The following is a 98,984-nucleotide window of genomic DNA, read 5'->3' on the forward strand; positions in this document are numbered from 1 at the left end:
ATGAAATAAGTCCCATACTCATTCAATTCGCTTGGAGGTTTGCTATGACCTACGACTATGTCATCGGCATGGACGTTGGTAAATACTTTCACCACGCTTGCGTCTTAGATATCGACGGCACCCAGGTGCTATCTAAGCGCATCAACCAAAACGAAAAATCCCTGCGCGCACTGTTTTCAACGTTCAGCGCACACGACCACAAGGTCCTTGTCGTCGTGGACCAGCCAAATAACATTGGTCGACTAACTGTCGCGGTTGCTCAAGATCTCGGGATCGACGTGCGCTACCTTCCCGGTTTGGCCATGCGCCAACTCTCGCGCATCCACGCTGGCAATGCCAAAACTGATATCCGGGACGCCTATATCATCGCCCACGCTGCAAAGAACCTTCCGGAATCCCTCCGCAGCGTCGACCGCGTCGAAGAAGCCTTCCTCCAGTTGAAGGTCCTCAACGGTATCGACGAAGACTTAGCGCGCTCCTACACCAGGCTCATCAATCAGATTCGAAGTGCACTAGTAGGCTGCTACCCGCAATTCGAACAGGCCCTTCGCGGTCAGATAATCCACCGCAAGTGGGTTCTGCACCTACTTGCACGCTACGGCGGACCGACCAAGATAAAACGCCTCGGAAAGGCCAAGGCAACTGCCTTCGCTCGACGCTATAAGGCACGCAATCCTGAACCTGTCCTCGATGCCATTTTCGCTGCCATCTCTGAGCAAACAGTCGCCATTGCTGGTGCACACTATGCCGAAATGGGCGTAGCAATGTCGGCGAAGGACGCACTCTTAAAGCTCGAGCACCGCACACAAATCGAGCAAGAAGTCATCGAGCTCATCAACGACATCCCCCACACTCAAATCCTGCTATCCATGCCAGGAATCGGACCAAAGACGGCAGCACAAATTCTCATGACCGCGGGCGACATGACCGACTTCCCGTCAGTCGGGCACCTAGCCTCTTACGCTGGTTTATCGCCCCGAACGAATCAGTCCGGGACCTCGATCATGTCGAACTCACTGAACCGAGCTGGCAATAAAAAATTAAAGAACGCCCTATGGCAATCATCTTTTGCATCGATCAGATTCCATGAGCGTTCCCGGCAATTCTATGAACGAAAGCGCCGTGAAGGCAAGAGACATAACGCCGCAGTAGTAGCACTAGCCCGCAGACGGCTCAACGTCCTCTACGCCATGATGCGCAACCACGAGCACTACCACGATCCCGCACCATCACAGGAAGACCTAGCAGCCTAGACACTAAGAGTAAAGATAGCCGACCGGGTAAAATCCCAGTCGGCTAGCAGCCATTCCCGAAAACAACACGACCAAACAACCCCGCAGAGAGAATCCGCCCCCAATTTCTCCACCCGCTAGGTTGACAACCTATATAGGAACACCCCCCCCCGCGCAGATAATAATTATATTCGCAGTTAAACTGCGGTATTGGTAGCTGCCATTCCACTTTGAGTGATATCGACCTCACCGCCCCCTTACGGGGGCTCTAGCAGCCTTGCCCAGGCACATTGGTGGCAACTATCTCACTGCGAAACGCTTACCAAGAGCGCCATGCAACCACCAGCACAACCATTAACACTGTCAATATCGCCAGGTAGACGTGAATCTTCATGGGCAACCACTGGGGCGCGGCAAGAAGGTACCTCAGGACAATCCCGAAGCCATATATTTTCTCGGTCTTTAACAAACTCCAGATAGAAAGCTAACATCCCTAGGTTTCTTGGCGGGGCTCTCTAAGAACGATCACCAGTAGTTTTCGCGGCACGAAGGAGCGCCGCATAAGCGCCGTCGCGGGCCAGCAGCTCAGCGTGGGTGCCGCGCTCGGCCACGCGGCCGGCGTCGAGGACGACGATCTGGTCGGCATCGCGGATGGTGGACAGGCGGTGCGCGATGACCAGGCGGGTGGCGTCCGCACCAAGCACTGCTTCCTGGATAGCGCGCTCCGTTTCGTTGTCCAGGGCCGAGGTGGCCTCATCCAGGATGAGCACCTGCGGTCGGCGCAGCAGCGTGCGGGCAAGCGAGAGGCGCTGCTGCTCACCGCCGGAGAAACGGTAGCCGCGCGAGCCTACGAGAGTATCGAGTCCCTCGGGAAGCGCGGCGATGACCTCGTCCACGCGGGCGGAGTGCAGGGCCGCCCACATCTGTTCTTCACTCGCCTCCGGCTGCGCGAAGAGGAGGTTCTCCCGCACCGTGCAGTGGATCAAGTAGGTCTCTTGGGAGACCACGCCAATAACCTCCGCGCGCTGCTCCGGCGGAATGTCACGCAGGTCGACTCCGCCCAGGCGCACGGAGCCGGTGGTCGGGTCAGCCAAGCGCGCCATAAGTGCAGCGACGGTGGACTTGCCGGAACCGGTATGCCCCACCAGGGCGGTGGTGGTATGGGCGGGGATGGAAAGGGAGACGTCGGAAAGCGCGTCGGTGTCGGTGCCGGGGTAGCGGTAGGAGACGTTGTGGAGGGTGAGGGAGGCGTCGGCAAGCTGGGCGGGCTGGGTGGTCTCCGTGAGTTCGGGCTCCAAGTCCAGGTACTCGAAGATGCGGCTGAACAGCGCCATCGACGCTACCCACTGCGCGCCCACGTTGAGCAGGCCGGTAATCGGGCGGAAGATTTGGGTCTGCAGGGTGCTAAACGCGATGAGGGTGCCGATGGTTATGCCCGGGCGCAGGCCGGCCACGAGATAAATCAGGGCTGGCATCACGCCGAAGATGATTTGGGTCAGCGCCATGCGCCAGCGCCCGGCCAGCTGGGATTCGAGCTCCAAGCGGATGAGGGAACGCGAGGTGGCCGAGAAGCTCGAATAGACCCGCTCCTGCGCGCCCAACGTGGTGGCCAGGCGCATGCCGGAGACGGACAGGTTCTCCGAAATGGTCTGTTGGAGTTCCGCCTGGGCTTGGCTGTTTTTCTCCATAAGGCTGCGGCGCAGAACGGCGGCGCGGCGCGTGAGCCACACGGCGGGAGGCAGCACCAGCAAGGACAACAGCGAGAGGGTGGGCGAAAGCGCCACCATCGCTACCAACGTGGCCACCGTCATGGTGAGGTTGCTAGCCACGGAGGTCGCGGTGGTGGTCACCATGCCGCGCATCGCCGCGATGTCATTGGTCAGGCGGGATTGGATCTCGCCGCCCCGGTTATTGGTAAAGAACTGCAGCGATTGGCGCTGCAGGTTGGCAAAGACCTGCGTGCGCAGCTCGTGCATGATGGTGTGCCCCACCCGCGCGGATAAAAAGGACTGGATAACGCCGATGGCCTGAGAGACCACGGTGATGGCCAGCATGCCGCCCACCAGCCACAACAGCAGTGCGGTGTCGTGGTTGGGAATGGCCTCGTCCACGGTGCGGCGCACCAAGAAAGGCTGCACCACCGTCAGCCCAGACGTCGCGATGATGAGCGCTACCACCACAAGCAGCGTGCCGCGGTGGGCTGCGAAAAGGCCGGCGACGCGACCAAACTTCACTGGGTGCTGGGCCAGCTGATCGACGTCCGCGGGGTCCTTCACCGCGGTGTGCATCGGCCGGGTCATGGCTTAACCGCAGGTAACGATGGGCTGCGGGTCATAGACCGTGGTGGTGGTCTCCCGGGAGATTTCCTTGCCGGAGAGGTCCTTGATCACGCGGGTATCCGAGGTGGTGAAGCCCGGCGTGCCAGACGACGGCGAGCAGTCCTCGCTCACCGACTTGCGCTGCGGCTCGGTCTTGGCCCAGCGGCCGTTGTTGATGGACTCGACCTCAACCGTCTTCACGCCCTTGAAGCGCACGGTGATCTCGTCACCAAAGCTGGTTTCGATGCGCACCGGGTGGTTGGAGGTGTTCTTAAACTGCAGGTCAATTGCGCCTTCGTACACGGTGGCCTCGCGGCCAGCCGGGTAGCGCGAAATGTAATAGGAGTGCGGGGTGTGTGCCACGTCCTCCATGCCGGCGAAGTAGGCCGCGTTGTACAAGGTGGTGGCGAACTGAGAGATGCCGCCGCCCACGGCCTTGCCCGCGTGGCCGTCGATGATGATGCCGGATTCCACATAGCCCTGCGCGGTACCGCGCGGGCCGGTGTAGCCGTTGAGGGAGAAGGTCTCACCCGGGTTGACCACGGCACCGTTGACCTCCTGGGCCACCAGGCGGATATTGGTGCCGGAGGCCCCGGAGAAACCGCCGGTAGAAAACTCGGACACGGTCTCATCGAAGGTGGCCTTCTCTGCCATTTCCGTGGTGAAGTCTGCGGGGTCCGGCTTGTAATCGGCATCCCATTCGCGGTCGTCCTCGCTGCTCACACGGTCCTCGAAGCCCTCGAGGGTCTTCTCCCAGTCGATGATGGAGCCATCCACCGAGGGCGTGATCTGCTTGTCGTTGCCGCTGAAGGAAATTTTGGCGTTGGTGCCGGGCACCTCGGAGCCTTGCATGCGCTCTTGGAAAAGCTCACGGGCGCGGTCTTTATCCACCTTGAGGCGCAACTCGCCGTCTTCGGCGGCGATGGAGACGAACTGGGAAATCTCCGGCTTGCGCAGGGTGCCGGTGGTGTTGTTCTCGCCCTTCAGCGTGAGCGGGTTATCCAGCGCGCGGGCGGCATCCCCGGTGCGCATGGCCTCAATCGCCTCATCATTAATCTGCGGCTCCACCACCATCGGCTCGACGTCGACGCCCTCGGGGTCGAGCCAGTGCTTGACGACGCCCTCGTGCAGCTCTCCCTCTTCCACCGCCTGGCCGAGCTTGGGTTTGGTCTCTTTGAGGGAGCCGTCGATAAGCTCCAGGTTTCCGTCCTTCGGCTCGATCTTCAGATCGTTACCCACGCGCTCGAGCTGACCGGAGAGCTGGTTCTCATCGATGTCCACGGCAACAGGGATTTCCTGGGTGGGCTTGATGAAGCTGTACAGGCGCGAGAGGGGGTTCAGGGAAGCGTCGGGAATGCCGTCGACGGCTTTCTGATAATTCAGGCTTAGGCCGGAGTCTTGGGGGATAAGCTGCGAGCTTTTCTCCCCGGCGCGGATATCCACGGGCTGGGCCGCGACGTCCCCGAGTTCCTGCTCCAGCTTCTCCACCGCGGCGGTGCGCTCCATGCGGGAGATGTCCACGCCGCCGACCGACGTCGCGCGCGGGACCTTGTGCTGGTTAGCCATGACGTCCCACGCATAGGCGATGCCGGCGATGAGTATCAGGCCGACGAGCACGCCAAGGGTCACCTGGAGCCCCTTGCGTCGCTGTTGGCTGTGTCCGATTGCCTTTTTCACGTGTACGAGATTAACGTCTGCCAGCTGGTTTTTACTAGTCGCCCTCTTGCTGGGCCACCACGTCGGCGGCCGCGTCGATGACCGCGTTGATGTCCTCGTCGGTGGACCACAGCGGCATATCGGCCCCGGCGGTGAGGGCTGCGGCCACGGCCTCCGGCACGCTGAAGTTCTCCGAGATGGAGGCCATTCCGCCCAGGTCATCGGTGTAAATCGTGCCCTCGAAGCCGAGTTCCTCGCGGGCCAGCTGGTAGGCCCGCGGGTTGAGGGAGGCGGGCTCGTCCCCTAACCCAGGCACCACGAGGTGGCCCATCATGAGGGCCGCTTCCGGGGCTTGCGGGATTGCCGTGTGGAAAGGCACGAACTCGTGTCCGTACAGTTCTTCCAGCGGCGGGGTAACGGCCTCACCCAGGTGTGTGTCCCCGGAGGCACGCCCGTGGCCCGGGAAGTGCTTGAACACGGCCTTCACGCCGGCGGCCTGCAACCCGCGGGCAAAGGCCGCGCCATATTCGCCGGCGGCCTGTGGGTCGGTGGAGAAGGAGCGGTCACCGACGACTTCCAGGTCTCCCCCATCCACGTCGAGCACCGGGGCGAAGTCCACCGTCACGCCGTGGGCGCGTAGGCTCTGCCCAATCTCCGTGGCTAGGGCCTCGACCTCCTCCGGGCTGTGGCCCTCCGCCATGGCCCGCGGAGAGGGGTAGTCGCCCAAAATTTCGGAGAAGCGCTGTACGCGCCCGCCTTCGAAATCGATGGAGACTTCGAAGTCGCGGCCCATCTCCTCGCGCAAAGCGTTCACTCCCCGCGGGCCATCGCTGAGCAGCTCAGGGTCGGCCCAGCTGGGGATAAAGAGCCCGCCCACGCCGGCTTCGAGTTTCGCGCGGGCATCCTCGTAGTTCAGCGCCGGCGGCATGAGCTTGACGGCAGCGCGAGCGCGGACGCCCTCAAGCGCGGCATCGTGTTCTGCCGCGTCCCCCGACGCGGCGCTCGAGGCCGCGGCGCGGGTTTCGCTGGGCGGGGCGTCGGAAAGCACAGGCTCCTCACTACACGCGCTCAGCGCACAGGTAGCACTCAACAGGAGGGCGGGCATTGCTTTTCTCATGCCCACCAGTGTGCCTGAAGCACCCGCGCGGGAAACAAGCGGTTGTTAGGATGGTCACATGAATAACGGAGAGACCATGCTCATTGCCTATGACGGCTCCGACCGCGCCGACCGCGCCCTCGAGTACGCCGCGCGGCTCCTGCGCCCCACCGACGTCGAAATCCTCACCGCCTGGGAGCCGTCCGCACGCCAGGCCGCCCGCGCGGTCAGCCGCACCGGGCTGCACCAATCCACGGTCTCACCGGACAGCGTGGAGGATGACCCGGCCTATGAAGAGGCCCTCGCCATCTGCCACCACGGAATTGCCAAGGCCGAGTCCCTCGGCCTGCGCGGCCATGCCCACCTGGTGGAATCAGTGACGACGATTCAGAGCGCGATTGTTGACGCCGCCCACGAACTCGACATCGACGTTATCGTCACCGGCACCCGCGCGCTCACCGGCTTCCGCTCCTTGTGGACGAATTCCACGGCGGAGTACATCGTGCGCAACGCCGGTCTCCCAGTCTTCATCGTGCCGCCGGAGAACGACGATGAGGACGACGCGGAAGAAAGCGACTCCTAAAGGCAGCTTTTAGCTGCTAGAATCTGGCGCCATGGCATTCGACAGCGATTCCCTCAACAAGCGCACCCTGGGCCCGGCCCTGGGCAGCGCGGTCGTCGGCGTGGCGCTGGGAGTCGTGACCATCCTGGGCATTGCCCAATTCTCGCAGGCCGATGCCGTGCCGAACGATAATTCCGTCAAGGCCTCCGACGCCGTGATGGGCGGGCCGGAGTACGGCTCCCGCGAGTAAGCGTGCGCGCACGCATCGGGGGGCTTTTCTTTTTAGCCCTCGTGGTACTTCTGCAGCCGTGGGGGCTGACCGCTGCTGATACCAAGCACGATCTGGTGGCCAACCCGGCACGTTTCTTAGGCGCCGCCCTGCATGCTTATACCGATACTTTCACGCTGGGCCAGCTGCAAAACCAGGCCTATGGCTACCTCTTCCCCCAGGGCTTGTTTTTCCTGCTGGCGGACCCACTTCCGGATTGGATAGCGCAACGTGCCTGGTGGTTCCTGGTCCTGGCGGTGGGCTTTCTGGGCTTCTTCCGCTTGGTCCGCACGGTGCTTCCCGCTGCCCCTAGCTTTGCCGCGCTGGCAGGCGGAGTGCTCTACGCGCTCTCTCCGCGCACGCTGACCACGCTGGGCGCGATTTCCTCAGAGACTTGGCCGGTCATGCTCGCGCCCTGGGTGCTGCTTCCTTTCCTGCGGCCGGGCCGGTTGGGCTGGCGGGACGCCGCGCCCTCAGTAGTGGCGGTGGCTTGCATGGGCGCGGTCAACGCCACGGCCACGCTGGCGGCCTGCCTGCCAGCGGGCTTGGTTCTGCTGTGGCGGCGCGCGGGCAAGACCGGCCTGGTGTGGTTGGCCGGATGCGCTGCGGTGTCTGCGTGGTGGATTACCCCACTGCTCATCCTGGGCCGCTATGCCCCGCCCTTTACGGAATTCATCGAGTCCGCCGGGGTGACCACGCGCTGGCTCAACCTAGCGGAAATTCTGCGCGGCACCACCAGCTGGGCGCCCTTTGTGGATACCGAACGCGTCGCCGGCAACGAGCTGGCCACCGAGCCGGTCTTCGTGCTCGTCACCGTGTGCGTTGCCGCCTTGGGTCTCATGGGTCTGGCCCGGCTACCGCGCGAGTGGGCCTTCATGCTGCTGGTAGGCGTGGCCGTGCTCGGCACGCATGCTGCGTGGTACCTCGACGCGCTTGATGGCCCGCTGGCCGCGCTGCGCAACGTGCATAAGTTCGACCCGCTGGTGCGCATCCCGCTGGTACTCGGTGTGGCCGCGATTGCCGCCCGGGTGAAGTTGCCGCGGACGTTGTCCCCGGGGCGTCGTGAAGCAGCAGGCCTTCTGGTGTGCCTCGTGGTGATGGGTGCGACCGCCCCGGCGTGGGCGGGCAGGCTGCTGCCGAAGGGCGCGTACGAGGAGGTGCCCGGCTATTGGCAGGAAGCCGCTTCCTTCATGAACAGCCTGGATACGCGCGTGCTCATCTACCCACCGGCGTCCTTTGCCCGGCAGGACTGGGGCTGGACGCGCGATGAGCCGGCGCAGCCGCTTCTCGACGTCCCCTGGGCCGTCCGCGACGCCGTTCCCCTCATCCCGCCCGAGGCTATCCGGGGCCTGGACGGTGCGATGGCGCAAATCGAGCGCGACCCTGCCACCGCACCCGTGGTGTTGCAGCGCCTCGGTATCGGGGCAGTCGCGGTGCGCCACGACCTCATGTCTGGTTCTTCGGAGCACATCCCGGGCGTGGTCCACACCTTCGGGGAGGTCGACGTCGTGGTCTTCGACCCCGACCTCTCCATGAACCTGACGCCTGCGAATCCGCCGCGCGTGGCGGGCGGCGGCGAGTCGCTCGCGCTCCTCTCCGGTCCTCACGAGCTCGTCTCCTCCAACGCGGATATCGTCACCGATACGCCTGCGCTGCGCGACCGCAACTACGGCACGCTCACCGGCCCAGTCTCCGCGCCGCTGGCCCCCGATGACCCCTCCACCGTGCGCAACCGGCTGCGCGATTACCCCTCCGCCGGCCCGCTGACCCAGGTGGTGGAGCACGATGGCCGGGTCACCGCGTCGTCGTCTGCCGCGGATGCCTCGGCCTTCGGCGGGGCGAACCCAGCGCGCTCTCTTACAGCGGCCGTCGACGACGAGAACTCCACCGCATGGTGGCCAGCGCCCGGCGATTCCGGCTGGTTAGAGCTGCACTCCGATTCAACGTGGACCTCGCCGACGCTGCGTCTGATGACCACGGGCACGACTGAGGTGACCATCCACAATGGCGACTCCAAGGTCACGGTCACCATGGAGGCCTACCGCGCCCGCAATATTCGCGTGCCCGGCGCGAAAGCCTCCACCATCCGTATCGAGCCGCAGCGCCGCACCGGGATTGCGGAAGCCTCCATCGTGGACCAGCCCACCCCGCGGCGCATCGTCACCGTGCCCGATACCTCGCCCGATGCCGAGCAGTTCCTCTTCCAGCAGGACAACGAACGCATCCTCATCCGCTCCTTCACCGCTCCACGCGCCATGACCGTGCGGGTTGCCGGCACCAAGCCCGTGCTTATCGACGGCTCCCCCCACGCCCCCAACTCCACCCTCAACCTCTCCGCCGGGCAGCACCTCCTGCGCACCACCGGCGACTGGGCGGCGCTGACCGATACCGCGTCTTCCCTGCCCGCGCCCCTTCCCGCTTCCTCTGACCGTCCTTCAGCTGCAGCCGGCGCTACACCATCGGGCGCTGACCACAGCTATACCCCACTCGCTGCCGGTGAGACCATCGAGCCCGCCGACCACGACCGCCTCCTCATCACCGGCCGTGCCTTCAACGAGGGCCTGCGCGGCGAGCTGCGCTCCCCCAGCACAGCCGCGGTCTCGACGCCAGGTTCAGCACAAGATTCAGCGCCGGACTCGACGCCGGCCTCCAGCGCGGGGCCACTGCCCCTCGAGCCGCGCTCCATCGATGCCGACACGCAGGCCTTCCTCATTCCCGCCGGTGCCGGCGGCACCTTCCACATGTCTTTTGCTGCCGACCGCGCCTATCGCGTCGGCCTGGGCCTCGGCGGCGCGCTCGCCGCGCTGACCACCGCGTTGTGCCTGCTCGTCATGGCCCGCGGCCCCCGCCCTCACTCCGCTTCCCCCGCCGCCTCCGCTGCTTACACGGCACACAACACCGCCTCGTCCAGCCCTGCTACCCACTCGTCTACCTCGGCGCGTGTCCTTCTAGCCCTGCTCATCGCGGCAACGATGGCGCTCGTCGCGGGCCTGCCCGGTGTTGCCGCCGCTGCCGCGGCGTGGGCCATCACCCGCTGGACCACGTTGCGCTCCGACTACTTGGCGGGCGCGCTGACCCTGGCCGCGGGCGCGATGCTCGCCCGCGCCCCCTGGCCCACGGACGGCTACGCCGGCGACTCGCTTCTGGTGCAGCTGCTCTGCGTCGCGGCTATCACGTGTGCCTGCCTCCCATCCCGCCGCACGTCCTAAGTACCCGGCCCCGCCCCAGATGGTTTCCCTCAAAAGGTACTAGTCAAAAGGTGTCTTTGGGGGCAGGGAAACCATCTGCGGCGATGTAAAAGGTTTGTTTGGGGTCAAGTAAACCGTTTGACTAATGCCTTCTGGAAAATGCCATGTGTGAAGTGCCGTCTACGGCCCCGCCGAACCGGCGGAATCAGTAAAACCGGCGGCGTTGGCAAGGGATCCGGAACCGGAAGCGCTCGCAGAATCGGCGGCGAGGCGCGGCAGAGAACGCGGGACGGCGATGCGGCCGCGGGCGAAGGAGCGGATGAGGTCGCGGCCGGGGACCTCGACAAGCGCGTAGGTCGCAGCAGAAAGCACACAGCTAACGACCACCGTGAAGACCAACACCACCGCGAAATCCCCGGCAGAGCCGGAGAAAGCAGACACGCCCAACAGCGGGAAGGCAATGGCCAGCACCGCTACGTGCCACATGAAAACACCATAAGACCAGCGGCCCAGCGCTCGCATCACCTCGGAAGAAAGCCAGCTTTCCCGCGGGGCCAGCGCCACCGGCACCACGATGCACGCCCCGCACACCGCCCCCGCCGCAATGCGCCGCGCAAACTCACCCGGTTCTGGATGCACCAAGCCCTGCGGGCCGAACCACTCGCGGCTGGCCAGCCACACGCAGCCCGCCGCCACCGCCCAACAGGCGGGACGCACAATCCGCCCAGCACGCAGGCGCACCTGCGCGGCCTCGGCCTCCGCGGCCAACATTCCCACCGCAAACCACGAGAAATACGCGGGCGGCCAAATCTGCGTATTGACATCGCCGGATTCATATCCGGCCACAAACGGCAGAAAACCCCAGAACAAACTCAGCACGCCAGCTCCAGCAATAAGCGCAACCCGCGGGCGCGCCGAGAGCTTATCCAACAACCACGCCAACAGCGGCAACACCGCATAGAAGGCGAACTCCACACACAGCGACCACAATTGCGTGAGCCCGGGAACCAGGCCATCGGCAATATAGAGCTGCGTACCGGTCAGGTTGGTGATGACTTGCGGGAGGGTTAAGGGGGAAGCGTCGGGAAGCAAGGCGAGCACGACCACCACACACACCAGATACAGCGGCGCCAAGCGCGCCACGCGGGAGAGCGCGTACTGCCCCGCCGTGTGCACGTGCCGCCGGCGCCACAACAAGAAACCGCTGAGCACGAAGAAGACCGCCACCCCGTAATCCAGGCGCTCAGCCCAGGCCCAGCCAGTGGCCGTCTGAAAGGACACGTGCGTGACCACGACTGCCAATGCTGCCAGCGCACGCACGCCTTCGAGCTCAGGGAGAAAGCGCATGGCCCACTACGATACTATTTCTGCAGTGAATCCCTCGACCGATCGGAGCTGACGTGTTCCTTCGCTCCCGCCTAGCGCAGGTGACGATTGCCGCCGCGGTGTTCGTCATACTCGGGTCCATCCTTCCGCCGCTGTACAACAACCAATCCCGCCCGCTGCCCAGGGACCTCAACCTAGAGATCCACGCGGAGCACGACGGAGCCACGTTCACCCGCCACACCACCACCGCCCCCGCGAAGAAGGATTCCGTGGCCCGCGCGCAGTCCACCGTGGACCTCACCTTCAACGGCGAGACCATCGCGCACATCACCGAGGAATCCCAGCTCAACCGCGAATCTACCTACCCGGTGGCGGGGCCGAACACGACGCAACACATCGAGCTTCCCGCCTTCGACGTGCAGGTGGAAGACCGGGTGGAGCGCGACGGCATCAGCTACTTCTTCCCCTCCGGCGCGGAGCAGCGCTCCTATCCCTTCTTCGATCCGCTCACCCAGGACACGGAGCCCATCGATTTCCTGCGCGATGAGAAGCTCGACAGCATCCCCACCTACGTCTTCCACCAGGATGTCGCGCCGGTCTCGCTCGGGGAGGTCTTCGCCTTCGAAGCCCACCGCTCCGGCCCCGCGGGCGATTTTTACTCCGCGGAGTCCTTGGAGCGCTACAACCTCAAGCCGAAATCACACGTCATCCTCGAGCCTTTCTACGCCGTGAGCCGCACGGTGTGGGTGGAGCCCACGACCGGCACCATCGTCAACGAGGAGGAGCACCCGCGCATCTTCTGGGCCACGGACGCGCGCCAGGCCCAGGCCATGGTCGATGCCGATGACACACACGAGCGTGCGCTTCTCGACGTCCCCCTCTCCTGGTCCGATTCCACCCGCACCGAACGCCTCGACTCTGTTCGCCGGGTCATCGACACAGTCAAAATCTTGAGCCTCGTCGGCTGGCTGGGCAAGGCCATCGGCGTGGCGTTGTTGGCGGTGGCGGCCGCGATGTTCATGCGCCGCCATGCAGCGCAGAGCGCGTAGGCGCCCGTGATTACGTCCCGAGCATCCCTTGCGGTGCGCGCCGCCCTCTGCGCCTGGGGCGTGGCGCTCGTGCTCGCGGTGTGTTGGCCCTTCGTGCTGCCCGGCGAGTTCCTGTGGCGCGACATGGTGCTGCTTGACCGCCCAGCCCTGAGCGCTGCCGCCTTCGGCGCCGGTGACCTTCCCGCCCGCAATGCACCGCAGGACGGGGTGCTTGCCTTATTCGGCGGGGCGTGGCTGGCCAGGGTCTTCATCCTTGCTGCTGCGAGTGCCTCGGCGTGGGTGGCGGGCCGGTGGGCGCGCGAGTCCAGCCCGTGGGCGGCGGCCGCTGCGATGGCGTGCGCGGTGGCCAATCCTTTCGTCATCGAGCGCCTCCTGCAGGGCCAGTGGTCGCTGGCAGTCGCCGCCTGGTTAGCGCCCGTGATCGCGTGGGGTTGTTTAAGCTACCACCCGCGCGTGGCGTGGCTGGCGCTGTGGGCCGCGTCCTTGACGCCCACCGGCGGGCTCTTCGGGGGACTCATCGCGGTTGTCTGTGAGCGCGAAAGGCGGTGGCTCTTCGCGGGCGGCTCAGTTTTGCTGTGGTTGCCGTGGCTAGTTCCAAGCCTCGTGGCCGGTTCGCCTACCACCCACGGCGACCCCGCCGCCCAAGCCGCGGCCTTTGCCCCGCGCGCGGAGGCCTACGTGGGTGCGGTCGGCTCGCTGCTCGGCTTCGGCGGCATCTGGAATGCCGCGGCGGTGCCGGCCTCTCGCGAGCAGGGCTTCGCCCTGGCGGGACTTGCCGTCGCCGCCCTCGCTGTCCTGGGCGCTGCCCGCCTTCCCCGGCGCGAGCTGCGCCCGCTCGCGGCCCTGGCGGTTCTCGGCATGGGCCTGGCCATCCTCGGCGCACTCGCCCCAGGTCTCACCGCCTTCGCCGTGGAGCACGTCCCCGGTGCGGGCCTACTGCGCGATTCCTCCAAGCTCACCTTGCTCGCCCTGCCGCTGGCCGTGGCGGGTATCGCATCCCTGCGCCAACTTCCTGCCGCACTCGCGCTGTGCGCCTGCCTGCTCCAGGCTCCCGATGCACCGCGGGAGCTCGCCGTGTTACTCCCACGCGAAACGGGCATCGACCGCCAGCTCGTCGAAGACCTTGACGGCCGCCTGACCTTCTTCGCCGACCGCTCAGCCATGGTGCCGCTTGACGGCGGCATTGCCCTCGACCCCTATTCCAAGGCCGCCAACAAGCTCGACTCCGGCGAGCTCACCGTCGACGGCATAAACGTGGATCAGCCTGCGCCGCGCTACCTGGCGGCCACCGAAGCCTGGAACACGCGCGACCTCGCCCGGTTGGAGGAGCTCGGCGTGGGCGCGGTCGTCGAAGCGGGAGGCATCGTTGCCACCACCAACGCGCAACCGGCACCCGCCCCGTGGGGGCTTAGCGCCACCTGGTGCGCACTTCCGCTTCTAGCAACTCTTCGAAGCGCGCACCGGTTTTCTCCCACGAAAAAGTAGCCGCCAACTCGCGTGCCGCGTTGCCTAAACGGTGGCGGAGGGAGGGGTCGTCGACAAGCATGCGCACCGCCGGCGCGAACTCCTCCTCGCACCGCACCAGCACACCGGTCTTGCCGTCGATAACACTGTCTTGCAGGCCAAACGCATAACCTACCGTGGGCACCCCATGTTGGGCCGCCTCCATGACTGCCAAACCCCAGCCTTCTTTTCGAGACGGCATGAGGTGGACATCAGCGCGCGCGAGCAACGCATGTTTATAGTCCTCCGTCACCTGACCACGGAAGCGCACGCGGTCTTCCACCCCGTGGGCACGCGCATACTCGCGCAGGTGGGATTCCCACCAGCCGGAACCGATGACGTCGAGAAGCGCGCCCGGAATCCGCGCCACGGTGTCCATGGCATGCTCAATTTGCTTGTGCGGCACGAGGCGCGACAGCGTCACCAGGTGGATATCGGCCTCGCGCTCCAAGGTGGGCACGTGTGACGGCAGGGGGTCCACGCCGTTCTCAATGATGTGCGCGCCGTGAATCCCCAGCTTCTCCAGGTCGCGCTTCGAAGCCTCCGAGACCGTCACCCACGTGTTCTCACGGTAGATCCTTGGCACCACGCAGGATTCCAGGAACCACCCCAGCCGCGCCAGCACGGGCCCGGCCACCGGCCACTGCTCGCGGTGGCAGTGATGCGTCAGGATCACCACGGGCGCGCGGGTGGCCAGGCGCGCGAAGAAGGGAATGCCGTTGTGGGTATCCACCACAACGTCAACGTCGCGCGCGCCAAACTGCATCCACAACAGCGCGCGTGGATATACGCTGAACTTGGCCCCGGCGCGCGAATAGAGCACGCCGTTTCGACGCTCGCGCTTGGCGGCGTTCATGTGGCGCGCGGTGCGGAAGACCACCTCGTGGCCCTGGGCAGCGAGGTATTCCCCGACGCGCTCAAGGTAGCGCTCGGAGCCACCACCTTGCGGGTGGGTGGAATCGCGCCAGCACAAAAGAAGGATTTTCATGTCGAGGAACTAGCCTAGTGGGTTATGAAACGCACCCGTGCCTTGGCCACACTGCGCCGCTCCTGGCGGCTGCTGCGCTCCTTCCGCTTCGAGCAGACAGCGCCCGCGGTCTTTTATGGCGGCTTGGCTGAGGACACCGCCGCGCTTGTCGACGCCCTCTCCCGCGACCATTCCCTCTCCCTCACCGGCGCGCGCGTGCTCGACGTCGGGGGCGGGCCCGGCTATTTCGCTTCGGCCTTTGCCCAGCGCGGGGCCAGCTATGTCGGGCTGGAGCCGGACGTGGGCGAGATGGCCGCCGCCGGCATCGAGGTGGCCCAGGCCGTGCGCGGCGACGGCACTAGTTTGCCCTTCGCGGATGACATCTTCGACATCACGTATTCCTCCAACGTGGCCGAGCACATCCCCAACCCGTGGGACATGGGTGAGGAGATGCTGCGCGTAACCAAGCCCGGCGGGCTGGTGATCTTGAGCTACACGGTGTGGCTGGGACCCTTCGGCGGGCACGAGACCGGCCTGTGGGAGCACTACGTGGGCGGCGAGTTCGCCCGCGACCGCTATACCCGCCGCCACGGTCACCCGCCGAAGAATGTCTTCGGCACCTCGCTCTTTGCGCTCTCCGCCCGCGAGGGCTTGGACTGGGCGCGCAGCGTGGCTCCGCCTAGCCCACAGGGCGCAGAGTTCCTCGCGGCCTTTCCGCGCTACCACCCTGCCTGGGCCTGGTGGGTGCTCAAGGTGCCGGTGCTGCGCGAGTTCCTCACCTCCAACCTGGTCCTCGTCCTGCGCGCTTAACCCCTCAAAACGACGAATACTCCCCCGCAGGGGAGCATCCGTTTAACCGCGAAGATTAGGAGGCAGACTCAACGCGCTCCTTGAGCGCGGTGAACTGGTCCCACACCTCAGACGGAACGCGGGAGCCCAGGAAGGTCAGGTACTCCTTGTTGTCTTCCATGTCACCAGCCCAATCGGCCGGGTTCACGGCAAGCGCCTCGCGGACGTCCTCGATGTCGAAGTCGATACCGGTGAGGTCGATATCCTCCGGGCGGGCGGTGTGGCCCACGACGGTCTCGACGGCGTCGACGTTGCCCTCGATGCGGTCCACAATCCACTTGAGAACGCGGGAGTTCTCGCCAAAGCCCGGCCACAGGAAGCGACGGTCCTCACCGCGGCGGAACCAGTTCACCAGGAAGATGGCCGGCATACGGTCGCCGCCCTTTTCACCCATATCTACCCAGTGCTGCAAGTAGTCACCGGCGTTGTAGCCCATGAACGGCAGCATGGCCATCGGGTCGTGGCGCAGGGCGCCGACCTTTCCCTCGGCGGCAGCGGTCTGGCCGGAGGAGAGCAGGGCGCCAATCATGGTGCCGTGGTTCCAGTCGAAGGCCTGGGTCACCAGCGGGACGGTATCGGCGCGGCGGCCGCCGAAGAGGATGGCGTCAATCTTGACGCCCTTCCAGTCATCGAATTCCGGCGCAGCGGTCGGGCACTGCGTAATCGGCACGCAGTAGCGGGAGTTCGGGTGCGCCGCCTTGGTGGTCGAAGCCGGGGTCCAGTCGTTGCCATGCCAGTCGATGAGGTGCTCCGGGGCCTCGCCCATTTCCTCCCACCAGACATCGCCGTCGTCGGTCAGCGCAACGTTGGTGAACAGGGTGTTGCCCGGCTCCATCGTCTTCATGGCAATCGGGTTGGAATCGTAGTTGGTGCCCGGTGCCACGCCGAAGAAGCCGTTCTCCGGGTTGACGGCGTACAGGCCGTCCTCGCGCAGCTTCATCCAGGCGATGTCATCGCCCACGACCTCTGCCGACCAGCCCGGAATCGTCGGGGTAATCATGGCCAGGTTGGTCTTACCGCAGGCGGACGGGAAGGCGGCCGCGATGTGGTACTTCTTGCCCTCCGGGTTCGTGAGCTTCAGGATGAGCATGTGCTCTGCCATCCAGCCCTCTTCCTTCGCCATGACGGAAGCGATGCGCAGCGCGTAGCACTTCTTAGCCAGGATGGCGTTTCCGCCGTAGCCAGAACCGTAGGACCAAATCTCCTTGGTCTCCGGGAACTGCGTGATGTACTTCTTGTCGTTGCACGGCCAAGCGACGTCCTCCTGGCCCGGCTCCAGCGGGGCACCCACGGAGTGCAGAGCGTGGACAAAGTCACCGTTGTCCCCGATCTTGTCTAGGGCCTGCTGGCCCATGCGGGTCATAATGCGCATGGAGAGCACAACATAAGCCGAGTCGGTGAGCTGCACGCCGAGCTTGGGGTCCGGATCACTAATCGGGCCCATGCAGAACGGCACGACGTACATGGTGCGGCCCTTCATGGAGCCGCGGAAGGCCTCGGTCATCTCTTCCTTCATGGCTGCCGGCGGGGCCCAGTTATTGGTCGGGCCAGCGTCCTCAGCAGTCTCAGTGCAGATGAAGGTGCGGGACTCCACGCGGGCAACATCCGAAGGATTCGAGCGAGCCAGGTAGGAGTTCGGGCGCTTCTCCTCGTTGAGCTTAATTAGGGTGCCCTTTTCCACTAGCTCGGCGGCGAGGCGGTCAGCCTCCTCCTGGGAGCCGTCTACGAAGACGACCTCTTCCGGCTGGAAGAGCTCGACACTCTCACTGATCCACGAAATAAGCTTCTCGTTCTTCGTGGGCAGTTCACCTACAAGGCCCTTAATAGTTGCGGTCATCTCACATTCTCCTGTGGTCGGTGTGGCCAGGGTGCTTTATTTCGCCGAAGGTTCCCCCAACGACGTTTCACCAACCAGAGTACGGACACTGGTGATAACAGAATGTGTAATGCCCGCCACCCCGGTTATATCCACCCAGTTCATACCGACTATGTCGAGGACAGCGGAGTGTGAAATATGGCACCCACCGCCCCCAATCGCCCCCATACGGGGGTTTCGTTTCTGTGGATCACCCATCCCGTACGCCCGTCCCGCTACCCCCACGGCGTCCTGTGTGGCCTCCACCGAGGCGCCCCTCCACCCTCCACGGCGCGGCACGTTGCCCCTCACCCCTGCTTAAGGGAACAATGTCAACTGATGAATAGCGCAGACTCTTCCCAGAATCCCGCCGCGCAGATGCCTCACGGCCGCGGCCTCCAGACGGATTTCAACGCCGAGTTCAACAATGATTTGGACTACCCACGCCTCGGCAACGTGACCTTCCGTCGCGGCACCCTCACCGACAACCAGAACGCCCTCTTCGAGGAGCACTGGCCTAGGTTGGGGCGCCTGCTTGCCGACGAACCCCTCGACATCCCCGCCTGGTTCGGCCGCGAGGGGGCGAAGACCATCGTCGAGATCGGCTCCGGCACCGGTACCTCAACCGCAGCCATGGCGCCACTCGAGCAGGACACCAATATCATCGCCGTCGAGCTCTACAAGCCGGGCCTGGCCAAGCTGCTGGGCTCCATCATCCGCAACGACATTGAGAACATCCGCATGGTCCGCGGCGATGGCATCGAGGTTCTCATGCGCATGTTCGCGCCCGAGTCCCTCGACGGTATCCGCATCTTCTTCCCGGATCCGTGGCCCAAGGCCCGCCACCACAAGCGCCGCATCATCCAATCCGGCACGCTCAACCTCTTTGCTTCCCGCCTGAAACCCGGCGGCGTGCTCCACGTGGCCACCGACCACGCCGGCTACGCCGAATGGATTAATGAGCTCGTCGAGGTCGAGCCTTCCCTCGACTACAAGGGCTGGCCCTGGCCGGAGTGCCCCATCCTCACCGACCGCCAGGTCATCACCAAGTTTGAGGGCAAAGGCCTGGATAAGGAACACGTCATCACCGAGTACCTGTGGGAGAAGAAGTAATGGCCGGAACCTACCTTCTGGTGTGGGACGCACCCAACATGGACATGGGGCTCGGCGCCATCCTCGGGGGGCGCCCCACCGCCGCCTACCGCCCGCGTTTCGACGCCATCGGCCGCTGGCTGGTGGACCTGGCCTTCGATAACGACGCCACCCCTGAGGCCGCCGTTTTCACCAACGTCAGCCCCGGCGGCGCCGACGTCATCCGCCCCTGGGTCGAGGCTATCCGCAACGTCGGCTTCGCCGTGTTTGCCAAGCCAAAGCTCCACGAGGACGATGATGTCGACCCCGACATGGTCGAATACATCAAGGCCAACCGCGAGAACCTCTCCGGTGTCATCGTGGCTTCTGCCGACGGCCAGAACTTCCAGCACCTGCTTGAGCAGCTCTCCGCTTCCGGCCTGCCCACCTGCGTGCTTGGATTCCACGAGCACACCTCCTGGGCGCTGACCCATCCCGATATCGAGTTCGTCGACCTCGAAGACATCGAGGGTGTCTTCCGCGAACCGCTGCCGCGCGTGAACCTGGACAACCTGCCTCCAGGCGGCGCCTGGCTGCAGCCTTTCCGCCCGCTGTCCGCGCTGCTGCCGGACCGCGCGCCCGAGCACAAGTAGGAGCCGCATGTTTTATTCTTGGGGCCGCTTCTCCTATGCCCACCGCAAGGTCATCCCGCTCATCATCGTGGGTCTCATCCTCGGCCTCTTCTTCGGCTTCGGCACCCGCCTGGGTGACCGGATGAGCCAGGAGGGCTGGGAGGATCCTTCGGCGGCGTCGACAAGCGCGACACAGATCGAGCTCGAGACTTTCGGCCGGGACAATTCCGGCGACGTCATCCTGCTTTTCGATGACCCCGATGCCCACGCCGCCGAGGCCAAGGCCTTCCTGGATGAGCTCAAGGCGCAGCACCCGGAGCAGATCGACTCCGTCACCAGCTACTTTGATAAGCGCAACCCGAACCTCATCACGCAGGATCACTCCACGGCCTTCGCCGCCATCGGGCTGAAGGGCGACGGCGAGCAGACTCTCAAGGACTTCCGCACCATCGAGGATTCGCTGCACGCTGCCGACGTCCCCGTGCAGGTCGCGGGCGCCACGGCCGTGGCCGACGCGCTGGATGAGGGCATGGCCAAGGACATCTCCCGCGCGGAGAAGGCCGCGCTGCCGCTCGTCGGACTGCTGCTGCTGATTGTCTTCGGCTCCGTCGTCGCGGCCTTCATGCCGCTCGTCGTGGGCGGCCTGTCCATCCTGGGCTCCCTGGGTATCCTGTCCATCCTGGCTGGCTTCCAGCAGGTCAACGTGTTTGCGCAGGCCGTCGTCACGCTGCTGGGCTTGGGCTTGGCCATCGACTATGGCCTGTTCATGGTTTCGCGCTTCCGCGAGGAGCTGGACAAGGGCCGCGATACCAAGGAGGCCGTGGCGATCACCACCGCCACCGCCGGCCAGACCGTGGTCTTTTCCGCCGCGATGGTGGCCGTGTCCCTCTCCGGGCTCTTCCTCTTCCCGCAGGCCTTCCTTAAGTCGGTGGCCTATGGTTCCATCTCCGCCGTCGGCCTCGCCGCACTCCTGTCGGTGATGGTGCTGCCGTCGTTGTTTGGCATGCTGGGCCCCAACATCGACAAGTGGACTGTGCGAAAGACCTCGCGCCGCGGGCGCCGCATCGAGGACACGTGGTGGTACCGGATGCCGCGCTGGGCCATGGGCCGCGCGGGTCTAATGACCACCGCCATCTGCGCCCTGCTCATCGCGCTGGCCATGCCGGTGCTGGGCGTGAAATTCGGCGGCATCAACGAGACCTACCTGCCGCCCAACCAGGACGCGCGCGTGGCGCAGGACCAGTTCAACGAGCAATTTCCCTCTTTCCGCACCGAGCCGGTCAAGCTCGTGGTGAAGAACGCGACCAACGAGCAGCTTGTCGACGTCGTCATGCAAGCCCGCTCCATCCAAGGCCTCACCGAACCGATGGGCCCGAAGACCGCGACCGTCGACGGCACGACCGTCCTCGGCGCCGGCATCCAGGACCGCGAGGACTACGCGCGCATCGTCCACGAGCTCGAGAACATTGAGGCACCCGACGGCGTGGAGCTTTATGTCGGCGGCACCCCGGCGATGGAGGTCGAGTCCCTCGACGCGCTCTTCGACACACTGCCCTGGATGGCCCTCTACGTGGTTCTGGCCACCTTCATCCTCATGGCGCTGGTCTTCGGCTCGTTCATCCTGCCGCTCAAGGCCATCATCATGACGCTGCTCTCGCTGGGTGCGACGCTGGGCATTTTGACGCTCATGTTCGTCGATGGCCTCGGTTCCGGCCTACTCAACTACACCGCCGGTCCGCTGATGAGCCCGATTCTGGTGCTCATCATCGCCATCGTCTTTGGCCTGTCCACGGACTATGAGGTCTTCCTGGTCTCGCGCATGGTGGAGGCCCGCCGCCGGGGTGCGTCCACGGACGAGGCCATCGCTGCGGGCACCGCGCACACAGGCGGCATCATCACGGCGGCCGCGCTCATCATGATCGTGGTGGCGGGGGCCTTCGGCTTCTCCGACATCGTGATGATGAAGTACATCGCCTTCGGCATGATTTTTGCACTGCTTATCGACGCCACCATCGTCCGCATGCTCCTCGTCCCCGCCGTCATGCACCTCCTGCGCGAGGACAACTGGTGGGCTCCGCGCTTCCTCACCCGCCTTACCCATCGCCTCGGCGGCGACAACGCCCCGGCTGCCGAGCCGGCCCTGGCCACCGCATCCGCTGCCGCACCGGCGCCCACCGCCCCAGCGCTGAACTACGAAGAGGCCGCACCGGCTGCGCAGGACGACGCGCCCCACTCCCCTGTGACTTCAGCAGAACAGGTTGAGGAGGCGTCGCCAAGCGATGCTCCTGTACGCGGGGACCGCAGCGCCGACACCGACACCGAGCTCATCCCCTTCTCCGAGCTGGTCAAGCGCCTTAAGTCCACGGATGATCGATGAAGAAGAACTGGCTGACCTGGATAGTCTCCCTGCTGATTCTGGCCGCGCTGGCGTGGTTCTTCCGCGACCAGCTGGACTTCATCTCCGAGGGGCTACAACGCCTGCGCCACACTGAACCTTTCCCCGTGGTGCTGGTGGTGTTCTTCGCGCTGCTGTCCATCGCGGGCATGGCGGAAGTGATGAAGCGGCTCATCGGAGCGGGCGGCGTCAAGGTGCCGCTGCGCGAAACCTACGCCATCACGCTGGCCTCCAATGCCTGGTCCACGACCTTGCCGGCGGGCCCTGCCTTTTCGGCTTTGCTCACCTTCCAGGTGCAGCGCCGCTGGGGTGCGTCGGTGGCGCTGTGCAGTTACTTCCTGTTTTTGTCCTCGATCATTAGCTCGATGTTCCTCGCACTCATTGGCTTGGGCGGGGTGTTTTTCCTCAACGCGGATATGGCTCTGGGGTCGCTCATCACCACGGTTGTCCTCATGCTCGCCGCCCTCGGCGGCGTCTTCTGGCTGACCTCGCACCCGGTGACCCTCGAGGGCTGGCTGCGCAAGCTACGGCCCGGCCCGAAACGGGACCGCGCGATTCAGGAGGTCCGCAACCTCGGCGAGGTCCACCTTTCGCGTGGCCCCTTTGCTGTGGTTGCCGGGGCGTCGCTAGTTCACCGCCTGGGGGATATGGCTGCGCTGTGGGCATCCGTGTGGGCGGTGACCGGGGAGATTCCGTGGCTGCGCGCGGGTGCTGATGACACCACCCTGGCCGGTGTGGCCCTGGCCTTCCTGGCCGCGAAGCTGGCTGGCTCCGCGCAGGTCACCCCGGGTGGCGTGGGCACGGTGGAGGCCGCGCTCATCACCCCTCTGGTGGCGACAGGCCTGACCGTGGTGCACGCCACCTCCGCGGCCATCATCTACCGGCTTATTTCCTTTGCGCTCATCACTATCATTGGATGGGTCATCTACTTCGCCCACTACGCCCGCGATGGCTTTTCTTACGCGGCGTTGAACCGGAAGGAATCCTAAATGCGCGTTGCCCCGCTTATCGACGTCCTCGCTCTCGCCCTCTTCGCCATCTGCGCCCGCCTGGCGCATGGTGGCCTGAGCTTTAGCTCCTGGGTTGATGCCTTCTGGCCGTGGACCGTGGGCGCGCTCGTGGGCTGGATCATCATCATGGCGACGAAGCTGAGCGGCCTGTGGAAGGAGGGCGTCGTCGTGTGGCTGAGCGCCATCATTGGCGGTATGGCCCTGTGGATGCTGGTCAACGGCCGCCTGCCGCACTGGTCCTTCCTCATCGTGGCCACCGTAATGTCGGCGCTGTTCTTCTTTGGCTGGCGAGCCATCGCGGCCTTTGCTTCCCGCTCCCGCGCCTAGAATCTGTGACATAGTCGGTTACCCGTCGACCTCCTTTCACCCCTTTACGCCCTTGCAAATAGACGTTTGAGCTGGGAGTTTGGCGTTCCGGTTGCGGGATAGTTAGGGGCGGTTTAGTGTGTGAGGCATGAAGTTGGGGGACTTACTCGGGGTACTCGCTCGCGGCATGCACGTCGTCTCCTTGTGCGCGGGGCACACGCACGAGGACATGCTGGCGCTGGGCGCGACGCCGCGCGTGGCGCGGCAGCTCGAGGGACTTCACCGCGTTTATTTTGGCCAAACTGCTTTCAGCGCCAAGCAGCGCCGCGCCCGGGAGACTAACCATGCGCTGGATACGCTGCTGCAGATTGAGCGGCATGTGGCGCGCGTCAAGAACTCGCGCCAGGCATGGGACTTGCGCGTGGAATTGTGTGCGACCCCAGAAGGCGAGATTGCGGGTGTGGCGAAGCGCAGGCTCGCGGAGCTCACACCCGAGCCCACTCCTGGCGTCCGCGTGCGACGCAGTGCGGGCGGCATGCACAAGCTCATCATCACGGATCGCCCGCGCGCGATTGCCAATCTAGTAGGCACTCTCAAAGCCACGTCGGAGGACCTGCTCAAGGCAGTCCACGAGGTCTTTTCCGGAAGCGGCGCGCCGAAGCCGGCATTGCATGCTCACGTCATTGTGCGCCTCGAACAGCTGGACAAGATTGTGCGGGGCGAGGGCGATGACATCCTTCTGCAGGCAACCGACGGCGGCACGATGACAGGCGCGGAGTTCCTCCGCACCACGTTTTCTGAGCGTGGCTTCGTCTCCCTCTTCCACCCGGTCGAGGGGCCGGTCAATGTGTATTACGGCAGCCGCTTCGCCAACGATAAGCAACGAATCCTGCTCAGCGCAGAGCATCCGACGTGCGCTTGGCTCGGCTGCACAAGACCTGCCGCGGAATGCCAAATGCACCACATCAGACGGTGGCAGGATGGCGGGCCGACGAACCTCGACAACCTCGTGCCGTTATGCAAGTATCACAACGCCATCAACGACGATGACCCCGCCCGCCCCACGTACCGCGGGCGTATCGACCGCATCGAAGGCCGCATGGCGTGGCTGCCTCCCGACGGCGGACCACCAGTCCCCCTCCCCAGCCCGGTCTGGGATTAAAAAAGCCCCTCCGCAAGGAGGGGCTAGAAGCGCTGGTTTACTTCGAGCTCAGGGCGGAAACGTCCACGCCGGCCTGGTTGAGCAGCATAATGACGAGGTTGATGATGTCACCGCTGAGGTCAAGAACGCTAGAGAGCATTGGGTTTCTCCTTTGATTGAATTCCTAGTCTTTAGGCCTATCGGATAAAACAGGCTCACATGTTACGCCGAGACACAAAATTCAGCGCGATCCGCAGGCCTTCTTCGCCCGCCGCCAGGCTTAAACGACGCTAGAGCGGGGAGATGGTGTGCTTCTTGGGCAGGTCCTTCTCCTGCTTATCGGCAAGCTGGCGCAGCGCGCGGCGCAGAGCCAAGCGCGACTCGGAGGGCTTAATCATGCCGTCGAGGTAGCCACGCTCCGCGGCGACATAAGGCGCGGTCATGGTCTCGTCGTAGAAGTCCATGAACATCTTCTTCGTCATCGCGCGTTGCTCTGGGGTCTCGGCGGCCTCGAGCTGCTTGCCGGCAATCATGACCACCGCGGCGGCCGAGCCCATCACGGCGATCTGGGCTGTCGGCCACGCCAGGTTGATATCACCGGTCAGGTTCTTCGAACCCATCACGGCGTATGCACCGCCATAAGCCTTGCGCACGATGAGCGAAACCTTTGGCACGGTGGCCTCCACCACGGCAAACGCGAACTTCGCGCCGCGGTGAATCAGACCAGCCTTCTCCTGGTCCACGCCCGGCAGGTAGCCCGGCGTATCGACCACGAAGACCAGCGGAATGTTATAGGCATCGCAGATGCGGATAAAGCGCGCGCCCTTATCGGCGGCATCCGCATCGATACAACCCGCTGAATGCATCGGGTTATTGGCCACAAAACCCACGGCCTTGCCGTCGATGCGCCCAAAGGCGGTGATGACGTTGGGGGCGTAGTTTTCCTGGATTTCGATGAGATCGTCATCGTCGCCAAGCTGCGTGAGCAGGTCCATCATGTCGTAGCCGGCGTTCGTATCATCCGGCATGAAGGAATCCAGCTCGGTGTCCTCAGCTACCTCGTCATCAGTAGGCGCGTCGAAGACCGGGGACTCGTCGAAGCAGGTCAGCGGCAGGTGGTCGAGCAAATCGCGCACCATGTCGAAGGCCTCGTCCTCCGAGGGCACCACGACGGACACGTTGCCGTTGAGCTCCTGCTGGCGGGCGGAACCCAAGTCGTGGGAAGAAATCTCCTCGCCCGTGACCTCCTTGATCACGTTCGGGCCCGTCACGTACATCTCCGCCTCACCATCGACGGCGATGATGAAGTCCGTGGTCACCGGCGCATACACCGCACCACCGGCGGACTTGCCCATCATGATGGAAATCTGCGGGCTGCGGCCGGACAGCGGCAGCTGGCGGCGGGCAATCTCCGAGTACATGGCCAGCGACGTCACCGCGTCCTGAATACGCGCGCCGCCGGAATCCTGGATGCCGATAACCGGGCAGCCAATCTTGATGGCCAAATCCATGATGTCCGTGACCTTCTTGCCAAAGGTCACGCCCACGGAACCGCCGTACACAGTCTTATCGTGCGCATAAATGCACACCGGGCGGCCGTTGATGCGGCCGTGGCCGGTGACCACGCCGTCGGAGTAAATCGCATCCGGGTCGCCGGGGGTCTTGCCCAGGGCGCCGGTTTCGACGAAAGAGCCTTCGTCGAGAAGCGCGGCGATGCGTTGGCGCGGAGTCGAGCGGCCGGCCTCATCGCGGCGTGCCCGGGAGCGTTCACTGCCGGGATCCTGGGCACGCTCGAGGCGCTCGCGTAGGTCCGCTAGCTTGTCAGCGGTGCTAGTCACTTCCGAATCTTCTCCTCGATCCATTCCTCCATGTGCTTGCCCACGATACCGATTGCGGGCTCGTCGGGAACCGCCAGGTGGTCGCCCGGCAGCTGCACAATCTCCAGATCCTTCACGATAACGCCCCAGCCACCGTCCGGGTTAATCTCCGCATAGGCAGGCTCGAGCTCGATGGCGCCGTCATGCATGCGCTCGGAGCGGAAGAGGATGACGGGCACGCTTACCGACGCCCACCGTCCCATATCCAGCGAGCCCAGAATCTGGTTATCCACGAAGGACGCACGTTGGTGTTCGAGCACGCCGGCGGACAGGCCGTGCTCAGAGGCGTCGGTGGAGCTAAGGAATTCCGCGAGCATGGCCATGAGTGCATCCTCGCCCACGGTCTCCAGCATCTCGTAGGGCGGCTCGAAGTCGAGGCCATAGGTCTTCTTGGCGAAGGCGGCGTAGCGCCCCCAGCGGGCCTTGGTTTCCTCCAGTGTCTTCGGCGCTGGGTTAGCCGGCTGGGTGGTATCCAGCAGAGCGATAAAGGCAACCTCAGCAGTATCCTCGCCGCGAGCTTGACGCTCCTGCAGCTGGTAGGCCACCTCATAGGCCAGCGCGCCGCCGAAGGACCAGCCGCCAAGCACGACCTTGCGGCCGCGCGCGTAGTGCAGGATGTCCTCGATGTAGGCGGCGGCGCGCTCCTCCAGGCTGCCTTCAAGGCGCTCCACGCCGTAGACGGCGACGTCGGCAGGCAGGCGGCGGGTCAGCGGCTGGTAGACCACGGTGGTGCCGCCGGCCGGGTGGAACATGAAGACGGCGGGGCCATCGGCCTCGCGCAGGACACGGATATTGCCCTCGACCTCAGTCTCCAGGCCCTCGCGGACGAGGTCCGCCAGGTTCTCCAGCGCTTCGGCCTCGTGGACCTGGTGCGCAGTGACCTCGATGCCAGCGCGCTCGGTGAGGCGTTCGGCAATCTTTTCTGCCACCTCATCGCTGACCTGCGGTAGCGCGGAGGTCACGCCGGCTGCGGCCGTACCTGTGAAGGTGGCCCAGGTGCCGAAGACCATGCGCTCGGAGGCATCGCGCGGTGCAACGCCCACGCCTTCGCCGCCCTTCGCGCTCACCGCGGAGGCGTCTGGGGTGGTGTCGTCGCTCTCGGTGAGCGCGGAGGGTGCGTCGGCGGTCGCGTCGGCGCTTGCGGTTGCGGCATCGGGCTGCTCGGACACGGCCTCTTCGACCATGGTGATGACGTCGGCGAGGGAGGCGTCGCGAAGCGCCTGCACCTGCAGCGGCGGAATCTGGAAGTCATTCTCCACCCGGTTCTTGATGCGCATGCCCATGAGCGAATCCAGGCCCAGATCAATGAGCGGCAGCTCGCGCGGGAGATCGGAGACGTCGTAGCCCATGGACTCCGACACGATGAGCGCCAAGCGCTCCTCCACGCTCTCCTTCTCCGGGTCCCAGCGCACGGCGTCGACGCCCACGTCGGGGTCAGCAAACTGCGGCGCGGTCACGGCCTGCGGCAGGCTCGGCTCGGCCGTCGGGGTGGGTTCTGCAAGGTTGAGGGTCGAGGCAAAACCTTCCGCAACAAGCTTGGTGGTCGCTCCATCCACGTAGTGCACCGCCACCGACAGCCCGCCCAGCGTGCGGCGAACAATGGTGGTGACCTCGCCCTTCGCGGGCAGATCCAGGTGCTCCTCGCTCGCCGCGATGTGCGCGCCCGGGGTGACGGCCTCGGCGGCGGCCTCCAGGATGGCCAGCGCGCTCGGCGCCTGGTCAGCGTTCGTGGAGAACGCCACCGCGCCCTCCGGCAGCGTCACGCGCGCGCCCGGCAGGCCGGACACGCCCGACGAGGGACGAGCGTTGGTCCAGAAACGCTGGCGGCGGAAGCGGGTATGCGGGGCGGCGACAAGCGCGCCGGAACCAAAGACCTTGGTGTAGTTCACCGGAGTTCCCGCGACGTAGAGCTTGCCCAGCAGATCCAGCAGCGACTCGGTAGGGTCCACCTTGCGCTTCAGGCTGTAAAGCAGCTGCGCATCCGCCTTGCCCGCGGCAAAGGCGGTGGACATCAGGCCCATGAGCGCAATCGGGTTCGGGGAAATCTCAACGATCTGCATGTGGCCCGCCGCAAAGGCTGCCTCCGCTGCGTCCTGCAGGTAGACGGGCTTGCGGGTCATGCGGATCCAGTAGTCCTCATCGTGCAGCACCGTACCGGGGCGGTAGACCTTGCCGCGGTCGACGGAGGAGAAGAGCGTCGTGTGCAGCGGGCGGGTCTCGATGCCAGCGATTTCCGCATAGAGCTCACCGAGGAGCGGGTCGACGGCGGAGGTGTGGCCCGCGCCCTTGACGTTGAGCGCGCGGGCGAACTTGCCCTCGCCTTCGAGGCGCTCCACCAGCGCGAGGACCTCTTCGCGCGGACCACCGACGGTGGTCATGCCGGGGCCGGTGTACACGGCAGGTTCGATGGAACCCGGAAGGGCGTCAATCTCCTCGGCGGAGAGCTCGACGACGGCCATGGCGCCCTGCTGATCGTCGGGAAGCGAGGCCTCGCCCTCCCCCATCAGGCGTGCGCGGTGGCAGGCGATGAGCATGGCGTCGGCCGCCGTGATGCCGCCCGCAGCATAGGCCGCGCCGATCTCACCCATGGACATGCCGATAACGCCGGCAGGGCGCACGCCGAAGGTGGCGAGCAGATCCGTCAGCGCTATCTGGATGGCGGTGATGGCCACCTGCGCGGTTTCGGTGTTGTAGGTCTGGGCGTCGTCGTGCACCAGCTCCAGGATGGACCAGCCGGATTCGCGCTGCACGATGGCGTCGAGCTCCTCCAGGCGCTCCTTGAACAGCGGCGAGATCTCAATCATGTCCTTGGCCATCTTGCGGTGCTGGGAGCCAAAGCCGGAGTACATGAAGACGGGGCCGTGGACGGAGGGAGAATCCGCCGCGGCGATGCCCACGGAGACGGTTCCCTCGGCGACCTGTCGCAGGCGCTTGACAGCTTCCTCGCTGGACGACGCCACCACTACCGCACGCGAGCGCCCATGGTTGCGGCGCGCAAGGGTACGGGCCAGGGAAAGCAGGTTCGGGTTCTCTGCCTCGATATAGTCCGCCAAGTCGGAAGCCGCTGCGGCGCGGCGGGAGGGCAGCAGGCCGGAGACCGGCAGGGCCACTGGCTGCCCCTCGCCGATGGCGACCTGCGGGGCGTCCTGGTGGGTCAGCCCGCGGTAGTCGGTCAACACCACGTGGGCATTGGTGCCGCCGAAGCCGAAGCCGGAGACACCCGCGACCTTCTGGCCGGAATATTCGGGCCATTCGCGCGGATCCTCGACCACTTCGAGGTGCTCGGCGTCGAAATCGATATAGCGGTTGGGGCCCGCGTAGTTGATATTCGGCGGGATGACGCCGTGGCGCATTCCTTCGATGACCTTGATGAGGCCCACCACGCCGGCGGCGGACTCGGAGTGGCCGATGTTGGTCTTGGCAGAACCCAGCAGGGTCGGGTTCGCGGCCTGGCGGCCCGGGCCCAACACGCGGCCGAGCGCGGTGGCCTCGATGGGGTCACCGAGGATGGTGCCGGTGCCGTGGGCCTCGACGTAGTCCACGTCCTGCGGGCGGATGCCGGCGTCGGCATAGGCGCGCTCGAGGACGTCGACCTGCGCCTCCGGGTTGGGGGCGGTCAGGCCGTTGGAGTGGCCGTCGGAGTTGACCGCGGTGCCCTTGATGACGGCATGGATGGTGTCGCCATCGCGCTCGGCGTCCTCGAGGCGCTTGAGCACGAGCACGCCCGCGGCATCCGCGCGGACGATGCCATCGGCATCATCGGAAAAGGCGTGGATGGCGCTGGTGGGAGAGGTGACACCCAGCTCACTAAAGGCGATGGAGGCGTGGGGTGAAGCCAGGATGTTCACGCCGCCGGCGAGTGCCGTATCAGCCGCACCCACGCGCAGGTCCTTGACCGCCTGGTTGACCGCCACGAGGGAGGCGGAGCACGCGGTGTCCACGTTGATGGAAGGGCCGCGCAGATCGAAGGCGTAGGAAAGGCGGTTAGCCACGATCGCTGAGGACGTACCCGTCATGGCATAAGGGTGCATCTCCGCCGGGTCGGCGGTAATGAGCATGCCGTAGTCATTGTTGGTGGAGCCCATGTAGACACCGGTGGCCGTGCCGCGCAGCTGGTTGGCGGGTACGCCGGCGTCCTCGAGGGCCTCCCACGAGACCTCCATGAGGATGCGCTGCTGCGGGTCCATGTTGGCCGCCTCCAGCGGGGAGAGACCAAAGAACTCGGGGTCGAAGGAAGCGATGTCCTCGATATAGCCACCGTCGGTGTTCTGCTGCTCAATCTTCTCGCTGGTAATGGGATCGGAAGAGTATTCCGACCAGCGTCCGACAGGCAGCGGGCCGGTGCCGGCGCGGCCTTCGACGAGCATGGTCCAGAACTCATCAACGTTTTTAGCGCCCGGGAAGCGGCCAGCGTAACCGATGACGGCGATGTCACCGCCCGCGATGGTGGCCGGGCGTGGCGACGCCTCCTTCGGTGCGCTCTCCCCTGCAGCGGCTGCACCGTTGACCAGGCGCTCAGCCAGCTGCGCGATGGTGGGGTACTCGTAGGCCACGGTGGGCTCGAGCTTAATGCCGAGGAGGTTTTCTAACTCGCCGGAAAGGACCACTGCGTCACGCGAGGACAGCCCAAAATTCTCCAGCGGTTTGGTGTCCGTGATTTCCTCTGCCGACAGGCCGGTGGTCTGCGCAACCCAGGTGCGCAACCAGCCACGTAGCTCTTCAACGGTCATAAATCTCTAGCTTTCTTACGCGGACTAAAAAATATCTAACTCTGCATTCGATTTTGCGCAGCACAAAAACGCGCACGTCGAAGCGTACATAGGGGTTATCGAATGATTATCTCACTTTGTTAACTTGGGTTTCATAACCGACATACCCACAGGCAGCAGCAACCCCCGCCCCGCAGTAGCGCGGGAACGGGGGTTTAAGCGGCGTGGGCTTTAGGAAGCGAGGTAGCTCTTCTTGGCCACGCGGCGGGCAATCTTGCCCGAGGAGGTGCGCTTGATCTCGTTTGCGTTAAACCACTGGATGACCGCCGGGGTCACGCCGTGGTTCGCGGAAACCGCGGAGCGGATGGCTTCGGACGCGGCGGCGTCATCGGCCGGGTTGGCGCCATCGGCGCGCTCGATGAGCAGCACGAGCTCCTCGGTGCTGCCGCCCTCCACGGAGAAGGCCGCGATGGAGTCCGCACGGACGTGGCCCGAGGCCTCCTGCACGGTGCCCTCGATGTCCTGCGGGTAGTGGTTGCGGCCTGCGACCACGATGAGGTCCTTGAGGCGACCGGTGATGTAGAGCTGGTTATCCACGATTGCCGCGAGGTCACCGGTGGCCAACCAGTTATTGTCCTCCGGGGCATTCGGCACGCGGGTGCCCTCCGCCAAGCGCTCCCCCAGCGTGTTGTGGAAGGTCGAGGCGGTTTCCTCCGCGCGGTCCAGGTAGCCAGCGGCTCGGTTCTCGCCGTGCAGCCAGATTTCACCCACGCGGCCATCCGGCAGCTCGGTCTTGGTCTCCGGGTCCACGATGGTCAGGTGCTGGGCCACGACGCTCTGGCCACAGGAGGCATAGGCCACGGAATCCGCGGACTTCTCCACGATGACCGCCTCACCCTGAGCCAGACGCTCGCGGTCGAAGTGGGAAATGACCGGGCGCTCCGGAGTCTGCGGCGTGGTGACAATCAACGAGGCCTCCGCCATGCCATAGGACGGGCGCAGGGCATCGCGGCGCAGGCCAAACTCTTCCTTGCCGAAAGTCTCCCAGAAGGAATTCACCGCAGACTCGGTCACCGGCTCCGAACCGATCACGATGCCATCGACGTTGCTGAAGTCCAGCTTCTCCCCCTCCGCCGGGGCGCCGTAGCGCGCGGCGAGCTCGAGGGCGAAGTTCGGAACCACGGCATAGGTACCTTGCAGCTGCTCATCGATGGGCTGGCGCTTGAGCTGATCAATCCAGCGCTTGGGCTGCTGCACGAAGTCACGCGGCGTCATGATTTCCAGGTTGAGGCCCAGAATCGTCACGAAGACCGCCAGGATGATGCCCATATCGTGGTGCATCGGCAGCCAGGACACCACGCGCGCTGGCAGCTTGATCTGTACCGCGGTGAAGATCTGCAGCACGTTGGTCATGATGTTGCGGTTTGTCAGCAGCACGCCCGCAGGTGTCCGGGTGGAGCCGGAGGTGTACTGCAGGAAGGCCGGGTGGTCCACCGGCGCGGTCTGCAGCGCGGCCAGGGCCGCCTTGCCCTCCTCCGTCTCCAGCGGGTTCACCCAGCTCTGCGCCAGGGAATCCGGCAGGGAGTCGATGGAGATGATGCGCGGGCGCTCGGCCGCCGGGCGGTCCGAGAAGTATGCGCGGTTCGCCGCGGCCGAGATGTTATTGGTCAGAACGATCGACGGGTTAGCGTCACCAAAGACCGCCCGCAGGTGGTCGGTGTGGCCGGGCTCGTTCGGATCATAGAGCGGGATCGGGGTCATGCCCGCGTACATCGCGCCAAGGAAGCCGAAGATGTACTCGGGCGAGTTGCCCGCCAGGATCGCCACGCGGTCCCCCATCTTGCCCACCTGCTGCAGGCGCGCAGCCACTGCCTTGATGCGGGTATTGACCTGGGAGCGGGTGATATCGCGCGGTGTTCCCTCCGGGTTATCGCTATAGACCCATTGGCGCATGACCGGGCGATCCGGGATACCCGCCTGCTGCTCCGCGGCATAGACGTGTTCGGCAAGGCCCGCCAACGTGAGGTGGGGCGGCAGGGCGATGTTGCCCTTCTCGTCGAAGAACTGGCCGATCAAGGCTTTCAGGTCCATGTGGGAAAGCTCCTTCGTAGGGTAGAGCGGGGCACATACCCCTGCTTCACGTACTTTTGACATTAAAAATATCAGAAGGACTACGCCGACCGTTACATGGCGCGCAGGCGGGACGTCGCCAAGCGCTATTGTGCGTCGATGGTGTCCTTGGCCCACTGCGTCACCCATTGGTTGGCCGTGGTGCCTTCGATGGTGTCCGGATTAGAGGCGTACAGTGCGTGGACGCCGTTGGCGTCGATAAGATCGCGGGCGCGCTCGAGGCCGTTGCTGACGTCCAGTGGTGCATCACAGATGGAGTCATTCGGCGCGCAGATTTGGAAGGTGCGGTCCGCTAGCGTTCCGAAACCGTTGGCGCGCTCACCGCGCATCGTGGCGCCCGGGACGATGCCCTGAATCAACGTTGAGACCGGCTGCAGGGCAATCTCCGCGCCCACGCCGCCGACGTGCGCGCCCGGGTTTATGCCCACGCCGTCCTGGCGTCGGCCGTCCGCAATGAGTGCGACACCCGCCACGCTCTCTGCGGGCACGGGTCCGTTGCCGCCGCCGATTCGGTCCGCCACATCACCCGCGATGACCGCGCCCTGCGAAAAGCCGCTCAGGATGAACTTCGTGTTCGGGCAGGTCTCGTGCATGTAGGTCAGCTCGCCCTCCAGGCGCGAGGTGCCCTCGTTGCGGGAATCGTCGTAGCTCATCTCGTGCTGCGCGTTAATGTTCTTGAACTGCGCGGTGTACGGCAGCGTCCACACCTTAACGTCCTCGGGAACGTAGGCCTCCTTCAGCGGATTCGTAATCGACAGCATGAAGGAGTTCGGGTTCGCCCCCGGGTTGATCGGATCATCGTCCGCAGCGGATTCCCACGTTCCCGGCGCGGAGATGAACTCCACGCGCGGGCACCAATCCGGCTGCTCGGGGGTTGCGTTTTCTTCGCCCTCCCCCTGGGAGGGGGCGGGCTCCGCAAGGTTTCCTTGCTCTCCTTCCTCGCGGGTGTTGAGGAAGTGGACCGCTCCCCCGCCAATCACGGCGAGGAGAACAACGACGGCAAGGACGGTAAGTGTTTTACGCATGAAGAAATTTCTACCTCGAGAAGGCACGGGATTGTCTGGAAAATCCCTGCCACGTTACTGAGCGCAGAGCTTGCGGCCCTGCTCGGTGATGAGCCGGACTAGTTCCTCATGGCTAAGCTCGGTGCGGCCCTGCTCAATGAGCTGTCCGGCCACTGCCGGTGCGGTGACGGCATCGCCCTGGCAGGAGGCCTGCGCGGCACCCACCACTTGGTCTTCCACGCCGTCGACGTTTACGCCGGCCTTCGCCACCGCAGCCAGGAAGTCCTGGTCTGGGCCTTGCGCGGGAGCGGGGGCGGGGATCTCGGAGATCTCGTGTGCGCCGCGGTCTTCCGGCTCCCCGTCCTGTTCCTCTTCGGTGCGCGACGCCGACGAAGAGCTTTCCGACGCCCCACTAGCTGACGCCGAGCTTGCCGACGCCCCGCCGCTCGCCGCGGAGGAACGCTCCAACGGCGCCACGGAGGTGTCGGTGGCCTCGCCCTCCTCGACGGTGGCGGAACCGCAACCGCTCAACAGGGCACCGGCGGCGAGCAGCACGGCCGCGCCGGCTGCCGCGGCGGGACGCGCGGAGAAAAGACGCATGGCGGTTCTCCTACTTCTTATCCGCCTGGACCTGGCCCATGACCTCACGGATGACGCCATGCTGGAAGGACTGGGTCAGCCCACCGGCCGGAATGGAGGTGTAGTCCTCCGTCGGCCAGCCAAACTCGCCCTGCTCCCAGCCGTGCTTGCCCCACTCATCGAAGATCTTGCCCTTGAGGATGTAGTGCGCGCCGGAGTCCATGGACCAGTAGATGTTGCCATGCTCGAATTCCTGGAAGAAGCCGCCGTTGACGGCCTTTTCCTCACCCACCGGGAAGCCCAGCTCGGACTCAGCAGCCTTCAGCTCCTTGTACTTCGCGCCGATGGCGCCGTGCACGATGTGGAAGGAACCGTCCGGGTTGCGGGTCAGCACGCCGTCCTCGAAATCCTGGACCTGGCCGTCGCCGACCTTGCGTGCCTCTGCAACCGGGTACTTGAGGTCGCCGCCCTCGAAGCCGTTCTTGCCCCATGCATCGAAGAAGTCCTTCGGGATCGGCCAAGCGCCGGTCTCCGGGGTCCAGTAGATGGAGCCGTGCTCGAAGTGGACGTAGCGGCCGCGGCCGTCGGGGGTCTTTTCCTCGCCGGTCGTCGGGAAGCCCAGCCAGGAGGTCGGTCCACCGAGCTCGGAGTAGCGAGCGCCGATGCGGCCGATCACGGCGTGTGCGCCGGTCTCCGGGGACCAGTAGGCGGTACCGGCCTGGAAGTCCTGGGCCTTGCCGCGCTCGGCGACGTCATACTCGTTGTTCACGCAGTTACCGATGATGCCGGACTTGGTGGCCTCCGCAATGGCCCCGACCGGAGTGCAGTCCGCGCCGCGGTCGCTCTTGTCCAGGCCAAGGGAATCAGCGATGTAGGGCCATGCCTCGGTCATCTCAAACTGCCAGTATTCCCAGCTGTGAACGCCGGTCGGACGGAACTTAACCACTGGTTCGACGCCAGCGCGCTTAGCGTAATCAACGAAGGTCTGGGTGGACATGCGGGAGATGGCCTCCAGGCCCACGCCGGCCATGTTGGCCTGGCCCTTGGCCACCGAGCCGATCTGGCCGTAGTCATCCTTGCCGTTACCGGCGGAGACATAGACCTTCATGTCCTTGAGGTTCTCGATGCCCAGCTTCGGATCGTGGTCGATCCAATCCTGGGAGTACAGGTCACCCCACATGTTGGTAGAGGTGAATCCGCCGGCATCGGCCTGCGCGGCGGTAATGGCCTCCGGCATGCCGGTGGTGGTGGTATCGAGGTAACCCGAGAAGGAGCCAACGTACTTGAAGGCCCAGGGGTTGCGCTCAGCAAGGTTGACAGCGGCGGTACCGCCCATGGAGATGCCGGTGACGGCGCGCTTGCCGTTGGAGCGGTAGCCCTTCTCCAGGATCGGGATGAGTTCCTTCATCAGGAAGGTCTCCCACATGTAGTGCCTGCCGTTGTCTTCCTTCTGCCAGTCGGAGTAGAAGGAGGACTCGCCGCCCACCGGCATGATGAGGTTGACGTTGCGGTCGGCGTACTGGGACAAGATGTTGGTCTCGATGGTCCAGCCGGACTCGTCGTCGCGGGCGCGCAGGCCATCAAGAGCCCAGACCTCCGGGAAGGTCTTGTCCGGGTTGGAGTACCAGTCACGCGCGAGCTGGATCTGCACGACCTGTTCCTTGTCCGGCATGGCGGCGGACTTGATGTAGACCTTGAGGTGGCGGTTGGTCAGATACTCAACGCGGGACACGGACACGCCCTCCGGCAAGCCCTCGATCTTCGGGTATTCGGTCTCCACCGGAGTGCGCTGCGGCGGATTGGACGGGGCGAAGGAATCGGAGAGGTTGGAGCTGCCCAGAAGATCAGTAATTCCGTCGCTGGAAGAGCCGGAAGACTGCGCGTTTGCAATAGGCAGCAACGCAAAGCCCACGGCCACGGCGGTGGGCAGTGCAGCGATGGTCAGGCCCTTGCGGGCTGCGGACGGGGAACGCAGGCCGGAAACCTTGGTGGACCGGCGGGGCTGAGTTGACGCAGTGTTCGGCATTGAAGAGTCCTTGTTAGGGGTAAATCGAGATGAGGGCACGCGCTACCGCGAGCGGGCTCCGCAGGTTCCCCTCCTGCGGAACTCGCCACCGTACGCGTAGTGAGCGGTCTAATGTGTTCTCAAGTTTAAGTTTAACTTGAGACTTTGGGAAGGGGGACACGCCCACCATGTCTATGAAAAAGCCGCCGTGCTCAAGAGCACGGCGGCCACGCAGGAGATGATTACCAAGCGTTCATTACGTTAAGCACCTGCGGCTTGGAGCGTTCGAGTTGGTATCCGAACTGCTCCCAGTTGTGCAGGCCCTGTGCCGGGTAATTCGTCTGCAGGCGAACGCCCATTGCACGGGCCTTCAGCTCCCACAGGCGGGTGGTGCCGTTGGCAAAGCCTTCCAAGGCCACGCCGGCCGCGATGTGCTCCGGACGGTAGCGCTGCTGATCCACCGGCCCCGGGATGCCGGACGCGGCGGAGACATAAACGTCCGTTCCGTGCGCAGCCAGATCCGGGATCAGGTTGAACGGATCATTGCTGAAGCGCTTCGGGTTGATGATGGAACCGTACATGGCGTTGATGTTGAAGCCGCCGGCGTCGAGCAGCGCCAGGCGCATAAAGGTCTGAGCGCCCGGCAAGGTCGTGGTGAGGTAGCCGGAGTAGGACAGCGCCTGGCGGAACTGCTCCGGGTGCTTGCCAGCGAGGGTGATGGCAGCGGTAGCGCCCATGGACAGGCCGGCAACTGAGTTGTTGTTGCGGGCCACTCCGAAGTTGCCCTCCAGGTAGGCCGGCAGTTCCTGGGTCAGGAAGGTTTCCCACTGGTAGTTGACCGGCTTGACCAAGTCATAGGTGGCCGGGCCGTTCCAGTCCGCGTAGAAGGACGCTGCGCCACCCACCGGCATCACCAGGGTGATGTTGTGGTCTACATAGGTGCGCGCGGCGTTGACGTCATTGATCCAGGCATTGGTGGAATCGGTAGCGCGCAGGCCATCGAGCAGGTACAGACCTGCGTTGCCGCCGTTCTTAGCCGGCTGGATCTGCACTGGGATGTTGCGGCCCATTGCCTGGGACCACACGTCGCAGCGCTGTACCCAGTAGCCGACGCGGTCCCACTCGCAGGCACCGGTGGCGTCGCCACGCAGCCAGTCCCGGTTGGCGGCGGATGCTTCTTGCGTACCCGCGGTCACTACCAGGCCCAAAGCCACAGCGATGGCTGCCACCACTGAGAGGACCCGAGTCCGCAGGCCAGAGCTTAGTGAACTCATGTTTCTCCTTAACGTTTTTACTGCCACTACTACATCGCCAACACGCCAGCGATAGTTACAGATCAATAACAAGAATCTTGTTTAGCGTAACGCACCCTGGCAATTTTCGCCTACCCATGGGGGTGCTCCCCAGCTCACACCAAGCTAATGGACAGGATAATCGCTCGGGTCAGACGGCAACATGAGCGTGCGCCCCGAGGTCAGCGAGAAAGCTAGATTCGCGCGGAAGCGCTCCCACGTCAGGGGCGCGCTATAGGAAGCGATGAGTTCCTGCACTTCTGGGCTGTCCAGCGCGGCGCGCGCCTGGCGGGTCTTGTCCTTGTCATACCACGGCGGGAGATACTCGATGTCCGCGCCCGTGAGTGCTGCTTGCCATTCCAGCTCGAGGGATTTGTCGTGGCCCACGCGCCCGCCTTCCTCGCGGGGCATGCGCGCGGCCATCGGCGTGGCCAGACCGATCGTGTCAAGAACCCGGACATTGAGCGGCGCGTTCATCGACGTCATGCCCAAGTTCACCAAGTACACCGTCGGTGGCTCGTTCATTCCCGGCTCGCGCGGAACGGTGAGCCAGTTGAGCAGGTCCTTTTCTTTATCCTCCACATAGATGGTGGCCAGGGCATCTCCGCCAACGAGTTTCTCGCCGGCTTCTTCGTAGCCGCGCATGAACTTCATCCCCAGGTAATCCCGCGCCGAGCGCGGCGGGTGGCCCGCCTCGCGGTGGGTGGCATAGGTCCAGAAATCACGCTCATCCACGATGGACAGCGGCTTTTCATAGGCATCCCAATCCGTCGGATGCCCGCGCAGCACGATGATGAATGCCCACACCGCGCAGAAGGCCACCGCGAGCGAAGACACAAGACCCTTGAGCGGCAGCACGAAAACGGGGAGAAGGGCGGCGAAGAGCGGCAGCAGCAGCATACGTCCGTGCATGAAGTCACCGCCGACGCGCAGCACGTACAGCACGTGCACCGCCGCCGCCCCGACCATCAGGTAGGTCACGGTCGTGGCGCTGCGCAGCGCTGCCGGGCGCAGCTGGGCGCGGAAGGTCCACAACGCCGCACCCGCCAGCACGAGAACGGGCAGGTACAGGGCATAAGGCCCCACGAAATCCTTCAGGTAGTTCAGGCCGCTGCCCCACGCGCTTGACGACGCCGACTTGGCCACCGCCGTGTGCGGAGTCACCAGGCCGTAGTAGCCCATGCGGAAGAATTGGTAGCCCGCGGGGATGGGAAGGGCCGCGCCGAGGATGCCCAGCCACGCCTTCCAATTACGGTGTGCCGCCAAGAGCAGCAGGCCGGCCAGTCCGCCGTAGAGCGCGAACTCCGGGCGCACGAGCCAGGACAGCCCGGCCCACAGCGCTAGCCAGTAGGCGCTGGCGCTATCGCGGGACTGCACCCAGTGCTGCAGCAGCGCCCACAGGGCCGCGAGGTAGAAGATGGACAGGCCCCATTCGAGCCCGGAGGTGAAGAAGTCACGGGCCGGGGGCAGCGCGAGGTAGACCAGCGCACCCGCGGGAGCCACCAGCGGTGCGGCAAACTGGCCCGAGCGGAAGAAGGCGCGTGCCGTGGCCCACGCCCCTAGCACCATCGCCGCAACCGCCAGCACGAGGCCCAGGTTGACGGCGATGGATTCCAGCGGGGCGTTCGTTACCCACCGCACGAGGAGGATCAGGTATTGCCACAGCGTCGAGGTATTCGCCTCGACGCGCTCCCCCGCGTTGAAGACGGGCCCGTTGCCTTCCTCAAGGTTGCGCACAGTGCGCAGGACAATCAGGCCGTCGTCGGAGATCCAGCGGCGGGCGAATCCACCCCAAAACGAGAAAACTCCGATCACGATGACCGAGGCCAGCGCGCTGAGCGCGGCCGCGGTACGTGTATCGGATTTTCGCATGAGGAGAGAGTTTAGCACTTGCCTTGCCCTGTTCCCGATCGCCGCTGGCTAGCCCACCATTACCGGCATGATGTAGACCGCCATGGCGATGCATGCCAGCCACACCAGGGCCAGAATCTGGAGGACGCGGTCCTCCAAGGCGATCTCGTCCGGTGCACCGCCATTGCCGCGGTCCACATCGGCGGCATAGCGCAGGATGGCGATGGTGAACGGCACCATGGAGATTTGGTACCACACGCTGGCCGGGCCATCAGACTCATTGGAGAGCTGGAAGCCCCACAGGGAGTAGGACATGACCACGGCAGTAGCCGCCAGCGTCCAGACGAAGCGCAGGTAGGTGGGCGTGTAGCCCTCCAGGGATTTGCGGATCTTGGCGCCCGTGCGCTGGGCTAAAAGGATCTCCGAGTAGCGCTTACCCGAGGCCATGAACAAGGAGCCGAACGCAGCCACCAGCAGGAACCACTGGGACAGCTCGATGCCCGCCGCCACGCCGCCGGCCATGGTGCGCAGCATGAAGCCGGAGGACACCAGGGCGATGTCAATCACCGGCATGTGCTTCCAGCCGAAGCAATAGCCCAGCTGCAGGCCAATGTAAATGGCCATGACGATGGCGAGCTGCAGGCCCGCCGTGGCCAGGAAGGACAGGCCAATCGAGCCGATGATAAGCACGGCCGCCATGACATAGGCCAGGCCCACCGGAAGCACGCCCGCTGCGATCGGGCGGAAGCGCTTCGTTGGGTGCGCACGGTCAGCCTCCACATCGCGGGCATCGTTGATGAGGTAAATGGAGGACGCGCCCATGCAGAAGACGATGAAGGCGAGGAGGACGTCGAGTAGCACGCGCGAATGAAACAGCGAGTCCGCACCCGCGGCCGCAGGGGCGGCCAAGACCAGGACGTTCTTGACCCACTGCTTGGGGCGCAGGGCCTTGACCATGCCGTCGGCGAGGTTCTTCGGGGGCTTGCGCTTGCGGCCGGTATCGATGCCGGAGGTGTGCGGCTCAGAGTGGAAGACTCTCTGCTCACCGTCGTCGACGCGGTTTGGTCGTTCGCTCATGCGGTCTTCCTTTCATAGCGGTGACATGCTTCCGCGGTGGCGGCCCCCAGCAGGGCGCCGAACGCCGTATCGGATGGGTAATGTACCCCGAGCACCATACGCGAGGCCATCATGACCGGCACACCGACGAGCGGTGCCGGGGTTCCCATGACGTGCGCGGCACCCACGAGGAACGCCGTTGTGGACGTCGCGTGAGAAGAAGGAAACGACAGCTTAGACGGGGTTTTCACGCCCACCTTGACGTAGTCATAATCCGGGCGCTTGCGGCGCACAATGCGCTTGATCACAACGCTGGCCGCGTGCGCCGTAAAAGCGCCCACGCCAACAGCCACCCACTGGCGGCGGCGCGCCGGCTTCTGGTAATTCACGGCAGCACCCAGACCAGAGAGAGCCAGCCAGCCCAGGGCGTGCTCGCCGAAGTGGCTTAAGCCCCGCGCGGTGGGCAGAACGCCGGGGGCCTCGAAGGCCACGTCCTGAATCTTCTCGAGGACGTGGGATTCGGCGATAGACAGCTTATTGGGCATCGAAGACCTTTCGCCAGGACTCGCGGGAGGTCAGCTCCGGCAGGGCCGCGCGGTACTCGGCGCGCAGGTCATCGAAGTTCTCCTCGATTTCCTTGAGCAGCTCGCGGGTGGATTTCACCAGCTCGAGGGCCAGCTCTCGGTCGCGCTTGCGGAAGGCCACGCCGGTGCCGCCCGCGGTGGAGACGGTGGCGGAATCGACGCGGGAGAGCGTGAACCAGCGGGCCTCCTCCGGGGTGAGGTTGAGCTGCGGCGCCTCGTGATGGGCCGGGTCTTCCTTGGTAACCAGGTGCTTGGCAGACTTGATGAGCCACGGAATCTTCTTGATCTTGCCCAGGCGGCCGCCGATGTTGCGGGTGGGCACGCCCGGCGCGCCGGTGGGCGCGGGCAGCTGATCCGCCGACTCGATGATGACGGCGTCCGGGAATTCCTTGCGGATCGCCGCGATGCGCGGCAGCGAGGACTCCAGGATGTCGAAGAGCTGATCCGGGCCGGCCAGGAAGTCCTTCATGGCCTCCAGCTGGATGGCCATGGTGGAGTACTCCATGCACATGGTGTGCTTGAGGGTGGACTTGAAGATGGACTTGGTAATCCCGCGCGCATCGCCCTCGTGGTAAAGGGCCGCCACGATGAGGCGGTTGCGCAGGTGGAAGTAGGCCTGCCAGTCGATGGCATCGTCCTTATCCGCCCAGGCCATGTGCCAGATGGCAGCGCCCGGCCAGGTCACCGTGGGGAAACCGTGGGCGGCGGCGCGCAGGGAGTATTCGGTGTCATCCCACTTGATGAACAGCGGCAGCGGCTGCCCGATGCTCTCCGCGACGACGCGCGGGAAGAGGCACATCCACCAGCCGTTGTATTCCACGTCGACGCGGCGGTGCAGCGCGCGGGAGTCGTACTTCTTCGGGTCGAGGTGGGACTGGGCGTCACCGATGGCGCGCAGCGGGTACTTGGCAAAGTCGTGGTCGTAGACGGCGTGCTCGGCCGCACCCCACATAAAGTCGGCGCGGTTGACGCGCTCGCCGGTGGTACGCAGCTGGGAGCGCTCCTGCAGGTTGAGCATCTGGCCGCCCACGATGAAGGGCTTGGCGGCGTAGCGCGCCGCTTGGACCGCACGGAGGATGGAATCCGGCTCGATGGCGATGTCATCGTCCATGTAGAGGATGTAGGGCGAGTCGGTATTCTCCAGCGCCTCGAACATGATGCGGGAGTAACCGCCCGAGCCGCCCAGGTTTCCCTGGCGGAACTCGCGGAAGCGCTCACCAAAGTGCGCCACCGCTTCGTCGTAGCCCGGCTCGTCCGCCGGGTGCTGGTTGCCCTGGTCCGGCATGAGGACGTAGTCGATGATGCCGTCCACCACCGGGTCCTCCGCCAGCGCCTGCAGTGCCGCGACGGCGTCGGTGGGGCGGTTAAAGGTCGGGATGCCCACGGCGACGCGCTTGTCCTGCGCCGGGTACTCACTGCCGTCCGGTAGGAGCTGCGGGTTCGGGGCGTGGGGGGCGCACCAGGAGGCGTCGGCAAGCACGGTGTCCTCAACGGCAGAGGCATCGAACCACAGCAGGCCGCCGTCCTCGAAGTTCTTCAGGGGCAGCTCAAACTCGTGGTGGCCGGTGGTCACCACGTGGTTGGCCACGGCGATGCGCTGGCCATCCTGCTTGGAACGGTAGAGGGAAATGTTGGCCTCGCCCTCGACGTCCATCACCAGCACGATGGACTTCAGCTGAGACCAGCGGCGCCAGTAGGCGGCCGGGAAGGCGTTGAAGTAGGTCTCGAAGGAGGCTTCCTCGCCGGCCGGGATGGTCACGGAGGTGCGGCCGCTCCAGCTGAGGCGCTCGCGGTTTTGCTCGGACTCGATGAGGTAGAGCATGCGGACGTCGACCGGCTCGCCACGCTTGGGCAGCAGGATGCGCTGTACGGGTTCGTACGCAGCAGTATTGTTGGCAGTCACGATATCTTCGGTTCTCCACACAGGTTTCGACAGTATTCAGGAACCAAGATTAGTGGTTTCGCACTCTTCAGCTGAGTTCCCACGCGGCTGAAAGCTAAGCCGAGAGGGGTGCATCCTCCGAGATGGGTTCGATGCCCAGACGGTTGAGCATGTAAAGCACGCGGGCGCCGAGGTCGTCAGCCAGCTCGCGGGTCTCCTCTACGGTTTCTGCCGTAGCGATATCCCAAATCTTGATGTCCTTGCCGACTTCGTCGCCTATGATTGCGGCGCCAAAAGGAAATCGACCTCGATGGTCACGAACTCGTGGCCGCAATTGTCAGAGGCTCAAGAGAGTGTCGAATCGGAGGGAGATTGAGAAAGTAGAGAACAATACTGACTAATTTTTCGCTAACTGACAACTATTAACTCTGTGCAATAAGAAGGATACTCCTCATAGCAACACATGATCAGTGTGTCTTTCTTCCTATTTCAGTCAGCTCAAAGAGTCGACTTTAGCGGACCTCTTCCCAACTGCTCCCCAAGTGAGATAAACGCCGGTACAAACAAGAAATGCTGCAAAAAGAACGCCAGCAAGGGAAAACGAAACCTTCAGAGAAATCCCCGCCATCACATGCCCCAATGAGGAACCAAGGATGGGCCTGACCCCCGACGTGTCTACTCTCCGGGGGTCAGGCCCCAAGCCCACCCGTGGAGTTCACAACCTATATAGGAACACGCCCCGACGAGGTGACGAGAATCCCCTCGTCGCTGTCGGACGGCGGTTTCCCGACCGGTGGCCCGGCCGCCGGCAAACCTCACCCGCGGCCGCCCGGGCCCTGTCCATGGCCAAGCCCAGTCTGGTGCCCCCGGCGCCAACGACTTCCGGTGCCACCCCGGGACGGTGAATTGCCCGTCATCCTCATTCCCGGGACCGGGTCGTCGAACAGCTCATCGGTACCGGTGCCTCGAACCACGGGCCCCGGGAGCACAGCGCAGCCGATCGCTTTGACGTCCACCCCGAGATGCGCCACGGATACTCCCGAAACGCCGGCAAAACGAACGCGCTTGCCTGGGAACAGCAGATCTCCGGTTCCATGCTGCTGAATGAGCTGACCATCGGCGACATCACTCGACCGAGCGTGCGGTACACCTTCCTGGGCACGCGGCACGACAATGCCGTGCTCCCCCACTAAAACTCCTTCGTGCGGGAACCCGGCGTCACCAACATCACCGTCCAAGACGTGTGCCCCGCCCACCGCACCGAGCACTACGGCTTCAATTACGCCCCTGTCGCCCAGGGCATCGTCGAGGACCCGCTGACCGGGACGGCGTGGCGGGACCACTGCACCGGTACCGGACCGGAGCGATAGTCCTCGACGGACGAGGATCAGGCGCCCGGGGAGCCTCCCGTCCGGCACGTCCACGACTCGGCGTAGCGGCCGCCCTTCGCCAGCAATTCATCGTGCGTGCCCCGTTCTGCGACCGTCCCGTCCTCCGAAAGCACGACGATGAGGTCGGCATCGCGGACGGTGTGCAGGCGATGGGCGACGACGATCACGGTGTGATCGCCGCGCAACGCTTCCATCGTGCCGACAATCGCCTGCTCAGTGGCCGCATCCAGCGAGGACGTTGGCTCGTCGAAAAGCACCACCGGGGAATCCTTCAGAAGCGCCCGGGCGATGGCGACGCGCTGCCGCTCGCCTCCCGACAGCAGCGTCCCCTCCTCCCCCACCGGGTTATCCCACCCGGAAGGCAGCAGCTCCACGATGCGGTCCACCCCGGATCGCCGGGCGGCCTCGCGCAAGCGGTCTCCGTCGCCGGGCTTGGAACCGAATCCGGGGTCGGCGAAGACCACGTTGTCCCGCACGGACGCGTCGAAGAGGAACGTCTCCTGGAACACCGGGGTCACCAGCGAGTTTACGCCGTCGGTGCCGATCCGAGGCAAGGGCACCCCGCCAATGAGGATCTCCCCCGAGTCCGGATCATGAAAACGCGACAGCAGCCGCATGACCGTCGTCTTGCCCGCCCCCGACGGTCCCACTACGGCAACCAGTGCTCCCTGAGGTGCACGGAAGCTGACGCCGTCGAGAACCTTCTTATCCCCGTACCCGAAGCTCACGCCGCGGAACTCCACGTCATGCCCGTCGGGCAGCTCCGGTGCGGCAGGCTCGGGAAGGGCGGGGATCGCCCGCAGGTCACGCAGCGCAGCCAACGTGTTGCGGCCCGCGCCGAAACCGCCGGACAACGCTCCCGCCGTGGTGATCGGTCCGGTGAACTGGACGACCACAATGAGCATCGGCGCCAAATGCGCCGGTGACATCCCGCCCGTCGCGGCGACCGCCACGGCGACGACCACCGCCGCCGTGAACACCGCATGGACGACCGAGCCCAACCGTCCGATGGCCGCGCCTTGCGTCGACGTCGCCTTCGCGAACGCATCGTGTTGGGCCTGGATCGCCTCATCCACCATCGCGTCCGCCGCCGAACCGTCGCCCGCGGCGCGAATCACCTGCTGGCCGCGGGTGAACTCGATCAGCCTGCCGGAGACGGCAGCTACGGCGTCAGCATGCGCTTCGTCCGACTCCCCGCCAACCCGGCCAATGGCCCGGTAGGCGAAGAAGAGCACCGGCGCCGACGCGACGAGAACCAACCCGACGCGCCAATCCACCGCCAGAATTCCGAGAGCGATGACGGTCGGCGCAACCACAGCAGCGATGACGGGCCTCAGGATCACGTGCGGCACGGACGCCGCGAACGCCATGCCCGAAGACGCCATCTCCGAAAAGCGGCCGGCCGTGGACTTGGTGACGTACCCGAGTGGCAACGTCAGCACGCGTTCGCCCAGGGAACGCAGCAGGGACGACAGCACCGCTGCGGAATTCGCCCTGCCGACCGTCCCCGCGGCGAGGGACAGCACCGCATGGGCGGCCGCGAGGCCGGCGATGACGCCGGTGAAACGCCACGCCGTCGCATCATCTCCCACGGCCAGAGCCGACAGCAGCGGCAGCAGCGCGACGAACGCCGCACCCTGTGCCAGCGCGGCAAGCGCGGCCAACGCAATGAGCCACGCCAGCGTCATCTTCGAGCGCCGATCCGTCATCGACCACAAGTCCCGGATCATCGGTTCCCTGCCTTTTCATCGTCTGCTTCAGTGCCCCGCGGGGCGGATGGTTCGTCGTCGAGCGCGAACGCGCGCCACAGATCCCGGTAGCGGCCACCGCGCGCAAGCAACTCGTCGTGGGTGCCCGCCTCCGCGACCGCTCCCCCATCGAGAACGAGGATGCGGTCGGCGTTGCGGATCGTGCTCAATCTGTGCGCAATCACGATCACCGTCCGCGAACGAGCCAAACGCTCGATTGCGGACTGAATGAGGGCCTCGGAAGCCGGATCCGCGTAAGCGGTTGCCTCGTCGAAGATGAGCACCGGCGCGTCCGTGACAATCGACCTCGCGATGGCCACGCGCTGCGCCTCACCACCGGAAAAGGTCACGTCGACGTTGACCACCGAATCCAGGCCCTTCGGCAGCGCCGCGATGACCGTATCGAGGTTCGCGAGCTTCGCGGCCGCCATGATTTCGCCGTCGGTGGCGTCTCTCCTGGCCAGCCGGATGTTCTCCCGCAAGGGCAGCGTGAGCAACTGCGGATCCTGGAACACCACCGACACCGAACGGTGCACGTCGCGCACGGCGATGTCGCGAAGATCGTCGCCGCCCAGCAGCACCGAGCCTTCGACAGGGTCGTGGAAACGTGCCAACAGCCGGGCGACGGTGGACTTTCCGGAACCGGAGGACCCCACCAGCGCCGTGAGGGTCCCCGGTTCGAACGTCGCGGACATCCCGTCGAGGACCCGCGGCCCATCCCCGTAGGAGAAGACCAGGTTCCGAACCTCGAGCGCGCCCCCGCGCGCGGGCACCGGATCGGCGGGCTCGGCGATCGGCGGCGTGCTCAGCACCTTCGCAATGGACTTCAGAGCGGCGAGCCCCGCGATGATGGGTTCGGAGTTCATGGCCACCCGCACGATCGCCGCGGAGAGTCCAAGGCCGAGAACCAGCCCGGCGACGAGACCCTCGGGTTTGCCGCCCGCGGTGTCCCTCAAAGCGAGGCCGGCGCCGCACACCACTGCGAGGACCGTGATCGGGGACGTCACCACGTCGATGAGCCCGAGATAGATGTTCGACTGCCGGGACCAGGCGGACCACGCGCGGACGAACGACGACGCCGCAGCATCGTAGCGGCCCGCGCCCTGGTTGGCGCGTCCGAAGGACTTCATCACAGGGATGCCGCGCACCAACTCGATGACCGCAGCCGTCACTTTTTCAGAGGCTCGCTCGTAGTCGCGCTGAAGATCGGCTCCGCGCGAAATCATCATGCCCATCAGGGCGAAGGTGACCAGCACTGGGACGACCGCCACCGCCGCGATCCGCCAATCGACCGCGACGAGCGCGATGAGGGAAAGCAGGGGAACCAGCACCGCCACCACGGTCTCGCCGACGGTGTGGCCCATGAGCTGGTGGACGGCCGCGACGTCCTTCTCAACCGACCCGATGATCCCCGACGAGCGCCGGGCGTCCAGCCAACCCAGCGGCAGCTTCCGGATATGGGCAACCAACCGGCGCCGGAGGTGGAGCTGCAGGTCGTTATCCGCCCGGTGCGAGAGCATGCCGGCGGCGCCGTCCGCAGCCATTCGCACCGTCGCGGCGACGACGATGACAACCACGGCCAACCACGTCCGATGCACCGGGGCCTCCGGGTACGTCATCGCGATGTCGATGATGCCGACCAGCGAAGCGACGGTAGCCACCGACGACAGGACGGACAACGCGACCACCGCACGCATCCGGGTCCGGATCGGGGCGAGCAGCGACCACGGGCCGACGGTCCCGTCCACGGCGCTCACTTCCCCGCCTCCCCGATCGCGCTTTTCTTCGCGAGAGTGCAGAAATACACCATGCCGGCGCGTGAGGCTCCGTCCAGCTTCAGCCCGTTGGCTTCGGCGAGGTCCTCGAGCTCGCTGCCCCGGAACACCCGGTGGCCCATCTTCGCCATGACGGCCATGTCGACCCGCTCGTTCACGTCGGGATCCTCGACGAACGTCTGCACGTAAGCGATGCCGCCGTCGGCGAGCAACCCGGAGACCCTGCCGAGCGCGGCTCCCGCATCCTTCATTTGGTGGAGCGCGCCACACACCCAGATTTCACAGGCCCCGCCGGGCTCTCCCGCGAGCGGCGTGAGGATGTCGGCAACGTGGAATTCCGTCCGGGCCCCGAGCCCGTCGGCGGCGGCGCGTTCGCGGGCGATGCGGATCGCATTGGGCGACAGGTCGTAGCCGACGATGTTCGCCCTGCGATAGCGAGACTCAGCGGCGAGCGTGCGGGCGAGCCACCCGGTTCCACAACCGAGGTCGAGGACCCGGGCCGGCGCATCCGGCCCGGGATCCAGCGCACGGAGCTTCCGGTACACGGCGGCGGCGTCCATCGGTTCGCGCGCATAGCGGCTTAGGAACCTCGGCTCGACCTTGTCCTCGTAGGCCGCGAGGAGCCTGCGGTTGTTCTGGACGATCTGGGCGATCGACTTCATCTGGTTCTGTCTCCGGGTGTGTGGGCCGCGTCCACGCGGCGGTTTCGGGTTAGATGCTCGGATTCGCGGGCCGTCATGCAGACTCCCCCGGCCTCGTTTTCACGGCGATGCCCCACGCCGCGAGCACGGCGATACCAAAGAACCAGGCCGCGCAGACCACCAGACCCGCAGCCCCGGTGCCGTTGACGGCCTCGCCGGCCGCGGATACGGGGGTGTGCCCGGCGATTCCGCGCAGGAGGGGACGGAAGTGGTCGGCGGGCATGAGCACCGTGTTGACGAACATCGCAACGATGATTAACGGGATGAGGGCCACGGAGCCCTGGGGGCTGGTGATGGAGAACGCGATGTACGTGCCGGTGCATGCGGCCGCCGCGGCAACCATCGCGCCGGTCACCGCGATCCTCCACCACCAGGACGCCTCAGGGGGGCTGTCGGAAAGCAAGGCGGCCACCGCCGCGACGACGACCGACATCGCCATGATCCGGATGAACTCAGCGATGATCCGTGCGACCGGCACGGCCGCGTACGGCGCCGGCATGGTGATCAACCGCTCGTGGAGGCCATTGCTGCGTTCAACGAACACAGTGGACGATCCCGTGATGGCCAAGATGAACGCCCACGTCGTCACGACCAGGATGACCGCGTTCGGGAGTTCGAACTCTCCGGTGAGCTGCCTGACCAGGCTACCGAACATGCGGTTGACGATGAACAGGTACACGAGCGGAGCAATGAACGTCATGAACCAGAAGTCGGGGCGCCGCAGCCAAATGTGGGCAATGCGCCGCAGATGCACGAAGATGGGGCCGATCATGATTCGCTCCTCGAGGTGAACCGGCGGATGAACAAGACGATTCCGGCGACCGCCGCGACACCGAGCCACAGGGCTGCCTCTTCCCCGGCACTATCCGGGAAGGCATCCGGGGACGCCGCCCTGATCACCTCGATGATCGGCGAAAACGGCATGTGACGTACGACGTCGCGCAGGGAGCCGTCCAAAGCGGTCGCCGGAATGAACGCGGTGGAGAACATGAGCAGCAGCATTTCCAGCGCCTGGATCGATGAGGCTGTCGACACCGGGGCGGGCACCATCAGGATCACCCCGTCCGTGACCAGGGACAGGACCGCGGCGGCGAGCAGTGACCACAGGACTGTCCACGCGACGTCACCGAGAGCCATGTCGAGGCCGCAGGACCACGCGACGACCAGCAGCGCCGCGATCGACGCGGACATCCGCAGCACATCGGTGGCGAGCCTGCCGGCGACATAGCCGCCTGTGGCCCCGGGCAGCACGCGCACGCGGTCAACGAGCCCGGATTCGACGTCCTGTCCCACCGCCATCGCCGACGCCGCGGCGGTGAACATCGCCGCCTGGAACAGGCAGCCGCCGAGCACGAAACGCAGGTACCCGAAGCCGGATTGCCCTGCCGAGTACCCAAACACCGCGTACAGGCACAGCAGGAAGAGGGGAGGAACGACGAACATGGAGATCAGCGACGCGGTGTTGCGTCGCAACAGCAGCAGATCCCGACGGAGGAACGCCGCGACCGACGTCGCACTCATCGCGCCGCACCCCCTGCGTTCATCGATATGAATACCTCGTTGAGGGTGGGTGGCGACACGCTCAGCGAATCCGGCAACGCTTCCGAGGCCTCCATCGCCTGCGCCACCGCCTCGAGGACCTGCGGTCCGGGGTCGACGTCGAGGGACACCGACTTCCCCGCGACGCGGACGCCGTCCAGGCACGTTCGTCCGAGGCAGCGGGCGAACGCCTCCGCCTCGGCGGTGGTGGCAAAGGACACGCGGAGCACGTGCGACCCGAAGTCGCGGCGCAATTCCTCCGGCGTTCCGCTGGCGACGATGCGGCGGTCCTTGAGCAGATGGACGTGGTCTGCCAGCGCCTCCGCCTCTTCCAGGTACTGGGTGGTCAGCACCAGGGTCATTCCGTCGTCCCGCAGTTGCCGGATGAAGCCCCACAGCTCTTCGCGGCTGACCGGGTCCAGCCCCGTCGTGGGTTCGTCGAGGAACAGCAGCCTGGGCACGACGCACAGCGACGCGGCGATGTCGAGACGGCGCCGCATGCCACCCGAATAGGCCGACGCCAACGTCGAAGCACTGTCTGCGAGCGAGAATTGCGCGAGCAGTTCCGTCGCGCGGGCGGCCGCGTCGGCGCGGTCGAGTCCGCGCAGCCGCCCGAAGAACTCCAGGTTCTCCCGGCCGGTGAGGTTCTCGTCGATCGCCGCGAATTGGCCGGTGGTGGCAATGTCGGCGCGCACGCCCGCCGGATCCTCTTTCACATCGCGCGAGAAGATGCTCACCTCGCCGGAGTCTGCGGTGATGAGCGTCGACAGGATTCGGATGAGGGTGGTCTTGCCTGCGCCGTTGTGGCCGAGGAACGACACGATCGACCCGGCGGGCACGGTGAAACTCACGCCGTCGAGCACATGCTTGCGCATCCGGGCGCCGCGCTTTCCCTTGCGCCCGCCGTCCGGCGGAGCACCTGCCCCGCCTTCGGGCGCGGTGCCGGCTTTGCCCGCAATCGGGTAGCTCTTCGTGAGGTCGCGGACGACGATCGCCGCACCCCGTTCAGCTTGATCCGTCATCGTTTCTCCTTTTCTTTGGTGTCGCAGTGGGCCGCTGCCGGCAGTGGCCCCGTGGTCGGGTTGTCATGCGGCGTTTCGATATGGATGCCCGCATCGCGGGCGAAGGCGAGGACCGGTTCGAGGAGCCGGGGGTGGCTGACGAGATCCCGGCACCCCGGCGCGACCGGCTTCCCCGCGACCGACGCAACGGTGGCGGCGGCAATGGCCGCGGTCATTTTGTAGGAACCCGGGCCAGTTGCCCGGACGACGGTTGTCTCGGCCGCCGGCCCCGCATCGCCCGCGCCGGCGTAGACGCAGCCCCAGAACGCCCGGATGAGCCCGCGGTTCTCCGAAACTTGGAAGATCACGCGATCGCCGGGGCCGATGCCGGCTTCAGCCAACCGAGTCGCAGCCGCCACCGCCTCCGCATGGACCCGGCCGTACGGGACGAGGACGTCCCGCCGATTCTCGACGAAGGTGATCCCCTTCTTCGTCTCATCGGCCTTGTCCCGAAGCACGTCGCTGATGGTCCGGATCGTGTTCACTGGTACCTCTTTCGGTTGCCGGCGCCATGCCGGTGCCGGGCGGACCGGGCCCGCATGGCGCGACCCGGAGGATGTGTCTGAAGGGTTGAAGCAACTGGGTGGGGCGCGTCTCCGTACAGGCTCGGAAACGCTCGCGGGCTCGGGGCCCGCCGGTTCCGGGTGCCCGTCAAGTCACTGCGGACACCAGGGCGGCAACGAAGGCCGCGGCGGACGCTGCAGCCGCGAAACCGTCACGCACTCGCCAGGGGTGATCGGTGCGGAAGGTACGTCGCGGATGGCGGCCGAAGTTGCGCATCACCAGGGTCAGGGACAGCTTTTCGGCGCAGCGCACGGCGCTGACGAACAGGGGAAAGGCGATGCGCGCGGGCGTCGTCGCGCGAATGAAGCCGGAGCGGAAAGACTGCCCCGGTCGCATCGAGCGCAATCTAATCGCCCATGTCAGCTGGGGGATTTCGCTGCGCAGGAACGCCGCGATGCTCACCCCGGAAATCGCTATGGTGCACCATGTGTAGGGCACCCGGAGGCGTTGCACCATGGCGTCGAAAAGCTCCTCGACGCGCATACACGCGGAGACCAGGACCGTCCCCGCAAACACGGCCGTCAGTAGCAGTCCGTGATGGATGCCGTGGCGGACAGCCTCCGCCGGATCCCCACTGCCGTAGAACTCGGAGCGCCACCCGAGCAGGCCGAAGAACACCCCGATCAACAGGACGAGGAGGACCTTCCCCGCCGTCGCCCGAACGTCGCGTTCCGCGATCGCAGCGAGTGCGAGGAACGCGACCCCCGTCAGAGCGAGAACGGCGTCTCCGCCGGAGAGCAGCCCGGCGACGAGGACGAGCATCACCGCCGCGACAATCGTGATGGCGTTCAACCCCGCGCGCCTTCGAGCGGCGGATCCACTGGTCCAGGGGCTTTCGTCCAAGGACGTCCGTGCGCCGGCCGCGGGCAGTGCGCGATCCCGCCGGGACGACTCCGGGGAAGCCGGCACGTCGGCTGCGGGACCGGACCAGGCGACCTTCCCTTCGGCGACGATGCTCGCCCGATCCGCCCACGTTCGCGCAGCACGGCGGTCGTGGCACGTGAACACAACGGTTCCGCCGGCCCCTGCGTATTCCGCTAGGGCATCCAGTACGATGCGCGAGCTCGGCGAATCCAGATGCGCCAACGGCTCGTCGAGAAGCAGCAAACGGCGATTGGCCGCCACCGCCAGGAAGATGCCCAACCGTCTTTTCTGTCCGCCCGACAGGACGAACGGCGAGACGGGGTCAAGTGCCCGGGGGCACAAGGCTTCCCGCAGTTTCCACAGCTCATCGGCGCCGAGTGGTCCGTGCGGGTCCGTGCCGGCCAGCGCGGAGTCGATTTCCGCGGCGACGGTCGCGCGGGTGAACTGGTGCTCGGGGTTCTGGAACGCCAACGACGCGAAGGCGTCGGGGACGCGCCGGGCGGACGCGCCGTCAATCCGGAGGTCCGCTCCCGCCTTCATCTGGCCCGACAGCACCGCCAGCAAGGTGGACTTACCGACTCCGTTGGCACCGACTAGGGCATGAATCTCGCCCCGTTCCAGTGTCAGATCGGCCCCGTTCAGGATCCGCTCCCTGCCCCGGGCCACATGGGCTCCGGTCAAGGCCAGCAGTGGAACGGCGTCCGCCTCCGATTCCGGATCGGCGCCATCCCCGGCTCCCCGGGGCCTTCGCCGCCGGTCCGGACTGAGACGGTCCGGTGCCCCCGTGCCCGGCGTACTGGCGTCCGGCGCTCCGGCGGTCGCGGCCGACGTCGCAATGCCCTTCACCGCGATACCCTCCGGCGCTCCGTGCGCGGCGACGCTCCCGTCCGCATCGAGGATTGTCACCGTGTCGACCCACCCGTCGAACGGACGGAGGTCGTGCTCGATGAGCAGGATGACGCGCCCCGGGGCCCGCAAATCACGGATGGCGGCGAACAGCGCCCGCCGACCGTCCTCGTCGACGTGGGCGGCGGGCTCGTCGAAGATCATGACCTCCGGCGCCCTGGCCACCGCACCAGCGATGGCCATCCGCTGGCGTTGCCCGCCCGACAAAGCCCACGGATCCTTCTCCGCGAGCTCTGACAGCCCGAGCTCCGATAGAGCCTCGGCTGATCGCTTGGCGACGATACCGGCTTCCACGAGGGAAAACTCGAGGGCCATGGCCACGTCATCGACGACTCGGAGCGTGAGCACCTGCGTCGCCGGGTCTTGCCCGACGAAGGTGACCCGGTCCCCGTCCACGGGGCGTTCGGTGCCGTCGGCATCGACGATGTGCACGAATCCGGCATGGTCGATGGGGATGTGCGAGGGAATCAGTCCAGCGATGAGGTGGGCCAGGCTTGTCTTTCCGCATCCCACGGGTCCCGTGATGGCGTTGATCGTGCCGAAATCGAAGGAGAGATCCACCATGTCGGGTGCCCATCGCCCATCGGCGTGCCGCACGCCCGCGCCCCTAACCCGTAACCGGGCCGGGGCCGTCCCGCGTGTCGCACCGGCGCACGCGGGTGCTCCGCCGGTCACCGGGTGACCCCGCGGCTGCGAAGCCCCTTTGCGACGGCAAAGCCCAGGACCAAAAACACCAAGCTCGAGGCCAAGGCTACGGCGAAGCTGATCAGGGTCATGGGCGTGGTCGGCGAGTCGACGCCAACTGCGCGCGGGGCCATCGTTCCCATCAGCGCGGAGAACAACATCGCCGACGCCACGAACTGGGTACGCGTCCACCGCCGGTACAGGGTGACCATGAATGGAAGCTCGATGAGCAATCCTTCCATGATCAGCGCCCCGATCGCGGCGACGCCGAACGGGGTGGTCGCCGCGGACACGACGCCCATGGCAAGGCACGCAATGAGGCTCGCGCCAGGCTTGCGGACGACGATGAGGGGAACGACGCACTGCAGGAACCACAACCCGAGCGTCGCCGCGACGAGATAAACGTGGGCGATGCCGGCGAACACCTGCAGGTAGGTCAGGGGCACGACGACGAGAGACCCCGCGACGCCGATCGCGGCGGCGACGAGCATATCGCGGGTGGATGGTCGGCCACCCGCTGCGACCGGTGCGACGTGTACCAACCGCCCGTCGTCCGTCTGCGACGCCACCGCGTCGCCGTCGCCCGTCCCGTCCGGGCCCGCGTCCCCGACTCCCCCTCCGGAGAGGGGTTCTCTGGTCGATCCACGTTTTCTGTTCATCGTCGCCGCCTCGCTTCCGTTGCCGATTCCCGATCGGAACATAACTTGAAACAGTATTAGGTTAGGCAATCCTTATCAACTTATGCCAGACTCGAATTATTGACTTTGCCCCCGCTTCCCCCCATTACGTTGTTAGCAGTTCCACCTCAGGGCACCGAAGATTCATAGCCTGTCCACCCGATTGGGCTGGTTATGTTTATTTCCGGTCCCTCCGTCTGAAAGGACAGTGGAACTAGTCGCTGGCTTCGGTATGGCTTGTTCCCGCCCCTGTCTGAAAATGATCCGGGGGTGATGCCGCCGAAGACAGTGACATCCTCAAACTGCTAATAGGAACCCGACCCAGCCCAGGTGGTATGAGGTCTCACAGTAATGTGGATGCCAGCGCAAGCATGTCCGACAACCCCAGCGATGAAGCTTAAATAGTCCAACTTCTCATTCATCGCTAGGAGGCATACACCCATGGCCTATGACTTCGTCATTGGCGTAGACGTCGGCAAATACTTCCACCACGCCTGCGTCCTCGATCCCCAAGGCAGGCAAGTCCTGTCCAAACGCATCAATCAGCATGAAGGCTCGCTACGCAAGCTCTTCGGCCAATTCCTCGCCGACAACGCCTCGGTCCTTGTTATTCCCAACAACATCGGCCGGTTGACCGTCGCAGTCGCCCAAGACATGGGGGCAGATGTTCGCCATCTACCAGGGCTTGCGATGCGGCAGCTCTCTCGCATCCACGTCGGCAACTCCAAGACCGATGTACGCGACGCCTACGTCATCGCCCATGCCGGTCTTAACCTTCCAGATTCCCTGCGCAGTGTCGACCGCGTTGAGGAAGTCTTTATCCAGCTGATTTAGGCCGTGACAGCGGCATCCTCCGAGATGGGCTCGATTCCCAGGCGGTTGAGCATGTAGAGCACGCGGGCGCCGAGGTCATCGGCCAGCTCGCGGGTCTCCTCCACGGTCTCGGCGGTGGCGATGTCCCAAATCTTGATGTCCTTGCCGGCCTCGTCGCGCGGGATCTCGCGGCCCAAGTACACGATGTAATCCGGGATGGTCACCAGACGCAGGTCCTCGAGGTAGCGGTCCGGGTGCTCCGCCATGCCGCGCTCTTGGAGCACGTGGGCCATGTGGGAGTCGGGGTCGTTTTCGGGGTGGGCTACGGCGGCGTCGACAAGCAGGGCCTCGCCGGCGTACTTCTTCGTCAGCGCTACGGCAGCCTGCGCCAGCGCGTGGTCAGCTCCTGCGGCGAAACGCACGTGGATGCGGTGGGTGCCGAAGTGCTCGCGGACCTCGCGCTCCACCATCACGGGGATGAACTCTTCTAAGGTTGCGCCGGCCTCGTGGCGCTCAATGGTGGCGTCGAGGAAGGAATCAATCTCCTGCGCGGTGTACTCGTGGCCATAATCTGCGTGCAAGTCTTGGCGCAACGTATCGAAACGGCGGGCATTCGGGGAAGTCATCTCTAAACTCACTTTCTGTTCGCCTATTGTTAACCTGCTGTTAACTTTAATCAATCGTTGAGCGTCCGACAAGTTTTATGTGCGGCGTCCCGGCCCCGTGCGCTGGCGAAACCTCCCAAAGAAAGGCCAAAGGCCTGCCGGGTGTTCCGGCAGGCCTTCCTGGATTGTTCCTTCTTCTTATCGGGAATGCGCGTTGCGCGACTGCGCAGCTTGAGGTGTTCCTCGAGCCGCTCCGGGGACATCTTCCACATGCTGCGGTCTGCACGCTTCTTCTTGCGCTGGGCCATGCCGTCACCTCCTTCCATCGAGGTGTCTCAGCATAGCGCGCCACGGGGACTAACCCGTACAGGCCGCACGCGGCTTAGTGGCCGCGCTCCTGTTCCAGGGCCTTGCCCTCATTCCAGAACGGGGCCAGCTTGTTATCGAACATGCTCAGCGCGGACGCGATGGCCATATGCATATCCAGGTACTGGTAGGTGCCCAGGCGGCCACCAAAAAGAACCTGGTTCTCGCGGGCCTCAGCGGCGGCGAGCCTGCGGTAGGCCTCCAGCTTGGAGCGGTCCTCCGGGGTGTTGATCGGGTAGTACGGCTCATCGCCCTTCTCGGCAAAGCGCGAGTACTCCTTCATAATCACCGTCTTGTCCTTGGGGTACTTATCGGCGCGCTCCGGGTGGAAGTGGCGGAACTCGTGGATGCGGGTGTAGTCCACGTCCGCATCGTTGTAGTTCATCACCGGGGTGCCCTGGAAGTCACCGGTCTCCAGCACCTCCAGGTCGAAGTCCAGCGTGCGCCAGCCCAGCTCACCCTCGGCGAAGTCGAAGTAGCGATCCAGTGGGCCGGTGTAGACCACCGGCGCGCTTGGCGACGCCCCCCGCACCTCCTCGCGCACGTCGAACCAGTCGGTGCCCAGACGGACGTCGATAAGCTCGTGCTCCGCCATCTTCTCCAGCCAGGCCGCGTAGCCGTCGACGGGCAGGCCCTCGTAGGTGTCGTTGAAGTAGCGGTTGTTGAAGGTATAGCGCACCGGCAGGCGCGTGATGTTGCCGGCCGGCAGCTCCTTCGGGTCGGTCTGCCACTGCTTGGCCGTGTAATCACGGATGAAAGCCTCGTAGAGCGGGCGGCCAATGAGCGCGATGGCCTTCTCCTCCAGGTTCTGCGCCTCATCTACGGCGAACTCGCCGGCCTGCTCCTTGATGAGCTCACGCGCCTCATCCGGGGAGTAATAGCGGCCGAAGAACTGGTTAATCAGGCCCAGGCCCATGGGGAACTGGTAGGCCGTGCCGTCGTGCATGGCGAAGACGCGGTGCTGGTAGTCGGTGAAGTCGGTGAACTGGTTGCAGTACTCCCACACGCGCTTGTTCGAGGTGTGGAAGAGGTGCGCGCCGTACTTGTGGACCTCGATGCCGGTCTCCGGCTCGGCCTCCGAGTAGGCGTTGCCGCCCAGGTGCTCGCGGCGCTCGACGATGAGCACCTTCTTGCCCAGCTGGGAGGCTGCGCGCTCGGCCACGGTCAGGCCGAAGAATCCAGATCCAACAACGATGAGGTCATATGCAGTCATGGCCACCAGCTTAAGGCAGCAACACGTGCAAAACGGCGGGTGACACCCAAGCGAGGAAACTCGCGTGTCACACCTTCTTTCACTCCAACACCTGACGTACCATCTGTCCCGTTAGTTAACTTTTTGCGCTTCTCTTAACCTTGTGGCGCCACCATCCTAGGGAGTAACAGTGCACCTCAAACGTCGTCTTGTTCCCGCGAAATCGACGTGGTCAACGCCGGTTATCGCCACGGTCACCTCGATCGCTGTGGTCGCTGCCGCAGCCGTGGGCGGCCAAACCCTCATCCAGACCCAGGAAGCGGGCAGCGGCCCCATCGAAGTGAGCTCGGCCTCCGAAACCTTCGGTTCTGGCGAAACGGTCGTGGTGGATGACCCGGCCATCGCAGCCCAGGGCGAGGGCGAAGGCCCGCGCGCCGTCAAGCAATTCCACCGCGATGAGACCTTCTCCTCCTTCGCCGTCACGTGGAAGGGCACGCGCGATGTCGCGGCCTTCGTCCGCGCGAAGCAGCCGGACGGGTCCTGGTCCGAGTGGTACGACATGGACTCGATGTCCTACAACAACGATGACCCCAACGCCACGAACGGCACCGAGCTCATCTTCGTGGGCGATACCAACGACGTGCAGGTCTCCATCAACAACGTAGACTTGGTGACAGGGTCGAACTTGGATGAAAAACTCACCGAGTCCCCTGTTGAGGACGCCGCGCTTGACGACGCCTCCTTCAACGTCGGCGACATCGCCCCCGTTGCCGAGACCGAAGAGCTTCCGGCCAACAGCGACGTCGAAGGCCTCGAGGCTGTCTTCATGGACGGCAACGCCCAGGAGGGCGAGGGCATTGAGCCAACCGCTGAGACCGACGGCATGCCGCGCGTGGTTTCGCGCGCCGGCTGGGGCGCGAATGAGAACATCCGCTGCAAGGGCGCCGACTACGACGACGGTGTGAAGGCCATCGCGCTTCACCACACCGCGGGTTCCAATAACTACACCCGCGCGCAAGCAGCCGCGCAGGTGCGCGCTGCTTACCAGTACCACGCGCAAAACTTGGGCTGGTGCGATATCGGATACAACGCGCTGGTGGATAAGTACGGCACTATCTACGAGGGCCGCTACGGCGGTCTCGCTAAAGCTGTGCAGGGTGCGCACATCGGCGGCTTTAACAAGAACACGTGGGGTATTTCCATGATCGGCAACTACGAGACTGCGCAGCCGACGGAAGCCCTCTTGGAATCTGTCACCGACCTCGCCGGCTGGAAGGGCGCCATTTCCGGTGTCGATCCGACCTCCCGCGTCTCCCTTCGCTCGGAAGGCTTCGGTGGTTCGCGCTACCCGGCTGGTGCCCCTGCCCCGGTCTACGGCCTTTTCGGGCACAGCGACGTTCACTTCACTGCCTGCCCGGGGCGCTACACCATCGCCCAGTGGCCGAAGATCCGCCAGGCGGCGCACAAGAAGTACCTCGCCATCAAGTCGGGCGCGTCGGGCTCGACGTCAACGGACTGGGGCAGCGGCAATACCTCTACCCCAGACTCCTCTGGCTCTGCGCCGAAAAACAATGCGCCGTCTGCTCCCGCACCGGCTGCCCCGGCACAGGAGGCAACGTCCTCGCTGGGTGATACCGAAATCCCGATGGGCACCATCACCGCACTAGTCGGCCTGGCTGGCACGCTCTTCGCCATCATGTACGCCCGCTCGGACCAGCAGATTGACACGGATAAGACGGTCAATGGCCTGCCGGTGGAGCAGATCCCGGGCATCGTGACCAAGGTGTTGGCCCTGAGCAAGAACAAAGGCCTGAAGCAAACGTGGACGGCAGTTCTCAATGCCTTCGGCCCAGCACTTGGCCTGGCAGTTGGCGGTCCGGATGAGTCGGCAGGCATCATCTACCAGCTCTTCCAAAACGGCGTCGTGCTCAGTTCCGAAGACACCGGTACGCACGCGCTCGTGGGACGCATCGCCAAGGAATGGGCGTCTGGCAACAACTCGGCAACGCTCGGCTTGCCGACGTCCGACGAAGTCCCCACCGGCCTCGGCAAGGAAGTCCGCGTGCAGTTCCAGGGCGGATCCATTGTCTACAACCCGGAGACTGAGCAGATTCAGGTCTTCACGGACTAATCCCCAAACACCCCTAGCCGCGTTTAGCTAGGGGTGCCGCCGTTGTGTCACTCATTGCTTTCAGTCACGCTTCGACGAGGTGGGCCGTCGCCTAGCGTGAGCGTGTGGGATCGCCGATGTGGCGGGAGCCACCCGGTGGCTTCCGCTTCGGCATTGTTGAGGGTTTAAATATCCGGTGGCGCTCCGCCCAAGACGCCCCCAGTGACCTGCTGCTTCAACGCCGCTTGCGCTGCCTGATACGCCGGCTGGGAAGTAATCGGCTCCGCCCACGGTGGCACATAATCCACCCCACCCCGCAGCCTGAAGACATAACCAGCACCCGTCGGCTTATCCGGATCATCATCATTGATGCCGTTGTGATAAGCACACAACATCGTCAAATTCGGTGGATCCGTCGCCCCACCCGCCTTCCACGGCACTAAATGATGCACCTGACAATAATCAGCCGGCTTATTACACCCCTCACGCGCACACGTCGGATGCTCCGCACTGGCCATAATCCGCTGCTCAAACCCAGCCAAACGCCGCACCCTGTGCAACCACACCGGCCCAATCGTTGGATGCACCAACGTCACATACCCAACCTCAGCAAACTTATAAGTGACAAACTCCCGGCCAGTCATCCGCCCACCATTGGTGAGTACTAGCTCAATATCATCGCCCTCACCCCGCACAATCCGTTCCAACTCATCCAAGGTCACCACCACATTGGTAGCCACCGCAGGCTTAGAACCGCCATGCGCCTTATTAAAGAACACCTGACCTGCCGCATCCAACAAATCAGCCGGATTAATCGACTCCAATGTCCCGCGCATCTCACTAATGCGCAACGCTGAATCAGTAATCGTCAACGAATGCGGACCCGACGCCCGATACGTCAACCTCACCCCAGGTTCAGGCACCCGCCGCGGCCGCAACTGCTTCAACCTCTCCCTCGCCACCTTCGGGATACGGTCTGCTGGAGTCCCCGCCAAGCGGACACGCAGATTCCACGCATCCAACTCTTTTTTCACCTTAGCGGTATAGGACTCAATCAAACTCAACGTCGCCACATCATGCCTGTGAGAAGCAGCAGCCGCACGCGCTTGGCGCTGTTTACCTGTAAAACGCGTCGGCCCAAAATACACCCCATACAACCCAGCCAACTCCGCAGCATCAGCCCTTGATGCACCACGCGCGCATAAATCATCCACACTGCCTACCGCAAGCCCCACAAGCTCCAACCCCGACCTGCGATAGGAGAAATAAGTCTCCAAATCCCCCATGCGACAAAGATTAAAACACCACCACCCACCCCGCAACCGGAGGCAGAAAACCCTCAGGTTCCGCCACAAATAGGGCCGGTAGCGCGGGGTTTCACGGCCACAGCAAAGCGGGGTACAGCAGTGCTAGAACCAGCGCTCGAGGACCTTTGCCACGCCTGCTTGGTGGTGCGCTAGCGTCACCGTATCTGCGGCCGCCGCGACATCCGGGTGAGCGTTTTCCATGGCAACACCGCACCCGGCCCACTCGAGCATCTCGATGTCATTGGGCATATCACCGAATGCGATGATCTCCTCGCGAGCAATACCATGGTGCTCGGCCAACCACTTAATTCCACGGCGCTTCGTCACGTTGGGGGCCGCGACCTCGAGGATGCCCTCGGACATTGAGTAAGTCACGTGGGCAAGCTCGGGATCGATGTGCGGAGCAATAAGCTCGTAGAGCTCCGGCGCGGAGAACGCCGTATTGCGGATCAACAGTTTGACCGCCGGACGAGACACCAACTCCCCCACGCTGACCAGTCCAAAGCCTTCGAAGAGTGCGTTCTCCGAATAGTGCGACTCAACGACGAAGAGTTCCTCAACCGGATCCATAACCGAGCCTCCCGTGCGTTCCGCACCGAAGCCAACGCCGCCATGGGGCTCGAGTACCTTGGTCGCCACCTCCACGATTTCCGCGAGGGCCTGCGGCGAGAGCTCGTGGGCGGAAAGCACGCGGTCTTCCGCCGAGTCATAAATCACCGCGCCATTTGATGTCACGCACACTGGGCGCACGGTCAGCTGCTCCAGCACGGGCATGATCCAGCGGAAGGGCCGGCCAGTTGCCAAGGCGAACGCGCTGCCCGCAGCTACCGCGCGGGCCACTGCTTCGCGGTTTCGACGGGGAACTCGGTGGTTCCGGTCCAATAAGGTGCCGTCGATATCACTAATGATGAGGCGCGGAGCGCGGTCCGAAAATACGTCACTGGCCATAGCCCCGAGTCTACGTCAGGGCGACACGCTCAATGGCGTGCCCGCAACGCGAGTAACCACCACAGCGCTAAAACCCCGCCACCGCGTTGCACCCCGCCGCAATCCGTCACACCTAAAACGACGAAAGCGGCCGCCACGATAATGCTCGTGACGGCCGCGTCTTCGTGCAAAGACGCCTGGTTAGCTCTTAGGCGATAACGTCATCATCATCAACGTCTTCCCAGTTCAAGGAACGCTTGATGGCGCGCTTCCAGTCGCGGTAGAGAGCCTCGACTTCTTCCTTCTCGCGCTGTGGCTTCCAGACCTTGAAGTCTCCCTGCTGGGAGCCCAGCACGCTGAGGTCATCCCAGAAGCCGGAGTCCAAGCCGGCGGCAAAGGCCGCACCGGTGGCGGTGGTCTCCACGTTCTTCGGGCGGTGAACCTCCACGCCGAGCATGTCTGCCTGGAATTGCATGAGTAGCTCGTTCATGGTCATGCCGCCGTCGACTCGCAGCTCGGTGATCTCCACACCGGAATCAGCAACCATGGCGTCAGCGACGTCACGGGTCTGGTACGCGGTGGACTCCAGGACCGCGCGGGCCAGGTGCTTGCGATTGGCGTAGCGGGTCAAGCCCACGATGACACCGCGGGCATCCGGGCGCCAGTACGGAGCGAAGAGTCCAGAGAAGGCCGGCACGATGTAGACGCCGCCGTTGTCCTTAACCTCACGCGCCATGTTCTCGATGGAGGCGGAGTTCGGGATGATCTGCAGGTTGTCACGCAGCCACTGCACCAAGGAACCACCCATGGAGACGGAACCCTCGAGCGCGTAGACAGGACGCTCGCCCTCGCGCTGGAAGCACACGGTGGTGAGCAGGCCGTTCTCAGAGAACTTCGGGGTGGTACCGGTGTTGAGCAGGAGGAACAGGCCGGTGCCGTAAGTGTTCTTCGCAGAACCCGGGCGGAAACAGCCCTGGCCGAACATGGCGGCCTGCTGGTCACCCAAGATAGCGCGAATCGGTACACCGGACAGCGAGCCGCGCTCGCGGACAGTACGGAAGTCACCCAGGGACGGGCGGATCTCCGGGAGCATGGAGGTCGGGATCCCCATCTCCTTGCACAGTTCCTCATCCCACTCGAGCTTCTCAATATCCATGAGAAGGGTCCGGGAGGCATTGGTGACGTCGGTGGCGTGGAGGGCCTCTTGGCCGTTGTCGCCGTCGGCACCGCCGGTGAGGTTCCACAGCAGCCAGGTATCGATGGTGCCGAAGAGAAGTTCGCCGGCCTCAGCGCGCTCGCGCGCGCCCTCGACGTTATCGAGGATCCACTTCACCTTCGGACCGGCCGGGTAAGAGTTGATGATGAGGCCGGTGCGGCGGCGCCACTTGTCCGCGCCCTCGTCGCCGGCGAGCTCCTTACAAATCTCGGTGGTGCGGGTGTCCTGCCAGACAATGGCGTTGTACACCGGCTTGCCCGTGTTCTTGTCCCACACAACGGTGGTCTCGCGCTGATTAGTAATACCGAGGGCGGCGATGTCTTCGACGTTGATGTCGCCGTTGGCCAAAGCCTCACCCACCGCGCGGCGGGTGTTGCTCCAGATTTCCTCCGGGTCATGCTCGACCCAGCCCTTCTCCGGGAAGATCTGCTCGTGCTCGAGCTGGCCGACGGACACCTGTTCGCCGTCGTGGTTGAAAATAATGCAGCGGGTAGACGTGGTTCCCTGATCAATTGCTGCTACGTAGCTCTTGGTAGACATTGTTTTCTCCTTGTCGGGGTTGGTTTAAAGAACCATGGACAACAGGCCAACGGCGACGGCCGCCAGCATCGGTGCAACTACCGGGACCCATGCATAGCCCCAGTTGGCGTCTCCCTTGTCCTTAATGGGAAGGACGAAGGCGTACATGATGCGGGGGCCAAGGTCACGGACCGGGTTAATCGCGTAGCCAGTGGCGGTGCCGAGGGACAGACCAATAGAGACGATGACGAAGGCAACACCGAAGTAGCTCAGCGGGCCCAGCTCTCCTCCGGTTGGGCCGAATGCGATGAACATGAGCAGCACGCAGGTAGCAATGAACTCGGTAACCGCGTTCCACCCGTTATTCGGGTGCGCGGGCTTGGTAAAGAAGATGCCCCCGGTGTTCTTGTTCGCGCCGGTGACGTTGCCGGCTTCGTCGAGGTTGTTGGCGTCGAAAAGCTGCTTAAAGGTAGCCCAGGCAAGGAATGCACCAAGCATGGCGCCGAGAATCTGCCCCAGCAGGTAGTAGGGAACGAGGCTCCATTCGAGGGAACCATTCACGGCCAGCATGATGGTGACCGCCGGGTTGAGGTGGCCACCGGTGGGGTCGGCAACACTAGCGCCGATGAACACCGCGAGGCCCCAGCCCATAGCGATGACGATCCAATCCGAACCGCGTGCGCCCGAGGTTCGAAGGTTAACAACAGCGCATACGCCGTTACCGAGCAGGAGCAGCAGCGCAGTGCCGATGAACTCCCACAGGAATGCATCCATTCCGGTCATTAGATGTCCTTTCTTATCTGCCTAGGCCAAGGGCCCAGCGAGGGATATCCACCGCTCGCTGGGCCCCGTGACTTTTAGGCTTCTTCCTTGGTGGCTCGTGCGCTTCCTGCGCGCTCGAGGATGTCATTTGCCTCACGGTCGGTCAGCGCTGCCTCGGCGGCGAGCTCTGCCTCGGTGTGCTTGGTGAAGTGGGAGACTTCGCGCTCAATATCGGCCTGATCCCAGCCCAGCAGCGGGGCAACGAATTCAGCGATCGGCTGCGCAGCGGCAACGCCGCGGTCGGCGAACTCGATGGCCACGCGCAGACGACGGGTCACGATGTCGTCGATGTGCAGGGCGCCCTCGTGGGTCACGGCGTAGCGCACCTCTGCCCAGATGTAGCTCTCGGCGCCTGGAACCGGCTCGAGAAGCGTAGCGTCCTCAGCAGCCGGGGCGAGCACCTCGCCGATCAGCGAGCCATAGCGGCCGAGCAGGTGCTCGATGCGGTCTTCGCTGAGGTTATAGCGGCGAGCCAGCGCCGGTACCTGGTTGGCCAGCGCGTGGTAACCATCCGCGCCCAGAATCGGGGTGCGCTCGGTAACGGACTCGGACACCTTGGAACCCAGCTCCTTCACGGCCAGGTCCACGGCGTCCTTACCAATGACGCGGTAGGTGGTGTACTTGCCGCCGGCGACGGAGACCATGCCCGGTGCCACGCGGGCCACGGCGTGGTTGCGGGAAAGGTTGGTGGTGGAATCGGACTTGCCGGACAGCAGCGGGCGCAGGCCGGAGTACACGCCGACGATGTCATCGCGGGTGATCTTGTTGCGCACGCGCTGGTTGACCTGGTCCAGGATGTAGTCAATATCCGCCTTGGTCGGGGCCGGATCCGGCAGGGATAGGCCCTTTTCCCAATCGGTGTCGGTGGTACCGATGATCCAGTATTCGCCCCACGGGATGACGAAGAGCACGGACTTTTCGGTGACGAAGCACAGCGCGGCTTCCGCGTCGAGGGCATCCTTCGGAACCACGATGTGCACGCCCTTGGAGGCATGAACCGTGAACTTTCCTTCGACGCCGGCCATCTGCTGAATCTTGTCGTTCCACACGCCGGTCGCGTTGATGAAAACCTTGCCTTTGACGGTGGCCTCGCGGCCGGTTTCCAGGTCGCGGACCTTCGCAGCGGTGACGCGTCCGCGGGCGTCCTTCTCAAAGCCAATCACCTCAGTGCCGGTACGCACGTTGGCCCCGTATTCGGCGGCGGTGCGCAGGACGGTCATGGTGTGGCGGGCGTCGTCGACAAGCGTGTCGTAGTAGCGCACGCCACCGACGACGGCGTCCTCCTTGAGGCCCGGGGTCACTTTCAGCACGCCCTTACGGGTGAGGTGCTTCTGCATCGGAACGCTCTTGGCGCCACCCATGAGGTCATAGAGGGTAAAGCCGCCAAACATCATGACGCGCTCCCAGCCGCGGTGGGTCAGCGGGAAGATGAACTTCAGCGGCTTCACCAGGTGCGGTGCAAGAGTGGACATGTTGAGCTCGCGCTCCTTGAGGGACTCCGCCACCAGGCGGAAATCAAACATGGCCAGGTAGCGCAGGCCACCGTGGAACATCTTGGAGGAGCGCGACGAGGTGCCAGCGGCGAAGTCGCGGGCCTCGAGCACAGCCGTCTTCAGGCCACGAGTGGCCGCATCCACGGCGGCGCCGGCGCCTACGGAACCTCCGCCGATGATGACGACGTCATAATCCTCGGTGGAGTAGTCGTTCCAGGTCTTTTCAAAATACTCAGGGTTGAAGCTTGTAATACTCGTCGTGCTCATTGTTGACTGAGTCTCCTCTCTCGCTGCACGGCGTCAGAAAGTCCTGTCCAGTTGACGGAATGCGCAGCATAGTGTGCTCATCCACCACGAGCGCCCTGCTCACCGATGCCTCGGCTACCTGCCCGAGAGGCGGATGAGGAAGAAGTTTTCTCCCAAAGCCAATGCTATATATCACCTGGATTTCTCTCCGGAGACACTACTCACACGTAGGTTTCGTTGCCGTAAGCTGGCATTTTCAAGAAGCTTCATAGGATAACAAAATAAAATAACACCCCCTTCCGGGGGTGTTAACGGGCGTCACGAACTCTCCACAAGTCCAGGGATATAAGGACCTATTCCTTCTCTCGTTGCAGGCGCGCCATCGCCTCCAACACCTCAGCCATGCCATAACGCTCCGAGGAATACGTCACCGCACGGGCAGCCTTAATCACCTCAATGGGGGCGGTCTCCAGCGCCACCATATGCACAGCGACGCCTTCCCCACCCTCCGCAAAGGTCTCATCCCCTGGCTCGTTGGCAAAGAACAAGAGATCCTTGGGCTCGGCGCCAATCTTCTTCACCACGGCTGCCAACCCCTCCGCAGGCGAAGACGCGGTCACCACTGCGCCGCCAGGAGCATCGTTGAACTGCACCCCTTCGGCCCCGTCCGCGCAGGCAATGCGCCAGCAGGTTTGGGGGAGATCCCCAAAAGCCGCAGCGTCCAGCACCTCGCCATGCGGCGAAATCACGATCACTTCCTCAACCTGCGGGTGCAGTTGTACAAGCGCCTCCTGGAGCCGCTTCGAAATCTCGCCGTTCTCCATGCTCAACGCACTCTGATCCGCCGCAATAACCCGCGGCGCTTCAGAGTATTCAGCCTTCACCCGGTGAGGCAGGCGGGAAACAATGATGCGCGATTGCGCCGCTGCAGACAGCAAGCCCTGCTCCACCACGGATCCGGCGAAAATCTCCTTGCTGCTCGCCGTCATCGAGGCCTGGGCTTCCATCACGTCGGATTTCAGTTGCGCCATGACCTCCGTGACCTTGTCGCGGCCTTCCCCGACGCCGCGCATGGCTTCCTCAACCACCGAGTTGAGGTTCTCCTTGATCCACTCGAGGGTTTCCGGCGCAGTACGCGGGCGATTCTTCTCTGCGGCGTCGGCTCCAGCTTCTGCAGTAGCGGTTTCCTCGTTACTGCCCGGCTTCATCAGTGCCATCCGATCCCGCATGAGCTCCACCGTGGCCTCGGAGACGCGGTCCTTAAGGCTTGTCAGATCATCGCGCAGCCGGCGCACGCGGTAGCGCTCACTCTCCACCTCGGAGTCCTGGGCCTCTGCCTCCTCCAATGTCGGGGCGCCGCCGCCCTTGCGTGCCGGCACCCAGAACTCGCCGGCCGGCATCGGGCCAAACTCCGCTTCATAGTCGGCCCACAGGCCCTCCAGGGCCTCCTGCATCCGGCGGCGCACCTCAGCGATGTCCGCGTCAAAGTCACCCGTCGTGTAATAAGGCTCCAAGGCCTTAATCAGCACAGGCGTCTTCGTGCGGCCCAGGTGCTTCTTCTGCCCCTTCGTCCACAGGCGCTGGGAGCCAAAGATAACCTGCGGAATAATCGGCACACCCGCGCCATGAGCAATCCGCGCCGCGCCATTGCGCATGCTGCGAATCTCAAAGCTGCGGGAGATCGTTCCTTCCGCGAACACCCCAACGAGCTCCCCGCTCTTGGCCAGCTCAATGCCCTTCACAATCGACGCCCCACCATCGATGCGGTCCACCGGCACATGGCCCATCAGCCGAAAAAGTTGTCCTGCCACCGGTGTCTTAAAGATAGAAGCCTTAGCCAGGTAGCGCACCAAGCGGCGCTTGCGATACGCCAGGAAAGCCCCAAAGAGAAAATCCATGTAGCCGGTGTGATTGCACACGATGACGGCCCCGCCCTTATCCGGGATATTCTCCTCCCCGGACAAGCGCATCTTGAGCCCCTGAGCAATAGTCACCCCGCGCCCGATGTGCGTGATCTGCCGGTAGAGGAAGTTAGCCACAGCGCTCATAGTGCTCCAAATGCTTAAGACCTCGCCGCCGGCGGAAGGCAGCAAGGAGGGGACAAAAGTAAGCGGCGCGCGAGCCGCCGCGCGCCGCGTTCTTCTAGGAGTTTACGGGGTACAGAACGTCCTTGCCCACGAATGGGCGCAGTGCCTCCGGAACCACGACGGAGCCGTCCGCCTGCTGGTGGTTCTCCAGAATGGCCACGAGCCAGCGGGTGGTAGCCAGGGTGCCGTTGAGCGTAGCGGCGTACTGGGTCTTGCCGTTCTCATCGCGGTAGCGCGTGGACAGGCGGCGGGCCTGGAAGGTGGTGCAGTTCGAGGTCGAGGTGAGCTCGCGGTAGGTCTCCTGAGTCGGCACCCACGCCTCGTTATCAAACTTGCGCGCCGCGGAGGAGCCCAGGTCCCCACCCGCAATATCGATGGTGCGGTAGGGAAGCTCCATCGCCGCAAGCATGTCCTTTTCCATCTTCAGGAGTTTTTGGTGCATCTCCTCGGCGTCTTCCGGCTTGCAGTAGACAAACATCTCCAGCTTGTCGAACTGGTGCACGCGCAGGATTCCGCGGGTGTCCTTGCCGTGAGAACCCGCCTCGCGGCGGAAGCAGGAGGACCAGCCCGCATACTGCAGCGGCCCCTTCGACAGGTCGATGATTTCTTCCTTGTGGTAGCCGGCCAGAGCCACCTCGGAGGTACCAACCAGGTAGAGATCATCCGCCGGCAGGTAGTAGATCTCATCCGAGTGCTGGCCCAGGAAGCCGGTGCCTTGCATGACGTCCGGGCGCACGAGCACCGGCGGGATCATGAGCTGGAAACCGGCCTCGCGGGCCTTCTGCGCAGCCAACATCAGCATGCCCAGCTGCAGGAAGGCTCCATCGCCGGTGAGGTAGTAGAAACGTGCGCCACCGACTTTGGCGCCCCGCTTGACGTCGATAAGCCCCAGCGTTTCACCCAATTCCAGGTGATCCTTCGGTTCGAAGTCGAACTGCGGCTTCTCGCCGACCTCCTCGAGCACGATGAAGTCATCCTCACCGCCCGCCGGGGCACCCTCCACCACGTTGGAGAGCTGGTACTGCAGCTCCGTCACCTTGGCCTCGGCTGCGGCCGCTTCCTCGCCGGCCGCCTTGACCTTCTCCTTCAGCTCGTTGGAGCCCTCCAGCAGCGCGGGGCGCTCCTCCGGGGAGGCCTGGCCAATCTTCTTGCCAAAGGCCTTCTGCTCCGAGCGCAGCTGGTCTGCCTTCACAATGGCCGCGCGGCGCTGTTCATCGGCGGAGAGCAGCTGGTCCACCAAGGCGGGGTCCTCCCCACGGGTTACCTGGGAGGCGCGGACGACATCGGGATTTTCGCGAAGAAACTTGAGATCAATCACGCCGGACAGTTTAGCGCACGGCCACACCTTTGCGCTGGTAATAACCAGCAGATTATCATGGATAACATGGCACCTCACATTATTACCGACGGCCCCGTGCCCAAGCACGCTCAGCTGCGGGATATTCTCTCCGAGCTCTGCCGAACCACTCTCAAACCCGGTGACATCCTTCCGGGCGAGCGCATCCTCGAGGAAACATACGGCGTTTCCCGCATCACCGTGCGCCGCGCCATCGGTGACCTAGTAGCTGAAGGCCGCCTGCGCCGCGTGCGAGGAAAAGGCACCTTCGTGGCCCCCAACCCGCTGGTCTCCCGGCTTCATTTGGCCTCCTTTTCTGATGAGATGGGCTATCAGAAAGTACAGGCCTCCTCGCGCATCCTGCTGGGTGAACGCAGCGCCGCCCCCGGTGAAGTCTGCGCCTTTTTCGGTACGGAAGCCTCGGTTTCCCATACCCACCTGCGGCGCCTGCGCTTGGGCGATGGCGAGCCTTATTCCATCGACGATGGCTGGTATAACTCTGCCTTCGCGCCCACGCTGCTGGAAAATGACATCTACAACTCTGTCTACTCGATTTTGGATAACACCTTCAAGGTCCCCATCACCGAGGCCGAACAAACCGTCACCGCCGTGGCAGCTGAGGAGGACATCGCCGAGCTTCTCGACGTCTCACCGGGCACCCCGCTCCTGCACATCACCCGCCTCGCCCGCTCCGGGGACCGCCCGGTTGAATGGTGTTCCTCGGTCTACCGCACCGACCGCTACCGGCTCACAACACACGTCTCCCGCTCGCGCATCTAGTGATTCTCCCGCCGCCTTAGCCTTGGGCGGGCTAGAAGCCTGAGCCGTTGAGGGGGTAGTATGAAGAGTTCTATGAGCACTTCATCTGCGTGGCGCTCCGCCTCCGCCATCCGCGTCGTCCTCGTTGCTGCCGTGGCCGCGGCCGTCTTCTTGGCGTTCTACGGCCTCTTCAGTGGCGGGCCAACTGGCACCGATTCGGCCGCACATGACTCCGCTTCCCCCAGCGCCGACGGTAGCCAGGCCGCTGATTCCTCCGAAGGCGAAGCCGCATCCTTCACCACCGCCTCCGCGGGCTCGTGTGTGACGTGGGATATCGCCCCGGACGGCACTGCCACAGGTTTTGAGCAGACCAGCTGCGATAAACCGCACCGCTTCGAGGTCTCCGCCCGAGAGGATCTCAGCGCCTACCCCACCAGCGAGTTCGGCCCCAACGCCAAGCGCCCAGACGTCACGCGGCAAAACGCCCTGCGCGACGAGCTATGCGAGGCCCCCACGGTGAGCTACCTCAACGGCAAATGGGATCCCAACGGACGCTACGACATTGCTTCCATCCTTCCGCCGGCCGGTTCCTGGGATCAGGGTGACCGCATCCTCCTGTGCGGCCTGCAGACTACCGACGCCAACGGCGTACCGCAGGAGTCCACGGGCAAGGTCAGCGAGGTGGACCAGGCGATCGTCGCCAAGCCCGGCGAATGCCGCAAGGTGGATGACAAACAGGTAGTCAGCACCGTGCCGTGCCAGGAACCGCACCAGATGGAGACCGTGTCCGTCATCAGCCTGGCAGAGAAGTTCCCCGATGCTTACCCCAGCGATGAAGAGATGGATAAATTCCTCTCCGAAACGTGTACCCAGAACGCCATGGATTACCTGGGCGGCGAGGAGAATCTCTACCAATCCACGCTGCAGCCTTTCTGGGGCGCGATGAGCCGCGAATCGTGGGAGGGAGGCTCCCGTTCGGTGAATTGCTCGCTGATCCACATCAAGGACGGCCACTTCTCCGAGATCACCGGCTCTGCCACGGGCGGCCGTGATGCCCTGAGCATCAATGGCGCCCCGCCCACGGAGCAGCCGAAGCGCAACCCATTGCGCGACCCGAATGCCCAGCCAGCCGAGCAGAACTCCCAGCAGGGCAGCGAGAATGCCCAGCCGGCCGGGCAGAACGCCGATCCCGCCGCGCCTGAAGCCGTGGCACCGGCCCAATAAACCCCCGTCCGCTCAACAGGGAGTAAGCACATGTACGAGGTCAGCGAGGAACGCTTCGAGGAATTAGTCGGCGAGGCCCTGGACAAGATCCCGGATCGCTTCGTCGATCAGATGCGCAACCTGGTCATCCTCGTCGAAGAAGAGCACCCGGATAGCCCCAACCTGCTTGGGCTTTACGAGGGCGTGATGCTCACCCACCGCACGGCCTCACACACCGGCCACCTGCCAGACACCATCTCGATCTACCGGCAGCCTTTGCAGGCGATAAGCAACTCGGAAGAAGAGCTCGCCCACGAAGTCATGGTGACTGTCTTCCACGAGGTCGGGCACTACTTTGGTTTCGAGGAGGACCGTCTCCACGAGCTCGGCTGGGGGTAGGTACCTACCGTGGCCGCAATGAACTAAACTTCGGTATCCGCCCAGCGCCTCAGCACCCACTGGCCAAAGGGCTGGCCCTGCGGCTCCATGAGGGTGAAGCGGCAGTTGGGCATGTACCCGGTGTAGGCAAAATCGGGGTCCACGCCGCAGGCGTGCGTCGTCACCACACGAATGGCGGCGCCGTGGCTGACGACGATGATGTCTTCATCATCCTCCAGCTCAGCAGCGAGATCCTCCAGCACAGGCTGGTAGCGCCCTAACACGTCCACGTAGCTTTCACCGCCCGGCATTCGGGCTTCCGGGTCGCCGTCGACCCAGCCGCGCAACGCCACCATGTACTCGCGGTGGGTATCCTCACTGCCGCTCATCTCGTGTTCGCCGGCAAAGACCTCGTGAAGGCCCACGCGAACCTCCACCGGAACGCTGCGCTCATCGGCTGCCTCGCCGTATGTGCGGGCGGCCAGCATCGCCGTCTGCTGGGCGCGCAGGGCAATAGAACACACAAATCGCACGCGGCGGCCTGCGCACAGCTCAGCCAATTCGCGGCCGACATCTTCCGCCTGGCCGCGGCCGCGCTCGGTGAGCTCGGCGCCCGGCGGGCGGGTATCCATGATGCGGTCAATATTGGAATAGGTCTGGCCGTGGCGCAGGAGGATGATTCTTCCGGTCATGCTTCACCACACTATTGACCGGTGCGCGCCTGCGCTACCCAGTCATCGGCCTCTTTCAGCCGCGCCAAATCCCGTGGGCCCTCCCCGAGTTTTACCGCGGAAGGCCAGGAGCCGACAAAAACGACGTTCTCCGCGCGCAACCACAGCGCCCGCAAAGCCTCCGCCACCGGTTGGTCCTCGATGTGCCCGATGAGGTCGGCGTGGAAGCGATAGTTACCGAAGACGGTGCGCAGCGGTCGGGATTCGATGCGGGAAAGATCCACCCCGCGGTGCGCGAATTCTTGGAGGGCGCCGACGAGGGAGCCAGGCTCGTTGGGCAGGGTGAAGATGACCGACGTCCTGTCGTTGCCGGTCCGCTCGGTCGGTTTTCCGGCCGGCCCCACCAGGACGAAGCGGGTCGTGGCCCCGGCAACGTCCGCGACATTCTCCGCAATCGAGTCCAGCCCGAAGACCTCCGCTGCCCGGGCAGGGGCGGCCGCGACATCCACCTCCCCGCGCGCCACGGCCTGCGCCGCCGCGCCATTCGACGCCGCCGGGACATACTCCACGTCCGGCAGGTTCTGCTCCAACCAACCGCGTACCTGCTGGTAGGCCACAGGATGCGTGGAGAAAGTTGTGCGGCTGGAACTGCCGGGGCGCACCAGAATGGAGAAGGACACCGGCAGGTCCACCTCGCGGTAGATCTGGACCCGGGAGCCGTCGGCAAGCGCGTCAAAAGTAGCCGTGACGGGTCCGTCCACGGAGTTCTCAATGGCCACGCAGGCATAGTCCGCCGCGCCCGAGCGCACCGCCGCCAGCGCCTCTGCCGGCGAGCTCACCGGAAGGCCCTCGGGGGAATCAAAGTCAGCGGCAAAATGCTGCATCGCCGCTTCCGTGAAGGTTCCGGCGGGCCCGAGGAATGCGATGGTGGTGCTCATGGCAGCAACTTTATCCCACTCAACTACTAGACTGAGCCGCCATGGAGAGAACCGAGTTCACACTGGACAAGCTGCGCGAGGATCTAGCGGGCCTGAGCCCTGCCGAGCACGGCTTCACGTACCTCGATCTCGAGCGCCGGCCACAGGCACACGGGCGCTTGAGCGGGTGGATTCTCTCGGTCAAGGATCTCAACGACGTCGCCGGCATGCCCACCACGCTCGGTCATGCCGAGCGCACCTACGTGGCGGAGGAGACTGATCCTTTCGTGCAGGAGCTTATCGACGCCGGCGCGCGAGTCGTCGGCAAGTCTGCCGCGCCCGAGCTGGGCCTGCGCGTCGACACCGAACCTGTCGGCCTGCCCCACCCGGATAATCCTCTCTACCCCGGCCATACGCCAGGCGGTTCCTCCGGCGGAGCGGCGGTCCAGGTGGCGCGTGGATTGCTGCGCGCCGCGCATGCTTCCGACGGTGGCGGTTCCATCCGCGTTCCGGCCGCTGCCTGCGGCGTCGTCGGGTTTAAGCCCGGCGGCGAGGACCTCTCGGTGCAGGGGTTCATCACGCGCAGCATCGCCGATACCGCCGCGCTGCATGGCCTTCGTCCGCGTGCCCAGCGCGCCCGCATTGGCGTGCTAACGGATCCCCTTTTCGCTCAAGCCGAGGTGGCCCCGCACATGCTGCGCGCGGTCGCGGAGGCCACCGCCACCTTTGAAGGCGCGGGTTTCGAAACCGTGGCCATTTCCCCCTATCCCCAGGCCGCGGCTACCTTTGAGGCCTTCCAGCACATCTTTAGCCGCCGGCTGGCTAGGCTTGACTTCGCGGAGGGTTACGCGGAGTGGATTCGCGCGAAGGGCCGCCGCGTCACGGATTCCGAATTCGCCGCGGCCCGCGCCCATGCCGCTCAGCTGCCGGAGATGCTGGCCCAGGAATGGGACGTGGATGCCATTTTGAGTCCCATGCTGGCTTTCGATCCGCCGCGGCGCGGGCATTTCCTGGCGCTGGATCACCAGGCCAACTTTGATGAGCAAACGCGGTGGTCACCGTGGGGCTCGCTGTTCAACGTGGCGCAGCTGCCTGCCATCTGCGTGCCTTGGCCGGTGCGCGATCATCCGCCGGTGGGCGTGCACTTGGGCTCGCTCACGCTTGATGATGCCTCCCTTCTCGGCCTCGCCCAGGTGCTTCACCCATGAGCGCGCGCTCACGCCTGCGGGCGGAAATACTCATCGTCCTCACCATCACCTTTGGTATTTCGGGTGTGCGCGCCGCGTTGCGTCTGACCGATTCTCTGCTCAACCCGGCGCCGCTCAATGAGCAATCGGTCACCATCAACGCTTCGCAGTCAGCGACTACGTTGCTCGACCTCGCCTTCCAGCTGTGCAGTGCCGCGGTGCTCTTCGCGTGGGGAGCGCTTGCTCTGTACTTGATTTCTTCTCCACCCCGCCCGCAGTGGCGGGATGGCCTGCATGGCGCGGCGTTGGCGGCGGTAATCGGTCTGCCGGGTCTGGCGCTGTATTACATAGCGCTGCACTTCGGCTGGACCAAGGAGGTCGTCCCGGGAGCTTTCGATACGTGGATTGAGATTCCCGTGCTGCTCATCAAGTCCTTTGCTAATGCCTGGGCGGAGGAGCTCGTGGTGGTGTATTGGCTCATGACCAGGCTTAAGCAGTCTGGGTGGGCCCTGCCCGCAACGCTGGCGGCTTCCTCCATCCTGCGCGGCTCTTATCACCTTTACCAGGGTGTTTCCGCGGGCTTCGGCAATATCATCATGGGCGTGGTCTATGGCTGGTACTTCCACCGCACGGGCAAGGTGTGGCCGTTGGTCATCGCGCACTTTCTGATCGACGCCATCGCTTTCGTTGGCTACGCCCTCCTCTTCGGCGCTTAAATAAGAGCTATCAGCAAGCCACAGCGAAAAGACAGCTACCGTCCCCCTGTGTGATAGGTGGGGCAGAAGTTGTTTCGCGGTACAGTGTTCCCCATGACCTACCAAGGACGCGATCCAGAGCGCGAAGCCCGCCGTGCCGGCGAGCCCCACGGCACGCCTCGCCGCGCGGGCTCCGCTAGCTCTGCAGGCCCTTCCCGCCCCCGGAACATGGCCAGCCCGCGCGGCTCACACGCAGCCGGTGATGACGCTGGCGAGTTCGTCCTTGGTGCCGACGGGCAGCCCTTGCGTGATCGCTACGGCCGACCGGTGCGCCGCCGTCCATCCGCGCAGCAAGCTAATCCTGCGCATTCATCCTCCCGCGCTCAGCGCCCCAGCGCGCGGCGTTCCCGGCCGGAGGAGACCCGCTTCGACGTCGACGCCTACATGGCCCAGCGCTCCCCTGCGCGCCCAGCGCCCCGCCGGAGCGTACCTTCGCAACAGCCTGCTGTCCGCGCCAATCGGTACACCCCGGATGCCCCACCGCGTAGCTATGCTCCGCAAGCCCCCACCCGCAGGCGTGCCGAAGGTCGCCCGCACAGCCGCCGCAAGAAAGTAAACCCAGCCAAGCAGGCTTTCGGTTGCCTGGGCTGGATCGTCGTCATCGCCCTCGTCTTCATGGTGGCCTTCACCCTGTGGACGGATTCGCGTTTAACGCGCATCGATGCCCTGCCCACCGAGCAGGTGGCACAAACCTCTGGTACAAACTGGCTGCTCGTAGGTTCGGACTCGCGCCAGGGGCTCACTGAAGAACAACAGGCGGAGCTAGGCACCGGTGGCGATGTGGGCGTCGGCCGCACCGATACCATCATGCTGCTGCACATTCCCGCATCCGGAAAGGCCCAGTTGGTCTCCATTCCACGCGATAGCTATGTCGACGTTCCCGGCTTTGGCATGGACAAGGTCAACGCAGCCTTTACCTACGGCGGCCCACAGCTGCTGACCCAAACCGTGGAGCAAGCCACCGGCCTCCACATCGACCACTATGCGGAGATCGGCATGGGTGGCTTGGCCAACGTCGTGGATTCCGTCGGCGGCGTGGATATCTGCGTCAAGGAGCCCATCAACGATCCGCTTGCCGGCATCGACCTCCAAGCGGGCTGCCAGAAGCTCCGCGGGCCGGATGCGCTCGGCTACGTGCGCACCCGCGCCACCGCGATGGGTGACTTGGACCGCGTGGAGCGCCAGCGCGAGTTCTTCGCCGCGCTGCTGGATAAGGCAACGTCTTTCTCCACCATCGGCAACCCCTTCAAGGCAATTTCACTGGTTAACCACACCGCCGACTCCTTCATTGTCAACGAGAAGGACCACGTCTGGCACCTTGCACGCGTGGCGCTATCCATGGCCTCCGGCGTGGAAACAAAGACGGTCCCCATCGGCGGCTTCGAGGACACGGTCGTGGGCAACGTCGTCCTCTGGGATGACGCCGAGGCCCAAGCGCTCTGGGACTCCATGCGCTAAGGCTTCGGCCGGTCGTTTCGATCAAATAAGGCTCCAAAACCTTGTGGTTTTGGAGCCTTATTTGATCGTTTCGTACCCGCGCCTCGGGGGCGAAGGCACCGAGATACTAGCGCAGCGTCACCTGACGGGACTTGATGTTCTGCAGCTGCTTGCGCTCATCGGCGTCGAGGTTGGCGTCGTTGGAGATCTCCTCCTCCAGCGCCTTATTCACGCGAGACAACTCTGCCTCGTAGGAATCGTGCGCAACCTCCGGGTCGAGGTCGAAGACCGGAGCGATGAGGCCGTGGGTACGGAAGACACCGGCAAACTTGGTGTTCTCTCCCAGGTTGAGCTCACCGCGAGCGGCGATGCGCGCAAGGGCGTTAAGGAAAGCATTCTCGTCATCGCAGGGGCGGACCCAGCGGATGTGCGCCTTGCCGCCACCGGCGTTAGCCCAGAAGGCGGTGCCCACAAAGCCTTCAGCCTCCTGGCCCACCTGGTAGGACTCGATGACGGAATCGTTAGCGCGCTGCAGGGCCTGCGCCATCTGCGGAGGAACCTGCGCGCCTTCCGGCATCCACCACGCGAAGTCCTGGTAGACGTTGATTTCCAGCTCGGCGTCCTCCTCCAGCAGCTCCTTGAGCTCCGGCTGGGAGCCATCAGCAGCGGTGGACTCGAGAGTGGAACCCGGCGCGTTGTTCTTCACCCAGTTCAGGGCGAAAGCCAGGTCGCGGCCCGGATTGTGCGTGTGGGACTGCACCTGCAGGCCCACGAAGGCCTCACCGCCGGACTCCTCATCACGGATGAGTGCGGCGGTAGCCCCGGGCAGCACGGTGGCGACGTAAACGTCCTTGTCAAAGCCTTTCACAGACAGCTTCGCCGTTGCGGAAGGAACGAATTCCTGCAGGGCGACGAGGCTAGCCTCAGCGGCGAGTCCACCGAAGGGGCGGGGGTCCTTTTCTAGGGCAGCGCGCTCGGCGGCGCGGGCAGCGAGCTTAGCTTGGCGGCGGGACATACCCTCCGGCAGCTGTTCGTTCTTCTTTTTCTTCTTGGCCATACTGAACAACTTACCTGTTCATTACAGCTCAATGGCATGCAGGGCCACTTCCGGTTGGTTCGTGGCAAGAATATCCACCCCGTTGGCCCACGCCCACTTCATGTCCTCGGGTTTGTCGATGGTCCACATGTACGTGGGCAGACCATGCGCACCGATGGCAGCAGGCTGCAGCTTGCCGCGCAACAGTGACATGCCAAGGCCTGTTGGCTGCGATAACAGGATGTCCGGGCGGTTGAAATGGCGCTCCCAATCGCGGCGCAAATATATGCGGTCGATATGCGGGGCGAGCGCTGCCATTCGACGGATGGCCCGGTGGGAAAAGGAAATCATGTGGATCCGGGGGTCGTCGACAAGCCCTGCGTAGCGCAACCGCAGCACCATCTGTTCTTCGAGGATGTCGCCCTGCCCCGAGGGATGCTTGGTCTCGATGTAGAGGTGATGCTTCTTATCGCCGAGCATCTCGAGGAGCTCGTCGAGAAGCAGCATGCGCTGGCCACCACCGATCTTGAGGCGGCGCAGCTCCTCCCATGTCATGCGAGACACTCGGCCTGAGCCATTCGTGGTGCGGTCCAGGGTGGGATCATGGTGAACCACCACCTTGCCGTCGCTGCTCAGACGGATATCGCACTCGATGCCGTGAATGGGAAGCTCGAGCGCTTTTTCAAAGGCAAGAGGGGATAGCTCCGGATATTTCCCGGAGTATCCCCTGTGGGCGACAATCTTCACTAGCCGAAGATTTCTTCCTTGATGGTGTTGAGAGTGTTGAAGGAGTTCTCGAAGCGCTCCTTCTCGTGGTCATCGAGGGCCAGCTCGATAACACGGTTGACGCCGGAGCGGTCAACGATGGCCGGGGTGCCGATGAAGACATCCTCGTGGCCGTACTCACCCTGCAGGTAAGCGGAGACAGGAAGTGCGACAGCCTGGTTCTGAATGACCGCGCGGGTGATGCGGGCCAGGGCCATGCCGATGCCGTAGGAGGTGGAGCCCTTGGCGTCGATGATGTGGTAGGCGGCGTCGCGGGTGTCCTCGAAGATCTTCTCGATGCGCTCGTTGTAGCCCGGGTCCTTCTCAGAACGGTGGGACAGGGAGACACCAGCGATGTTGGCGGAGGAGACGACCGGCAGCTCGGAGTCACCGTGCTCGCCGATGATGTAGGCGTGGACGGAGGTCGGTGCCACGTCATCCATCTCAGAGAGCATGTAGCGGTAGCGGGCCGAGTCCAGGACGGTGCCGGAGCCGATGACGCGCTCGTGCGGGAAGCCGGAGGCCTTCCACACCGCGTAGGTCAGCAGGTCCACCGGGTTGGAGGCGACCAGGAAGATGCCGTCGAAGCCGTTCTTCATGACGTCACCCACGATGGAGTTCATGATCTTGACGTTCTTGTCCACGAGCTGCAGGCGGGTCTCGCCGGGCTTCTGAGCGGCGCCGGCGCAGATGACGACCATGGAGGCGTCCTTGCAGTCTTCGTAGGTGCCCTTGGTCACGCGGGTGCGGGACGGGGCCCAGACAACACCATGGTTGAGGTCCATGACGTTGCCCTCGAGCTTCTTTTCGTCGATGTCGATGATGGCCAGGTGGTCAACAGTTCCCTGGTTGACCAGAGCGTAGGCGTAAGCAACTCCAACGTCGCCAGCGCCGATGAGTACTACTTTGTTTCCAACATGATTTCCCATGCCTCCTATTGTGCCCCCAATGTCCGAATTTTGCTCGTTATGCGCCCGAATTCACAGACCCAGTAGTCCGATCTCACATTTTCATGTCCGATCGGACATCTATGGAGGCTGCGCTGCACGTCGCACCTAAAGCTGGTTCAATGGCCAGCATGCGTCAACTTGCGCGCCGCATCGCACTCAGAACCGCCCGCACGGGCCTTCAGGCTGCAATCTTTTCCTTGGAGATCATCAGCGATCTCACGCCCGGCATGCGCATGACTGGCCGGCGGCGCCTGCCACAAAACATGTGGCCCGGGCTCTTCGGCGCCGAAGTCGCAACGTGGGCAGCCGTCTCCCCTTCCCTTTTGCCCCGCCCGTGGTGGGTCACCGCCGCCAACGTGGCCATCGGCCAAGGCGCTGGACACCTCGCCGCGACCACCGCGGCCTTCGCTGCCAAGCGCGCGCTGCACCACGCTGGCCGCCGCCCCCAGGACCGCGTCGGCCCCACCACTCGGCGCTATTCCTACTACGCACTGGGGGTTGGCACGCTCATCGCAGGCATACGCTCCCTGCGCAATCAGACGGAGCAAGCCCGGCTCGTGGGAAAGCTCAATGACCGCGGCCCGCAGTCCGCAGCACTGGGCATGGCCGTGGGCACGGCAGGCTACGGCGCCTTGCTCGTTGTGGGGGAGGCAGCCCAGCTCACCGTCACTCAGCTGTCCCTCCAGGTCCAGCGCTGGCTGCCCAGGTGGATTGCCTGGCCGCTAGCCGGCGGCGCGGTCGGCTTCGCCACAGCCCTGGTCAGCGACCGGATGGTGTGGCGTCGCCTGCTCCGCAAGGCCTCCGTCCAAGGCCTGGCGCTCAACAAGCTGGTATACCCGGGCTCCGCCATGCCGTGGGAGCCGGAGCGTTCTGGCAGCCCGTGGTCCCATGAGCCTTGGACGGCCGTCGGCTCACAGGGCAGAGCGTTTCTTGACCGCGGCCCGCGCGCCCAGGACATCAAGGAGGTCATGCACTTCGAGCGCGCCCACGAGCCAATTCGCATCTATATCGGACTCATTCGCGGTCGCGGCCCACACGCCGCCGCACGCCACGCGGTGGCGGAGATGGACCGCACGGGCGCGTTTCACCGCGACACGATCGTGTTGCAAATGCCCTCCGGCTCAGGGTGGATCAATAACTATGCGGTCAGCGGCTACGAATTCCTCACGCGGGGCAATTGCGCGACCGTGGCCCTGCAATTCGACTATTTGCCTTCCATGTTTTCCTACCTGGTGGACAAGAACCTCTCCCGCATCTTTGCGCGCGAGCTCATCGCGGCCGTCCATGACCGCCTCGAGCTCCTCCCCGAGGACAACCGCCCCAAGCTGTATTTCAGTGGCGAGTCCCTGGGCTGCTATGCCATCGTGGAGAACTTTGAGACGCTCGAGGAACTCCTCGCCGCCTGCGATGGTGCGGTATTCACCGGACCCCCGCGGATGACCAGCTTCATGCGGCGCCTGCACCGTGAACGCGGTTCCCTGGAACGCCTGCCGCTTATCGACGGCGGCCGGCACCTCCGCTTCGCCGCCGTTCCCGCCCACATGGAGCACGACGCCTTCGGCGAACCTTATGGCCGCTGGGAACGCCCGCGCGTGGCGGTGGGCCAGCACGCCTCCGACGCCATCGTGTGGTGGGACAGCAAGCTCATCTACGCCCGCCCCAACTGGATCCACGAGCCCACCCCGCAGACCCTGTACGCGGATACCTTTAAGAATCTGCGTTGGCACCCGTTCATCACCTTCTGGCAGGTGGCCCTGGATCAGATCAACTCCCTCAACGTGCCCGGCGGCCACGGGCACAACTACTTCGAGGAAACGTTTTGGTACTGGGATTCCGTCCTTGGATCCCAAACGCGCACTCAACTCACCCCAGAATTAGCCGAGCGCATGCGGGTCTTCGTGGAGCGCGACCAGCTCAACAAACCTTCCGACTTCCGCACGCACGTGCGCAAGCAGCTCTAGCCGCACGCCAGTGCGCTCACTGCGCTAGCCACACTTCACACCGGTGCTGTGGTGCGGGCAGTAGCCATTGGGCACCTTGTGCAAGTACTGCTGGTGCTCGTCCTCAGCCAGGTAGTACTGGCCTGAGTCCGTCTCACTGAGGAGGGTGACTTCAGTGGTGGTGGCGCCGAAGCCGGCGTCGGCAAGCATGCCCGCATAGGAATCCACGAGCTTCTGAATCTCCGCGCGTTCCTCCTCAGTCTCTGGGTAGAAGGCCGAGCGGTATTGCGTGCCCACGTCGTTGCCCTGGCGGAAGCCCTGGGTGGGGTCGTGAGCTTCCAAGGCCTTAACCACAAGGTCACGCAGGCTCACGCGCTGTGGATCATAGGTAATCTGCACAGACTCCGCATGGTTGGTCAACCCGCGGCAGACCTCGTAGTAGGTGGGGTTTGGCGTGGTGCCACCCGCATAGCCCACGGAAGTTGCCTCCACGCCTTCGGTCTCCCAGAACATCTTCTCGGCTCCCCAGAAACAACCGATGGCAATGATGAGGGATTTCTGCCCCTCTTTCCACGGGCCGGTAATCGGAGTGCCCAGGACCGCGTGGGGCTGCGGGTTCTCAAGAACAGGCTCCGCGCGCCCGGGAAGAGCGTCCTTAGCTGCCACCAGCGTGGGTTCTGGCTTGAAAAGAAACATGCTGGGTTCTCCTTACACTTAGCGTTGTCCTCCCTCTTATACTCCGCCGTACTGCCCGCAATCCAGGTTTTTGTTCACGGCGGCTCCCATAGAAAAATTATTGTGGCCAAATTCTCATCCGGCCCCTACCATGGGGCCTCGTACCCCAAAGAAAGGATGAAACAAATGGCTGTTTACGAACTTCCGGAACTCGACTACGCATACGATGCCCTGGAGCCGCACATCTCCGCTGAGATCATGGAGCTGCACCACTCCAAGCACCACGCTGGCTACGTTGCTGGCGCTAACGCTGCGCTCGAGGCCCTGGAGGAGCAGCGCAACGGCGAGGCTAATGCTGACGCCATCCGCGCTCTGTCCAAGAACCTGGCCTTCAACCTGGGTGGCCACACCAACCACTCCATCTTCTGGAAGAACCTCTCCCCGAACGGCGGCGGCGAGCCCACCGGCGAGCTGGCTGAGGCTATTAACCGTGACTTCGGTTCCTTCGAGAAGTTCAAGGCTCACTTCTCCGCCGTTGCTACCGGCCTGCAGGGCTCCGGCTGGGCAGTTCTGGGCTATGACCACGTTGCTGGTCGCCTGGTTATTGAGCAGCTCACCGATCAGCAGGGCAACATCTCCGTGAACTTCACCCCGCTGCTGATGCTGGATATGTGGGAGCACGCCTTCTACCTCCAGTACAAGAACGTGAAGGCTGACTACGTTAAGGCCGTATGGAACGTCTTCAACTGGGACGACGTTGCTGAGCGTTACGCTGCTGCTACCAAGTAAGCACGACGGCCTCCTTAAGGCCACGTAGCTTCAACCCGCGCTGGGACCTCTTCGTTGAGGCCCAGCGCGGGTTCGCGTTTTCAACAAGCTGCAGGCCTTTGCACAGGACTCCTGCTCCCGGTGCGCGAGGCGAAACTGCCCGAGCTGCCAAAGTTATACGCCGTCATTGCCGATCCGCGCGGATCTTCGTCATGTAGGGCAGTTGGCCTCTCGGCAAAGGCAATCTGCGACCCGTGAGGGTGATGGGCTACACCCCTTCTGCCCCCACTTAAACGTCATAGAGAGCAACGCGGCGCGGCCCTCGCATTGCTCGCGGTGAAACTGCCGGGCCAACCGGTGCACACCATCCCCTGGCTGCCCCACGAGGTCTCTACCCCGAAGACGCTCGCTGCTCTGGCCGCTAAGCTTCCCTTCGGCAGCTAGTCGGCCTCGACCAAGCTACTGCCCTCAGCGGTGCGGGCCACGACGAAATCCTTGAAGTGCTCGACCGGCGGGGCATCATCGCCCTTCCTCCACACCAGTCCTAGCTCGCGGTAGGCCGCGGGCTGCAGGGGGACGGGGTTGCGGGCTTTGAGGTAGGGGTCGTCGAGCGGCAACAGAGCCGATCCCAGCCCAGCGGCCACGAGGCCCGCCACGGTGGTGAGCTCCATGGATTCGAAGACGAGGCGCGGGGTGAAGCCGGCCTCGCTCGCTAGGGAGTCGAGCAACATGCGCGTTCCATAGCCCGGCAGCATGCCGATGAAGGGTTCATCGCGGAAGTCTTCCATGCGCACCCCGTCTCGCCCTGCGGCCCAATGACCTTCCGGAACCGCTAGACCGAGGCGTTGCAGTTTGAGCTGGTGCCACCCTAGCGGTCCGGGGGCCGTAGGGCGGGGGCCGACCAGCGCCAAGTCGGATTCGCCGGCGGCTACCCTCTCCACGAGCTCGCGGGCCGCACCCTGGTGCAGACGGATATCCACGTGGGGATGCTGGGCGCGGTAGGCCTTGAGCAGCTCCGGGACCATCCACGTGCCCAAGGAATGCATGAAGTCGAGGCGCACGGTGCCGCGCTCCGGATCCATGAGGCGGGACACGGCATCGCGCGCGGCAGCTTCGGACATCAACACCCGCCGAGCGTGTTCCACGAATGCCTGGCCGCGGGCATTCAGCCGCAGGCGCCGGCCGCTGCGCTCGAAGAGGCTGGCCCCCACCTCCGCCTCGATACGCTGCACGCGGCGGGTCAGCGCGGATTGGGAGAGCCCGAGGGCGTCGGCAGCCGCGCCGACGAGTCCATGGTCCGCCACGGCGACCACGCCGCGCACATCTTCCAGATTCATGCACACCTCGCATGCTTTAAGTAACTTTCGGACATTTTACACATAATCCGCGCTAGGCCATGCTTGATGCATGACCAGAACGCGGCGCGCCACCATTGCCATGCTCTTCGTGGGCCTGGCAATTTTTTCTTGCCTCTATCCCACCCAAGCCATGCTGCCCACCTTGGTGGAGGACATGGGCATGTCCCCCACCGAAGCCGCCATGACCATCTCCGCTGCCACCGGTGCGCTGGCCATTTGTGTCATCCCCGTGTCCATCATCTCCGAGCGCATCGGTCGCGGAAAACTACTGCTTGTTTCCACCATCGCGGCCACGCTCATCGGCATGCTCGTGCCGCTTGCCCCCAATCCAGAGATCCTCATCGCCACCCGCGCGCTCCAGGGCGCTGTCATCGCCGGCGCACCCGCTACCGCCATGGCCTGGATTTCGGAGGAGCTCGAAAGCTCCTACGTCGCCCGCGCCATGGGGCTGTACATCGCCGGCACCACCATCGGTGGGCTGACCGGCCGCCTCATCCCCACCGGGCTTCTCGAGCTCACCTCCTGGCGCTGGGCCCTGGCCGGCTCCAGCCTGGTCACACTTATCCTCGCCATCATCGCCGCTATTTTGCTGCCCTACCAGCAGAATTTCACCCCAAAGGAAATCCACTTCCGCTCGGAGCTGCGAGCCATCTTCCGCCATGCCCGGGATACCCGCCTCATCCCTTTATTCATCGTGGCCTTCGTGGCCATGGGCACCTTCGTATCCCTCTATAACTTCCTGGCATTTAGGCTCATCAACCACTTCCACCTCGCGCCCGGTTTGGCAGGCTTGGTCTTCCTCTTCTACCTCACCGGCACATGGTCCTCGGCGCGCGCCGGCCGGCTGGTCTCACAAGTAGGCCACGCCAACACGCTGCTCCTATCCTGCCTGCTTTTTGCCGTGGGCATCGCGCTATGCATGGGCTCTTTAATCCCCACCCTGCTCGGCATCGTGTTATTCACCATCGGCTTCTTTGCCGCGCACTCCACGGCCTCGGGGTGGGTGGGCCATATCGCCACCCACGACCGCGCGGAGGCCTCCAGCCTCTACGTCTTCTTCTATTACCTGGGCAGCTCCATCCTGGGCGCGCTGGCCGGCGTGCTCTTTGATTCCTTGTCGTGGACCGGCTTCATCGCCGTCTACACCGCCCTCGCCACGGGCATCGCGGTGCTGAGTTGGGTTGTGAGAAAAACCGGATAAACTCGTGTTTTATGGACAAGTGGTCGCCGCGCACATGGCACAGGAAAGCATCCCGCCCGGTCAGCCTGTGGATGATGGTTTTTCTTCTCGCCGGCGCAACCCACACCCTTATCCCAAACTACCGCTGGGTCCTCATCCATCTCTTCACCCTGGGCATCCTCAGCAACAGCATCGTGGTGTGGTCCCAGCACCTCACCGAAAAGTTCGTGCAGCTCAAAGTTCCGATGTCGGCCCGCCCTCGCCAGCTCGCGCGGATTTATCTGCAGAATTCCGGCGTTATCCTCACCCTCGTGGGCCAAATCCTCAGTGAATATTGGGGCCACCACTGGGTGCTCACACAGATAGGCGCCACACTCGTCGCTCTTGCGGTGTCCTGGCATGGGTTGGCCCTCTTTGCTTTGTGGCGCCGCGCGGAATCCAAACGATTCCGCCCCGTCGTCGCAGCTTATGTGGCCTCGGCCTTCTTCCTTGCCGTGGGCGCTACTCTTGGCGCATTCCTCGCCACACACCCCTCCCATCCGCGCCTGCTCATTGCACACGTTGCCGCCAACATCGGCGGTTTCGTCGGCCTCGCAGCCGCCGGTTCACTCACCATCTTGTTCCCATCTATCTGGCGCACCAAGGGAATCAACCCACACATGAGCCTAAGCTTCACGCTGCTGGCGCTGGGCGTGGTGACCACCGTGATCGGCAGCGCGTGGAATGTACCGCAAGCGGGTCTGATCGTCTACTGCGTCGGCTGGGCGCTCAGCCTGCAGAGCTGGCTGCTCAATGCCCTCACCGTGTTCCGAGAACCACGCGGGCGCATCACCTTCCCGGCGCTATCTGTGCTCTTTTCCTGCTTCTGGTTGCTCGGCAGCCTGGTGTATTACACCACCCAGCATTTCTTCTCCAGCGAGCCACAGATTCCCATGCTCGCGCTCGTCGTAGGGTTTGGCGCCCAACTGCTCATCGGCGTCATGGGCTATATGCTGCCCACCACGATGGGCGGCGGCCCTTCAGCGGTGCGGGCTGGCCTGCGCGAATACAACCGCTGGGGGCTGGGGCGCTCGGTCTTCATCAACGGCGGGCTTGCCCTGTGGCTGGCCACCTCCAGTTCCCTCACCATGGTTGCCGCCTCCCTGCTCTGCCTCGGTTCCATGGCCATCATCCCCGTACTCACCGCTCGCGCGGTCAAGGCTCAGAAAGCCGTGCTCCTCAAGAAGGCCGAAGGCCCAGCGCCCACGACCACCACGGACTGGGACCAGGTGTGGGTGGCCCTTGCGGTGCTCATTATCCTCGGCGGACTCAGCCTCATCCTGTAGATCCCCAGACCTGAAACCCGCAACCTCCTGGGGTGGGTGGTGGGGCGTCGGCAAGCGCTTGGCGACGCCCACCTGCAGGTTGCGGGTTTCAGGTCTGGGGACTTGCACACGGGAGGGCAGGGAGAAGCTAGGGCTCGAGGGATGGCACTCCCGGCGCGCCGTGAGACATCCACTCGCGGACGGCATGGGTCGCGCGCACATCGCCGGCGTTATAGCGCAGAATCTGCGCACGCGCGTCCGTGTCACCGGCGAGGGCGGCTCGGCGGGCATTGACGGATTCCTCGCCATCGAACTCTTCCGGCCATTCAAAGCCAGCGACGGGCGCCACGGTTTTCAGCCCCAGGCCCGCAGTGCCGGCGAAACTGCGCTTGACGTGGACGAACATGTCCACCCATTCCTCTGAGGAGATGAATTCCTCGACCTCCTCCAGGCTCGGGGAGGAGAAGCGCTGGGCGGACCTGCGCATCCAATGGTTTTCGCCGTGGGCGGAGTAGCAATAGGCCGCGAAGGTCTTGCCCGCTGCATGCGCGTCAGCGCGCACCCCCATGAGCCACTCCCAAAACTCGGCGAAATTCTCCGCCTCGGCCCGCCCTCCCAGCGGATCCCAGGTCACAAAGGGGTGGTACTCGCCGTCCAGGAGCGCGCCCCACAGGTAGGCACCTTGATCCAGGTAGGCCTCCATATCGACGTCGACTTCCACATCCGCGCGAGGAACGCTAACCCGGTCGCGGCGCAGCAAAGGGACGCCCTCGCGCCACGCAGCAGCGAGGGCGGAGGGGGCGCCGAGGGAGGCGTCGATAAGCCCCTGCACCGTCGTGATGCCGCGCTCGCGGTAGGGGTTAGCGCGGTCACCCGGCAGGAAGAGGGAGATATCATCGCGGGCCTCCAGCTCTTGCTTACACAAGGGCCAAAAGCGGCAGGAGGCGCACTCCTTGACGCGGCGCGGCCCAGCGGGAAGCGGCTGTACGAGCGCCTCATCGATGCCGAAGCGCGAGGTATCCGTGACAAAAGCCTGACCGCGGTCCTGCCCAATCGCCGCACCCCTGCCAGAATTCAGGCCGACGTCCTCCAAACCCCGCGCGGCCAGGGCTAAACGGTAGCCATCGACGGCGTGATGCTTAATCTTGTATTTCGCCGGCAGCGGCTCACTCAATCCCAAGCGATGGGTGGGGACAACCAGCGTGCGCGAGTTCTCATGCGGGCGGGCCACGCGGTGATCCGAGACGATAACGGGGCTGTATTTATCACCGTCCCGAACCAGAAGCTCCACGCGCACCATCCACTCCGCCGTAGAAAAGACGGCGTTGGTGATGTGTGTGTAACCGTGAGCCAGCGCCTCCAGCGTGGCAAGCGCCCGCTCGAAATCATCTCCCTCCAGATCAATCCGGCGGAAACGGCCAGGCCCCTTCTTGGGAAGGCGAGCGAGCGCGGCATCGATAGCCGCGGCGTGGCGCTCCGCCCGGGCTTGGCTCACCGCGGTGCGTGGGATCTCGGGATGCGCGCGGCGCTGCACCAAGCGATAACGGCAGCCCACGAGATCCGTGGCGACGAGCACATCCTTCACAGCAGGTGAGCTTAGTAGACCACCTTGCTAGAGTTGTAGCGAGACCCTAAAGATAGATTATTTAAGGACGTTTCAATGGGCATTATGAAGAAGATCCGCAAGGCCCGCCGTGAGGCCCGCGCCGAGATCAAGGCTGCCAAAACCCGCGCAAAGGCAGAGGTAAAGGCCGCGGATAAGGCCAAGCACCGCCAGCAAAAGCTATTGGCCCGGCAGGAAAAGGCGCTTATCAAGTCCGAGGAAAAGGGCCTAAAGAAGCGCCGCAAGCACGAATACAAGATGGCCAAGAAGGAACTCGAGCGCATTAAGGAAGGCCGCTTTAATAAGAACAATGTCAAGCGTTATGCCGGCGCCCTGCGCACCGCAGCACCCCTTCTTTTGCCTCTGCTTTACCGCGGCATCACCGTTGCCCAGCGCGAGGTTGAGAAGAAGCGCGCGCAGAAGGCCGGCGTCAGCGCCGAGCAGCTGGCCTCCTTCTCCGGCCACGGCGCACCGCTCAAGGCCCGCACCGCCGGTATCCGCAATTCGCTGAAGGATGCGCAGCTTCCCGCCGGTTTCAAGCGCGACGTCAAGGAGCGCCTCAACGAGCTTGATTCTGCGATCGACAATGCCGAGTACATGACCGATCAGCAGCGCCAGCGCGCGCACCGCTCCATCTCCGGTGAGATCGACTCGCTCAACGACGAGATCCAGTCCAAGCTGCGCGCATAGCCGCTCGCACGGATTCTCTACGCCTTCGGGCCGCTGCCTTCCCCGCTTTTAGACGGTGGAGGATACGCGGCCCGAAGGCTTATTCTTTCGCGCTCAAAACCCCTTTTTGGCAATGCATATTAACGCTGTCACGGAATTTGTTTTCGTTCTATAGTTAATAGCGGGAGAATCAGTTTAGAGCTCGAATGGAGAAACATGGCACGCCGCGAAATCACCCAGTTTTTTGACGATATTGATAATTCGCCCCTCAACGAAGATGAAGTGATCGTTATCCGCTTCAGCGTTGACGGTAAGGATTACCTCCTCGACGTCTCGCAGGAGAATGCCGACAAGTTCCACGCCGCCCTGGAGCCCTTCGTGAAGGCTGCCCGCCACCCGGTCAAGAAGGACACTCGCCGCTACAAGCCGGCCGATGTCCGCGCGTGGGCCGCCAAGCACGGCTACGAGGTGGCCGAGCGCGGCAAGATCCCCAACGACGTCATCTTGGCGTACCGCGACGCCAACAACCTCTAAAGAACGCCCTGCTCGCGTGCTGCCGCCACGGCGGAGGTGCGGGAGCGCACGCCCAATTTGTCGTAGATGTGGACCAGGTGAGACTTCACCGTCGCCTCCGACAGCATCAGCTCCACCCCGATCTCACGGTTTGAGGAACCCGCCGCGACCAGCTTCAGTACTTCGAGCTCGCGCGGGGTGAGCGAGGTGCGCGGCGTGCGCACGCGGGTCATCAGTTTGTCAGCAACCACGGGCGAGAGCGCCGAATCACCTTCCGCCGCCGAGCGCACCGCCGCGAGCAGCTCTACCGGCGGCGCGTCCTTGAGCAGGTAGCCCACCGCGCCTGCCTCAATTGCGCCGAGGATATCCGCGTCGGTGTCGTAATTGGTCACCACCAGCACCTTGGGGGGATTCTCCATGGAGTAGCGGATAGCGGCGGTCGCTTCCGCACCACCCATGACGCGTGTGCCCTCGATCCCCGCACCAAAACGCAGGTCCATGAGGAGAACATCGATGCCACCCGCTTGGGCTGCGGACACAGCGGCTTCGGCCGTAGCGACTTCGCCCACAACCTCGATGTCCTCAGCCCCCTCGAGCACCGAGCGTAAACCTAGGCGCACGATCTCATGGTCGTCGGCAAGCAAGACCCTAATCACGGGCTTCCTCCTCATTGGTACGGTGTGGACAATTTCCTAATCTACATCGTTGTTTAAGGGCACACTAACTGAGACCGCCGTGCCACTTCCCGGCGTGGATTCAATCACGACCTCGCCGCCGAGTTCCGCCGCGCGCCGGCGCATGGCGGATAGACCAATGTGGCCCAGCCCCGCCGGTTTATTTTCCACTGCCTCCACATCAAAGCCCTGGCCGTTATCCACCACGTCCACGCGCACCTCGTCCGGCGCATACGTCACGGTCACCCGAGCCTTCATGGCGTGGGCATGCTTGACGACGTTCCCCACCGCTCCCTGCGCAATCCGCAGCAACGCGGCCTCCACCTTCATGGGCAGCTGTTGCGCATCGCCTTCTACGTCCACTGAGACGTCGAGCCCACCGGTCGCCGCAAAATTCTCAGCCATCCTTGTCATGGCCGCCCCCAAGGAGGTTTCGGACAACGCCGCCGGCTGCAACGCCGCAATCATGGCGCGCGCTTCGTGGAGGTTATCCGCCGCTGTTCGCCGAGCCAGTTCGATGCGTTCCTGCGCCTTGGGGATATCCTCCTGTGCGAGATCGCGGTCAGCGGCATGCAGGAGCATCTGAATGGAGGACAAACCTTGTGCCAGCGTGTCGTGGATTTCGTGGGCGATGCGCTGGCGCTCAGCGGTCATGCCGGCCGTGCGCTCGGACTCCACGAGCTGGGAACGGGTCTTCATCAACTCCTGGTTCATGCGGCTCAACGCCCGGAAGGCATAGGTAATAGCAATCGTCACCAAGGCCGATACCGCCGGGCCCATGATGCCGCCGAAGGAGAGCCCGCCCGGTACTTGCACCAGGATGGTCACCGCCGTGGCCGCGAGCACGCAGATGATGCCGGGGATCATCTCCAGCACGTAGAGGTAGACAAAATACAGAGAGAACACGAGGTAGATGGCCGCGGGCGCCACCGCTATATCCGCTAGCCACAGGACCGTGAGGATAACCATCCAGCCATAGCGCGCGATGCGCGGCAGGGTCTCCATATAGGCCGAGCCCCCGAAGTACACCACCGCGAAGGAGACCAACAGCAGCAGATTGAGCACGCCCTGCCACAGCGGCAGGCGCACCGTCATAAATATCGCCACCACCAGCAGCGTCGCCGTCAGGACGTGGATACCGTTGCGCAGTGCATCCGATTCAACCGAGCGCTGGTCTAGTGTGGACGTCATGCGCCACAGCCTACTTCCCCCGCTCGCCGCCTGCCTGATCGGCATAGGCTTTGCCGCGGTGGGGTGTTCGGATGCAGCCGACCCCGCCCCCAGCACCGAGGCCTCCAGCCCCGCGTCCGACACAAACTCAGGCGATGGCCTGCCCACGGACGCTACCGCCGAGGTCAGTGACTGGGAAGACTGCCCCTACCTGGACACGCAGTGGGTGGCCGATACGAATGGGCAGAGGATGACCCGGTGGGGCGTCGACAAGCGCTTTAGCACCCCCGCCTGCGTGTTCTGGTCCTACCCCGAGGAACCACAGGTTACCGTCCTAGTCCGGCAGATGCCCAGCGTCGACGAGGCGCGCGCGGTCGTGGATTGGGCCGCACCGGTTGAGGATACGGAGCTCGCCGAATTCGATGGGTGGTCCGGCGGGCGCGGCGTCTTTGAGGATCACTCGGTCTTTGCCGTCCAGAAGGACAACCACGCCGTGGTGGTGTGGTCAAACCAGCTGCAGACTCTCAAGCCCCAGCTCATAGCGCAGGAAGCAATCAACCGCTTAGGTCTGTAACGACCTAAGCACAGTAACGACCTAAGCATTTAATGGTCTAAACAGCGACTAACGCCTAAACGGCGACGTCATTATAGGGCATCTGCGCCGCTACCCAGGGGAAAATCACCTCCATGAGCAGGAAGAAAACCCCCACGGCGAGGGCCAGCGCCAACACCGCCTTGACCACGGTGGGGCCGGGCAACAGGTTCCAGAGTGCGCGATACATTAGTTCTCCTCCAAGACGGCGGGGCGGGCATTGTTATCTGCTCCGGGTGCTTTAGCCTCCCGGTCAGTCTCCATGGCGTGGATAATCATGCGCTCTGCGTTGGAGAACTGCGGGTGGCAGGTGGTGAGGGTGAGCAGGGATTCGCTGGGCTCAGCCCCTTCCACCCCGGGAACAGGCTGGAGCACGCTCACATCACCCGGCAGGGTGATATGGCGCCCCTGTACAGCCTGGTATTCCGGCTTGGCTTGCTGCTCTGGGCTGAAGCAGTCCCCCGCAGCCCCCTCGATAGGCAGCACGCGGTAGGTAATCCAGTCCGTCGCGGTTTCGATGACGATGGCATCGCAAGCCTGCAGGTTTCCCAAGTCATTGAAGGGAGCGCCCTTGCCCACACGGTGCCCGGCTACCGCGAAATTGCCCGGCTCACCAGGCATCTGCGTGTCAGCATAGTGCCCTGGCCCGCGCAACAAATCGTCTTCATCGGTGCCTTCGAGAACGGCGAACGCGAAGTCCGAGCCGAAGGCCGGGATATAAAGGCGCGCAAAGGCCTCACCGAGCTTCGGGGCATGGCCCGCTCCGCGTGGGTTGTGCCATTCTTCCTGCAGCGTCTCGTTGGCTTGGTCCTGCATCTGACCAGACTCGATATTTGTCCAATAGGACTCATAGAACGCAAAAAGCAGCAACAGCACGCCGGCCGTCAGCATAAGCTCACCGATGACGGTCCCTACGGTCGGCCGAGTGCGCGCGGTGGGGTGGGGCATACCCATACCTTAGCCTCCCGGTAACGTGTAAGTGCCCCATCACCCTGCAGAAAGAGGAGTAGGCGATGATCAACATCTTCATGTACCCGGTCTCCGGAATCATGAAACTGTGGCACTTGCTTTTTGGTTCCTTCCTTGACGGCTCGATGGCGTGGATCCTCACCATCGTCTTCCTCGTGCTCACGGTCCGCGGCATTATCGCCCCGCTGAATTGGCTCTCCGTGAAACAGGGCCGCATCGGCGCCCTCATGCGCCCGGAGATGACCGAACTCAATGAACACCTCACGCAGGCCGATTCGGTCGACGAGGCTGTCGGCATCCTCACTCAACAGCGCGAGCTCAAGGAGCGTTTCCAGCACAACCCGCTGGTGGGCTGTTTCCCTGCCTTCCTCATCATCCCGGCTTTCATTGGCCTCTACCAGGTGGTTCTTCGGGTGTCAGGTTCCGCGAATGAACCGGTGGGGATGCTCACGCTTGACGACGTCTCCTCCTTCCGCACCTCCACCGTCTTCGGCGTCCCCCTCACCGATTTCGCGCGCGAGCATCACGACTTGGTCCTGCCGATGCTCGTGGCGGCACTCGTGTTCACCTCCCTCAATACGCTCATCACGCTCTACCGTGGCTTTCTTACCACGCTCTTCGATCAGAAGATTCCGCGCCGCCTGCTGTGGTTCATGGCGCTCATGGTGGTTCTCATTCCGTGGATGCTGTGGAAAGTGGCCTGGCATGGCCCCATCCCCGTGACCATCATCTTCTACTGGGGCTGCTCCTACCTCTTCACCCTGCTACAGACCTTGGTATATGAATTCATCCTGCACCGCCGCTATCCCCTACCGGAGGCCGTCCACGAACAGCGGCGCAACAGCATCCGGCGGTGGCGGGCTAAGGAAAAGAAGAAGGAAAAGAAGGCCGAAAAACAGCGTCTTAAGGAAGACCCTGCGCACAAAGAGGAGGTTGCTGCTGCCCGCAAGCGCCACTCTGCCATCGTGGCGGAGGCACGCAAAATTGTTAAATCGAATAGTCAGCAGGAGGCGCCGAGAGAAGCTGAATAGCCAGCTGCTTCGCGGTTACTAGTGGAGCGACGTCGCGGGTAAGGCGAGCGCCGGCAAGGCCGCCATCGAGGAAGATGAGAATTTGGCTCGCCTGCTCCTCTGAGGGGTAGCCGTTCTTGGCGTTGAGCAACGCTGTGATTGTGGAATGAATCCACGTGCGGTGTTCCACACAGGCGGCCACGATGCCCCGCTCGGCATCCGTCTCTGGACGCGGGTATTCACCGGCCGCGTTGAGGAAGTGCGAGCCCCGGAACTCCATGGAGGGTTGTTCCTCGATGGCCTTGTCGAAGAAGGCGAGGATCTTGCTCTCCGGATCGGTCGCGTCCTCGGTGCGCCTCTGCCAATCAGCGCGGTATTCCTCATCGAGGGCCTCGACGTAGGCGATAACGAGGGCATCCTTGGAGCCGAAAAGGGAGTAGAGCGACGCCTTCGCCACGTCGGCCTCGCGCAGGATACGGTCAATGCCGATAACGCGGATGCCCTCGGTGGTAAAGAGCCGCGTGGCGGATTCAAGTAGTCGGCTCCGCGGGCTCGGGCGGTTGCGACGCGACTTCTTTTCGGCCATTTCTTCTCCTCACATGACAAAACCGGTTCATCTATACAATATAGACAAACCGGTATGTATGCGAATTTTTACTTCTTGCGGCCCGTAATGGCTCCCACGATCCACAGCAAGATACATGCACCGACCGTTGCCGTAATGATCATCAGGAACCAGCTATCGCCGACGCTCTTGTTGAAGAGCGCTAGCAATCCGCCACCGATGAGGCCGCCGATAACACCAACGATGAGGTTGGTGAACAGCCCCTGGTCACGCTTCATAATCTTCTCAGCGAGCCAGCCGGCAATGATGCCAACAACAATCGAACCAAAGAAACCGAGACCGAGTCCCATGACACTCACTCCTTTGAATAACAGTAAATAGCGTTTATCTACGTACCCTCCCACCGTACGCGTTAAAACACCAAAACGACTCGGGCACACCACTTATCCAATAAAAGGGCCCGAATCGTTATAGCGAGGTTATGCGATGGTTACTCCGAGTCTGGTCGAACCACCATCATCGGGCACGGCGCGGACTGCAGCAGTGCGCGGGAGGTAGAGCCCAAGAGCATGCCCTTGAAGCCACCGCGACCGTGGGAGCCCACAACGAGCAGCTGCGCACCTTCGGAGGCCTCCGAGAGTGCACGGACCGGGCGGTCACGGGCGATAACCTTCTTAACCTGCACGTCCGGGTACTTCTCCTGGAACTCCGCGAGGCGTTCGGTCAGCAGTTCTGCTTGCTCCTTCTCGACCTCGGCCCACTCCGCTTGGGCTGCTGAAAGCCCAGCCAGGGAAGCTTGAACCTGCATGTCCATCCAGGTGTGAACGGCGATGAGTTCAGCGCCGCGGGCATCTGCTTCCTTGAAGGCGTAATCGGTTGCCTTCTGGGAGACCTCGGAACCATCGACACCGATAACAACGGGACCGTACTTCGTGGATTCGGTGACGTGGTTATCCTCACGGACCACGACCACCGGGCAGGATGCGTGGGAGACCACAGATGCAGATACCGAGCCCATGACCATGCCGGACAGGCCGCCCATGCCGCGGGAACCCATGACAATCATGGTGACGTCCTTGGACATCTCCAGCAGCATGTCGATCGGGGAACCCTCAGCCACGGTGTGGCCAATCTTCAAATCCGGGGCAATCTTGTGAGCCTCGGCGCGGGCCTCCTCGATCTTCTCTAAGGTCTCTGCCTGGAGGTCATCAAAAAGCTCCTTCGGCGGGACCATGCCTTCGGCGTAGAGGAACTGCGGCATCGTGTAACTCGATGCGATACGTAGCGGGATACCCCGTTTCACCGCAGTATTTGCAGCCCAGCGGACGGCGTTCTTCGACGCTTCCGAACCATCAACGGCGACGACGACAATGTCTTCCTTTGCCATGACCTTTCCTTTCGAAGTGCTTACACCTCCAGTCTAATACCTACTGGCCGACCTGTGGGGCGGTAGCGGCATCAGCATTCGCTGGGAAAAGAATGTTGTAGGCAGCCACAGCAATATCACGAATGACGGCACCGATACCATTAGAGAAGAAATCGATGACGGGCGCGAGAATAGAGTTGAAATCCATGGGGCAAAGAATATCGCAAAAAGGGCGTGGCGCAACACCACTTCCTATCCGCGATGGACTAAACCCCACTCACGCCCGCGTTGTCGAAGGCCCCATCACCGCGTGGGACTTTGTGCACGACCTCATCGTGACCCAACGTCACCGCCACCCCGACGATAACGACGCGGCCCTCCAAGCCCGCTTCACAGCGAACGAGGTTGTATCCCAAGACGGCACCCCGCTTAGTCCCGACAGCACCCTCGCCACCAACGCGATGGTGTACTTCTACCGCATGCCGGCTCCCGAAACACCCGTCCCATACGACATCCCAATCCTGCACGAAGACGAGCACCTCTTGGTCGTCGACAAGCCGCCCTTCATGGCTACGATGCCTCGCGCCCGCCACATCACGGAGACTGCCACCGTTCGCCTTCGCCGAATGACAGGCAACAACGAGCTTTCCCCCGCGCATCGCCTGGACCGGCTTACCTCGGGCATACTCGTCTTCACCAAGGACCGCACCGTTCGGGGCGCCTACCAAACGCTCTTCGCCGAGCGCCGCGTCACCAAGACTTACGAAGCCATCGCCCCGCTTGCCGACGTCTCCCCCGGCACCGTCTGGCGCTCCCGTATGGAGAAGACCCCAGGGGAATTGCAAGGTCGCATCGTCGAGGGCGAAGTCAACGCCATCACCGAGGTCGGCGGCGTGGAACCAGTAGATAAGGCACCGTACGAAGCCATCCACGGTTCACTTCCCGAGATAGCGAAGTACACTCTCAAGCCACAGACCGGCAAGACTCATCAGCTCCGGCTACACATGCTTCAGGCGGGCATCCCTATTATTGGTGACCCCATATACCCGGTCATTTTCCCTGCAGAGGCCGAAGACATGCGGATTCCCATGCACCTGACGGCGACACACATTTCTTTTGTTGATCCATTCACAGCCAGACCCCGAGAATTCTCCTCTCAACTACCGCTTGGAACCCACCATTTATTGAGCCCGTAATTAGGAACATTTAACCATTGTCAATGGCCTTCGACCTACCTTTCGAAGGCCGGGATCTCGCGTTCATTTCCAAGCGGACGCCCGGCCGCCTCCCACCAGGTGCCCGTGTCCCGCGCGCCCTTCCACCCGGCAACGTAGGCCACCACCAAGCCAGCGACCGGAACGACGACAGCGCCAATCGGACTGAACAGAGACGCCGCAAAATCAATCACATGGTCAATCTGGAAGAACTCAAACACCATGCCGTAAAACTCACCCCGGCTATGCAGGTCCGAAACGCGCTTAGCCACGGGTTCAATCACTGGTTCTAGTCGGTCACGAATCGCCGGCCCGAAAAGCAAAAGAACAAAGGACAGCGCCGCCAATGCGAACTTCTTACTGAGTTCCCACGCGCCCGCGCGGTGGGGATGTGTGGCTAAGTCAACGCGCCTCTTCCGTGCTGACTCGTTGGCAACCGGAAGAAAGTCGATCCGCTTAAGGTCATCACCGAGTCTTACCCGCGCTGAACGACTATCGGGCTCAAAGACATTTACAGTCTTGTCCGCAAAGAAGTGGCTCAGACCGTCCTCTTCCCACCCTGGGGCCGGCCTCTCCCTCAAGACCAAAGAATGCTCAATATCTTTCACCCGGGAGACAACCTGCCCCTCACGTATCAGACATGCAGCCGGCACCCTATCCATCAACCCACGGGGTATAGGACACTGCGCAACCCGCGTCTGAATCTCATCCGAGGTAGCAAGACTTTCAGCACTTTCTGAGTCCGCCAGGGCAGAAACTTTGCTCCGTGCTGCAAGCAGAACATAGACGGTCTTTCCCTCATAGGGAAGTTCCCACAGGTCAAACTTGTCGCTCAAACGCAACGCCCGCAACTTTGACAGTCTGCGCGAACAACACCAATAACCACAGCCTCTACTGTAACTGACCCTGCCAAGGAAGACGAACAGAACAACTTCACCCCAGCATCGACAGACGTGGTGCCGAGGCGGGGCCTAATGAATCTGTCACTAAAAAGCTATTTGTTCAGACCTGGAA

84 protein-coding genes and 2 pseudogenes are annotated in these 98,984 nt (G+C 64.0%); 31 read left to right on the forward strand and 55 right to left on the reverse strand.

Going from position 1 to position 98,984, the window contains the following annotated elements; genetic code table 11:
• Window positions 1-44 precede the first annotated feature (44 nt).
• Window positions 45-1,253, forward strand: coding sequence for an IS110 family RNA-guided transposase (locus tag HMPREF2808_RS07320; protein WP_070624362.1), 1,209 nt, complete (start codon window positions 45-47; stop codon window positions 1,251-1,253).
• A gap of 494 nt (window positions 1,254-1,747) precedes the next feature.
• On the opposite strand, the gene HMPREF2808_RS07325 is transcribed toward HMPREF2808_RS07320, so the two are convergent.
• Genes HMPREF2808_RS07325 through HMPREF2808_RS07335 form a run of 3 tightly spaced genes read right to left on the reverse strand, consistent with a single transcriptional unit; the run spans window position 1,748 to window position 6,323 of the window.
• A complete protein-coding gene (locus tag HMPREF2808_RS07325; RefSeq protein WP_070596997.1) occupies window positions 1,748-3,532 on the reverse strand; it encodes an ABC transporter ATP-binding protein in 1,785 nt (594 codons plus the stop codon).
• 3 nt (window positions 3,533-3,535) lie between these two features.
• Window positions 3,536-5,227 (reverse strand): VanW family protein, encoded by a 1,692-nt coding sequence (locus HMPREF2808_RS07330; protein WP_210386961.1) that lies wholly within the window; start codon window positions 5,225-5,227, stop codon window positions 3,536-3,538.
• A gap of 34 nt (window positions 5,228-5,261) precedes the next feature.
• A complete protein-coding gene (locus tag HMPREF2808_RS07335; protein ID WP_070624330.1) occupies window positions 5,262-6,323 on the reverse strand; it encodes a glycoside hydrolase family 3 N-terminal domain-containing protein in 1,062 nt (353 codons plus the stop codon).
• A gap of 58 nt (window positions 6,324-6,381) precedes the next feature.
• Here HMPREF2808_RS07335 and HMPREF2808_RS07340 point away from each other — a divergent pair, with 58 nt between their 5' ends.
• From HMPREF2808_RS07340 to HMPREF2808_RS07350, 3 genes are read left to right on the forward strand one after another with little or no spacing between them, the layout of a single operon-like run.
• On the forward strand, window positions 6,382-6,885 hold the full coding sequence (locus HMPREF2808_RS07340) for a universal stress protein (protein ID WP_070624331.1): 504 nt from the start codon (window positions 6,382-6,384) through the stop codon (window positions 6,883-6,885).
• Between the two features lie 31 nt (window positions 6,886-6,916).
• Window positions 6,917-7,114 carry a DUF2613 domain-containing protein gene (locus tag HMPREF2808_RS07345; protein WP_010188604.1) on the forward strand — a complete coding sequence of 66 codons (198 nt, stop codon included), beginning with the start codon at window positions 6,917-6,919 and terminating at the stop codon, window positions 7,112-7,114.
• A 2-nt stretch (window positions 7,115-7,116) separates the two neighbouring features.
• Window positions 7,117-10,341, forward strand: a complete 3,225-nt coding sequence (locus HMPREF2808_RS07350; protein WP_070624332.1) for an alpha-(1->3)-arabinofuranosyltransferase domain-containing protein — start codon at window positions 7,117-7,119, stop codon at window positions 10,339-10,341.
• A gap of 159 nt (window positions 10,342-10,500) precedes the next feature.
• Here the strand turns inward: HMPREF2808_RS07350 and HMPREF2808_RS07355 are convergent, their stop codons facing one another.
• A complete protein-coding gene (locus HMPREF2808_RS07355) occupies window positions 10,501-11,667 on the reverse strand; it encodes an acyltransferase family protein (RefSeq protein WP_070523754.1) in 1,167 nt (388 codons plus the stop codon).
• Between the two features lie 53 nt (window positions 11,668-11,720).
• On the opposite strand from HMPREF2808_RS07355, the gene HMPREF2808_RS07360 reads away from it, so the two are divergent.
• Both HMPREF2808_RS07360 and HMPREF2808_RS07365 read left to right on the forward strand, forming a co-directional pair.
• Window positions 11,721-12,695 carry a PorA family protein gene (locus HMPREF2808_RS07360; protein WP_070624333.1) on the forward strand — a complete coding sequence of 325 codons (975 nt, stop codon included), beginning with the start codon at window positions 11,721-11,723 and terminating at the stop codon, window positions 12,693-12,695.
• 6 nt (window positions 12,696-12,701) lie between these two features.
• On the forward strand, window positions 12,702-14,180 hold the full coding sequence (locus HMPREF2808_RS07365; protein WP_246818529.1) for an MmpA family trehalose lipid delivery protein: 1,479 nt from the start codon (window positions 12,702-12,704) through the stop codon (window positions 14,178-14,180).
• Here HMPREF2808_RS07365 and HMPREF2808_RS07370 read toward each other — a convergent pair.
• The gene (locus HMPREF2808_RS07370) at window positions 14,104-15,186 is read right to left on the reverse strand and encodes a glycosyltransferase family 4 protein (protein ID WP_070624335.1); all 1,083 of its coding nucleotides are present in this window, start codon (window positions 15,184-15,186) and stop codon (window positions 14,104-14,106) included. The two genes, HMPREF2808_RS07365 and HMPREF2808_RS07370, sit on opposite strands and share 77 nt — an antisense overlap.
• A gap of 24 nt (window positions 15,187-15,210) precedes the next feature.
• On the opposite strand from HMPREF2808_RS07370, the gene HMPREF2808_RS07375 reads away from it, so the two are divergent.
• Complete coding sequence (locus tag HMPREF2808_RS07375) at window positions 15,211-15,975, forward strand: class I SAM-dependent methyltransferase (protein WP_070624336.1); 765 nt, start codon at window positions 15,211-15,213, stop codon at window positions 15,973-15,975.
• 55 nt (window positions 15,976-16,030) lie between these two features.
• Here the strand turns inward: HMPREF2808_RS07375 and HMPREF2808_RS07380 are convergent, their stop codons facing one another.
• Window positions 16,031-17,851, reverse strand: coding sequence for a phosphoenolpyruvate carboxykinase (GTP) (locus HMPREF2808_RS07380; protein WP_070624337.1), 1,821 nt, complete (start codon window positions 17,849-17,851; stop codon window positions 16,031-16,033).
• Window positions 17,852-18,208: 357 nt separating this feature from the next.
• On the opposite strand from HMPREF2808_RS07380, the gene trmB reads away from it, so the two are divergent.
• The 6 genes from trmB (at window position 18,209) to HMPREF2808_RS07410 (ending at window position 24,445) form a co-directional block, all read left to right on the forward strand.
• Window positions 18,209-18,982 carry a tRNA (guanosine(46)-N7)-methyltransferase TrmB gene (gene trmB / locus HMPREF2808_RS07385; RefSeq protein ID WP_070523772.1) on the forward strand — a complete coding sequence of 258 codons (774 nt, stop codon included), beginning with the start codon at window positions 18,209-18,211 and terminating at the stop codon, window positions 18,980-18,982.
• Window positions 18,982-19,593, forward strand: a complete 612-nt coding sequence (locus tag HMPREF2808_RS07390; protein WP_070597005.1) for an NYN domain-containing protein — start codon at window positions 18,982-18,984, stop codon at window positions 19,591-19,593. Before trmB ends, HMPREF2808_RS07390 begins: the two co-directional genes overlap by 1 nt.
• 7 nt (window positions 19,594-19,600) lie before the next feature.
• Entirely contained in the window at window positions 19,601-21,949 is a 2,349-nt protein-coding gene (locus HMPREF2808_RS07395; RefSeq protein ID WP_070597006.1) for an MMPL family transporter, read from the forward strand.
• Window positions 21,946-22,956: a lysylphosphatidylglycerol synthase transmembrane domain-containing protein gene (locus HMPREF2808_RS07400; protein ID WP_070523780.1), complete on the forward strand. Its 1,011-nt coding sequence runs from the start codon at window positions 21,946-21,948 to the stop codon at window positions 22,954-22,956. Before HMPREF2808_RS07395 ends, HMPREF2808_RS07400 begins: the two co-directional genes overlap by 4 nt.
• Window positions 22,957-23,304, forward strand: a complete 348-nt coding sequence (locus HMPREF2808_RS07405; RefSeq protein WP_070624338.1) for a DUF3054 domain-containing protein — start codon at window positions 22,957-22,959, stop codon at window positions 23,302-23,304. It begins immediately after the preceding gene.
• A 127-nt stretch (window positions 23,305-23,431) separates the two neighbouring features.
• Window positions 23,432-24,445, forward strand: a complete 1,014-nt coding sequence (locus HMPREF2808_RS07410; RefSeq protein ID WP_070624339.1) for an HNH endonuclease signature motif containing protein — start codon at window positions 23,432-23,434, stop codon at window positions 24,443-24,445.
• A 269-nt stretch (window positions 24,446-24,714) separates the two neighbouring features.
• Here HMPREF2808_RS07410 and HMPREF2808_RS07415 read toward each other — a convergent pair whose 3' ends face one another.
• From HMPREF2808_RS07415 to HMPREF2808_RS13345, 13 genes and pseudogenes are all read right to left on the reverse strand, one after another.
• Entirely contained in the window at window positions 24,715-26,262 is a 1,548-nt protein-coding gene (locus tag HMPREF2808_RS07415) for an acyl-CoA carboxylase subunit beta (RefSeq protein ID WP_046647588.1), read from the reverse strand.
• Window positions 26,259-31,031, reverse strand: a complete 4,773-nt coding sequence (locus HMPREF2808_RS07420; RefSeq protein WP_070624341.1) for a type I polyketide synthase — start codon at window positions 31,029-31,031, stop codon at window positions 26,259-26,261. The genes HMPREF2808_RS07415 and HMPREF2808_RS07420 overlap by 4 nt, the downstream gene beginning before the upstream one ends.
• 210 nt (window positions 31,032-31,241) lie before the next feature.
• Window positions 31,242-33,101, reverse strand: coding sequence for a FadD32-like long-chain-fatty-acid--AMP ligase (locus HMPREF2808_RS07425; RefSeq protein ID WP_070563411.1), 1,860 nt, complete (start codon window positions 33,099-33,101; stop codon window positions 31,242-31,244).
• A gap of 125 nt (window positions 33,102-33,226) precedes the next feature.
• Window positions 33,227-34,165, reverse strand: a complete 939-nt coding sequence (locus HMPREF2808_RS07430) for a cutinase family protein (RefSeq protein ID WP_070624342.1) — start codon at window positions 34,163-34,165, stop codon at window positions 33,227-33,229.
• Window positions 34,166-34,219: 54 nt separating this feature from the next.
• Entirely contained in the window at window positions 34,220-34,744 is a 525-nt protein-coding gene (locus tag HMPREF2808_RS07435; RefSeq protein WP_070624343.1) for a DUF732 domain-containing protein, read from the reverse strand.
• A 10-nt stretch (window positions 34,745-34,754) separates the two neighbouring features.
• Window positions 34,755-36,668, reverse strand: coding sequence for an alpha/beta hydrolase-fold protein (locus tag HMPREF2808_RS07440; RefSeq protein ID WP_369815760.1), 1,914 nt, complete (start codon window positions 36,666-36,668; stop codon window positions 34,755-34,757).
• Between the two features lie 302 nt (window positions 36,669-36,970).
• Complete coding sequence (locus HMPREF2808_RS07445) at window positions 36,971-38,002, reverse strand: alpha/beta hydrolase (RefSeq protein WP_070624344.1); 1,032 nt, start codon at window positions 38,000-38,002, stop codon at window positions 36,971-36,973.
• Window positions 38,003-38,146: 144 nt separating this feature from the next.
• Window positions 38,147-39,892 (reverse strand): arabinofuranosyltransferase AftB family protein, encoded by a 1,746-nt coding sequence (locus HMPREF2808_RS07450; protein ID WP_070523808.1) that lies wholly within the window; start codon window positions 39,890-39,892, stop codon window positions 38,147-38,149.
• A 48-nt stretch (window positions 39,893-39,940) separates the two neighbouring features.
• Complete coding sequence (locus tag HMPREF2808_RS07455) at window positions 39,941-40,948, reverse strand: decaprenyl-phosphate phosphoribosyltransferase (RefSeq protein WP_070523811.1); 1,008 nt, start codon at window positions 40,946-40,948, stop codon at window positions 39,941-39,943.
• Window positions 40,945-41,472 (reverse strand): phosphatase PAP2 family protein, encoded by a 528-nt coding sequence (locus HMPREF2808_RS07460; RefSeq protein ID WP_070523814.1) that lies wholly within the window; start codon window positions 41,470-41,472, stop codon window positions 40,945-40,947. The genes HMPREF2808_RS07455 and HMPREF2808_RS07460 overlap by 4 nt, the downstream gene beginning before the upstream one ends.
• Window positions 41,462-43,414 carry a glycosyltransferase gene (locus HMPREF2808_RS07465; RefSeq protein WP_070624345.1) on the reverse strand — a complete coding sequence of 651 codons (1,953 nt, stop codon included), beginning with the start codon at window positions 43,412-43,414 and terminating at the stop codon, window positions 41,462-41,464. The genes HMPREF2808_RS07460 and HMPREF2808_RS07465 overlap by 11 nt, the downstream gene beginning before the upstream one ends.
• Before the next feature lie 94 nt (window positions 43,415-43,508).
• Window positions 43,509-43,667 (reverse strand): annotated as a pseudogene (locus tag HMPREF2808_RS07470) (protein tyrosine phosphatase); the annotation flags it as partial.
• A 541-nt stretch (window positions 43,668-44,208) separates the two neighbouring features.
• Window positions 44,209-44,583: a hypothetical protein gene (locus HMPREF2808_RS13345; RefSeq protein WP_141746424.1), complete on the reverse strand. Its 375-nt coding sequence runs from the start codon at window positions 44,581-44,583 to the stop codon at window positions 44,209-44,211.
• 12 nt (window positions 44,584-44,595) lie between these two features.
• Between HMPREF2808_RS13345 and HMPREF2808_RS13515 the strand changes: the two genes are divergently transcribed.
• The gene (locus HMPREF2808_RS13515; protein WP_154736589.1) at window positions 44,596-44,763 is read left to right on the forward strand and encodes a hypothetical protein; all 168 of its coding nucleotides are present in this window, start codon (window positions 44,596-44,598) and stop codon (window positions 44,761-44,763) included.
• Window positions 44,764-44,780: 17 nt separating this feature from the next.
• On the opposite strand, the gene HMPREF2808_RS07475 is transcribed toward HMPREF2808_RS13515, so the two are convergent.
• The 9 genes from HMPREF2808_RS07475 to HMPREF2808_RS07515 all read right to left on the reverse strand — a co-directional run bounded on the left by HMPREF2808_RS07475 (window position 44,781) and on the right by HMPREF2808_RS07515 (window position 55,117).
• The gene (locus HMPREF2808_RS07475; RefSeq protein ID WP_070517736.1) at window positions 44,781-46,514 is read right to left on the reverse strand and encodes an ABC transporter ATP-binding protein; all 1,734 of its coding nucleotides are present in this window, start codon (window positions 46,512-46,514) and stop codon (window positions 44,781-44,783) included.
• On the reverse strand, window positions 46,511-48,289 hold the full coding sequence (locus tag HMPREF2808_RS07480) for an ABC transporter ATP-binding protein (protein WP_070624346.1): 1,779 nt from the start codon (window positions 48,287-48,289) through the stop codon (window positions 46,511-46,513). Before HMPREF2808_RS07480 ends, HMPREF2808_RS07475 begins: the two co-directional genes overlap by 4 nt.
• A complete protein-coding gene (locus HMPREF2808_RS07485) occupies window positions 48,286-48,969 on the reverse strand; it encodes a class I SAM-dependent methyltransferase (RefSeq protein ID WP_070624347.1) in 684 nt (227 codons plus the stop codon). The genes HMPREF2808_RS07480 and HMPREF2808_RS07485 overlap by 4 nt, the downstream gene beginning before the upstream one ends.
• Window positions 48,970-49,042: 73 nt before the next feature.
• Window positions 49,043-49,780 carry an ABC transporter permease gene (locus HMPREF2808_RS07490; protein ID WP_070523826.1) on the reverse strand — a complete coding sequence of 246 codons (738 nt, stop codon included), beginning with the start codon at window positions 49,778-49,780 and terminating at the stop codon, window positions 49,043-49,045.
• Window positions 49,777-50,529, reverse strand: coding sequence for an ABC transporter permease (locus HMPREF2808_RS07495; protein ID WP_070517740.1), 753 nt, complete (start codon window positions 50,527-50,529; stop codon window positions 49,777-49,779). Before HMPREF2808_RS07495 ends, HMPREF2808_RS07490 begins: the two co-directional genes overlap by 4 nt.
• Window positions 50,526-51,569: an ABC transporter ATP-binding protein gene (locus tag HMPREF2808_RS07500; protein ID WP_070531848.1), complete on the reverse strand. Its 1,044-nt coding sequence runs from the start codon at window positions 51,567-51,569 to the stop codon at window positions 50,526-50,528. The genes HMPREF2808_RS07495 and HMPREF2808_RS07500 overlap by 4 nt, the downstream gene beginning before the upstream one ends.
• On the reverse strand, window positions 51,566-52,093 hold the full coding sequence (locus HMPREF2808_RS13740; protein ID WP_246816483.1) for a hypothetical protein: 528 nt from the start codon (window positions 52,091-52,093) through the stop codon (window positions 51,566-51,568). The genes HMPREF2808_RS07500 and HMPREF2808_RS13740 overlap by 4 nt, the downstream gene beginning before the upstream one ends.
• Window positions 52,094-52,259: 166 nt before the next feature.
• Window positions 52,260-54,506 (reverse strand): ATP-binding cassette domain-containing protein, encoded by a 2,247-nt coding sequence (locus HMPREF2808_RS07510; RefSeq protein ID WP_232770745.1) that lies wholly within the window; start codon window positions 54,504-54,506, stop codon window positions 52,260-52,262.
• A 107-nt stretch (window positions 54,507-54,613) separates the two neighbouring features.
• On the reverse strand, window positions 54,614-55,117 hold the full coding sequence (locus tag HMPREF2808_RS07515) for an ECF transporter S component (protein ID WP_230307979.1): 504 nt from the start codon (window positions 55,115-55,117) through the stop codon (window positions 54,614-54,616).
• Window positions 55,118-55,744: 627 nt separating this feature from the next.
• Between HMPREF2808_RS07515 and HMPREF2808_RS07520 the strand changes: the two are divergent.
• Window positions 55,745-56,131, forward strand: a pseudogene (locus HMPREF2808_RS07520) (IS110 family transposase); the annotation flags it as partial.
• Window positions 56,132-56,133: 2 nt separating this feature from the next.
• Here the strand turns inward: HMPREF2808_RS07520 and HMPREF2808_RS07525 are convergent.
• The 3 genes from HMPREF2808_RS07525 to glf form a co-directional block, all read right to left on the reverse strand.
• Window positions 56,134-56,742 carry a three-helix bundle dimerization domain-containing protein gene (locus tag HMPREF2808_RS07525; RefSeq protein WP_046647606.1) on the reverse strand — a complete coding sequence of 203 codons (609 nt, stop codon included), beginning with the start codon at window positions 56,740-56,742 and terminating at the stop codon, window positions 56,134-56,136.
• 50 nt (window positions 56,743-56,792) lie between these two features.
• Window positions 56,793-57,029: a hypothetical protein gene (locus HMPREF2808_RS07530; RefSeq protein WP_046647607.1), complete on the reverse strand. Its 237-nt coding sequence runs from the start codon at window positions 57,027-57,029 to the stop codon at window positions 56,793-56,795.
• A gap of 74 nt (window positions 57,030-57,103) precedes the next feature.
• Window positions 57,104-58,300, reverse strand: coding sequence for a UDP-galactopyranose mutase (glf, locus tag HMPREF2808_RS07535; RefSeq protein WP_070624348.1), 1,197 nt, complete (start codon window positions 58,298-58,300; stop codon window positions 57,104-57,106).
• A gap of 169 nt (window positions 58,301-58,469) precedes the next feature.
• Here glf and HMPREF2808_RS07540 point away from each other — a divergent pair, with 169 nt between their 5' ends.
• Window positions 58,470-60,410 (forward strand): N-acetylmuramoyl-L-alanine amidase, encoded by a 1,941-nt coding sequence (locus tag HMPREF2808_RS07540; protein ID WP_070624349.1) that lies wholly within the window; start codon window positions 58,470-58,472, stop codon window positions 60,408-60,410.
• 164 nt (window positions 60,411-60,574) lie between these two features.
• On the opposite strand, the gene HMPREF2808_RS07545 is transcribed toward HMPREF2808_RS07540, so the two are convergent.
• The 7 genes from HMPREF2808_RS07545 to serS all read right to left on the reverse strand — a co-directional run bounded on the left by HMPREF2808_RS07545 (window position 60,575) and on the right by serS (window position 70,324).
• Window positions 60,575-61,675, reverse strand: coding sequence for an HNH endonuclease signature motif containing protein (locus HMPREF2808_RS07545; RefSeq protein WP_070624350.1), 1,101 nt, complete (start codon window positions 61,673-61,675; stop codon window positions 60,575-60,577).
• A 123-nt stretch (window positions 61,676-61,798) separates the two neighbouring features.
• A complete protein-coding gene (locus tag HMPREF2808_RS07550; RefSeq protein WP_070624351.1) occupies window positions 61,799-62,644 on the reverse strand; it encodes a Cof-type HAD-IIB family hydrolase in 846 nt (281 codons plus the stop codon).
• Window positions 62,645-62,831: 187 nt separating this feature from the next.
• The gene (gene glpK / locus HMPREF2808_RS07555; RefSeq protein WP_070624352.1) at window positions 62,832-64,379 is read right to left on the reverse strand and encodes a glycerol kinase GlpK; all 1,548 of its coding nucleotides are present in this window, start codon (window positions 64,377-64,379) and stop codon (window positions 62,832-62,834) included.
• Between the two features lie 24 nt (window positions 64,380-64,403).
• Window positions 64,404-65,141, reverse strand: a complete 738-nt coding sequence (locus HMPREF2808_RS07560; RefSeq protein ID WP_070531827.1) for an MIP/aquaporin family protein — start codon at window positions 65,139-65,141, stop codon at window positions 64,404-64,406.
• Between the two features lie 74 nt (window positions 65,142-65,215).
• Window positions 65,216-66,940, reverse strand: a complete 1,725-nt coding sequence (locus tag HMPREF2808_RS07565; protein ID WP_070563452.1) for a glycerol-3-phosphate dehydrogenase/oxidase — start codon at window positions 66,938-66,940, stop codon at window positions 65,216-65,218.
• A 332-nt stretch (window positions 66,941-67,272) separates the two neighbouring features.
• Window positions 67,273-68,967, reverse strand: a complete 1,695-nt coding sequence (locus tag HMPREF2808_RS07570; protein WP_070624353.1) for a lysophospholipid acyltransferase family protein — start codon at window positions 68,965-68,967, stop codon at window positions 67,273-67,275.
• 94 nt (window positions 68,968-69,061) lie between these two features.
• Entirely contained in the window at window positions 69,062-70,324 is a 1,263-nt protein-coding gene (gene serS / locus HMPREF2808_RS07575; RefSeq protein WP_070563457.1) for a serine--tRNA ligase, read from the reverse strand.
• A gap of 57 nt (window positions 70,325-70,381) precedes the next feature.
• Here serS and HMPREF2808_RS07580 point away from each other — a divergent pair, with 57 nt between their 5' ends.
• From HMPREF2808_RS07580 to HMPREF2808_RS07590, 3 genes are all read left to right on the forward strand, one after another.
• A complete protein-coding gene (locus HMPREF2808_RS07580; RefSeq protein ID WP_070523858.1) occupies window positions 70,382-71,122 on the forward strand; it encodes a GntR family transcriptional regulator in 741 nt (246 codons plus the stop codon).
• 72 nt (window positions 71,123-71,194) lie between these two features.
• A complete protein-coding gene (locus tag HMPREF2808_RS07585) occupies window positions 71,195-72,325 on the forward strand; it encodes a septum formation family protein (RefSeq protein ID WP_070624354.1) in 1,131 nt (376 codons plus the stop codon).
• A gap of 30 nt (window positions 72,326-72,355) precedes the next feature.
• Window positions 72,356-72,703 carry a metallopeptidase family protein gene (locus tag HMPREF2808_RS07590; protein WP_070531807.1) on the forward strand — a complete coding sequence of 116 codons (348 nt, stop codon included), beginning with the start codon at window positions 72,356-72,358 and terminating at the stop codon, window positions 72,701-72,703.
• Between the two features lie 23 nt (window positions 72,704-72,726).
• On the opposite strand, the gene HMPREF2808_RS07595 is transcribed toward HMPREF2808_RS07590, so the two are convergent.
• Complete coding sequence (locus tag HMPREF2808_RS07595; RefSeq protein ID WP_070597027.1) at window positions 72,727-73,374, reverse strand: histidine phosphatase family protein; 648 nt, start codon at window positions 73,372-73,374, stop codon at window positions 72,727-72,729.
• Window positions 73,375-73,385: 11 nt separating this feature from the next.
• Window positions 73,386-74,291 (reverse strand): prephenate dehydratase, encoded by a 906-nt coding sequence (pheA, locus tag HMPREF2808_RS07600; protein WP_070562208.1) that lies wholly within the window; start codon window positions 74,289-74,291, stop codon window positions 73,386-73,388.
• 41 nt (window positions 74,292-74,332) lie between these two features.
• Here pheA and HMPREF2808_RS07605 point away from each other — a divergent pair, with 41 nt between their 5' ends.
• From HMPREF2808_RS07605 to HMPREF2808_RS07615, 3 genes are all read left to right on the forward strand, one after another.
• Window positions 74,333-75,478: an amidase gene (locus HMPREF2808_RS07605; protein ID WP_070624355.1), complete on the forward strand. Its 1,146-nt coding sequence runs from the start codon at window positions 74,333-74,335 to the stop codon at window positions 75,476-75,478.
• The gene (locus tag HMPREF2808_RS07610; RefSeq protein WP_070531794.1) at window positions 75,475-76,173 is read left to right on the forward strand and encodes a CPBP family intramembrane glutamic endopeptidase; all 699 of its coding nucleotides are present in this window, start codon (window positions 75,475-75,477) and stop codon (window positions 76,171-76,173) included. Before HMPREF2808_RS07605 ends, HMPREF2808_RS07610 begins: the two co-directional genes overlap by 4 nt.
• 207 nt (window positions 76,174-76,380) lie before the next feature.
• Complete coding sequence (locus tag HMPREF2808_RS07615) at window positions 76,381-77,670, forward strand: LCP family protein (RefSeq protein ID WP_070532122.1); 1,290 nt, start codon at window positions 76,381-76,383, stop codon at window positions 77,668-77,670.
• A 106-nt stretch (window positions 77,671-77,776) separates the two neighbouring features.
• On the opposite strand, the gene HMPREF2808_RS07620 is transcribed toward HMPREF2808_RS07615, so the two are convergent.
• The 3 genes from HMPREF2808_RS07620 to HMPREF2808_RS07630 are packed head-to-tail and all read right to left on the reverse strand — an operon-like array spanning window position 77,777 to window position 80,379.
• Window positions 77,777-78,706: a DUF5926 family protein gene (locus HMPREF2808_RS07620; protein ID WP_070531791.1), complete on the reverse strand. Its 930-nt coding sequence runs from the start codon at window positions 78,704-78,706 to the stop codon at window positions 77,777-77,779.
• 21 nt (window positions 78,707-78,727) lie between these two features.
• Window positions 78,728-79,432, reverse strand: coding sequence for a glycerophosphodiester phosphodiesterase family protein (locus tag HMPREF2808_RS07625; RefSeq protein ID WP_070531787.1), 705 nt, complete (start codon window positions 79,430-79,432; stop codon window positions 78,728-78,730).
• Window positions 79,432-80,379: an L-lactate dehydrogenase gene (locus tag HMPREF2808_RS07630; protein ID WP_070523884.1), complete on the reverse strand. Its 948-nt coding sequence runs from the start codon at window positions 80,377-80,379 to the stop codon at window positions 79,432-79,434. Before HMPREF2808_RS07630 ends, HMPREF2808_RS07625 begins: the two co-directional genes overlap by 1 nt.
• 140 nt (window positions 80,380-80,519) lie before the next feature.
• Between HMPREF2808_RS07630 and HMPREF2808_RS07635 the strand changes: the two genes are divergently transcribed.
• The gene (locus HMPREF2808_RS07635; protein ID WP_070624356.1) at window positions 80,520-82,361 is read left to right on the forward strand and encodes an alpha/beta-hydrolase family protein; all 1,842 of its coding nucleotides are present in this window, start codon (window positions 80,520-80,522) and stop codon (window positions 82,359-82,361) included.
• A gap of 24 nt (window positions 82,362-82,385) precedes the next feature.
• Here HMPREF2808_RS07635 and msrA read toward each other — a convergent pair whose 3' ends face one another.
• The gene (msrA, locus tag HMPREF2808_RS07640) at window positions 82,386-83,036 is read right to left on the reverse strand and encodes a peptide-methionine (S)-S-oxide reductase MsrA (RefSeq protein WP_070624357.1); all 651 of its coding nucleotides are present in this window, start codon (window positions 83,034-83,036) and stop codon (window positions 82,386-82,388) included.
• Window positions 83,037-83,201: 165 nt separating this feature from the next.
• On the opposite strand from msrA, the gene HMPREF2808_RS07645 reads away from it, so the two are divergent.
• Entirely contained in the window at window positions 83,202-83,804 is a 603-nt protein-coding gene (locus HMPREF2808_RS07645) for a superoxide dismutase (protein ID WP_070523894.1), read from the forward strand.
• A gap of 419 nt (window positions 83,805-84,223) precedes the next feature.
• Here HMPREF2808_RS07645 and HMPREF2808_RS07650 read toward each other — a convergent pair whose 3' ends face one another.
• Window positions 84,224-85,120, reverse strand: coding sequence for a LysR family transcriptional regulator (locus HMPREF2808_RS07650; RefSeq protein ID WP_070624358.1), 897 nt, complete (start codon window positions 85,118-85,120; stop codon window positions 84,224-84,226).
• A gap of 70 nt (window positions 85,121-85,190) precedes the next feature.
• Between HMPREF2808_RS07650 and HMPREF2808_RS07655 the strand changes: the two genes are divergently transcribed.
• Window positions 85,191-86,342 (forward strand): MFS transporter, encoded by a 1,152-nt coding sequence (locus HMPREF2808_RS07655; protein ID WP_070532618.1) that lies wholly within the window; start codon window positions 85,191-85,193, stop codon window positions 86,340-86,342.
• Window positions 86,343-86,353: 11 nt separating this feature from the next.
• A complete protein-coding gene (locus HMPREF2808_RS07660; protein ID WP_070562183.1) occupies window positions 86,354-87,646 on the forward strand; it encodes a copper oxidase in 1,293 nt (430 codons plus the stop codon).
• Between the two features lie 127 nt (window positions 87,647-87,773).
• Here the strand turns inward: HMPREF2808_RS07660 and HMPREF2808_RS07665 are convergent, their stop codons facing one another.
• A complete protein-coding gene (locus HMPREF2808_RS07665; protein WP_180952079.1) occupies window positions 87,774-89,210 on the reverse strand; it encodes a TM0106 family RecB-like putative nuclease in 1,437 nt (478 codons plus the stop codon).
• A 75-nt stretch (window positions 89,211-89,285) separates the two neighbouring features.
• Here HMPREF2808_RS07665 and HMPREF2808_RS07670 point away from each other — a divergent pair, with 75 nt between their 5' ends.
• The gene (locus tag HMPREF2808_RS07670) at window positions 89,286-89,918 is read left to right on the forward strand and encodes a DUF6474 family protein (protein ID WP_070523907.1); all 633 of its coding nucleotides are present in this window, start codon (window positions 89,286-89,288) and stop codon (window positions 89,916-89,918) included.
• A 195-nt stretch (window positions 89,919-90,113) separates the two neighbouring features.
• Window positions 90,114-90,431 (forward strand): histone-like nucleoid-structuring protein Lsr2, encoded by a 318-nt coding sequence (locus HMPREF2808_RS07675; RefSeq protein WP_070523909.1) that lies wholly within the window; start codon window positions 90,114-90,116, stop codon window positions 90,429-90,431.
• On the opposite strand, the gene HMPREF2808_RS07680 is transcribed toward HMPREF2808_RS07675, so the two are convergent.
• Together HMPREF2808_RS07680 and HMPREF2808_RS07685 are read right to left on the reverse strand one after the other, a co-directional pair.
• Window positions 90,428-91,066, reverse strand: coding sequence for a LuxR C-terminal-related transcriptional regulator (locus tag HMPREF2808_RS07680; protein ID WP_010188464.1), 639 nt, complete (start codon window positions 91,064-91,066; stop codon window positions 90,428-90,430). The two genes, HMPREF2808_RS07675 and HMPREF2808_RS07680, sit on opposite strands and share 4 nt — an antisense overlap.
• Before the next feature lie 36 nt (window positions 91,067-91,102).
• A complete protein-coding gene (locus HMPREF2808_RS07685; protein WP_070523911.1) occupies window positions 91,103-92,275 on the reverse strand; it encodes a sensor histidine kinase in 1,173 nt (390 codons plus the stop codon).
• Here HMPREF2808_RS07685 and HMPREF2808_RS07690 point away from each other — a divergent pair.
• Window positions 92,274-92,828, forward strand: coding sequence for a DUF2020 domain-containing protein (locus HMPREF2808_RS07690; protein ID WP_070624359.1), 555 nt, complete (start codon window positions 92,274-92,276; stop codon window positions 92,826-92,828). The two genes, HMPREF2808_RS07685 and HMPREF2808_RS07690, sit on opposite strands and share 2 nt — an antisense overlap.
• 55 nt (window positions 92,829-92,883) lie before the next feature.
• Here the strand turns inward: HMPREF2808_RS07690 and HMPREF2808_RS13520 are convergent, their stop codons facing one another.
• Window positions 92,884-93,036: a hypothetical protein gene (locus HMPREF2808_RS13520; RefSeq protein ID WP_168162985.1), complete on the reverse strand. Its 153-nt coding sequence runs from the start codon at window positions 93,034-93,036 to the stop codon at window positions 92,884-92,886.
• Window positions 93,036-93,794, reverse strand: coding sequence for a class E sortase (locus HMPREF2808_RS07695; protein WP_070624360.1), 759 nt, complete (start codon window positions 93,792-93,794; stop codon window positions 93,036-93,038). Before HMPREF2808_RS07695 ends, HMPREF2808_RS13520 begins: the two co-directional genes overlap by 1 nt.
• Window positions 93,795-93,859: 65 nt before the next feature.
• Between HMPREF2808_RS07695 and yidC the strand changes: the two genes are divergently transcribed.
• On the forward strand, window positions 93,860-94,846 hold the full coding sequence (gene yidC, locus HMPREF2808_RS07700; RefSeq protein WP_070624361.1) for a membrane protein insertase YidC: 987 nt from the start codon (window positions 93,860-93,862) through the stop codon (window positions 94,844-94,846).
• Here the strand turns inward: yidC and HMPREF2808_RS07705 are convergent.
• The 4 genes from HMPREF2808_RS07705 to HMPREF2808_RS13525 all read right to left on the reverse strand — a co-directional run bounded on the left by HMPREF2808_RS07705 (window position 94,803) and on the right by HMPREF2808_RS13525 (window position 96,964).
• Window positions 94,803-95,411, reverse strand: a complete 609-nt coding sequence (locus HMPREF2808_RS07705) for a TetR/AcrR family transcriptional regulator (protein WP_070563501.1) — start codon at window positions 95,409-95,411, stop codon at window positions 94,803-94,805. The genes yidC and HMPREF2808_RS07705 overlap by 44 nt on opposite strands.
• Before the next feature lie 68 nt (window positions 95,412-95,479).
• Window positions 95,480-95,740 (reverse strand): GlsB/YeaQ/YmgE family stress response membrane protein, encoded by a 261-nt coding sequence (locus HMPREF2808_RS07710; RefSeq protein ID WP_010188457.1) that lies wholly within the window; start codon window positions 95,738-95,740, stop codon window positions 95,480-95,482.
• Between the two features lie 140 nt (window positions 95,741-95,880).
• Window positions 95,881-96,777, reverse strand: a complete 897-nt coding sequence (locus HMPREF2808_RS07715; protein WP_070523921.1) for a universal stress protein — start codon at window positions 96,775-96,777, stop codon at window positions 95,881-95,883.
• A gap of 40 nt (window positions 96,778-96,817) precedes the next feature.
• On the reverse strand, window positions 96,818-96,964 hold the full coding sequence (locus HMPREF2808_RS13525; RefSeq protein ID WP_167595824.1) for a hypothetical protein: 147 nt from the start codon (window positions 96,962-96,964) through the stop codon (window positions 96,818-96,820).
• On the opposite strand from HMPREF2808_RS13525, the gene HMPREF2808_RS07720 reads away from it, so the two are divergent.
• The gene (locus tag HMPREF2808_RS07720; RefSeq protein ID WP_083299169.1) at window positions 96,900-97,952 is read left to right on the forward strand and encodes a pseudouridine synthase; all 1,053 of its coding nucleotides are present in this window, start codon (window positions 96,900-96,902) and stop codon (window positions 97,950-97,952) included. The two genes, HMPREF2808_RS13525 and HMPREF2808_RS07720, sit on opposite strands and share 65 nt — an antisense overlap.
• Before the next feature lie 35 nt (window positions 97,953-97,987).
• Here HMPREF2808_RS07720 and HMPREF2808_RS07725 read toward each other — a convergent pair whose 3' ends face one another.
• On the reverse strand, window positions 97,988-98,806 hold the full coding sequence (locus HMPREF2808_RS07725; protein WP_232748502.1) for a hypothetical protein: 819 nt from the start codon (window positions 98,804-98,806) through the stop codon (window positions 97,988-97,990).
• Window positions 98,807-98,984 lie beyond the last annotated feature (178 nt).

Source organism: Corynebacterium sp. HMSC078A10, assembly GCF_001811565.1.
In the GTDB taxonomy this organism is placed as follows: domain Bacteria; phylum Actinomycetota; class Actinomycetes; order Mycobacteriales; family Mycobacteriaceae; genus Corynebacterium; species Corynebacterium hesseae.

Excerpts from the sequence above, each read along its gene's own strand:
- HMPREF2808_RS07510 (WP_232770745.1), bottom strand. The coding sequence starts at position 54,506 with ATGGTGGATCTCTCCTTCGATTTCGGCACGATCAACGCCATCACGGGA.
- HMPREF2808_RS07345 (WP_010188604.1), top strand. The coding sequence starts at position 6,917 with ATGGCATTCGACAGCGATTCCCTCAACAAGCGCACCCTGGGCCCGGCC.
- HMPREF2808_RS07400 (WP_070523780.1), top strand. The coding sequence starts at position 21,946 with ATGAAGAAGAACTGGCTGACCTGGATAGTCTCCCTGCTGATTCTGGCC.
- HMPREF2808_RS07320 (WP_070624362.1), top strand. The coding sequence starts at position 45 with ATGACCTACGACTATGTCATCGGCATGGACGTTGGTAAATACTTTCAC.
- HMPREF2808_RS07705 (WP_070563501.1), bottom strand. The coding sequence starts at position 95,411 with ATGGCCGAAAAGAAGTCGCGTCGCAACCGCCCGAGCCCGCGGAGCCGA.
- HMPREF2808_RS07585 (WP_070624354.1), top strand. The coding sequence starts at position 71,195 with ATGAGCACTTCATCTGCGTGGCGCTCCGCCTCCGCCATCCGCGTCGTC.
- yidC (WP_070624361.1), top strand. The coding sequence starts at position 93,860 with ATGATCAACATCTTCATGTACCCGGTCTCCGGAATCATGAAACTGTGG.
- HMPREF2808_RS07340 (WP_070624331.1), top strand. The coding sequence starts at position 6,382 with ATGAATAACGGAGAGACCATGCTCATTGCCTATGACGGCTCCGACCGC.
- glf (WP_070624348.1), bottom strand. The coding sequence starts at position 58,300 with ATGACTGCATATGACCTCATCGTTGTTGGATCTGGATTCTTCGGCCTG.
- HMPREF2808_RS07655 (WP_070532618.1), top strand. The coding sequence starts at position 85,191 with ATGACCAGAACGCGGCGCGCCACCATTGCCATGCTCTTCGTGGGCCTG.
- HMPREF2808_RS07430 (WP_070624342.1), bottom strand. The coding sequence starts at position 34,165 with ATGCGTAAAACACTTACCGTCCTTGCCGTCGTTGTTCTCCTCGCCGTG.
- HMPREF2808_RS07720 (WP_083299169.1), top strand. The coding sequence starts at position 96,900 with ATGACGGCACCGATACCATTAGAGAAGAAATCGATGACGGGCGCGAGA.
- HMPREF2808_RS07650 (WP_070624358.1), bottom strand. The coding sequence starts at position 85,120 with ATGAATCTGGAAGATGTGCGCGGCGTGGTCGCCGTGGCGGACCATGGA.
- HMPREF2808_RS07455 (WP_070523811.1), bottom strand. The coding sequence starts at position 40,948 with ATGAGCGAACGACCAAACCGCGTCGACGACGGTGAGCAGAGAGTCTTC.
- HMPREF2808_RS07490 (WP_070523826.1), bottom strand. The coding sequence starts at position 49,780 with ATGATCGGCCCCATCTTCGTGCATCTGCGGCGCATTGCCCACATTTGG.
- HMPREF2808_RS07485 (WP_070624347.1), bottom strand. The coding sequence starts at position 48,969 with ATGAAGTCGATCGCCCAGATCGTCCAGAACAACCGCAGGCTCCTCGCG.
- HMPREF2808_RS07565 (WP_070563452.1), bottom strand. The coding sequence starts at position 66,940 with ATGAGCACGACGAGTATTACAAGCTTCAACCCTGAGTATTTTGAAAAG.
- pheA (WP_070562208.1), bottom strand. The coding sequence starts at position 74,291 with ATGAGCACCACCATCGCATTCCTCGGGCCCGCCGGAACCTTCACGGAA.
- HMPREF2808_RS07645 (WP_070523894.1), top strand. The coding sequence starts at position 83,202 with ATGGCTGTTTACGAACTTCCGGAACTCGACTACGCATACGATGCCCTG.
- HMPREF2808_RS07710 (WP_010188457.1), bottom strand. The coding sequence starts at position 95,740 with ATGGGACTCGGTCTCGGTTTCTTTGGTTCGATTGTTGTTGGCATCATT.
- HMPREF2808_RS07370 (WP_070624335.1), bottom strand. The coding sequence starts at position 15,186 with ATGAAAATCCTTCTTTTGTGCTGGCGCGATTCCACCCACCCGCAAGGT.
- HMPREF2808_RS07595 (WP_070597027.1), bottom strand. The coding sequence starts at position 73,374 with ATGACCGGAAGAATCATCCTCCTGCGCCACGGCCAGACCTATTCCAAT.
- HMPREF2808_RS07435 (WP_070624343.1), bottom strand. The coding sequence starts at position 34,744 with ATGCGTCTTTTCTCCGCGCGTCCCGCCGCGGCAGCCGGCGCGGCCGTG.
- HMPREF2808_RS07635 (WP_070624356.1), top strand. The coding sequence starts at position 80,520 with ATGGCCAGCATGCGTCAACTTGCGCGCCGCATCGCACTCAGAACCGCC.
- HMPREF2808_RS07695 (WP_070624360.1), bottom strand. The coding sequence starts at position 93,794 with ATGCCCCACCCCACCGCGCGCACTCGGCCGACCGTAGGGACCGTCATC.
- HMPREF2808_RS07445 (WP_070624344.1), bottom strand. The coding sequence starts at position 38,002 with ATGAGTTCACTAAGCTCTGGCCTGCGGACTCGGGTCCTCTCAGTGGTG.
- HMPREF2808_RS07380 (WP_070624337.1), bottom strand. The coding sequence starts at position 17,851 with ATGACCGCAACTATTAAGGGCCTTGTAGGTGAACTGCCCACGAAGAAC.
- HMPREF2808_RS07425 (WP_070563411.1), bottom strand. The coding sequence starts at position 33,101 with ATGGACCTGAAAGCCTTGATCGGCCAGTTCTTCGACGAGAAGGGCAAC.
- HMPREF2808_RS07590 (WP_070531807.1), top strand. The coding sequence starts at position 72,356 with ATGTACGAGGTCAGCGAGGAACGCTTCGAGGAATTAGTCGGCGAGGCC.
- trmB (WP_070523772.1), top strand. The coding sequence starts at position 18,209 with ATGAATAGCGCAGACTCTTCCCAGAATCCCGCCGCGCAGATGCCTCAC.
- HMPREF2808_RS07515 (WP_230307979.1), bottom strand. The coding sequence starts at position 55,117 with ATGCTCGTCGCCGCCGCGATCGGCGTCGCGGGGTCTCTCGTCGTCGTG.
- HMPREF2808_RS07620 (WP_070531791.1), bottom strand. The coding sequence starts at position 78,706 with ATGGCCAAGAAGAAAAAGAAGAACGAACAGCTGCCGGAGGGTATGTCC.
- HMPREF2808_RS07550 (WP_070624351.1), bottom strand. The coding sequence starts at position 62,644 with ATGGCCAGTGACGTATTTTCGGACCGCGCTCCGCGCCTCATCATTAGT.
- HMPREF2808_RS07390 (WP_070597005.1), top strand. The coding sequence starts at position 18,982 with ATGGCCGGAACCTACCTTCTGGTGTGGGACGCACCCAACATGGACATG.
- HMPREF2808_RS07475 (WP_070517736.1), bottom strand. The coding sequence starts at position 46,514 with ATGATCCGGGACTTGTGGTCGATGACGGATCGGCGCTCGAAGATGACG.
- HMPREF2808_RS07560 (WP_070531827.1), bottom strand. The coding sequence starts at position 65,141 with ATGACCGGAATGGATGCATTCCTGTGGGAGTTCATCGGCACTGCGCTG.
- HMPREF2808_RS07495 (WP_070517740.1), bottom strand. The coding sequence starts at position 50,529 with ATGAGTGCGACGTCGGTCGCGGCGTTCCTCCGTCGGGATCTGCTGCTG.
- HMPREF2808_RS13520 (WP_168162985.1), bottom strand. The coding sequence starts at position 93,036 with ATGTATCGCGCACTCTGGAACCTGTTGCCCGGCCCCACCGTGGTCAAG.
- HMPREF2808_RS07715 (WP_070523921.1), bottom strand. The coding sequence starts at position 96,777 with ATGGCAAAGGAAGACATTGTCGTCGTCGCCGTTGATGGTTCGGAAGCG.
- HMPREF2808_RS07525 (WP_046647606.1), bottom strand. The coding sequence starts at position 56,742 with ATGACTTCCCCGAATGCCCGCCGTTTCGATACGTTGCGCCAAGACTTG.
- HMPREF2808_RS07335 (WP_070624330.1), bottom strand. The coding sequence starts at position 6,323 with ATGAGAAAAGCAATGCCCGCCCTCCTGTTGAGTGCTACCTGTGCGCTG.
- HMPREF2808_RS07675 (WP_070523909.1), top strand. The coding sequence starts at position 90,114 with ATGGCACGCCGCGAAATCACCCAGTTTTTTGACGATATTGATAATTCG.
- HMPREF2808_RS07500 (WP_070531848.1), bottom strand. The coding sequence starts at position 51,569 with ATGACGGATCAAGCTGAACGGGGTGCGGCGATCGTCGTCCGCGACCTC.
- HMPREF2808_RS07395 (WP_070597006.1), top strand. The coding sequence starts at position 19,601 with ATGTTTTATTCTTGGGGCCGCTTCTCCTATGCCCACCGCAAGGTCATC.
- HMPREF2808_RS07610 (WP_070531794.1), top strand. The coding sequence starts at position 75,475 with ATGAGCGCGCGCTCACGCCTGCGGGCGGAAATACTCATCGTCCTCACC.
- HMPREF2808_RS07545 (WP_070624350.1), bottom strand. The coding sequence starts at position 61,675 with ATGGGGGATTTGGAGACTTATTTCTCCTATCGCAGGTCGGGGTTGGAG.
- HMPREF2808_RS13525 (WP_167595824.1), bottom strand. The coding sequence starts at position 96,964 with ATGGATTTCAACTCTATTCTCGCGCCCGTCATCGATTTCTTCTCTAAT.
- HMPREF2808_RS07690 (WP_070624359.1), top strand. The coding sequence starts at position 92,274 with ATGCGCCACAGCCTACTTCCCCCGCTCGCCGCCTGCCTGATCGGCATA.
- HMPREF2808_RS07580 (WP_070523858.1), top strand. The coding sequence starts at position 70,382 with ATGGATAACATGGCACCTCACATTATTACCGACGGCCCCGTGCCCAAG.
- HMPREF2808_RS07355 (WP_070523754.1), bottom strand. The coding sequence starts at position 11,667 with ATGCGCTTTCTCCCTGAGCTCGAAGGCGTGCGTGCGCTGGCAGCATTG.
- HMPREF2808_RS07405 (WP_070624338.1), top strand. The coding sequence starts at position 22,957 with ATGCGCGTTGCCCCGCTTATCGACGTCCTCGCTCTCGCCCTCTTCGCC.
- HMPREF2808_RS07670 (WP_070523907.1), top strand. The coding sequence starts at position 89,286 with ATGGGCATTATGAAGAAGATCCGCAAGGCCCGCCGTGAGGCCCGCGCC.
- HMPREF2808_RS07630 (WP_070523884.1), bottom strand. The coding sequence starts at position 80,379 with ATGGGAAATCATGTTGGAAACAAAGTAGTACTCATCGGCGCTGGCGAC.
- glpK (WP_070624352.1), bottom strand. The coding sequence starts at position 64,379 with ATGTCTACCAAGAGCTACGTAGCAGCAATTGATCAGGGAACCACGTCT.
- HMPREF2808_RS07420 (WP_070624341.1), bottom strand. The coding sequence starts at position 31,031 with ATGACCGTTGAAGAGCTACGTGGCTGGTTGCGCACCTGGGTTGCGCAG.
- msrA (WP_070624357.1), bottom strand. The coding sequence starts at position 83,036 with ATGTTTCTTTTCAAGCCAGAACCCACGCTGGTGGCAGCTAAGGACGCT.
- HMPREF2808_RS07530 (WP_046647607.1), bottom strand. The coding sequence starts at position 57,029 with ATGGCCCAGCGCAAGAAGAAGCGTGCAGACCGCAGCATGTGGAAGATG.
- HMPREF2808_RS07615 (WP_070532122.1), top strand. The coding sequence starts at position 76,381 with ATGGCCAGCCCGCGCGGCTCACACGCAGCCGGTGATGACGCTGGCGAG.
- HMPREF2808_RS07325 (WP_070596997.1), bottom strand. The coding sequence starts at position 3,532 with ATGACCCGGCCGATGCACACCGCGGTGAAGGACCCCGCGGACGTCGAT.
- HMPREF2808_RS07460 (WP_070523814.1), bottom strand. The coding sequence starts at position 41,472 with ATGCCCAATAAGCTGTCTATCGCCGAATCCCACGTCCTCGAGAAGATT.
- HMPREF2808_RS07375 (WP_070624336.1), top strand. The coding sequence starts at position 15,211 with ATGAAACGCACCCGTGCCTTGGCCACACTGCGCCGCTCCTGGCGGCTG.
- HMPREF2808_RS07605 (WP_070624355.1), top strand. The coding sequence starts at position 74,333 with ATGGAGAGAACCGAGTTCACACTGGACAAGCTGCGCGAGGATCTAGCG.
- HMPREF2808_RS07660 (WP_070562183.1), top strand. The coding sequence starts at position 86,354 with ATGGACAAGTGGTCGCCGCGCACATGGCACAGGAAAGCATCCCGCCCG.
- HMPREF2808_RS07410 (WP_070624339.1), top strand. The coding sequence starts at position 23,432 with ATGAAGTTGGGGGACTTACTCGGGGTACTCGCTCGCGGCATGCACGTC.
- HMPREF2808_RS07570 (WP_070624353.1), bottom strand. The coding sequence starts at position 68,967 with ATGAGCGCTGTGGCTAACTTCCTCTACCGGCAGATCACGCACATCGGG.
- HMPREF2808_RS07685 (WP_070523911.1), bottom strand. The coding sequence starts at position 92,275 with ATGACGTCCACACTAGACCAGCGCTCGGTTGAATCGGATGCACTGCGC.
- HMPREF2808_RS07450 (WP_070523808.1), bottom strand. The coding sequence starts at position 39,892 with ATGCGAAAATCCGATACACGTACCGCGGCCGCGCTCAGCGCGCTGGCC.